This window comes from Acetobacter okinawensis, assembly GCF_002153655.1.
GTDB lineage: Bacteria > Pseudomonadota > Alphaproteobacteria > Acetobacterales > Acetobacteraceae > Acetobacter > Acetobacter okinawensis_A.
In genome coordinates this window covers 1-110687 of the sequence record NZ_JOPJ01000050.1, presented here as the reverse complement: position 1 = coordinate 110687, position 110687 = coordinate 1, and the positions used below count along the sequence as shown (strand labels likewise).

Here is a 110687-nt window from a genome sequence, read left to right as displayed (position 1 = left end):
TGGACTTTTGACCGCTGCACCCCGACCGAAATGGCGGCCGAAGCCCCGGCCAGATGGTGCGACTACGGACTGTTTTTTTCGTGGTCGGCCGAGCTGGGCACCATCCTGTTCACCTGCGCCTTTGACCTGCGCGTAAGCCCGGATATGCGTCTGGCCCTGTACGAGCTGATCGGGCTTGCCAACGAGCAGGTGTGGGTTGGCCACTTCAGTGTGGATACGGAGGATGGTGTGCTGCTCTTCCGCCACGCCCTGCTGCTGCGGGGGACGGAAACCGCCACCGATATTTTTGAAGACATGATCGACATTGCCCTGACCGAGTGCGAACGCTTTTACCCGGCCCTGCGCTTTTTCCTGACCGGCGGGCTGAGTGCTGCGGACGCGCTGGCCTCGGCCATGCTGGACTGCCATGGAGAGGCATAACATGAGCGAGCATTTTACCCTTCCCTCCATCCTGCTTGTCGGGTGCGGCAAAATGGGTGGCGCCATGCTCGAAGGCTGGCTCCGCGCGGGGCTTGCCCCGTCCGTTATTATTGACCGGCACATAACGGAGCTGCCCGCCCCCCATCAGGTGGTGCGCTCCATACAGGACGTTCCTGCGGGTTTTACCCCTGACGTGGTGATTGTTGCCGTCAAACCCCAAAAGGCGGACCCGGTGCTGGCCGAACTGGCCCAGCGTTTTGGGCAGGCCACACTGCTCTCCGTCATGGCGGGGCGTACCATTGCCAGCCTGCATGCGACCTGCGTGCAGGCTAATCCGCAGGCCAACCCGCTGATTATCCGCTCCATGCCCAACACACCCTGCGCGCTGGGCGCGGGCATGAGCGGACTATACGCCCCCCCCAACGCTACCGCCGAACAGAAAGCCCATTGCGACGCCCTGCTCCAAGCAGTGGGAGAAACCGTGTGGGTGGAGGAGGAAGGGCTGATCGACTCCGTTGCCGCCATTTCCGGCAGTGGTCCGGCCTATGTTTTTCTGCTGGCCGAACTGCTGGAAAAAGCAGGGGTGGAACAGGGGCTCCCCCCCGAGGTTGCCCGCAAGCTGGCCCGTGGCACCCTGTACGGTGCTGGCTGCATGCTGCACACCCTGCCAACCGATGCCGATGAGTTGCGCCGCAACGTCACCAGCCCCGGCGGCACCACGGCAGAGGCACTCAAGATCATGATGGCCCCGCAGGCGTGGCCTGCCACAACCTCCGCCGCCATTGCCGCAGCCGTGCACCGCGCCAAGGAGCTGGCCAGCTAGGTTATGCCTTGAGTTCCCACGTTTTTTAATACCACTCCGCCCACTCCTTACCGCTCATCCGACAGGTCTTTGATATGGATAATGACGATTTTGACACAGCCCTTGTCTCGGCTGCCCTGACACTGGCACAGGATCGGGGCTGGAGTTCCGTAACCGTGCTGGCAGCCGCCCGTCAGGCGGGGCTGGCCCTGCCCGAGGCACGGCGGCGTTTTCCGCTCAAGGCCAGTATCCTGCTCCGCCTTGGCCGCATGGCCGATGATGTGGCGCTGGCGGACGACATGATCTGCGGTGATGTGCGTGAACGCCTGTTTGACCTGCTCATGCGCAGGCTGGATGTGTTCCAGCAGTACCGTGGAGGATTACAGTCCGTTTTCCGTACCCTGCCCATGGACCCTGCACTGACCATACTGCTCGGGGGGGCTACGGTGGAGAGCATGCGCTGGGTCGCCGATGCGGCAGGTGTCAACACCACTGGCGTTGTCGGCTTTGTGCGGGTGAACATGCTGGTGGCGGTGTGGACCCACACCCTGCGCGTATGGGAAAAAGACGAGAGCCCGGACATGGGCAGCACCATGGCCGCCCTTGATCTGGCGCTGGACAAGGCCGGGCGGTTTGGCCTGTTCCCTACCGGGGCGGACACAAACACAAACCAGAGCGGGCTGGCTGATCTGGAAGATGTAACGGACATGGATACCGCTTTTGCCAGCACGACAATATCGGCCCCACACGCCTAATTTTGCAACAAGCGGCCTTTACGACCAGCCCCTGTTCGGCTTAAAAGAGGCACAGGCAGTTCAGGCCATTGGGGCGTAGCCAAGCGGTAAGGCAGCGGATTTTGATTCCGCCATGCGGAGGTTCGAATCCTCCCGCCCCAGCCAGAGCCTGTTTTTCTCCCATTCCCTCATGACAGCAGGTCCATCTACCCCAGCATGATCATGGGAGGGAAAGCTGTTTTTTCCGTCCGATCCATACTCCATGGCATGGCGGCAGCAGGCAGGGTTTCTGGTCCATACGGTGTTTTGATTGGCGTTATGGCTGGTCGCCGCGTGTTCTTGCCCGCACGGATGGAGCCTCTCTGTCCGTATTTTTCTGTTTTGGATAAAACGCAACCATTGCCATGACCGATCCCTCCGCCCCCACTCCCTCCCTCCTGCGTCACCCCGGTCTGGTGGCCGCCATTGGGGCGCGGGCCCTGTCCTCCTTTGCCGGGCAGGTGCAGGCCGTGGCCGTGGGCTGGCAGATTTATGCGCTCACCCACAGTGCAGCAGCGCTGGGGTTTGTGGGGCTGGCGCAGTTCCTGCCCATGATGGCGTGCATCTTCCCCGCAGGGCATGCGGCTGACCAGTACAACCGCCAGCGGATTGTTGTTATCTGCCAGAGCATTGCCATGCTGGCGGCGGCGTTCATGGCCTATGCCTCTTTTACACACCAGTTGAGTGCGGGCATGATTTATGGGCTGGTGGCCATATTTGGCGCCTGCAAAGCGTTTGAAATGCCCGCCCAGCAGACTTTTCTGCCCTCCATTGTCCCTCCCGCCCTGTTCCCGCGCGCGACCGCTCTCTCCTCCTCGCTGTTTCAGGCTGCAAGCATTGCCGGGCCATCCCTTGGGGGGCTGCTGTACGGTCTGGGGGCCGGGGTCTGCTATTCCCTGTGTGGGGTCAGCTTTGCCATTGCCGCGCTGGCCACGTGGTCCATGGTTATGACCAGTCCGGTACGCCCGCGCCAGAAGGCCACATTGGCGGCTGTTTTTGGCGGCATTGCCTTTTTGCGGCGCAAACCCACCATGCTTGGGGCAATCTCGCTTGACCTGTTTGCCGTGCTGCTTGGTGGCGCCACAGCCATGCTGCCAATGTTTGCAACCGACATTCTGCATGCCGGCCCATGGGGGCTGGGCCTTTTGCGGGCCGCCCCCGCAGTGGGAGCCCTGCTTATTGCGGCCATTCTGGCCCGCCATCCGCTTGGTCGCCATGCCGGCCGGTGGATGTTTGCCTCCGTGGCCGTTTTTGGGGTTGCCACCATTCTGTTCGGTCTGTCCCGCTCCATTGGCGCATCCGTGCTGATGCTGGCTATTCTGGGTGGGGCGGATGTGATTAGCGTGATGGTGCGCGGCGCACTGGTGCAGCTTGGCACACCGGATGAAATGCGTGGCCGGGTCTCTGCCGTGAACATGCTGTTCATCGGGTCATCCAACCAGTTGGGCGAGTTTGAAAGCGGTATGCTGGCAGCCGTTATGGGGCCGGTGGCCGCTGTTGTGCTGGGGGGCATTGGCACGCTGGTCATAACCGGGGTGTGGATGGGTCTGTTCCCCGGCCTGCGTAAACTGGACAGGCTGGAAGATATTACAACCGATACGCTCTAGCCTGCCCGCCATAAAAAAAGCCGCACCATAGCCATGGTGCGGCCCTGCCTGCCCCCTGCCCGAAAAAAGCAGGGGAAGCAGATGTACCTCAGACAGCTTTTTTAAGATTAGGGCTGGCTTTAAAGCGGACAGTCTTGCCAGCCTTGACCTTGACCGGCTCACCCGTGCGCGGGTTAAGGGCCTTGCGCGCCTTGGTCTTACGCACCGTAAACGTACCGAAGGACGGCAGGGTAAACCCACCTTCACGCTTGAGTTCGACCACAATGGCGTCAATAAGGTCATTCGCAGCCTGATTGGCGGCAACCCCTGTGCAGTTGATTGAATCCTGAATCACTGCGGCAATAAAGGCCTTGCTCATAGAGTTACTGGCTCCCCTTCAGACAAAATTTTATACATGACAATTATTGAACCGATATGCCTAAAAGGCTTTAACGGCTTGTAGTCATATTTTTTAAAAATCACCAACATAAAAAAATTATCTTTTTCGATTCCTTACGATGGGAACAGCAAAAACGGAATCTGTGTCATTATGGGCACACTCTACGCCCCCCTGCTCACGCCCTGCTCTGGACCAGGAAGAGGCTCCCTTGCCGCACTCAGGGGCAGACAGCCCGGTTTTGCGGGCTACACCCACGGTATCTGCCCGTAGTGGCTACGCCGGGGCCGGACTATGGAACTGGCTTGGGCAGGGGCATCTGGCCCGTATAGAAACGACGCGTTTTTTAAAAACCAACTATTCCATAATGGCTTTTACCGGAATGCACTGCATGGCCCCGATATGGAGCCGCATGCTGCTGTATTTAATAAGAAAATTCCATCAAGAACATAGGCTTTCAAACACCTTATTAAAGTGAAGCGGTGCCACCAAACCCTGCTCTGCCCCAGTCATGCACAAGCATGGCCAAGTATAATGCTATTCCATATGGAATAATCTGTTACATTTTAAGGTAAATCGCACACTTCCCGCCCATGGTCGCACAGTGCCGTCCACCAGACAAAACAGGTGGAGGACAGGGGTGGACTCTTGTGTGGGAATGGACAAAATAGGCCAGAAACAAAAAATGACCCCGAAGGATCATTTTTAACCGAACCAAATTTTCAAGGAAAATCTGGAGCGGGCGATGGGATTCGAACCCACGACCCCAACCTTGGCAAGGTTGTGCTCTACCCCTGAGCTACGCCCGCATCTGATGGGCTCCTTTTATGAGCACACGCCCGATCGCGCAAGAGGGAAAATGTAAAAAAGGCGCTTTTTTTTCATGCCCCTGCACGCATCTGTCATAAAACAGCACTTTACCAACCCTTGGCGGCCAGTTTGCTCACCTGCTAGACAGAACCATGCACCCCGGCAAGGAAGGAAAGCCGTGACCACGTCCCTATTCCGATCTCTGTACCATCAGGGATTTGTGCGCGTGGCAGCCTGTACCGTGCCTGTCACCCTTGCGGACCCGCAGGCCAACATGGAGCAGATTGTAGCCACCGCCCGCAACTGCGCCAGTCAGGGTGCTGGTCTGTGCGTCTTCCCCGAACTGGGGTTGAGCGGTTATTCCATAGAAGACCTGCTCCAGAACAGCACAGTGCTCCATGCGGTCGAGCGCGCGCTCCTCGCACTGGCTCAGGCCAGCACCGACCTGCTGCCCGTGCTGGTGGTTGGCGCCCCCCTGCGCCACATGAACAGCCTGTATAATTGCGCCGTTGTTCTGCACAGGGGCCGTATTCTGGGCGTAGTGCCAAAAAGCTACCTGCCCAATTACCGTGAATTCTATGAGCGGCGACACTTTGCACCCGGTGCGGCCATACGTGGCCAGAGCCTGCAACTGGGGGGGCTGAGTGTTCCCTTTGGCGTGGACCTGCTTTTTGCCGCCCATGACGTACCCGGTTTTTGCCTTGGGGTAGAAATCTGCGAGGACATGTGGGTGCCCAGCCCGCCCTCCACGGCACAGGCCATGGCGGGGGCTACCGTGCTGGCCAACCTGTCCGCAAGCGATATTACCGTAGGCAAGGCGGAAACCCGCAGCCTGCTCTGCCGCTCCCAGTCCGCACGATGCGTGGCCGCTTACCTGTATGCCGCCGCCGGGGAGGGCGAATCCACCACTGATCTGGCGTGGGATGGCCAGACCGCCATCTTTGAAAACGGCACCCTGCTGGCCAAAAGTGCGCGCTTTCCCCATGGTGCATGTGCGGTCGTGGCCGATGTGGACCTGACCCTTATCCGCCATGAACGGACGCAGATGGGCACCTTTGCAGACTGTGCAAACGTGACCGCCACATCTGCCCAAGCCAACTCCGGCATGTGGCGGTCCATAGGCTTTACGCTGGCCCCACCCATGGCGGACCTTGGGCTCCTGCGCCCACTCCCGCGCTTTCCCTTCGTTCCTGCGGACCCCGCGCGGCTGGAACAGGACTGTTTTGAAGCCTTTACCATTCAGGTCTCGGCCCTTAGCCAGCGGCTGACAAGCTGCAAGGCCAAAACCATGGTCATTGGCGTATCGGGCGGGCTGGACTCCACACACGCCCTGCTGGTGGCCGTGCGTACGGCGGACGAACTGGGCTGGCCACGCAGTGCCGTACGCGGGTACACCATGCCCGGCTTTGGCACCACGGAGCAGACACTGGCCAGCGCAAACGCCCTGATGGAACATCTGGGCATTACGCGCGCCACGCTGGACATCCGCCCCGCAGCAACCCTGATGCTCCAGACACTCGACCACCCCTTTGCCCGGGGCGAGGCCGTGCATGACATTACCTTTGAAAATGTACAGGCCGGGCTGCGCACGGATTTTCTGTTCCGGCTGGCCAACCAGCACAACGGCATTGTCATTGGCACGGGGGACCTGTCCGAGCTGGCTCTGGGGTGGTGCACCTACGGCGTGGGCGACCAGATGGCCCATTACAATGTTAACGCAGGGCTCCCCAAAACCCTGATCCAGCACCTGATCCGCTGGTGCATAGCCTCTGGCCACTTCCCGGCCGATGTCGGCTCCGTGCTGCGCACCGTGCTGGCAACCGAGATATCGCCCGAGTTAATCCCCCAATCCGCAGGGGGCAGCCAGAGCACGCAGGACACCATAGGGCCATACGCCCTGCATGACTTTACTCTTTACTTTATACTCCGCCACGGGTTTGGCCCTGCGCGTATTGCCTTTATGGCCGAACAGGCATGGGCCGATGTGGCGCGCGGCGCATGGCCAGCAGGCTTTATGGAGCATGAACGCACGCGCTATACGCTGGCAGACATCCGCAAATGGCTGCGGGTCTTTTTGTTCCGGTTTTTTACCACCAGCCAGTTCAAGCGCTCGGCCATGCCCAATGGCCCCAAGGTCATGGCGGGGGGCAGCCTTTCTCCCCGTGGGGACTGGCGCGCCCCGGCCGATGGCAACGCCGCACTGTGGCTGAGGGAACTGGACGAACAGGTGCCCCAGACCTGAAAACAGACCAGTGCTGGCGGAATGGCATTGTGCCCGTTCTTGAGCTATAAGCTCTGACCATGACAACACCGCGCCACGCCACAGTTCACCGCGTTACCAGCGAAACCGATATTGCCATTGCCCTGACACTGGACGGGACTGGCAAATCTCGGATTGAGACCGGTATCGGCTTTTTTGACCACATGCTGACCGCTCTGGCCAAGCATGGCCTGTTTGATCTGGACATAACGGTCAAGGGTGACCTGCATATTGATGGGCACCATACGGTAGAGGATACCGGCATTGCGCTGGGGCAGGCCATGCGCACCGCACTGGGTGACAAGCGCGGCGTGCGCCGCTTTGGCTCGGCCCTTGTCCCGCTGGACGAAGCCCTGTGCGAGGCCGTGGTGGACCTGTCTGGCCGACCGTTCCTGACCTTTGACGCCACGTTTGACCGCGACCGCCTTGGCACGCTGGACACGGAACTGGTGGAAGAATTTTTTCGGGCGTTTGCCATGTCGGCCATGCTCACCTTGCACCTGAACCAAAGAGCAGGCAAAAACTGCCACCATATTGCCGAAGCCGCGTTCAAGGCCCTTGCCCGCGCCCTGCGCATGGCGGTAGAGCCAGACCCGCGCGCGCTGGGGGCCATTCCTTCGACCAAAGGTGTGCTATAAACCCGCTGGCCGCGCAGATGATCCAGCCATGCCCACCACGGGCATGGCGGCAGACCAGACAGACAACCAGCCCTGCTTTTTTGCCCCGATGCGGGTCAATGGCAGGGTTTTCCGCAGGATCAGAATCAGGAGGGTTTTATGGCCCAGCCTCTCTCCATTGCCGTTGTTGACTATGAAGGGGGCAATCTGGCCTCCGCCGCCCGCGCGGCCATGCGCGCGGCCGAGCTTGCCGGCATTGCCGCTACAGCAATCATTACCAACGAACCCGCAGAAGTCCGGCGTGCGGACCGCATTATCCTGCCCGGTCAGGGTGCATTTGCCGACTGCGCACAGGGGCTTGAGGCTATTGCCGGGCTCAAGGACGCCATTTTGCAGGCCGTGGCAAAAGGCACGCCTTTTCTGGGTATCTGTGTGGGCATGCAGCTTATGGCCCAGCGCGGGCTTGAGCATGGCGTAACGGAGGGCTTCGGCTGGATTGAGGGCGAAATTGCCCCCATGGACGCCCCCGGCCTGCGCCTGCCCCAGATGGGCTGGAACGAACTGGAGCTCCACAAACCCCACCCGCTTACGCAGGGCTTGGGCCCCGCCCCGCACGGCTATTTTGTCCATTCCTACGCCCTGCGCAACACAACGGATGACGTACTACTTGCCAGTGCGGACTACGGCGGCAGCGTGCCTGCCATAGTGGGGCGCGGCAATGTGGCCGGGACACAGTTCCACGTGGAAAAAAGCCAGACCGTGGGGCTGAAAATCCTTGCAAACTTCCTTGCATGGCAGCCGGAAGAGACACTCTGATGTCGCGCACTGCCCGCGTCCAGCGCATTCTTGCCTTAGAAGAAGATGACCTTCAGGCACTGTGCGAAGCCGTGGATGCCGCCATTCTGGATGGTGGCGGTTTTGGCTGGTTGCAGCCACAGGGGCGGCAGGTTCTGGAGCGCTATTTTAGGGGGCTGCTGCTGGTGCCCGAGCGCATGCTGTTCGCCGTCAGGCTTGACGGGGTTATTGTGGGCGGGGCCCAGCTTATCCGCGCCCCGCGTAATAACGAACTGCAAGCCATGTGCGTCACTCTTGCCCATCTGTTTGTCGCCCCCTATGCGCGCGAGCGCGGACTGGGAGCCGCCTTGTTGCAGGAGGTGGAAAATGCCGCACGCAACATGGGCTTCAGGGTGCTGAACGTTGACGTGCTGCAAACACAGACTGCCGCCATTGCCCTGTTTAAAAAAACCGGGTTCCACATCTGGGGCGAACATCCGTTTTATGCGCGGGTGGGGGACGAACTGGTCTGCGGGCTGTTCCTTACCAAATGTCTGGATGATACCCTGCCCCACCAGCCCGCCAGAACCTGCAACGAACAAGAAGCCACGCACACGTCATGAACACACCCGCATCCCCCCGCCCCCTGACCCTCTACCCCGCCATCGACCTGAAGGACGGGGCCTGCGTACGCCTGCGCCGTGGAGAAATGGACGATGCAACCGTCTATTCCGACAACCCCGGCACACAGGCAGCGGCATGGCAGGATGCGGGCTTTGAGTGGCTGCATGTGGTGGACCTGAACGGTGCCTTTGCCGGTGCTTCAGCCAATACGGACGCAGTCCGTGCCATTCTGGCCGCAGCCCGCGTGCCCGTACAGCTTGGTGGCGGCCTGCGTGACATGAAGGCCATTGCAGCATGGCTGGATGCGGGCATTACCCGCGTTATTCTGGGCTCGGTCGCGGTCAAAAACCCCGCACTGGTGCGCGAGGCATGCCGCACCTTCCCCGGTCGTGTTGTTGCGGGGATTGATGCACGCTCGGGCCATGTCGCCACGGAGGGCTGGGCCGAAGTCTCCGATATGCAGGCAACCGACCTTGCCCTGCGCATGCAGGACGCAGGGGTAAGTGCCATCATCTTTACCGAGATCAGCCGTGACGGCATGCTGGAAGGGCTGGATATTGAGCAGACCGTGGCATTGGCCAACACCGTATCCATTCCCGTTATTGCCAGCGGGGGCGTTGGCGGCATTGACCACCTTGCCGCCCTGCGTCAGGCGGCCAACACCACGCCGGGCATAGAAGGTGTTATTGTTGGCCGCGCGCTGTATGATGGGCGCGTGTCCCCGACCGAAGCCCTGCGAGTACTGAGCGGATGCTGAAGCTACGCGTTATTCCCTGTCTGGACGTCAAGAATGGCCGGGTGGTCAAGGGGGTCAACTTTGTCTCCCTGCGTGATGCGGGCGACCCGGTGGAACAGGCCGCAGTATACGACGCAGCCGGGGCGGATGAGCTGACCTTCCTCGACATTACCGCCAGCCACGAAAACCGGGACACCATTTTAGACGTGGTTGGCAAGACAGCAGAAAAAATCTTTCTGCCCCTGACCGTGGGCGGGGGCGTGCGCACAACAGACGACATGCGCCGCCTGCTGCTGGCAGGGGCAGACAAATGCGCCATGAACTCGGCCGCAGTCACCCGCCCTGAGCTGATTAACGAGGCCGCACGCAAGTTTGGCAGCCAGTGCGTTGTGGTCGCGGTGGATGCCCGCCAGACGGCTCCGGGCAAATGGGAAGTCTTTACTCACGGCGGGCGTACCCCCACAGGCATGGATGCCATAGACTGGTGCAGGCAGGCCGCAGAACGGGGGGCGGGAGAAATCCTGCTGACCTCCATGGACCGTGACGGCACAGGCAGCGGCTTTGATCTGGACCTGCTCCGGGCCGCAACGCAGGCCGTGCGCCTGCCAATTGTGGCTTCCGGCGGTGTTGGCACGCTGGAGCATTTTGTAGAAGGCGCCAAAGCCGGGGCTACCGGGTTGCTGGCCGCCAGTGTTTTCCATTTTGGGCAGTTTACCGTTGCTCAGGTCAAACAGGCCCTGAGCAACGCAGGACTGCCAGTTCGCCCTTCCCCCGCCCCTTTTCAGGTCAGTCAGACGCATGATTAAAAAAGCTCCGTCAAAAGCCACCATCAAGGCCGAGACCAAAACCACCAAGACCAAAAAAACCAAGGCGGCGGAAACCACGCAACACCCTCCTTTATCCACCGAAGCCGACAGCTCGGTTCTGAACCGCCTGTACGATGTGGTGCAGAGCCGCAAGAACGCCGACCCCTCGGTCAGCCATTCGGCCCGCCTGCTCTCACGCGGGACATACAAAATCGCCCAGAAATTTGGCGAAGAAGCCGTAGAATGCCTGATCGAGGCCGTAGCAGGCCGCACCAACCTGCTGGTGGGTGAAAGTGCGGATGTGCTCTACCACCTGATTGTCATGTGGGTGAACGCAGGCATTACACCAGAAGAGGTCTGGGCCGAACTGGCGCGGCGCGAAGGCACCAGCGGCATTGCCGAAAAAGCCTCCCGCCCCAAACCCGCACTGCACACGGCAGATACAACCACGCCAGACACCACAACACAGGACTGAACCACCATGGCTGTGACCGGCAAAGGCCCTTATGATCCGCAGAATATTTTTGCAAAAATTCTGCGTGGAGAAATCCCGTGCAAACCCGTTTTTGAAAACGAATGGGTTCTGGCGTTCAAGGACATCGCACCCAAAGCCCCCGTGCATGTGCTGATTATCCCGAAAAAGCCCTATGTCTCCTTCATGGACTTCAGCAAAAATGCTCCTGCGGAGGAAATTGCCGAGGTCATGCGCTCCGCAGGCCAGATCGCCCACACACTGGGGCTGGAAGAAGACGGATACCGGCTGATCACCAATGCGGGCACAAACTCGGGGCAGGAAGTGCCGCATTTTCACCTGCATCTCATGGGTGGTGGGCCTCTGCCCGCGTTCCCCCAGTAACGCCCGCAACACTCCTTGCCGCAACAAAGGCCCTGACCATGACGCCTATGGACATGCTGCTTACCCGTGCCTCCACCGACCGGTTGCAAGACCCTGCACCTGCGCCCGCTCAGCTCATGGATATACTGGCCACAGCCATGCGTGCCCCCGACCATGGCAGGCTCCAGCCATGGCGTTATGTTGTGATTACAGGGGAGGACCGCCCAGCACTGGCCGAGCGTATTGTGGCCAGCATGGCGCGTGTGGAGCCAGAAGCCCCCGCTGCCAAAATTGAAAAACGGCGCAGCCGGTTCTCCACCATGCCCATGATTATTGCTCTGGGCATGCACCTGCGCCCTGAGCACAAAATCCCGCTCTGGGAGCAGGAAATGTGTGTGGCGGCAGGTGCCATGAATATTCTCAACGCCCTCCACGCAACGGGTTTTGGCGGTGTGTGGGTATCTGGCGCACTGGTTGATGACCCCATTCTGGCGGCCGATCTGGGCCTGTCCCGGCTGGCAGGCTTTTTATTCGTGGGGACGCCCGATGGGGCGCAGCACACCCCAAAACGGGCGGACCCCGCCCTGTTTACCGCACACTGGCACGGCCAGCCCGTAACCTTTGGCGCTGACAAGGACTAACCGCCATGCCCGATCCTGCGCAGACAGATGTTGCCATTATCGGTGGTGGCCCGGTCGGGCTGGCCACGGCCCTGCTTATGGCGCAGGGCGGTCTTTCGGTCACGGTTATGGAGCGCGCGCCGCTCAACACCTGGTCCGAGCCCGGTTTTGACGGGCGGGAAATTGCCCTGACCCACCACTCCGTCCGTCTGCTGGAGCAGGCTGGCGCATGGTCCCACATTCCGCAGGCCGTTATCTGCCCGCTCAAGGAAGCGCGGATTGAAACTGGCAGTTTCCGCCACCCGCTCACGTTTGATACGCGTGGTGAAGGGGTGGATGCGCTGGGCTGGCTGGTCTCCAACAACCAGATTCGCCGCGCGCTGTTTGCTGCCGCGCAGCACATGCCCAACATTACCTTGCAGTCCGATACGGTTGTGCAGACCATCCGGCAGGGGCAGGACTACGCCGCCGTCCACCATAATGGCGGACAGGTGAATGCCAGACTGGTTGTCGGGGCGGATGGGCGTTTTTCCCCCACCCGCCAGCGCGCAGGCATTGGCGCCATTGTCCATGACTTTGGCAGGTCCATGATGGTCTGCCGCATGGCGCATGAATCCCCCCACCATAACGTCGCCCTGCAATGGTTTGATGAGGGGCAGACAATTGCCCTGCTGCCCGTAAACGGGATGGCGTCCTCCCTTGTGCTGACCCTACCGCCGGAGAACATCGCCACACTGGCCCATATGCCGCGAGAGGCTTTTAATGCCGAAGTCATGCGCCGCGTTGGCAACCGGCTGGGTGCCATGCGGCTTGTCAGCACCCGGCATGTGTACCCGCTCAAGGGCGTTTACGCACACAGGTTTACCGCGCGCCGGCTTGCCCTTGTAGGCGATGCAGCGGTCGGCATGCACCCGATTACGGCCCACGGCTTCAACCTCGGCCTTAAAGGGCAGGAAACACTGGTCCAGCACGTTCTGGCCGCTGTAGCCAATGGGGCTGATGCAGGCGCCCCAGCTGCCCTACGCGCCTTTGAGCGCCAGCACCGCAAGGCAACGGCACTCCTGTTTGCGGGCACCAATGGTATTGCCTCGCTTTACACGCATGACGGTCCACCATTCCGCCAGATCCGCGAAGGATGCCTGCGCATGGCCGACAGGTTCTCCCCGTTCAAAAAAGCTGTCACATCCCTGCTGATGGACCGCCAGCCCTCAGCCTCCTGAACCTTAACGGGCTGCGCGCGCCATCTCTTTTTCCAGCCACTGTGCCAGCACGCTAAGGATATAAGTCTGTTCATCCGCGCTCAGGCGGCGGCCAGAAGGGAGCGCGTGCCATTTGGCCAGACAGGAGCGGCAGCATGTACCCGTCGCATGTTGCGCCACAAATATGGGGTGGCCCTTCCAGGGTGTCTGCCGTCCATCCTTAAGGGGTGAAGCCGGGGCCAGACGGCGGGCAATAAAATCCTGCCCGTGCTCCAGAACAAGGGGCAGACCTTTTTCAAGCAGATATGCCATATCCTGCGCGTTCAGGTGGAACCGCTGCCTAAATGCAGAGCGGGCCAGCCTGTCCCATAACGCCACGGGCACAGTAGCCCGTGGCGCGGCCACCTGCCGCGCAAAAAGATCGCCCTGAAAACCCGTCATGCCTTACTTTATGGGGAGGCTGGACCTTTTTTACCAGTCTGCGCAGCATGACGGTCAGGACGATCAGGGTTGTTGACATTATACGCGGACTGAAGCGCATCCAGTACAGGGGCAGAGGGCTCACCCAACGGCATCTGATACAGGGTGCCATTGGTCACAACGGACAGCAACCCCCACGCCTTATGCCCATCCGGGGTAAACAGCACTTCCATCTGATAAGCCGCGCAATCATGGGGTTTGCACAGATGCCCCAGCAGATAGGGCTTGCCACCAATGCTGGTTTTTTCCACCGGAACCGAGGTTGCTTTGAGCTCAGACACCCACGCGGGCAGTGTGCTCATGGCATGGTAGGCCGGAGCATATTCCGGTTTGGCTGCAAATTCTGCTGTTACAGGCAAATCTGCTGCCAGTGCAGGTGTTGCCAGACCAAGAGCGGACAGCAAAAGGAGGGAAAAACGCATGCTCACACCTCGTGGGCTCTGATTGCCAGAAGAACAGCCCCGAGCCTGCGGCTGCCCCGGATAATGCACCATCCTATAACCGGATCATGAACAAACAAGGGCAACGCACAACATGCCACCATGCGCCTATAGAGCAGAAGAGCCACGATTATGCGTCCACAAGGAAACAACACAGAAAGATAGATTTTTTAAGGAAATATAGACCCCGGCCAGAATGTAACCGGAGCCTGAAAACCACCAAAAGCTAAGGAAAAGCTTGGTGGGTGCACAAGGACTCGAACCTTGGACCCGCTGATTAAGAGTCAGCTGCTCTACCAACTGAGCTATGCACCCTTACAGCCTGTTTGGCTGAAGTGGGGGTCTTTTACCACCCCTTTTAAACAAGCACAAGCCTGAAAATTCAGGATTTTAACAAAGCCAGAACCGTGTCCAACTGATCAAGGCTTTTATAGTGGATTTCCAGCGAGCCGCCTTTGCGCCCATCAAAATTGACGGCAACTTTAAGCCCCAGCTTGCTGGCCAAATCCCGCTCAAGAGCCGCGATTTCCGGATTTCTTGCTTTTTTCTCTTTGACCACCGGAGCGTTACCCTGCTGCTCCAGTGCTTTTTGCACCAATGCCTCTGTCTGCCGCACGGACAAACCTTTAGCAATCACTTCCGCAGCAGCGGCAACAGCATCGGGGTGCGGGAGCAGGGCTCTGGCATGGCCAGCAGAGAGAGCACCCTTTTTAAGGGCGCCCAGCACGCCAGCAGGCAGTTTGAGCAGACGCAGCGTGTTGGCAACATGCGGGCGGGATTTGCCAATGGCTTTGGCAAGGTCTTCCTGCGTCAGGCTGTAATCATCCATCAGGCGATTAAAGCCCTCAGCCTCTTCCACCGGGTTAAGGTCTGCGCGCTGGAGGTTTTCCACCAGAGCAGCGGCCATGGCATCGGCTTCGCTCAGGTCACGCACATGCACGGGCACTTCGTGGCACTGGGCAAGCTGTGCTGCGCGCCACCGCCGCTCGCCTGCAACAATCTGGTACTGACCCTTTTTATCCGGGTCCGGGCGTACCAGAATGGGCTGCAATATGCCGCGTTCACGGATGGATGCTGCCAGTTCCTCCAGAGCAGCAGGTTCCATATCCTGCCTTGGCTGGAATGGCCCGGCGACCAGCGCTTCAACTGGAAGAACGCTCACGGCACCCCCTTTTTGTTCAGATTTGCCGCTTTGCCCACTGGGGGATGCCCCTGCGGGTTCGCCCAGCAATGCGGCAAGCCCCCGCCCCAGTTTGGGGCGGGCTGCGGGTTTGCTCCGTGGTGGCGCGCTCATGCCGTTCTCCTCATAATTTCGGCGGCAAGCGCCTGGTAGGCAGTCGCCCCGGTTGCACGGGGGTCATATGTCATGACCGGCAAACCATGGCTTTGTGCCTCGGAAATACGAATATTACGGGGAATAATGGTTTCAAGCACATCATCACCAAAAAAACTGCGGGCATCTGCCGCAACCAGTTCGGACAGATTGTTGCGCTTGTCATACATGGTCAGCACAATACCAGCCACCTTTAGGGTGGGGTTCATATCCTTGGTCACATGACCAATTGTTTTGACCAGATGCCCCAGCCCTTCAAGCGCAAAGAACTCGCACTGCAATGGGGCCAGAACACCATGTGCCGCCACCAGCGCGTTCAGGGTCAGCAGGCCAAGGCTGGGAGGGCAGTCGATGATGATGTAGTCCGTCTGCCCGGCCAGTGGCTCCAGCGCCTCGCGCAGCCTGTACTCGCGCCCCTGCGTTTCCACCAGTTCAATTTCAGCCCCTACCAGCTCCGTATTGGCTGCAATAACGGACAGGTTGTCGATCTCGGTGGGTTGCAGCAGGTCCTGTGCGGATTTTTCGTGCATGAGCAGCGTATACGCTCCGCCCTTTCTGGCATCGTAGCTGACACCCACCCCGGTAGAGGCATTGCCCTGCGGGTCCAGGTCCAGCAGCACAACACGAGCGCCATCGGCTGCCAGAGCTGCGGCCAGATTAATGGCGGTCGTTGTTTTGCCGACCCCACCCTTCTGGTTTGCTACTGCAAGGATGCAGCAGCTTTTGCTGTTTTTGTTAGCCTTCTGCACGATTAAAATTACTCACTTCCAGAATAACACCATCAGGGCTTGTTTTGCTTGGCCATGACCGGACATCAAACCGCCATGTCCGTGCGGCTTCCTCAATTTCCTGCTCGGCCTGCCGTCCTTTTAAAAACAGGCCAACACCGTCAGGCTCCAGCAAGGGACGCGCCCATTCCAGCAACTTCTCCAATGGGGCGAGCGCTCTGGCGGTAACAACCGGCGCGGGCGCCACCTCTGCACGGTCCAGCCTGCAGGGCAGAACACTCAGACGCGCCCCGGTTACTCTGGCCGCTTCGCGCAGAAACGCGGATTTACGCTGATCAGATTCGATCAGCACACCCGGAATATCTGCGGCAATCCCGACAACAATACCGGGAAAACCACCACCCGACCCCATATCAACAAATTGCCTGCGCCCTTTTATCAAAGGTACAAGCTGTAGACTATCCAGAATGTGCCTCTCCCACAGGTTATCCATATCTTTGGGGGAGACCAGATTGATCCGCTCGTTCCATTTGCGGAGCAGGGCCATATAGGCCTGCAGGCGCTCTTCTGTTTCACGTGAAACATGATCACTTTCAATCAGCATGGACACGCTCCTGACCTTTGCGCAAATACGCCAGCAGAGTCATGAGAGCAGAAGGCGTTATTCCGGGAATTCTCTGTGCTGCACTAAAGCTTTCCGGCTGAGCCTGTTCCAGCCTCTCCCTCATTTCCGCGCTGAGCCCACCTATGCTGGCAAAATCCATTTTTGCGGGGAAGCGGATTTCCGTCTCGGCTTCAAGCTGCTTGATTTCCCTGTTCTGTCGGGTCAGGTAGCCACTATAACGGGCCTGCGTGGTCACATACTGCCGCACACGCTCCGGCACGGCCAGAAACCATGGCGCCACCTGCTCTACAACGCTCTTATCTGCACCATAGCCCAGAACCTCCAGCAACGTCCGCCGCCTGCCATCCTGGGCAACCTTCATCCCCATACTGGCAAGCTGCTGTGGCTGCCAGCCCTCTGCTCCAGCACGCTCGGTTGCGGCATCAATTTCTGCCAGATCCCGCTCAAAAATGGCCTGACGAGGTGCTCCAACACACCCCCATTCCACACCCAGCCGGGTCAGGCGCATGTCGGCATTATCGGCCCGTAGAGTCAGCCTGTATTCCGCGCGCGATGTGAACATGCGGTACGGCTCGCTCACGCCCTGCGTTGTCAGGTCATCCACCATGACACCAATATACGCTTTACCCCGGTCCAGACTCACAGAGGGTAATCCACCAGCGCGTCGGGCAGCATTGACCCCGGCCAGCAGGCCCTGTGCTCCGGCCTCCTCATACCCTGTTGTCCCGTTAATCTGCCCGGCAAGGAACAGGCCGGGGCACTGGCGCAGTTCCAACCCGGTTGTCAGCTCCCGCGGGTCAACATAATCGTACTCCACAGCATAACCATACTGCGCGATCACTGCATGTTCGAGACCGGGGATAGAGCGGATCATGGCGTCCTGCACATGAGCGGGCAGGCTGGTGGAAATACCATTGGGGTACACCAGATGCCCGCCTTCATGCTCGGGTAGCGCCTCGGGTTCCAGAAAAATCTGGTGGCTGGTTTTATCTGCAAACCGCACGACCTTGTCTTCGATGGAGGGGCAATAGCGCGGCCCCCGACCGGAAATACCTCCCCCATACACGGCCGAAAGATGCAGGTGCTCGCGGATAATGTCGTGCGTTGCCGGTGTGGTCGCGGTGATACCACAGACCATCTGCGGGTTGGTAATGGCCTGCGTCATGCGGCTGAAGGGTTCAGGCACAACGTCCCCCCTGTCCTCCGCCAAAGCGCTCCAGTTTATGCTCTTGCGCTCAAGCCGGGCCGGTGTCCCGGTTTTGAGCCGCCCCATGCGCAGGGCCATGCTGCGCAGGCGTTGCGCCAGTGCAATAGCGGGCTGCTCCCCAATACGTCCGGCCGGTTTTGACGTGTGGCCAATATGGATGACCCCATCAAGGAATGTGCCGGTTGTCAGCACAACAGCCCCGGCCTGCCATTGCCTGCCATCCTCGCAGACGACGCCACTGACCTGCCCATTGCTCTGGCACAGCAGGTCGGCAACGGCCCCCTCCACAATATCCAGCCCCGGCGTCTGGGCCAGCAGGTCCTGAATGGCCTGCCGGTATAACATGCGGTCTGCCTGTGCGCGTGGCCCCTGCACCGCTGGCCCCTTGGAGCGGTTGAGCAGTTTGAAGTGAATGCCCGCCTGATCTGCCGCACGGCCCATAAGCCCATCCAGCGCATCGATCTCACGCACCAGATGCCCCTTGCCAATACCACCAATGGCCGGGTTGCAGGACATGGCGCCAACCGTCTTTTTATTATGTGTGAGCAGGAGCGTTCTGGCACCGCAGCGCGCGGCGGCGGCGGCGGCCTCGCACCCCGCATGGCCACCGCCAACGACAATCACATTATAAGACACCGTCATACCCATAAACCCTGCATCACACCTTTATTTACCAATACAGAACTGCCCGAAAATAGCGTCCAGCAGTTCTTCCACCCCGACGTGCCCGGTCAAGCGCCCCAAGGCCCGCATGGCCAGCCGCAGCTCCTCACCCCGCACTTCCGGCCAGTCCTGCTCAAGCGCTCTTTGCAGGCTGTTGCACGCATCCTGCACGCCGGCACTATGGCGCGCACGGGTCAGCAACGGCATGCCGGTAGAAGACGCCGTGAGTGCCTGCACCTTGTGCTCCAGAATCTGGCGCAGTGCATCCAGCCCCTGAGAGTTTTTCAGGCTGACCGGAATAACCGCCACCCCCTCTACCTCGGCTGGAAGAGAGGCCAAGTCAAGCTTGTTCCCGACCAGAAGAGCACCGGGGAAAACACTTTGCGGCACCTGCGTTGCGGCAAACATCTGCACCACACAGTCTGCCTGTTTCACGTGAAACAATGCGCGCTTTACCCCCTCGGCCTCAATCGCATCCTCGGTGTCACGCAGGCCGGCCGTATCTACGAATGTGACCTTGATCCCGGCCAGACTCCCTACAATCTCCAGCGCATCCCGCGTTGTCCCCGCAATGGGGGAAACAATGGCGGCATCACGTTCGGCCAGCCAGTTTAACAGGCTGGATTTGCCCGCATTGGGGGGGCCAGCAATGGCAAAAACCACACCCCGGCGGATACGTTCCCCCCGCTTGCCATCCTGAATATGGCGTTGCATCTGCTCCACAAGCTGGGCAATACCCGCGCGGATTTCGGCCTCCACTTCGGGGGGAATATCCTCATCCGGGAAGTCGATCAACGCTTCCTGGAATGCCAGAAGTTTTTTAAGCTGCTCGGCCCACCCCGCATAAACGCGGCTTAATGCACCATCTGCCTGCGCCAGAGCCTGCTTACGCTGGCTTTCGGTTTCGGCCGCCACAAGGTCTGCCACCCCTTCGGCCTCGACCAGATCCATCCGGTTGTTGGTAAAGGCCCTGCGCGTAAACTCGCCCGGTTCTGCTGGGCGTGCGCCTCCCAGAACAAGAGCGTGGGCAACAGCCTGAATAACGGCAGGCCCAGCGTGGAGGTGCAGTTCAAACCCGTCTTCCCCCGTGTAGCTTTTGGGCCCGGGGAACCATAGAACAAGGGCTTCGTCCAGCAAGGTATCCTGCACATCGGCCTGTTGCCACACACGCCGCAAAACGGCCTTGCGCGGGGGAGGCAGCGGGCCACAGAGTTTTGCCAGCAGGTCCGCACTGCCTTTGCCGCTCACGCGCATCACAGCAATGGCCGCACGCTCCACCCCTGTAGAAAGAGCAAAAATAATGTCTTCCCCCTGATACCCCACTGCGGTCTGTTCCTTACTGTTTTGCGTGATGCACCAAAGTGTTTTAATGCAGTTTTGTCAGCAAACGTAGATTTAAAAGATGATAAAAGCAGACATATGGGTCACGCGCTCTTCCCTGACGTGTGCTCCCCCGCCTGTTCCGTGCCGACCGGCTGCCCTACCTCCTGAAAGTGGACAACATGCCCCAGCTTTCCCTGCACTCTCCTCTAGGACCGCTTACCCTGTCTGAAGAGGATGGAAAAATTATTTCTCTCGATTGGGGCTGGGGGCGGGACCAGACCGAAACACCCCTGCTCACGCAGGCGCGTGACTGGCTGGACCAGTGGTTTGATGACCCGACCGCGCAAGGCGCATTCCCTTTTCCGCTGGAACCTTATGGTACAGCTTACCAGAAAAAGATATGGGCCTTTTTACAAGGCATTCCCACAGGGACAACCACCACATACGGCGAACTGGCACAAAAAGTGGGCGGGAGCCCCCAGTCCGTAGGGCAGGCTGTGGGGCGTAACCCCATTCCCATTCTTATCCCCTGCCACCGTGTGCTCGCCCGCAACGGCATAGGGGGCTATTCCGGCGATGGCGGCGTGGACGATAAAATATGGCTGCTTGAGCTCGAAGGTGTGCAGCTTTCCCCACAACAGCCACAGGAGCGCTGACACAACTCTTTACGATCAGTCGCCAGCGCCTGTCCGTTATCGTTTATCGCAGTTTTGCGTCAGGTTATTGTAAAAATAGCCTGTTTTACAATTAAACATCGCGGTTCCATCGCTTCCCTGCATCGTCTGCGGTGGTGGTTCCTCATACGATGTGGCCGGATATTGCCCATAATTCGGGCTGGCGTAATAGGATGGCGGGGCGTAATTGCTCTGCCCTTCCCCCTGCTGTGCTGCAGGCCCCTCGGGCACAGGGGGTGGCGGTGGGGCCGAAGTATACTGCGGCGGATACGACCCGGAATAGCTTTGTGCGTATGTCACGCCGCCATAGGCATAAGGCATGGACCACCCCCAGCCCCAACCGGCCCAATAGGGATTCCAGTAGGAATTCCCCCAATACGGTCCCCACCCGCCATAGCCGCCGTAACCCCCATAAGCATACGGGTAGCCCCAGCCATAACCACCTCCCCAGCCCCAGTGGCCACCACCCCAACCGCCGGGGCCGCCACCATGCCAGCCTCCACCGGGGCCTCCAAAGTGACCACCACCCCACGGGCCACCGCCAAAATGACCGCCACCATGCTGGGCATGAGCAGGATGAAAAGAAAGCGTTGTGCCAGCAGCCAACAACATGGCCCACACAGCTTTTTTTATCTGGCTTGTCTGCATTATCTTAAGGTCCTCGCTCTTGCCTGTTGGTTAGCAGACAGGAAAATCATGGTCTAAAAATGGGTATGCTGGGCCGCGCTGTCCAGCATGGACTGGATCACTTTATCCAGTGCCGCAAGGCGGCTGGGTTTGCACGATTTACCTTGCATATTGTGAATACCTGATATACCATTTAAACAATGGAGAAAGCGAGGTGCACCCACCACACCGTTCCGCTTTTGCCCCCTAACAAGCCCAAAATTAGGAGGCCGGACACATGGCATGGAAAAAAGCAACATTTGTCTCTCTCTGGCTCGCAGCCCTGAGCCTTGCGATCTGCTCCACTTTTATTTTTGTGACGTGCGGACTCAAATTTTCGGTCTTCCATGCAGGGCTCGCCGTGCATTGGCAGGATTTTACCGACAATTCCGCCCTCTCCCGTTTTCTGTGGCAGTCCCTGCCTGAATCCGAGCAATGGTCGGACTATGCCCTGTCGCTCCCCGGGCTGGTTGCCAGTGCGGCTTTTATTTCCAGCATTGTTCTGGGCACGTTTGCCGCCTTGCAGTTTGAGGAACTCAATCAGGGTATCCAAAAAGACCGACAGGCCGATATGCGGCGTTGGGAAAGTCTTCTGGTCGGGCAGGTGCATGACGCACACGCAGGTCTTTTTGCCGCCAATACCGCAATGGATACCCCGTATCATACGGTTGCCAAACAAGCCTGAGCGTTAAAAGCGCGGTATCATTTTACCAATACCCCTCACGCGCCTTTAATGGACGTGAGGGTTTTTTTTATTCGTCTCTGGGTATGAGGCTAAAGCATAGAGTTGGCTGAGTAACAGCCAAAGGCTCTTATGGCAGCCGCAATGCGGACCAGAATTATCTGGTTGCTGGACCATGCAGTGTTCATTGAGAATAAACACTGCGGGCATTATTTTAAATAATCAGGAAAAAAAGCCATGGTCGGAGTGAGAGGATTCGAACCTCCGGCCCCTGCGTCCCGAACACAGTGCTCTACCAGGCTGAGCTACACTCCGTAATGGCTGAATGCGCTATACATCTCTCTCGTCATATAAGCAAGAGAGGAAATGCATAAGTCCCTTTTCCCTACAGGGCAGACACCGGCAGATCATTCACCTGATCGGCCAGTATGGAGCACTCCAGAGCCGCCAGAACATCGGGGACAACCCGGATAAGGGCCCGTGCCTCGGCAGAGGCAAACCCCTGACTGACAGCCACATCCAACATGGCAATCATGGCATCTGCCCAGCCATCCACGTTAATCACCAGAATAGGTTTTTTGTGCTGGCCAAGCTGCTTCCACGTCAGGATTTCCATTGTCTCATCAAAAGTGCCAAATCCACCGGGAAGAATCCAGAATGCATCGGCCCTTGCAAACATGATCTGCTTACGCACATGCATGGAATCCGTAACAATCAGTTCGGACACCTGATCGTGCATACGTTCACGCGTTTTTAAAAATTCAGGAATAACCCCCGTAACGACCCCACCGGATTTGATAACGGAGTCTGCAACAACCCCCATCAGCCCATTGGCGCCTCCACCGTAAATCAGGCGGATTTTCTTTTCAGCCAATGTTTTACCGACCTCTTCGGCCACCTGATGGTAAACAGGTTTATCCCCCATGCGGGAGCCACAAAACACAGCAACGGAATGTGCGGTTAAGGACATATAACGTCTTCTCCCTGATGTTCTGATTTTTGTAAATTTCAGCAATTCAAACATATGGGTAAAAAATAATCCATATTTTACCGCTTTTTTTATAACCTGCACATGAGATTACAATGATTTCCGTAAAAGGCAAATATGTGCCACAGACCTGAGAAATTATTACTGATCTGTGACACAAAAATAAAAACTCTTAATTGTATTCATACTTTTTTTAAAATGGCCTGACGACAACCATAATCACAATAACCATCATCAGAACAGTCGGCACTTCATTGGCTATTCTATAAAATTTTTCGGAATGCTGGTTATTATCCTGTGCAAACCCTCTGTACCACCGGCCACAAAACCCCTGAAACGCAAACATAAGCACAACCGACAGCAATTTAAGGTGCCACCAGCCAGCGCCCCAGTCGACCGAACCTGGTGTTAAAACCAGCAAAGTCCCAAACAGCAGGCTGGAACACATGGCAGGCACCATAATTGCCTTGATCAGCCGACGTTCCATAATTTTAAATCGTGCGCTTTCCGCCGAGCCCACCGTAACCTGACAGTGATAAACAAAGAGCCTTGGCAAATAAAACAGCCCCGCCATCCACGCCATGACAGACATGATGTGAAAAGCAACAAACCACCGGACCCACGGAAGCAGCACGTCAAAAACCATTAGGGTGTGACCTTGACCAGTTTGGAAACAATATCTGAAAATTCAGAAAGGTTATTGATTTTTTCTATACCTTTCCAATCAGGTATTGGCTTGTCCGCTGCGCGGAGCATAACGCAGGCCATCCCGGCCTCAACAGCAGCTCTTGCTCCGGGATCACTGTCTTCAAGCACCACACATTCGCAGGGAAGAACGCCCTCAGCCTCTGCGGCTTTAAGGTACACATCGGGGCGGGGCTTAGGCACCCCCATATCCCGCGCAGAATGGATACGCCCGTCAAAATAAGGAGAAAGACTGGTTTTTTCAAATTTTACATCCATTTCCTCGCAGGAGGAATTGGATGCAACCCTTACGGGAATACCAAGCTTTTGCACACAATCGAGCATGGCATGCACACCTGCAACAGGTTCGACCCCCTCTTTCATAGCAGCGACAAAGCGTTGCTGCATTGCCGGCTCCCACTGCGGGCCAAGTATTTTGCCCGCGTTCTGCTCAATCATGGGCTGGATGGTCGCCAAAGACATGCCAGAAAACGTGTTTACAGCCAGATGGTCCGGTACGTTCCACCCAGCCTCCCGCGCCGCCTGTGCACACAGGCGGCAACAGGTTTCCTCGCTATCAACCAGCACACCATCACAGTCAAAAATGACCAGCTTGAGTGGTCCGCGAAAAACCTGTGAGAGGGCTTGGGTCATCAGGCTGTTTCCCGCACGGTCCGCACAAGGTCAGCCACATGTTCAACAGGCGTCTGCGGCAGAACACCATGCCCAAGGTTAAACACATGTGCACGGCCACGGCCCGCTTCACGCACATGCAGGGCTTCACGCCGCATAGCCTCACCCCCTGCCAGAACGGCTACCGGGTCCAGATTCCCCTGCAGGCCCAGTGTCTGCGGCACCATATTGCGCACGGCAGCCATGTCTGCCCCAGTATCCAGGGCAAGAACATCAACCCCCGTATCACGCGCATATTCCGCAGCCATCACCCCGGCCAGACGGGGGAAGCCTACAACCCGCACATGCGGATAACGGGCTTTGATTGTCTGCACAATCTGCCGGCTGGGCTGGATGACAAGACGACGGAACTCTGAAGGAGGCAAAAGCCCGGCCCATGAATCAAACAGCATAACGGCTTCAGCCCCAGCTTCGATCTGGGCGCACAGATAGGTTGCCGTTGTCTCGGTCAGCAGGGCCATAAGCCTGTCAAAAAGAGCTGGTTCAGAAAAAGCCATGTTCCGCGTTATGGAAAACTCACGCGACCCACGACCTTCCACCATGTAACAGGCCACGGTAAAGGGAGCTCCGGTAAAGCCGAGCAACGTGGTTGCCCCCGGCTTGGCCGCACCAATGCTCTGTGGCCCATCTACAGCCTTGCGCAGGCGCGTAAGGGTTTCAAGCACAGGGGCTGTTGCTTCGGCGATCCTTGCAGGATCAAGGGCTTTCAGGTCCTGTTCGGAGCGAATGGCACCCAGAACAGGGCCAGTACCTTCCACAAACTCCAAAGACTGACCCATAGCCCAAGGCAGGATCAGAATATCAGAGAACAGGATTGCCCCATCCATGCCAAAGCGGCGGATAGGCTGTAAGGTCAACTCGGTTGCAATGTCCGGGGTCATGCAACGGGTCAAAAAATCTGCCTGTGCCCGCATGGCGCGGAATTCAGGCAAAAACCTGCCAGCCTGTCTCATCAACCACATCGGGGGGGGCCATAGTGCCTCTCCGTTCAGAGTTCTGAGCAGACGTTTGGCGGGGGGAATATGTGTTTGCGTTGTCATGAGCAGAAGTCCTGCACGTCTTTGTCCGCGCTGTCCACGCCCCTCTTCCTATAAAAAAAGAAAGAAAAAGGTTTGATGAGATATGAGGGTACTGTTGATAACGGGGTACCCGGCATTCCAAAAATGTACCCCATGTTTCCCACAGTGTGTACAGTTTCAAGACCCTTGCAAAATAAAGGGTTTTTGAGGTTATCCAGAAAACATTCCAAGACCCCTGTGTACAACTCACCGGTTCACGGAAGTTGCATGTTGTGCCCGGTACTCGGTACGGCCATGTTCTGAACTCCGTACAATCCACATGTACCCCGGTACTCAGGATAGTACTCACAGCCCCATTTTTAACCAGTACCTGAAAGAGACTCGCTTCCGTGACCGATTTAGTACTAATGCCGACTCTAATACAGAACAGAGCAGACAAACTGCTTTTGGCCAGTGGTTCTGCTGCCAGACGGCGCATTCTGGAAAATGCGGGACTGGTCTTTGATGTTGAAGCCTCCTCGGTGGATGAGACCTCTCTCAAGCAGATGGGCCAGCAGCAGAACTGGTCAGCCGATACCGTAGCCCTCCGTCTTGCAGAGACAAAAGCACAGTCGGTTCAAAAGCCGGATACAATTGTAATCGGGGCAGACCAGATGCTCAGTTGCGAAGGGGTATGGTACGACAAACCGGAGGGGCTGGAGGGAGCACGCCAGCAACTGCTCCAGCTCAGGGGTAAAACGCATAGCCTGCATACCGCTGTGGTCCTGTGTTTTAACGGGCAGATACTCTGGCGCCATGTGAGCAGGCCCAGACTGACCATGCGCATGTTCTCTCCTGAGTTTGTGGAGCACTATTTAAGTCTGGAAGGGGCAGCCTGTCTTGGCTCAGTCGGGTCTTACCGGCTGGAAGGTCCGGGCATACAATTGTTTGCAGCCATGGAAGGCGATGCCTTTGCCATTCAGGGTTTGCCGCTTCTCCCCCTTATTGCAGCCTTGAGAGAGCTGAAAGTGCTGCAAGATTGAAAATTAGGGGTTGTCAGCGTTTTGAGGAGGTTGTAAGAGGCTCCACACACACAGCGCAGCTGTTGCAAACAGCACGTGCAAGTGTGTGACAGAACAGTGGGGCCATAGCTCAGTTGGGAGAGCGCTTGAATGGCATTCAAGAGGTCGGCGGTTCGATTCCGCTTGGCTCCACCAGTTCTTCTTCCTAAGCCTCTGAAAAATAAATGTTTTTGTGAGAGCTTGGAAGCCGTACCCCTCTTAAAACCCCCCTTACGATAGCGCTTATTTAGTCTGTGATTACCCAAATTTGAGGTTTGTTGGGTTGTCCCCGCGCGTTGCTCCTACAAAGGTTGTCCACTGGCCGTCCGGCACTTCTGATTCCAGATTGTGTTCGATGATGTATGGCAACCAGATACCATTGGCCGGGGATGTCTGGGCTGGCACCTGCCCATTCTGGTTATTAACCCACCCAGCCGGGGCGTAATCGCTCTTAAGGCGAAGAGGAGAGTTGTATCGAATTTTTGGGTTGAACAGGCACTCGAACAGGACGCCCGCGTCACTGTAGGCCGGGTAGCCGATAAGACCGCTTTTTGCGCTGATATAGGGCATATCAACCCCTTCATCATCGGCTTTATAAGCGTAATCATGCGGCCAAATATGAAGAGTCTTCTGATCTTCATCCAAATGGAAAACCGCCTTTACCGACATGCAAAGACGCTCTAAGGCGCTTCTTGGGTCTCCGTAACCGTAGTAACGTGGGAAGACGGCTTTGACGCCGTGGTTTAGGAGCGTCCATCCCATCGCGTTACAAATGGCGGAGGCAATAGTTTGAAATGCCGCAGGGCCATTGAATGATATGGGCTGCATAGCCGTAACGGCTGATAGACACAGGTTATTGGCTTCGACTTGAAAGGCCACATTTGGTGCGCCAGTAAAATCCACGAACGCAGCGGTAACGTATCCGGAAAAGATCACTGACTTAGGAGATGTATCGTCTCCAGCAAGCAGAGTAATTTTGTTAGCATTTTGCCATGTCATCCGCGCGCGGATGACAGACATTCGGTTCATTTTGCTTAATGTCATCCCCTCGATACGCAGAGAAAGAGACGACCCAGCGGCCATGCCTGCATTCGTGATATGAGCGCGCACCCGGTACCCTGACAGCATCAGGTTATCCTTGCCATCGGGCCCAAACCCTCCAGTCACAAGGTCAAACTTCACATCAAGTTTGCGCTGGTGGAGGCGTCTCTCTGAACGATGGCCTGTAGCAATGGTTTCAGACATTTTTTATCTCCTTTGGAGATAGAGTGTTTCCCATGACTCGAGCTCTCAAGGCCTCAAACCGGGCGATTCGTGCTGGTGTGGGCTTCTGCTTCCGCCATTTTTGGAAGCCTTTTTTCGACGCTGGAGCGCCTACGTGTCTGGAATTCCTGAACGATTGATGATGACGCATTTTTTTCATCCCAATTTCCGGGGAGTCGTGACACCGAAGCGTGTCACCATGTCTGCAGCGGAAGAGGATTGAGCACGTCTCTGGCTCATGAAGCCCTCAAAAACAGATCGAGCCGCATCATCAGCAATATGGGAGGCATCGTGGCCAAGAGCTGTTAAGCCCAGCCGGTAAGCATCGGCCGCACTGTCACATGCCATGGTGTCCACACCCGTTGCCCAGGCAACTCTCTGGCGAGCGTAGTTGTCAGCGCGTAAGCCGCACCGAACGCGGAGTGCTGCATCCGCAGCAAGCGGGTTGCCTTGGTCATCTGTTCCAAAAATGATTTTTCGGACGCGCTCCATTTCATCAAGGGGGAGGCGGCTGTTGAGGAAATCGATCAGATCCACGGTGCGCATGGCAACTTCGGTGTCATCCGGCCCCGCATTATCATAACGCGCTTGTAGCTCATCAAGCATGTCGGCTACCTCTCCCCATGCATCGGGAGGCAAGCGCTCCTGGAGGAATCCGGTCAGCCGTTCGACTTGGGACTTCTTCATCTCATGCCCCTCCCATCAGCTTGCGGAGTGGGCCCTTTTTAGGGGGGCTTACGTCATCCCCTGGCAACGGGAATGATGCATCCTTATCCAACCCAGCCACAGCAGCCTGCCATGCAGGAGAAATGCTCTTTCCAGCTTTCTCGGATAGGATCGCCCATGCGGTTTGTGGTGTCGTCGCCAGCCCCTTGCCAAGATTGGCTGGCTGCAAGGCAAGTGTTTCATAAATCCCATGGGGTAAATGGCCACACCCAACGAGGTAGGTAATCTGGCTGATGCGCTCGATAATCTGCTCTTCGAGTGCTTTTGCTTCTTCGATGAGATGGTTGACCTCTGGGCTGTTTTTAATGACGTCATCAAATGCACGGCGTGTAGCCATTGTAGCCAGCCCTAGGCGGCTATCAATTTGCTTCCGCCGGTCCGCCAATTCTTTCTGAGCTTCCAATGCCGCTTCAAGCTCATCTTCCACTGATGCCATATTGGCACGAAGCTGCCGCATGGAAGGTTGGTCAGTTTGTGCTTCTCCCATGGCTTCATGCACCAGGTTGGAAACACTTTCCTGTTTTGCCTCTTCAAATGCAGCTTCTGCACTACGAAGATTTTTTCGTAACTCTGAAATACACGAAGCAATTTTTTCCTGTGCGGCCTGAATTCCAAAAAACTCAGCCCTCAGTGCATTACGTTTTTTAATTGCGGCGTCCAGTTCCTGCCGAAGAGTATTTTCGGATAGTGGTGTCATTTCATTAGAACCTTACAGCTTGCGGGGAGCGTTGACGCCAGACAGAATGCTGTCTTCATCGGGTGTTGCATCGGTTGCGATGCTCATAGTGTCGGAAGATGAGTTGCTAGTGGTATTGAGCAGCATCCGGACCATGGCCTGCATTCCGGAAATATTGGCAGATCCCGGCGCAATTCCGTTTTGCTTAAGGGCGTGGCTGTAAATTTCAATGGCGCTGTCCATGCCAGCAATGTTTCCGACCAGAGGGGCGACCATCTGTCGGGCTGTTTCGGCTTCTTGCAGCCGGATACGTTCTCGTTTGATGGCCCGGTCAATGGCCTGTTCTATCTTGCCCATACTGAAAAGCTTTCCCTTTTGCCTTGTTCGGCGATTTTTTGAACCATTGCTGGTGTGAATTTTGGCATCCGGCGTGCGCTTTGCATGAGGAGAACCCCCGCAACCGCGTTGGCCACGTCATCATGGCCACCGGGGGCATGGTCGATATTATCCTTACCGCTGCGTCCGGTCCGTCTCTCAAGTCCGCAAAGCTGGCGTGAAAGCACTGGAATATCGAGAAGCTCTGCTTTTCCTGAATTCAGAAGGGGCAGCAGATCCCGGTAGAGGTCAGACCGAGGTTTGTCGGACAGGTTGTAGGCGATACCATGCTTGCGGAACTGCTCTCGCGGCCATTCACCGCCGTAGCGATCCCCCGTGACGCTGCTTAAACCATAAGATTTCAGAACACTTGCAAAATCTGACACAGTGGCTTCTGGACTGAATGGTGCCTTGCGTTCACGCACCAGATCCAGAACGGCACAGTCGTTTTCATGGTGAGCAATGGCTAATGTCATGCTGTCGGATGACCCGCCAGAAGGATCAACAAACGCCACGTAACGCACCCGACTGTCACGAGGTAGCTCATGCCGTCCCTGCACTGTGCAGGCTTCCACCACTTCGGGTGCGACGAACGAGGCTATGTCGCTACGGAACTCAGCCCCGTATTCCGCAGCCGCAGCGGCGGGGTCTTCCTCGTAGGCGTCCCGCTCTTCCTGCTCGTCAAATTCGGGGTTCATGTCCCGTGTGGCGGCTTTCCACACGAGCGTATTAGCGCCTTTCTGCCCATAATAGCGCTTGAAGGTCTTCCATAATACGCCACGGCGGGCATAGGGACTGGAGGCCAGAAGCAGCATGGAACCCGGTATGGTTGCGAGGCCGGGGCGTAGTGCCCTTAGAATTTCCTCATCCGGATTTGCGCTGCTGTCGTCACGCCAGAAGGCAATTTCATCGCAAAGGACGGCTGCGTATGTGTACCCACGCGTGGCACGGAAGCTGGCGGTGCCGATCTCGATCACCACACGGCGGCCTGCCATCTCTATGATTTCGTCAGTCTCGCGCGTGACTTCCTCTTCCATCTCTGGAACCAAGGAAATCAGTCCGCGTACATAACGGAAGATGGTACGGGCCTGTTTCCGATCTGCTGCAATGATGCCGACTGTTGCCACCTCGCCCGCAGAGAGAAAAGGGCGATAATCCTTCAATGTAGCCAGACAGGTACCCAGCAAGGCCAGAACACGGCTTTTCCCGGCCCGGCGACCACAGATAAGAGCTGCACGACGGAATGTTTCTAGGGGTAAATCAGTCCGGCCTGTGTGGGTGGCGCATATGGCTTTCTGCTCATCCGTCATTGCCTCGCCAAGAAGGGCAGCAAGGAAGGCTTCCCACGCGGTCCATGTCGGGTTGCCGAACTCTGCCCCAAAAAGGAAAGGGTCGTGCATGGCCTGCAGAACGGTCAAGCTCATGTCCGCTCCCTCCGTTCAGCCAGAAGAGCGTCCATGCCACGTGTTGGGGCAGGTGCTTTGTCCAGCCCCAGAGACCGCATGGTGCGGGTAAGGGTGTTTGCCCATGCCAGATACTGCCGTGAGTCCCGTTCGGCAGGTGCACCACCTTCGAGCATATGGCTGTCCATCAGGCCCATGTGCAGCGTAAGCCAAGCCGCCCGGTCGATCAGAACAAGCTGTGTGATTGAGGGGTTACCGCCTAGGTGTTCGACCAGTGCAGAACGTACGTTTTTAAGAAGCCGCGCTTCTTTGCACCTTCCGTCCAGTTTATTGAGACTATCTGGTCTCGAGTAGGGGCCTATCTTTTTCATACCCCGTTTATATCAGGGGTATTTTACGTCATTCAAACAATAAAAATGAAACACCAATGATATACAATGGATGTTTCCAAAATTATGCATCACACAGATACGGAGAGATACACAGGGAGACAGTTCAAAAAGGACACATCACGAATTGTTACAAGTGGGTGTTATGGTTTTGCAGATTCCAATGCCCGATATACCCCAGATCTGGCGATGCCTAGAGCCTTTGCAATAGCGGTGGCTGACATGCCCTTTTCCTTCATTTTCCGGATGCTTTCTGTCCTGGACAGGACTGTGCGGGGGCGACCCATAGGGCGGCCTTCTGCCTTGGCTTTTGCAATGCCTTCCCGCTGGCGTTCAAGCATCAGGTCACGTTCAAACTCGGCTACGGCAGCCAGCATGGTCAGCATCAGCTTGGAGGTGGGGCTTGTCGTGTCCAGCGTTGTGCCGTTCATGGAGAGAACGATCAGTCCGCATTCCTTTGCCTGGGCGGTTTGCACATACCCCAAAAGATCAGCAGTAGAGCGGGCCAAACGGTCGGGCTTGGTCACGACCAGCACGTCACCCGGGCGTACATACTCCAGAGCTTCCAGCAGGGCTGGGCGCTTGCTGTCCGTGCCACTAACCTTCTCGGAAAAAATCTTCTCGCATCCTGCTGCTGTCAGGTCACGTATCTGTGCTTCCAGTCCGGCGTCCTGATCTACCGTTGAAACGCGAGCGTATCCGATCTTCATGGCTGACCTCATGTCCTAAAACTCCTAAGAGGTTATCTCTTGCGTGTCCTAAAAGTCAAATAGTAATTTTTAGGACTAGGACATTCCGTCATTTTGTCCCAATTTTTTTCCGTCCTGAAAGGCTTGCCTTTTGGGACAATCGCCCGGGCCTGATGCGCCAGCGCAGCGGCGGAGGGAGGCTGACCATAGGGGGAGATTTTTTCGGGCATATCCTCACGCCCCCTAAACACCCATCAATCACGCCTTCGGAAAATCCGGATAACTGGGAAATAGAACCTGAAATTTCATGACAAGTATCGAAAGGGGGCAGGGTGGGGATAGGTAAACTCGTTATTCCTCATGTACGCGCGCGTATGGTGCCAAATCAGATAACCCTGCCCCACCCTGCCCCCAATTTTAATCCATCCATCGTTTTTGCTCAGAAAGAGAAGGGTTAAGGCCAATACCACGTACGGCTCGAATACCTCGTGTTTTCACATAGCGAATACCGTTTGTCCGCTCCAACATCCCGCGCATGCGTTTGTTATCGCTTTCAGGTTCTCCGTTGTTGCGGCACCATTCCTGAAAATCCTTGAGCAGCATGCTGGGCTTTGTTTCCAGACCGGGGTCTAGAATGCACCTTTCGGCCAGCCACTGGCCAAATGTATCCTGTGCCTCGAAATACTCAGCCGTTGCTTCTCTCACGACTGCCGGGCGGGGCATGCCTTCACGCTGCCATTCCAGACACCCCTGTATCATCCAGTGCAGGATGCCTGGCCATTCTTCCTGTAGCTTGAGTTCCAGATCCTTGTCGGGGCTATTGGGCTTGTGAATGAACGGAACAATGTTGAAGCGCCTGCGGGCGGCCTCATCCACATTCTTGAGCACTGGCTTATGATTCCCCACGATGGTCAGCTTGAACTGGGGCTGGAAGGTAAAGTTATCCTGCCGCATGAAGCGTGCGGTAATAGGGTCGCCACCGGTCATCTGCTTGATCCGGCTTTCCGCCCATGCCCTGCCCTCCTCAGTCTCGGACGCGGTGACCAGACGGGCACCCCGGAGCATGGCAAGGTCGGTTGAATGCCGGTCCCCATGGCTGGCGGTGAATGTGTCCATGGCCGCGACCGTGGCGTAATCCCCCATGATCTTGGAGAGGACGTTGAGGAAAACACTCTTGCCGTTTCCACCGGGGCCATAACCAAACACCAAGGCATGTTCGCGTGTGTCCCCGGTCAGGCAGTACCCGCACCAGCGCTTGAGGAAGGTCATCAGTTCCTCATCCCTGTTGGTAGCGTCTTGCAGGAACTGGAGCCACTTCGGGCACGGTGCCTCATCCGGGGCTACGGCAGTCACGCGGGTCATCATGTCGTTGGGGGATGCAGGCCGGAGCGTGCCGTGGCGCAGGTCAACCGTGCCACCGGGGGTTGCGAGCAGGTAAGGGTCTTTGTCCCAATCCTCCGGCACCACGGCATGCACTGGGTCTGTGCGGGCAAACCGTTCTACCCCACCACAAAAGGAGGCCTTGCCGGTAATGGCCTGCTCCTTGAACTCACTGTTCCGGTTAGCCTCGGCTACCAGCTCACGTGCATAGCTGAAGGCGCGGTAGGTGCTGTCCTCTTTCCAGTGTGTGCCGGTCCAGAGAAACCAGCGCCCGGCCTTGTGGTCATAGCGGAGGTCATCCTTGTAGCGCTCGGTAAAGGCTGCTGCCATGCCGTGTTCGGTCAGCAACGCATAATTGTTGCTGCCGGGCACATTCTGGGCCTGCCGTATGCCCTGACGCACCACGTCCTCAATATTGGTTATTTCGGTCATACACCCACCCTTGCCCGGAGGGCAGACGCGATGGTCTTTTCAATTTCACGTTGTGTCAGCCCCGCCTGCAGGCCTGCTGTTGCCATGGCGTCCACAACCTGCGCGGTTGTCAGGTGTCCTTCGGCAATAAAGCGGGCAATCGAATAGGTTTCGGCATTCAGGGTGCTGTTGCGCTGGCCTTCCGGCGCGGAGGCCACGGCACGCACAGCAGAGCGGACGGCCGCGCGCACCTTTTGTTCTGCTTCCCGCAGGTCTGGCCCTGTCGTGTTCAGGTGCGCTTTGGGTGGAATAGGCGGTTGTGCCAGTTCCACAAGCCATGCAGGCCATTGCTGAATGGGGCTGCGGTCAACAATCTCCAGCCCTGCGGCTGGCCACCAGATGATGTATCCGCCATCGGCTCGCACATCTACACCACGGGCAATCCGGCTTGCGCTGTTCCGCATGCCCTCCCGATGTTTGAAGAGCAGGTGGAGCCCGCCAGAGCGGGTGCGGTGCGTGCGGGTGCCTGTCAGCCGGGTGCAATGCTCCTGATAGAAGTCATCGCCCCCTTTGCCCCAGTCCAGATCCAGCGCGTCAAACCCAGATATGGCGCCGGTGACAACGCCAATCAATTTGCCCGGATAGGTGCGCCACAGCAGGGGAATGGCCTCTGGGCAATTGCTGGCCACCTCGCCCCATTTGCAGGTTGGGCGTTTTTGCTCATCACAGGGGAAGACCTTTACCCCATGGCGGGCCAGTTTCTGGGCATAGGCTGCTACCGTGCTGTCCGGCACCGTGCCTTGGTGCTGATCAAGGGCCGCGCTCATTGGGGGGCCGCCTGCTTGAGGAAATACTGAAGGCGCGCATAGCCAGCATCATAAGCCCGTTTGGCGTAAGCAGCCCGGTCTGCGAAGGGGGAGCCGTCCTCGTTGGTCATGTTGCCATACACAAAGGCAATGTACTGGTTCAGATGGTCGTAAGCCTCGGCAAAGGTGATGCCGCCCTTGCGGATGTCATCTACAAAGTTCCTGGCTGTGTCCTCTGGGGTATCAACTTCGGCATCCTCTATGGCCTGTGCCTCGGTTGCCCAGAACACTGCGGCTTCGCGCGCTTTGGTAATATAGGCCTTGGCCAGATGGGGCTGGATAACATTGCTTGCGCGAAAGAGGCTGCTGATCTCCTGCAATTTTGCATCAACCTGAGCAATACGATCCTCAAGCGTAATCCCCTCGGCCTCATTGGCTATGCCAATGCCAAGCTGGAGCAGGTCAAGCTGGAAGCGATTATGGTGCTCGTTAAAGGTCCATGGGTCTCCGGGTAGGGTATTGGGTAACTCGGATGGCGGCACGTCCACCAGACGACCGGTGCGTACAACTGGTGCAGGAGCTGCCGGGCGTGTCTGGTCGCATACGCCCCGGTCATGCAGGGCGCTCCATCGGAAGCAAAGCTGGCGTGCTGCCTCCAGCGTGCCAATAGGCCCGATCATGGCCCATGAGTTATCCAAAAACACAACGCAGGGGGCATAAGCCACGCCATTGTCGTTGTTCACAGGGAAAACCCATAGGTGGCAAACATGCTCCCAATCAATAACGCCATCAGAGGTGATGCCTTGCAATACGCATTCGCCTGACGTGACTGTTGGATCTGGCAGAATATAGGCAAGCCGAGAGCGTTCACGCTTTTGCGTGCTCATGCGGTTTTTCTCCATTACTTGCCTGAGATTACAATTGTACCTGACGAGTGCCCGTGGTATTAAGAAATCCCTAGGTGAGGGGTTTTCAGGGCCGTCAGTCTGTTCTCAGGCTGGCGGTTTCTTTTTAGGGAGATATCTGAGATGTTAGTGAAGATAGCCAGCATTCGTAACTTTCAATAGTTATTCGTGTTGCTGAACCTATTTTCACACGGATTAAAGTACCATCAGCAATTCTTCTATCGATAGTGGCGCGGCTTAGTCCTGTTTCTTTACAGATGGTTTCCTTAGAAACTAAGCGGCGTCCGTTAACTTCCGGAAGCATGGTTCCCTCTCATCTCATGATTAATCTAGATGCCTCAATTATTTGAGTTTTTGATATGAAGGATAGGGAAAAACATATGCCCTATGTTTGTCCCTTGTTTTTTTTAGGTAAAAAATCACTTAGACCATTCCAGTCTTTTAAAAGCTTTTTTCCTCGGTTTAGACGTTTTTTTATATCATCTTCAGAAAGATTTATTCCAAACTGCTTTCTGAAAATTTCTATTAATTTTTCTTTTTTCTGATTTTTCACTTTGATTTTTTCGTAAAAAAGAAATTCTTGTATTATCTGAACATCGGATTGAAAATTTAAAAACGCATTATTGCCGCGACGTGAAAATCCAAGAACTGTTGCCATTTTACTCAAAGAGTCTTTGGGAGATGTACGATTTATTTTTTTATTATCTAATGCTCTTGGATCGTGTCCTTGTGAAAGTTCTGAAATTGCATATGCTTGCAAAAATAAAAAATCAGCAATATCGGATGGAATAGTTACGTCAGATTTAATAGAAGGCCGATTATTCAGAGAATAGACAGCTTCTTTGCGCAAGAGATTATAAACGGCACGCCATGCAAAGACGGGATTTCCTGTTTTAAGCGCGATATACCAGTCTAAATCCATAGGATGCTGATTCACAGCAGTGGTATTGTTCTTCTTGCTCATGACAATTCCTCATCAATCAGAGCGCACCGGCGCTCGATCTCTGCACTGAGCCATTCAAGGGCCAGTCCTGTTCCATCCGGCAGTCGTCTGGGTGATTTGGGATTCATAATCAGATCCCCGCTTATGGCTGCAAGGCAGGTGGAAATGGCGCTCAGTTCCTGACTGGCGGTCAGAATAAGATCGCGCTTATCAGGCGTTGCCACTGGTGTTTTGTGGGTCATGCGTACGCTCCCGTATATGTCAGCACATCGCGCGCCAAGCTGGCTTCCATGCTGTCCGGTTCATCAGAGGTCAGCAGGATCAGGCGTGCCTTGCATCGCAGGTCTTTGAGAGTGGTGGCCTTTGCCTTCTGCACTTTGCGATAGGCGCGGACAAACCTTCGGCTATGCTGGAGACCATCGTTAAAGGTCGCCTCTTTCCAACAGCAGCGATCAGAGCTTAGGGCGGCAATGGTTGCCGCCTGTATGGGGCTGGTCATGCGCACCCTCCGTGGTGTCGGGACATATAAAGATCAAACAGCCGGGCTTTGGCTGAAATGGTGAAGGCGCTGCAGTAATGCTCAACCAGCGGTGCGCCGCCCCGCGCTGTCATGGTTTTGCCCAGAGCGTCCGCCTCCTGCGTCACAAGCTGCACCCCTAGGGACATGGGCAGGCCATCAACGCCCCATACGGACTCGGCCCATGCCTTCCCGCGTTTAATCGGGTCAGACACACCAAAGACGGTCCACGCTTCATCTGGGGTCATGGACGCGCTCCCTCTTGCATCATGTATCGGGGGGCATCCTTTTGTCCGGTATGGGCGGACAGTAGATCGAGTTGGTCTTGCAAGCGCAGGTTCAACCAGTGCAGGGCATCGGGCTCAGCCATTTCGCGCGATGGGTTAAGGCCTTTAGCAGTCACTTCCACCACAAGAGCAGACAGCATCCGGGCCGTGTGCAGTATGGTGTCTGTGTCTCGGAGATTAAGCACTGCATCATGCTCAAACCCGGTAAGGGGGAATATGCTTTTCATGCTCCTGCCTCCGCGTGCTTGGCGTCTTCTGCGGCCACATCTGCGCCATGTCGGATATAAGCGGACAGGAACAGGGCGACCCCTCCGCACATTTCTGCGTCCCCACCACCGGGGCCGCCGGTCTTGTTGCTGAGATAGTCGGTCAGGGCGTCACAGATCACGGCAACGCGGCGCTGGTGGTCTACCTGCCAGTTCAGAGCGTAAGCTGCACGTTCCAGAGGGGTCATTGTGCCGCCTCCTGAGTATGTGTGACCCGGCCCGATATGACTGGGTCAGGTGTTGCTAGCCCTAACAAGGTTAAGGCGATTAAAGCCGGAGCTATGAGAGCGGGAAGCCTTGAATTTATAATATAGAACGTCCGAGCATGCGTGAGCGTGCTACAGGAATAATTAGCCATGGCCGAAACTCCAGTTCGGTTGTGGTTAGGCTGGGCATGGAGGGTGCAAGCTCCTGCCCAGTCACACCAGTGGTGCACTTTCACCATTGCACCATATTTTTTGTTGTGCAAGTAAAAATGCACCATTGCACCACGGGTGCATTTTGGTATGGTGGCGTATGATGAATGATGACCCTCTTGTAAGGAAAACAGTCTCTCTGCCTGCTAGTCTTTGGCGGAAGATTGAGGACGCTCAGTTTGAGTCCAGACTTAAACGGGAAAGTGAAACTGTGCGGCGTCTCATTGAGCTTGGTCTTGCTGCCTACGATTACGGAGAAGCTCAAGGGGAAGACGCAATCAATCAATCTCGGTCAAAATGGTACCGCGCATTCCTAAACGTTCGTCAGCAACGAGATGATCTGTAGAACCGCTGGGATAGGATTTGCTTCTGAGTGACGGCCAGAAACTAAAAGAGATATAATGTCGGGTTTATACAAGCAGACTTTCGCACTGGCTGAACGGCAGAAAGAAGCTGGAGCCAGTTCTGAGGAAATCGTAACGGCACTCTGTGAAGCGATGATTGCCATTGTTCCTGATGATGACACTTTAAAAAAAGCAGCGATCCTAGAGGGTGCATATGCTCGTCTGGCCAAACTGCTAGGTCGTGACGCCAGCGCGAAAGATTAAGTCTTATCGCGGACAGGCAACCCGATGAACCGCTCAGACTTCGAGAGCGGGAAACCCTTGTGAACGAAAACAGGTGAGTGCAACTGCCAGATATTGGTCAACTCATGACCAAAGCGGGGCATTCTCAACTATGGCTGTTGGCAAACCAGAATTGAAGCAGGGGAATTAAGTGAGCAGCAAGATACGAACTGCACAGGCGGGTTTGGCTTATGTCACTTGGCAGCTTACCCGGCGTGACTGGGATATCCAGCCTTCTCAGGAGGGCTCAAAACGCTCCACCCTGATTACGATAAAGAAAGAGGGTGTTTCCCCCGCACTGATCGTGCAGTCTCGTGCTTTTAGCAAACAGGATGCAGTCAGGTTGGGGGACGGCATTACCGACCCATCCAGCCTACGGTTCGATTGGCTGGCGATTACCACTTATGTGCGCTCGGATGCGCCGGTCTGCTTTTTGCTCAACCGGATAGACGTTATGGAGAGAATGAAGCGTGACCCAATGGGACCACTCTACTGGGTGGACCCGCCACGCTACATAGACCCGCAGTTTAAAGACCGATGGGATCAGATCGGTCCCGTCTGAAGTATTATAAGGGGCGAACCACAATTACGGTCACGCTCTCCGGCCCGTAGCGGCGCGACAGGCTGGCGTCCACAATCTGGGCATCATCTTTCCACGCGATACCGTTTAAGGCATCAGCTGCGGTCTTCATCTGATTGTCTATGTCTGGCCTGCTGGTTGGGAGTATGCGCCCTGCCAATGCCTCTGCTGTCTTCTTCCTACTCCATGACGGGGGTGGTGCAATGTTGATCGTCAGGGAGACATGAAGCGGTCCGCGCAAACAGGGCTTGCCGATCTGCTCAATGGCGTGGTGCTGGATATGCTTTTCCGCCTGCACCGTTTTGGCATCGGTAAAAGTGCGTCCATTCCCAAAGCGGGGCCGGCCCTTGGCTCTTAGAAGACCAGGGATGATGATACGGTAAATAGGCTGTTCGGATGCCGTGGTTTCCATGCCGGGATCATAGTACAGGGGCGGTGGTCAGTACAATAGAAAGTGGTCGCCGGAACTGCGGTGCAGAGGCTGGAGCAGGCGACCCAAATTGGAACTGCAAGGCATGCAAGGCAATCCAAACTGAAAACCAAACGCGGACCCGTAACCCCGTTACCTCCTAACAATGCAACGTTCTGCTCTAAATTGAGCAACGCGCGTATCTAACTATGCAAGGCATGTCGGTTCGGCCAATCATTCCACTTCCATCTTGCGCATGATACCATAAATCAGTATCATTCATGTCATGAAAGCCAAGCATCGCCGTACGTTGGAACTGATCTTCAAGCGTCCCGTATCCGGCAACGTGCCGTGGGCGGATATTGAAGCACTCTTCGTGTCCCTCGGTGGTGAGGTTTCAGAGCGCGAAGGTTCCCGCGTTGGTGTGTTCCTGTTCGGTGAGGTGCGCGTATTCCATCGGCCTCATCCCAAGCCGGATACAGACAAAGGGGCGGTTGCATCCATACGAAAATGGCTCGAAGCAAATGGGGTGACACCATGAATAATGTGATGGAAATTGGCGGCCATCGGGCTGTCATTCAGTTTGACCCGGAAATCGGTATGTTCCGTGGTGAGTTTCTGGGCCTCAACGGTGGGGCAGATTTTTATGCTGACAGTGTTGGAGGCCTCCAGCAGGAAGGCGAGGCATCCTTGCGTGTGTTCCTTGAGATGTGCGCGGAGAAGGGGATTGATCCGGTCAAGCACTACTCGGGCCGGTTCGTGGTGCGCCTGCCTGAGAATGTCCATGCGCGCGCGGCTGAAATTGCCGCCGCTCGTGGAGTAAGCCTTAACCGGTTGGTGCAGGATGCGTTATCTCAGGTGGATTGCTGAACCGCGCACCATTCAGTCATCATCTCCCGCCGTTTATCAAACAGGTCACCTCGCCTATAAGCGGCTTCCACCTTGTCACTGATGGCATGAGCCAGAGCCATTTCAGCTACTTCCCGCGGGTAATCGGTCTCCTCGGCGGCCCAGTCGCGGAAGGTAGAGCGTAGACCGTGCACGGTCACTTCTTTTGTGCCGGCCGCCATGTGCAAAGCTTTGGATAGGGCTACATCGGAGAGCGGTCTGCCGATCCGCCCGCCAGGGAAGACCAGATCCCCCGCACGTCTATCCCGCAAGGGTAACACTTCTTGCAGAACAGCCATTGCACCCTCGGGTAGAGGGACGCGGTGTTCCTTGCCCGTCTTCATGCGAGAGGCTGGGACGGTCCATATCCTGGCAGCCAGATCAATTTCCGACCAGACGGCGTTTCTGATCTCACCAGAGCGGCCAGCAGTCAGGCAGGTGAAGCGGACGGCTTTTGCTGCCATGCCATCGGCGGCGGCCAGCTTTGCCATAACGTGGGCAATGTCTTTTCTGGGGATGGCTGGGTGGTGTCGCACCTTTGCGACAGAGGACGGTTTGGGCAGAATATTGGCTAGATGACCGCGCCACCGGGCCGGGTTCTCTCCCTCGCGCCAGTCGTGGGTGGTGGCGTAATCGAGGATCCGTTCTATCCGCCCACGTAGCCTATCGGCTGTTTCTGTCTTGTTCTCCCATATGGGGCGCAGCACACTCAGAACATCATCCGTGCCAATGTCAGCCACCTGCTTTGTTGCAAGCTGGGGGTAGGCCAGACGCTCAAGGGAACTGGTCCACACGGAGGCAGAGCGAGGGTCACGCCAGCCGGGTGACATCTCTTGAATGTAACGTGCGGCAATGTCTGCAAATGTGGGAGGGGCCTCTTTGCGTTGGAGAGACCTGTTCCTGCGGCGTTCATCCACAGGGTCCAAGCCCTCGGCCAACTGGTGCCGTGCTTCAGCCGCCCGGCGCCGGGCATCCGCCAGAGTGATGCTGGCCACAGAGCCCAGTCCCATTTCTCTACGCTTGCCCATGATGGGGCTGGTGAAGCGGAAATACCAGGATTTGGCTTCACCCTGAGCAACCAGCCAGAGGCCACCGCCATCGCAGAGGGATCCGTTTTTGAGAGTGCTGACTTGCCGGGCTGTAAGCTGATGCGGTGAAACCCGACTCATAACTACAAAACCCCTCTTGGTACCCCTCTTAAAGACTGCGCTTCACAGAGTCGCACAGATACAGAGGGAGACACTTCATTGTGTAATATACTGATATTATACAGTATTTTAGCACCATAGAGAAGCAGAGAGAGACGCTAGATCGGTGGAGCTTGGCTCCACCAGTTCTTCTTCCTAAGCCTCTGAAAAATAAATATTTTTGTGAGAGCTTGGAAGCTGTACCCCTCCTAAAATCCCTCTTGCGATAACGTTTATTGAGCGCTGTGATTACCCGAACTTGTAGTTCGCTGGTTTATTGCTGCGTGTTGCTTCTGCAAAAGTTGTTCACTGTCCGTCAGGCGCTTCTGGTTGTAACTCGCGTACGGTCACTTCTTCGATGCCAGTTTTGGATAGAGCAATGGCAGATAGGGATCTGCCCAACGGTCCGCTGGAGAAGACCACATGTCTTGCTCCTCCTCTCTTGTAAGGGCTGTTGTGCTTGCGCGGAGGTGTAAAACGCATTTTTGCGGATGTTGCCTTTTTTCAGACATACCCGGGTGCCACAGTCCAAGACTAGGCAGGGCAGGTGTCGCTTTGCACTTGGTATTGATGACGTGAAGGCTGAATGATGAAAAAAGCTTTGCTGGCAACAACTCTGGTTATGGGTCTTGCGGCTTTTTCCGGGTCTGCTGCTCAGGCTGCCGAGGCTGGTTCCCCAGTTGGTGCCCCTCCCCCTCCGCCGCCTGAATGTGGCTGTATGCATCATGGGCCGGGACCTGGTGGGCATATCTTCAAACTGGACGGAATCAAGCTGACGTCCGAGCAGAAAAAGAAGATCAAGGCAGTATTCGACGCCAATAAGCCCGAAGACCCCAAAGCTGGTATGGAGCAGACGCATGCCCTGCAAAGCCAGATCCGTACGGTCCTGACAACGCCGGGGCCAGTAGATCAGGCCAAATTGCAGGACCTGGAACAGCAAATCAGCGCCTTGCAGACCCAGCATGCCTTGCACAGGTTGCAGGTTGAAACCCAGATACACGATATTCTGACCCCCAAGCAGCTCAAGCAGATTGCCGAGCAGCCTGATCATCCGCCGGGGCCACCGCCTGCATGTGGCGGCAAAATGCCCCCTCCGCCCGAAGCACCGCAGGGTGGTAAGGAAGGGTAAAAACCTGATAGGGCTGCCGGGAATAACCGGCAGCCTTTTTTGTAAGATACGCCAAACGAACGGGAGATGCCCGGTTTTTGGTGGTGGACAAAAACTGGATGGCAGGGGAAGAGTAGCGCAATCTTCCTCCGGTAATCCATGACATGACAGTTCCTTCCAAGGCTCCCATATCCTCTTTTCCATTCCGGCTTATTTTTCTTCTGGGTCTGGTTACAGCCATTGGTCCATTGGCAACGGATATGTACCTGCCCGCTTTCCCTGATGTTGAGCATGATCTGGGTGGAGGGGCCGGTTCTGTACAGTTCACGTTGGGAGCATGGTTTTTAGGCTTGGCCTTTGGTCAGTTTTCCCAAGGTCCCCTGTCAGACAGGTTCGGGCGTAAAGGGCCGCTTATTGTGGGGCTTGGGGTTTATGCTCTGGCTTCTGCCGGGTGTGCGCTGGCCAGTAACTACCACCTGTTCTGCCTGTTCCGGTTTATTGGTGCTTTTGGTGGGTCGGCCAGTGCGGTTATTCCACGTGCAATTGTGCGCGACGTCGCAACTGGCAAAAAGGGCGGCCATATTATGGCGCAACTGACACTGGTTTTTGGTGTCATGCCTATTCTGGCCCCGGGTCTGGGGAGCCTTGTTTTAAAAATTGGTGATTGGAGATGGATATTCTGGATTGGAACGCTCTATGCAGTGGCAGCAATTGTCGGTGTTCTGGTTATGCTGCCCGATACGCTGGCAGTTGCAAAGCGTATCCGTTTCCGCCCGGTGGAAATACTCTGGCGTTACCAGAATATTCTGTGTGAACCAGTCTTTTTTTCCAATGCGCTGATCACGACTTTTTCTACTTTTGTCATGTTTGCCTATTTGGGCAGTGCTCCTGTTCTGTTTGAACAGACGTTGCATTTTTCGCCTGGCGCATTTGGTATTTTCTTTGGCGCCAACGCGGCCTCCTTCATTCTGGGTACCCAGATCAACGGGTGGCTGATACACCGGGTGCCTATGCCTGCTCTGCTTGAAGGTGCCATTGTGTGGGCCTTTGCCATTGGATGTGTTTTTGTGGCTCTGGCGCTTGCCGGTGTGGTGGGGGCCGCCCATCCGTGGCTGACCTGCGGTTTTATTGTGAGTATCACTGGTGCACTGGGGTTTATTGGCCCCAATGGCACAGTCATGTCTTTTTCCCGGCATGGGCACCATGCAGGCAGTGCCTCTGCCCTGTTGGGGACCATGCAGTTCAGCTTTGGCTCGCTCAGCAGTGTGCTGGTTGGCCTGCTCCCCGGTGGAGGGGCCATTCCAACAGCCGTGGGGATGATGACGGGGGTAGTCGGCATGGCTATAGGCGATATTCTGCGGCGCAGAACATCCTACCAGCATGATGCTGAGGAGTAGAGGCTCCCTTTATTTGGTCTTCTGGAGTTGGCTGTCGTCCTGTTTGCCATAAACAGCCTGAGCCTGTGGCGTAATGGTATGCCCGTTATCTGTGCGCATGGGGCCTGCCGAGCCTCCGCCATCATACATGGGGGGTAGCACTTCGTAATGGTCTTCGGGCTTGGGTGGGGTATCAGGCTTTTTTATGCCTGCCGCTTCCTGCGCTGCTTCCAGTTTTTCTTGCCGCTCAACATCTCGCTGTGCCGCTCGTGCCTCAGCCTGTGCGGCTTCGGGCAAAAAGCGGCCGGGACGTTCGGGAGGAAGATCAATATTGTCTCCCTCAATCAGATGATGGCAGCCCGCCAGAAGGGGGGCAAGCAGGAGCAGGCTACCAAGATATGTGCTGTTTTTTTTTCCCAAAAGCATGGGCATGTCCGAGGCAGAGGGAAAAAAACGTCAATCAGCCTTCAATACGGCGCGCTTCATCTGGCAGCATAACGGGAATGCCATCAAGAATGGGGAAAGCCAGCCCCGCTTTTTCGCTGACCAGTTCGTTGGTCTGGGCATTAAAAACCAGCGGTCCTTTGGTTACCGGGCAAACCAGCATGGACAAAAGGCGCGGGTCAAGAGGTGCTGTATCGGACATAAAACGGTTCCCACATCATATCATCAGGAAGGAGGGCCTTCCTGTTCAGGGCCGGACAGGTCTAGCAGTGTTTGCAGGACCCGCACACGGTCTGTCAGATTTTCTGCATCCAGCAATGCCTGTTTTTCCGCCGGAGGGAAAGGACAGATCATGGGTAAAGTGACCAGAAGCAGACTGTCATCCATCTGTTCTATCAGGGACCAGCGTGCACTCAGCCCTTTTTTTTGAAAATAAAGCTTGAGCGAGTGCAAAAGCTGGGTGCGGTCAAACGGTTCGGACGGAATTTCGTTCAGGTCCCCCGCAAAGGAGGAGACATCTATCCGCGCGACCCGATAGCCACGGCGTAACCCCGTCTCGCGGAGCAGGCGGAAGCGGAGCAGGCCGGTCAGGGTCATGGCGTAGGTGCCATCGGCCCGCTCGGTCATGGAGGTCAGGCGGCCAAGGCAGCCAATGGAGTAAAGGGGCGGGGCCTCGTTCTCCTCGTCCTCATCCTCCTGCCAGCGGGGCTGGATCAGCCCGATCAGCCTGTGCGATGCCAGAGCATCTTCCACAAGGGCAATGTAGCGGGGCTCAAACACATTGAGCGGCAGCTTGCCCCGCGGCAGCAGCAGCACACCGCTGAGCGGGAAAAGCCCGATCTCTGGCGGAATATCCGCCAAGGTCATGTCTCCCAGCCGTGGAATGCGGCGGGGAACATCATCCTCGGCAAAAGGGAGGGTCGAGCGGGGCAAGGGTCAGGAGAACAGAAGGGAGGAAAGACGGCGGCGGGACAGAAGCGTTGCCGGGTCCTCGTTCCCCCATGCTTCAAAAAAGCGCAGGAGCTGCTGGCGGGCTGCGCCGTCTTTCCATTCCCGGTCCGCTTTGATGATGTGGAGCAGCTCGCCTGCCGCTTCTTCACGCTGTCCAGCGGCGTTCAGGGCCGTGGCCAGTTCGCAGCGGGCGTCATAATCCTCGGGGTTGGCATCAAGCCGTGCGCGAATACCCTCCATGGCCAGAGCAGCCTGGCGGCCTTCCTTTTTCAGTTCAAGGGCTGCGCGCGCTCCGGCCACCTCGGGGCTATCAATAATTTTTGCGGGGACATCGGCCAGAGCAGCATCTGCGGCCTCTTCATCATCCAAGGCCAGCATGGCGCGGATCAGGCCTGCCCATGCTTTGGGGTTTTCGGGTTCTTCACCAATGACGGCAGAATACATGGCAGCCGCCTGAGCGGGTTGCCCGGTTTCCATGGCCACATCGGCTTCGTGGAGCTGTTCGGTGGCTGGCAGGGTGCCGCCACCGCTGGCCTTGAGCAGGGTTTCTACAAACTTCTTCACTTCGCTTTCGGGGAGTGCTCCTTGGAACACATCCAGAATCTGCCCTTTCCAGAAGGCAGCCACCAGTGGAATGGACTGGAGCGGCAGACCCGCCTGTGCCAGCTGGCCTGCCAGCGCGCGGTTGGCCTCAATATCGATTTTAACCAGCCGGACCTTGCCTTTGGCGGCGGTTACAACTTTTTCCAAAATGGGGGTCAACTGCTTGCACGGGCCACACCATTCCGCCCAGAAGTCCACCAGAACAGGCACTTCCCGGCTGGCGTCCATGACGTCATGCATAAAGCTGGCCTGTGTGCCATCGGTAATGATTGGTGCAGCATCCGAGCCGCCAAAGCTGTTGTGCGCCGCCGGGGCGGGCTGACCGATCAGATGCTCCATCTGGTTTTGTTCCTCAAATTTCTGTCACGCAGGCAAAATGGCGCCTGCCGTGCTTTTGGCCACAGTACATACTTGTGTGAGTAAATGGTCAATCATGTTTGCAAGCGCAATGGCCAGAATGGCGGAACTGGGCATTTTGCATGGCCCGGGGTTTTGGTGTGTTTCATGGATTGCATAGGAGCGGATTAAAGCGCCATAATAGAGGACAAAACAGGAACGGTGGCAGAGAGCTCTCCATGGCAAAATCAGGTCTTCCCGGTCAGCACAGCATTCGGGTGCGTGGGGCACGTGTGCACAACCTGAAAAATATTGATATCGATATTCCCCGTGACCGGCTTACGGTTGTGACCGGGCTTTCAGGCTCGGGCAAATCGTCCTTGGCGTTCGATACCATTTATGCCGAGGGGCAGCGCCGCTACGTGGAGAGCCTGTCCGCTTACGCCCGCCAGTTTCTGGAACTCATGGGCAAACCGGATGTGGACTCCATAGAAGGTCTGTCCCCAGCCATTTCCATCGAGCAGAAGACAACATCCAAAAATCCGCGCTCTACGGTTGGCACGGTAACGGAAATTTATGACTACATGCGCCTGCTCTGGGCGCGGGCGGGTGTACCCTATTCCCCCGCAACCGGCCTGCCGATTGAGGCGCAGACAGTCACCCAGATGGTCGACCGCATTATGGCCATGCCCGAGGGGACGCGGCTTATGCTGCTCTCCCCCGTGATCCGTGACCGTAAGGGCGAATACCGCAAGGAACTGGCTGAACTCCAGCGCAAGGGGTTTACCCGTGTGCGGGTGGACGGCACGCTGTATGACATTGCAGATGTTCCCAGCCTTAACCGCAAACTGCGCCATACGGTTGAGGTGGTTGTGGACCGGGTGGTGGTCAAACCCGATGTACAAACCCGTCTGGCCGACAGTTTTGAAACCGCATTGGCCCTGAGCGAGGGCATTGTCTATGCCGAGGAAGTGCTGAAGGACGAAACACGAGAACCCGAAAAACTTGTGTTTTCTTCACATTTTTCCTGCCCTGTCAGTGGTTTTACACTGGAGGAGATAGAGCCGCGCCTGTTCTCCTTCAACGCCCCCCAAGGCGCTTGCCCCGCATGTGATGGTCTGGGGGTAGAGACGTATTTTAACCCCGTTCTGGTTGTACCTGATATTACCCTCTCTCTTGCAAAAGGGGCCATTGCACCATGGAAAGATGCAAAATCACCCTTGCTTGAGCAAACGCTGGAAAGTCTGACACAGCATTTTGGTGTCAGCATGACCACACCATGGCGCGACCTACCGCAGGAGGCCCAGAACGGAATCCTGTATGGTGTTGAGGAGAACATAAGTTTTACCTATCAGGATGGTAAAAAAAGCTATGTGGTTGAACGTCCGTTTGAAGGGGTTCTGATCAGCCTACAAAAAAGACTGGCCAATACGGATAGTATGTGGGTCAAGGAAGAACTTTCCCGTTACCAGTCAGAAAAAGCCTGCCATGTCTGCCACGGTGCACGCCTGCGTCCGGAGGCCCTGTCTGTTCGGGTGGCGGACAAAACCATTGCACAGGCCAGTGACCTGTCTATTGGTCATGCGCTGGACTGGTTTGATACGGTCTTGCCCACCCTTACTCCCCAACGTGCGGAAATTGCCCGGCGTATACTGCGTGAAATTCTTGAACGGCTGAAATTTCTGGATGATGTCGGGCTGGATTACCTGACCCTCTCCCGTGGGTCGGCCACCCTGTCGGGGGGGGAGAGCCAGCGCATCCGTCTGGCCAGCCAGATTGGTTCAGGCCTTACAGGTGTGCTTTATGTGCTGGATGAACCTTCCATTGGCCTGCACCAGCGTGATAACGAACGGTTGTTGGGAACACTGGATCGTTTAAAAAACCTTGGTAATACCCTTATTGTTGTTGAACATGATGAAGATGCGATAAGGAGTGCCGACTGGCTGGTGGATATGGGTCCAGCCGCGGGTGTGAATGGTGGGCAGGTTGTGGCTCAGGGTACACCTGAGCAGGTTGCCAAAAACCCGGATAGTCTGACAGGGGCTTATCTTTCCGGCCGCAAGCGGATCGAGGTTCCCCAGCAGCGCAGGCCCGTGAACAAAAAACGGATGCTGACCGTGGAGGGGGCTTCTGGCCATAACCTCAAGGACGTGACGGCCCATTTTCCACTTGGTACATTTACGTGCGTGACTGGTGTTTCAGGCAGTGGCAAATCCACACTGGTGATTGACACGCTCTACAAGGCGCTCTCGCGCCAGCTTATGGGGGCTGCGACCTCTCCCGAGCCATACAAAAAAATAAAAGGTATGGAGCAGCTCGACAAGATTATCGATATTGATCAATCCCCCATCGGTCGTACTCCCCGCTCCAACCCCGCAACCTACACAGACCTGTTTACCCCGATCCGTGACTGGTTTGCGGAACTGCCCGAGAGCAAGGCGCGTGGTTACAAGGCGGGGCGCTTCTCCTTCAATGTCAAAGGAGGGCGGTGCGAGGCCTGTCAGGGTGATGGTGTGCTTAAAATAGAAATGCACTTTCTCCCCGATGTGTTTGTGACCTGCGATGCCTGTAAAGGTGCGCGCTATAATCGTGAGACATTGGATATCCGCTTCAGGGGTAAAACCATAGCCGATGTTCTGGCCATGAGCGTGGATGAAGCCTACCCACTTTTTTCTGCCCAGAACCGGATACGTGACCGACTGGCAATTTTGCAAAAAGTAGGTCTGGGCTATGTGGCGTTGGGGCAGCAGGCCACCACGCTATCTGGTGGGGAGGCGCAACGCATCAAGCTCTCCAAGGAACTGGCACGTAGGGCAACGGGCAGGACCGTCTATATTCTGGACGAACCCACAACCGGATTACATACAGAAGACGTTAGAAAACTTCTGGAAGTTTTGCATACTCTTGTGGATCAGGGGAATACGGTCATTGTTATTGAGCACAACCTGGAAGTGATCAAGACCGCCGACTGGATTATAGATGTTGGTCCGGAAGGGGGGGATGGTGGTGGCACCATTGTGGCAGAGGGTACGCCCGAAGCGATTGCCGCATGTAAAAAAAGCTATACGGGTCAGTTCCTTGCACCTCTTCTGGTACAAAAATCATGAAAAAACAGTGTATTCTCAGTCTGTTTTTGGGTTTGGCGGTGCTGTCCCCCCTGCCCGCACAGGCGCAGTGCCTGCAATTACCCAAAAGCGTTCTGTTTGAAAAACTGACGTGGACAGAAATTGCTCAGGATATATCATGTGGTTTTACAACCATTATTGTACCTGTGGGGGGTACGGAGCAAAGTGGTCCGTACATAGCTGTTGGCAAACATAACAGCCGGGTTTTATCGCAGGCAGAAAAAATAGCCCACCAGTCGGGTAAAACATTGGTGGCCCCGGTCGTTGCTTATGTGCCGGAGGGCGGGACAGCCCCCCGTACATCGCATATGCGCTTCCCCGGTACCATTACGTTGCCGCCTGACGTGTTTGCAAAAATGCTCTCCTCCATTGCGGAGAGTTTTCGGGTGCAGGGGTTTAAGCTGGTTGTGCTGATCGGTGATCATGGCGGCTACCAGAAGGAGCTGGAAAAGCTGGCCACCCAGCTTACGGTAAAATGGCAGGCCACCGGGGCGCGCGTGCTGTATGTGCGCGATTATTATGATGTGCTGCCCCACCAGTATAGCGAATGGCTGCGGCAAAACGGGTACAGGCTGGATGTTGGTCAGCACGCCGATATTGGAGATACATCACTGATGCTTGCGGTTGATCCTTCCATGGTGCGGGAGGAGGCTCTGCGGCATGCTCCTAACCCGACCAGTGCGCAGGGTATTTACGGGGGCGATCCACGGCGCGCCACATCCACTTTGGGGCAGCCGGGGCTGGCCATGCAGGTGAATGCAGCGGTTAAGGCTATTGATGATGCACGGAACAAATAAATACATAAAATAATTTTTCCATAATAATAAATGGAAGATTTTAACCGCAGCCGAATAGACGTTATTTACCCCGCATGATAAATGCGGAGCCTTCATCAAGGTCATCGAATGACAGGCACAGAGGGGTCTGGGTTATGGGTTTTAAGCAGTATCTGGTTGCAGCGGTTGCCATTGCAGGCATGAGTGCTGGCAGTGTGGCAGGCTGGGCGCAGGATGTTGGTGCACCTTCGGCCGGGGGCGTGGCCCCGCCTGTGGCGTCCGCAGCGCCTGTTGTACAGACCATTCCCGGTATGCCCGCAGTGGTTAACCCTGATAATTTGTACAGCGAAACAGGGGCAACACATATTGCGCCCGACGTCGCACAGGACCCTGCACGGGTGTATGTGCCCAACCTGCGCTCCAATGATGTGGATGTAATTGACCCGGCGACCAACAAGGTGGTGGATCGCTTCCCGGTTGGTAAAAGCCCCCAGCATGTTGTGCCCTCATGGGACCTGCGTACCCTGTGGGTGACCAATAATGCCGAAGGGACGACCCATGGCAGCCTGACCCCGATTGACCCGCGCACGGGCCGTCCCGGCCCGTCCATTGCGGTGGATGATCCTTACAACATGTATTTTACGCCCGATGGCAAGTCCGCCATTGTGGTGGCAGAAGCCCGTAAACGTCTGGACTTCCGTGACCCGCACAGCATGCAGTTGCAGCAGTCCGTTGATGTGCCCGAGTGCAAGGGCGTCAATCATGCCGATTTTTCCATAGATGGGCGTTATGCCATTTTCACATGCGAATTTGGCGGCCATCTGGTCAAGGTTGATATGGTGGACAAAAAGGTGCTGGGGTACCTCAAGCTGTCCAGTGGCGGCATGCCGCAGGACATTCTGGTCTCCCCCAATGGCAAGACCTTTTATGTGGCCGACATGATGGCCGACGGCGTGTTTCTGGTCGATGGGGACACGTTCCGTGAGATTGGCTTTATTCCTACAGGTCTGGGGGCTCATGGGCTGTACCCCAGCCGCGATGGCACCAAAATGTATGTTGCCAACCGGGGTTCCCACCTGATTCATGGCCGCCCCCACAGCAAGGGCGGCGGGGTGTCGGTTATTGATTTTGCAACCAACAAGGTTGTGGCGACATGGCCTATTCCCGGTGGTGGCAGCCCCGACATGGGCAATGTCAGTGCGGATGGTAAGGCCCTGTGGCTGTCTGGTCGTTTTGATGATGTTGTCTACCGTATCAACACAGATGACGGGAGCATGATCAGCATTCCGGTTGGGCAGGAACCGCACGGGCTGACCGTATGGCCACAGCCTGGTCGCTACTCCATTGGGCATACAGGTATCCTGCGCTAAAAACACAGGTTTATGGACTGCTGAAAAGCCTTTCCCCATAATAGGGGAAAGGCTTTTTTATTGCGTTATGGGAGCGTGGCATGGCGGACGGGAACAATAATCAGGCGTTGCAGAAGCTGTCGCCCAATCGCACACTTTCTGCTGAGCAGGAGGCGTTGTGTGCTCGTGTTTTGCAGTTCTGTCAGAACCATGTTGTCTCCGGTCATGCTGTTTTTGTGATAAAAGGGGATGCCGGGACCGGAAAAAGCATTGTTATCAATAAGATTTTTAATGAATTACAAAAACTGTCCCGGGAAAAATCCCAGCCCAATGCGTTGTCGGGGACAAAAAACTACCTTCTGGTTAATCATCCTGAAATGATGAAGCTTTACCGCAATATCGCGGAGAAATCTCATTATGTAAAAAAGAAGGATTATGAAAGACCAACAAGCTTTATCAATGCCATGCACAAAACCGGGCAGGTCGCGGATGTTGTTCTGGTGGATGAGGCGCATTTGCTTTTAACAAAGGCTGATAAATACAACAGGTTTGTGCAGGACAATCACCTTGAGGAAATTCTTAAATGTGCTCGGGTTGTCGTGATTGTTTTTGATGACAAACAGGTGCTCAAGTTCAAAAGCCACTGGACGGAAGGAGATCTGGAATCCATTCTTGCGCAAAAGCATGTCCAGACCTTTCATCTTCAGAACCAGTTCCGTATGCAGGCCAGTGTCCAGACCTTGGAATGGATAGAGCAGTTTTGTAAAAAAACAGTTCTGCTTGTTCCTTACGATCCATGTTTTGATCTCAGGTTTTTTGAGGATGCACAGGACCTCTATGATCTGGTGTGCCAGAAAAATGCGGAATTTGGTCTCTCCCGCATGGTGGCAACATATGATTATCCTTACCGCCTAGATGGCCGCGAGCATTTTGTAACCGAGGGGCGCTTCCACCTGAAGTGGGACATTGCAAAACCGGAATCCCGCCTGCCCTGGGCCGAGCGGGCCGATACAATAGACGAGGTTGGGTCCGTCTATACCGTGCAGGGGTTTGACCTGAACTATGTGGGTCTGCTGCTTGGGCCGTCAGTGCGGTATGATGCACAGGCCGACACCCTTGTGCTGGACCCGACCCGGTACGAGGACAGCGCGGCCTTTGCGGGCCGCAAAGGTCTTGCCCAGCCGGAGCAGACCATGGAGCGGATTATGCTCAATGCGATCAATGTGCTTATGACGCGCGCAGTCAGGGGGCTGTATATCTACGCGCATGATCCCGCACTACGGGCGCGGCTTGGCCAGTTGCGCGGCGCGAGCATGGTGGGCTGACGAACGAGGGTTAAAGCTGCTCCCAACATGGCAGCTTTGTGCGTGGAGCAGGTGCCCGCCGCATAAAACCGCCAGATTTTGCACGGAAGCGGGCATTTTCTGCACGAAAATTTTCATACAGAACTTGTTCTGTCCTCATTCTGGTGCCAACTGAATGCAGAGACATACGCGACCCTACAGATCGGACACTTCCGCCATGTTCATAGAAACCGAAGGCACCCCCAACCCCGCAACACTCAAGTTCCTGCCCGGTCAGGCCGTGGTGGGGGATGCAGGAACCATAGATTTTATTGATGCCGACGCCGTAGCGGGGCGTTCGGTGCTGGCCGATGCACTGTTTGCCCTGCCCGGCGTTGCCCGTGTTTTCCTTGGGAATGACTTTGTCTCTGTCACCAAGGCCGACAGTGCGGATTGGGAGGAACTGCGCCCGTTGGTGCTGTCCGCGCTGATGGATCATTTTGTGGCGGGTCTGCCGGTTGTGGCCGAAGGCGTTGCCGTTCATGAGGACGAGATTGCTCCAGAGGATGCTGAGATCGTTGTCCAGATCAAGGAACTGCTGGACACGCGCGTACGTCCGGCGGTGGCGGGGGATGGCGGCGATATTGTTTTTCGTGGCTACCGCAACGGCATTGTGCGCCTGACCATGCAGGGTGCCTGCTCTGGCTGCCCCTCCTCACGCGCAACGCTCAAGCATGGGGTGGAAAACATGCTCAAGCACTATGTGCCGGAGGTTGTCTCGGTCGAGCAGGTGGACTGAGCATCACCACGCAACCAGACATGCTCTTTTCGGGGGGGAACTCTTGGCTTAAAGAAGGGGCGCGCGCCGCAGTATTCTGGCGCAGTTGGAGGCAGGACGGAACATGTTGGACGCAAGTGGGTTAGATCTGCTGTTTACAAAGGCGCGTACCCCCCTGCGCTGGACTACCCGCCCTGTGGAGGAGGACCTGCTGCGCCAGATATATGATCTGGTGCGCATGGGGCCGACCTCGGGCAACTGCTGCCCTGCGCGTGTGGTTTTTCTTGTTGGTTCCGCTGCGCGTGAAAAGCTGCGCCCTGCCCTGTCTGCCGGTAACGTCAACCGGGTTATGGGCGCTCCGGTAATTGCCATTGTGGCCCATGACCCACTCTTTTTTGAGCAGCTTCCCAGACTTAGTCCGGGGGAGGAGTTGCGGGCGTGGTTTGCCGCAGATGTTGGCCTGTCGGAAGAAACCGCGTTTCGCAACGGCACCTTGCAGGGGGCTTACATGATTATGGCCGCCCGCGCTCTTGGGCTGGACGTGCTGCCAGTTTCAGGGTTTGACCAGTCTGTGGTGGAAGACGCCTTTTTGGTCGAGCAGGGCTGGCGCGCCAACTTTCTGCTCTGCCTCGGGTATGGAGACTTCGCGGAACTGCCCGAGCGCGCACCACGGCTTGAGTTTGAGCAGGCCTGCCGGATTATAGATTAGTGGCACAGCGTATTCTGGTTATTGACGGCAGCCCGGCGGGCGATAACGCGTGCGGCACGGCAGCCTGTGTTGTCCATGCCGGGGACGGGCTGCATGTTCTCGCCAGCCGGCAGGAGGCAGGTAAGCAGGCGGCAGAAGGGGTTAGCCTGCTGGCGGCAGAGGCTTTGCAGCAGGCAGGCTGGTCGCGCGCGCAGGGGACTGCACCCGATCTGGTGGCTGTTGTTGTGGGGCCGGGGTCGTTTACTGGCCTGCGGGCGTCTTGCGCTGCGGCTGCGGGGTATGCCGTGGGTGTGGGCTGCCCGGTTGTCGGGGTTACGCGGGCCGAGGCTCTGGCGCCAGAGCTGGACGCAGCCCTTGTGGCTGCGGCAGACCCTTTGGCTGGCTGGCTGGTTGTGACCGCAGCGCGCAAAGGCCGTGTTTTTGTAGAAGATAAACACGCAGTAAGGGCTGTGAGCATAGCCGACTGGCAGGCACCGCAGGGGGCCTGGCTGGTTGCGGGGGAGGCCCGTATGGAACTGCCGTTCCCCTCCGCCATTATGTGCCAGACCAGCCACCCCAGTGTGGAACAGATCGCTACCGCAGCGCTCAGGCGGGTCCGTGGAGAACTCCCGGCACGGGCGGCGCTCCCGGTTTATGTGGACCCACCAGAGGCCAAACTGCCAGCCAGCGGATTACGGGCCGCTCCCGTCTAATGTCTGCGGTGGATGTGCAGTGCGTGGGGGTAAGCCATGCTCAGGTTCTGGCCCGCTTGCATGCCCAGTGCTTTGCGCCACAGGAACAGTGGGACGCAGCCGCCATGACCAGCCTGCTCGGGTCAGCCGGGGTTATGGCCGGGGTTGCGGTGGTGGGGGCAGAACCGGCTGGGTTTGTCATGCTGCGCTGCGTTGCAGGGGAGGCAGAAATTCTGACCCTGTGCGTGCTGCCAGAATACAGGCGGCAGGGGTTGGCCGCGCAACTGGTGGCGTGGGGCCTTGGCCGTAGCGCGGAACAAGGCGCGGATATGGTTTTTCTGGAAGTCTCGGTGGGCAACCCTGCGGCGCAGGCAGTGTATGTGCAGGCAGGGTTTGAACAAAAAGGACTGCGCAGGGGGTACTACCCCGATGGCTCCGATGCTCTGGTGCTTGGCCGCGTGCTGGGGCAGGCGGAATAAGGGATAGCCCGCATCCAGCATGTGGCTGCGGGCTTGGGGCCTTGCGGCCCCTCCTCCGGATGCTCGGCGTATGGGCGCGGGCGTTACAGGGCGCGGTTGCCAATATCCGTGCGCCACACGGCCCCATCCCACGTAATGGCCTTAACGCCAGCGTAGGCGCGCTTTTGTGCCTCCTGCACGGTGTCTGCCAGTGCGCATACGGCCAGCACACGGCCGCCAGAGACCACCAGATCGCCTGCCATGTCCTGTGTGGTGCCAGCCTGAAAAACCCTGACACCTTCCAGCGCATTGGCGGTATCCACGCCACGGATCACGGCCCCTTTTTCTGGCGTACCGGGGTAGCCGCGTGCGGCCATGACCACACAGACCGATGCTTGGTTGGAAAAAGTGATGGGGGCCACATCCAGCCGGTCCTCGGCCAGTGCATGCAGGGCAGGCAGCAGGTCCGATGTCAGGCGGGGGAGCAGGGCTTCGGCCTCTGGGTCGCCAAAGCGCACGTTGTATTCGATCAGTGATGGCCCCTGCTCGGTCAGCATAAGCCCTGCAAAAATAACACCGCGGAACGGCGTGCCCCGGCGCACCATTTCACGCAGCATGGGGCGTACCAGCAGGTCCAGTGCAGCTTCCTGCTCTGCCCGGCCAAAGCCTTTGGGGGGGGAGACCGCACCCATGCCGCCGGTATTTGGCCCTGTATCTCCATCGCCAATGCGCTTGTGGTCCTGTGCGGCTCCAATAAGGCAGGCCGTCTCCCCCGCGCAGAATGCGAAAAGCGAGACCTCCTCCCCGATCAGGCAATCTTCTATCACCACACTATGGCCTGCATCGCCCAGTGTGTTGCCGGTCATCATGTCCGTAATTGCGGCTTCGGCCTCGGCTACGGTTGTGGCGACAACAACCCCCTTGCCTGCGGCCAGCCCATCGGCCTTGACCACAATGGGCGCACCCTTGCGGCGGACGTAAGCAATGGCGGCTGCGGAATCGGTAAAGCGTTCCCATGCGGCGGTGGGGATACCCGCCGCATCGCATATTTCCTTGGTAAAGCTTTTGCTGCCTTCAAGCTGGGCGGCGGCCTGTGTGGGGCCTGCACAGGGTAGGCCCGCCAGTGCGCAGGCATCGGCCAGCCCCGCCACCAGCGGCGCTTCGGGGCCGGGGACCACCAGATCAATCTGCTGCTCGCGGGCAAAGGTGACAAGGGCTGCCACGTCATGTGCACCAATGGGCACGTTCACCCCGCAGCGCGCCGTGCCGGGGTTGCCCGGGGCAATGAACAGCGCGGAAAGGGCGGGGGATTTGGCCAGTGTTTCGGCCATGGCATGTTCGCGGCCGCCTGAGCCTACCAGAAGTACGCGCAATTCTTTTCTCCTGCTGTTCATGTCTGCTCTTTCAGGGCGAGCGTCTGTAGCATAGGTTAGGCGGATGCACGAAGAGTTTGGAGCCGCCCCCCCTTCTGGCGGCAATGTCCCTGAATATACGGTTTCGGAAATTTCCGGCGCAATCCGGCGCACGCTCGAAGGCTCGTTCAGCCGCGTGCGTGTGCGGGGCGAAATTACGGAGTTCAAACGCTACCCCTCCGGGCATCTTTATTTTTCGCTCAAGGATGAGCAGGGCAAGATTTCCGGCGTGGTCTGGCGCGGCAGTGTCAGCCGCCTTGGTCTGGTGCCAGAAAACGGGCTGGAAATTATTGCAACCGGCAAGGTCTCTGCCTACGGCGAGCGCTCAAGCTACCAGCTTGTGGTCGAGCGTATGGAATATGCGGGCGAGGGCGCTCTGCTGGCCCGCATCGAGCGCCTGCGCATCCGGCTGGGGGAGGAGGGGCTGTTTGACCCCGCCCGCAAGCAGCCCATCCCCCTGCTACCCCGCGTGATCGGTGTTGTCACATCCGCTCAGGGGGCTGTGCTGCATGATATCTGCACCACACTCCAGCGGCGCTTCCCCCGCCCCGTGGTGGTGTGGCCCGTACCAGTGCAGGGCGAGGGGGCTGCCGCCCAGATTGTGGCCGCCATTAACGGGTTTTCCGCGCTTGACGGTACAGGGACTGTGCCGCGACCGGATGTGGTGATTGTGGCGCGCGGTGGTGGCTCGCTTGAAGACCTGATGGCTTTTAATGATGAGGGCGTGGTCAGGGCTGCGGCGGCCTGCTCCATCCCCCTGATCTCGGCCGTGGGGCATGAGACCGATACAACTCTGATCGACTTTGCATCCGATCGGCGTGCCCCCACCCCCACGGCGGCAGCGGAAATGGCCGTACCCGTGCGGAGTGAACTGCTGGCCGAAATTGCACATCGCACCGCGCGTGCAACCGGCGCTCTGGCCCGGCAGTTGCAGACTGCCCGCCTGCGGCTGGACAGGGCCGCCGCCGCCCTGCCGGACCTGCCCACCCTTGTGCAGACCGCACGCATGCAGCTTGATGATAGAGGGCGCAGGCTGGATGTGGCCCTGCCCGCCCTTGTGCGCAGGCGCAAGGCTGATCTGGTTGGGGTGGAGCGGCATATGCCTGCGGTGGAAACCCTTCTGTCAGGTCGTAGAACACGGCTTGCCGTGCTGGGGGGCGCTTTTGCCGGAGGGATGCAGCATAGCCTGCAACGGCAGGAAGTCAGGCTTGGCCGGTGCAGGGTGTCCCCCGCACCGCTTATGGCTCTGTTACGTGAGCGGCGTATTGCGCTGGGGGGTGCTGTCGGGCAGTTGGAGGCCGTGTCCCCGCTTGCGGTGCTGGCGCGTGGTTATGCCTTGGTTACGGCTGATGGTCACCCCGTGACAAAAGCTGCAGACCTGAAGAGTGGCCAGCAGGTTGATCTCACATTTGGGGATGGAGCCTGCCATGCCGTTATTGGGGGGCGCCCGGTACAGGGCCTTTTGGACCTGTAAGCCCTGTTGGGTACAGGCCGGCAATCGGGTTATGCTGGCTGCTCCTTGCAACCGTGTGGGCAAACGCCACCCACAACGTGCGGAAAGACCAAAGCGTATGTCCATACCTGTTTGTATGAAGGTTCTGGCTTCTGGCCTGCTGCTTGGCCTGCTGGCCGGCTGCGCCAGCCAGCCCTCCCGCATTCCTCCCCAGAGCTTTGCACCGGGGTTGAGTGGGGAGAGCCCCCCCTCAGCGCATGAAAGCCAATTGGTGAACGACCCCTCCGCCCCCACCAATACGCCCCTGTGTGGAACGGCTGCGCGGGAGGCCATGGCCATGGCGGTGCAGAACTACCCCCAGCCGCTTGCCGTGGGGGGAAGTTGTGTGCGCAACGCATGCTTTAACACCCAGACAGGCACCTACATTGCTGCCGATGGCACACAGCGGATCTGCCGTTAGACCCGCAGGAACGCTGCCGTGGCCTGCAATCAACGACAAATGCCGCCAACAAACCCTTTTCCGGGCGGCAATTTGCTGGTAGGGGAAAAAGCAGTTCGCGAGAGTGACGGAACTGGTAGACGTAGTCGACTCAAAATCGACCGCCCTTACGGGCTTAGGGGTTCGAGTCCCCTCTCTCGCACCAGACTTGCCCCTCCCTCTTCTCGGCCAAGGTTATGAACGCCCTTTCCCCTTCCGCTTCGTCCCGTCCGGCCATTCGTCCGCTCAATCCGTGCTTTTCATCCGGCCCCTGCGCCAAGCGTCCGGGGTGGAACCTTGCTGCACTGTCCAACGCGCTGGTTGGCCGCTCCCACCGTTCGCCAGAAGGGCGCGCGCGGCTGAACGAGGTTATTGTACGCTCCCGCAAAATTCTGGGTGTGCCTGAAGGCTGGCGGGTAGGGATTGTACCCGCCTCCGATACCGGGGCGGTGGAAATGGCCCTGTGGTCCCTGCTGGGCGAACGCCCGGTGGATGTTCTGGCGTTTGAAAGTTTCTCGGCCCTGTGGGCGCAGGATATTGTGAGCCAGCTCAAGCTGGATAACACCCGTGTGCTCAAGGCTGATTATGGCCAGTTGCCTGACCTGTCCGAGGTCAACTGGGCGCATGATGTGGTTCTGGCATGGAATGGCACCACCTCTGGCGTGCGTCTGCCATCGGGGGATGTTATCCCCGCCGAGCATGAAGGGCTGGTGATCTGCGATGCAACATCCGCAGCCTTTGCCATGGACCTGCCATGGGACCGGCTGGATGTGGTGACGTGGTCCTGGCAGAAAGCACTGGGGGGTGAGGCCGCACACGGCATGATCGCCCTTTCTCCCCGTGCGGTGGAGCGGCTGCAAACCTACAAGGCACCACGTCCGCTGCCCAAGATTTTCCGCATGACAGCCAAGGATGCCCTGATCGAGGGTATTTTCAAGGGCGACACCATCAACACCCCCTCCATGCTGTGTGTGGAAGATGCGCTGGACAGCCTGCTCTGGGCAGAATCCGTTGGTGGGCTCGAAGGGCTCAAGGCGCGCACGCAGGCTAATCTGGCAACGGTTGCCGCGTGGGTGCAAAAGACGGACTGGGTCTCTTTTCTGGCAGAAAAAGAGGAAGAACGCTCTTCTACCGCGATCTGCCTGCGTATTGTGGCCCCATGGTTTTTAGCGCTTGAGCGCGACAGGCAGATGGCAACAGTTAAAACCATGCTGTCTGTTCTGGATAAGGAAGGCATTGGCTTTGACCTTGCCAGCTACCGTGATGCCCCTGTGGGCCTGCGGATATGGGGCGGGGCGACAGTCGAGGCGGCCGATGTTGCAGCACTGCTGCCATGGCTGGACTGGGCATTTGCACTGGTTGTGCCTGCGTAACCTGCTCTTTGGTTCAGGTGTGCCTGAACGCCAGTGATTCAAAAAGGCTGTGTGCGTGGCACGCAGCCTTTTTTTGTGCGGGCGGAGGGGCATATTTTTATAAAAACACCTGAATGATACATGCAGTATCATAAAAACACCCAACAAGATGGTACGCAAAAAGGACGGGAGGATTGCTCCCCCCCCGCCCCTTCTGGTAAGCGCGGTTCAGAAAAACATCAGAACGGTGCGTCAATGTCCACAATATCAATCAGCTTGGCGTTTACAAACTCCTTCAGGCCAAGGCCGAGCAGTTCGCGGCCAAAGCCCGAGCGTTTGACGCCACCAAACGGCAGGTCGGCCTTAACCATGGTCGGATGGTTGATGTAAACCATACCGGTATCAATCCGCCGTGCCAGTTCCGCGCCACGCTCTTCGTCCTTGGTGAAGATGGAACCACCCAGACCGTAGGGGGAGTCGTTGGCAATTTCAATGGCGTGGTCAGCATCTTTGGCACGGAAGAGCATAGTCACCGGACCAAAGAATTCCGTGTGGCGGGCTGGGTTGCCCTCTTCCAGATGGCTCAGGATCACGGGGCGGAAGAAACAGCCTTTGTTGGGCATTTCCAGCGGAATTTCTTCAGCTTTTGCACCCTGTGCCACGGCATCGGCTACCTGCTGTTTAAGGCCTTCCACAGCCCCGCGGGAGGACAGGGGCGGCAGTGTTGTGGCCGGGTCCATCGGGTCGCCCATGCGCAGGGCGGCAATGCCCTTGCGGTACAGGTCGACAAATTTGTCGTATACGCCGTCTTCCACAATCATGCGCTTGGCGTTTACGCACACCTGTCCACCGTTCCAGTGGCGGCCAAATACGGCCCATTTTGCGGCTTTTTCCACATCGGCATCATTGAGCACGATCAGGGCATCAGACCCGCCCAGTTCCATGGTGCATTTTTTAAGCGCCAGCCCCGCCTCGGAGGCAACCTTGGCGCCAGCACCTTCGGAGCCGGTCAGGGCCACACCGCGGACGCGAATGTCAGCAATGATTTTGGCAAGCTGGTCACGCGTGGGGTAGAGGTTCTGGAACCCGCCTTCAAGCAGCCCTGCGTCATGCATCAGCTTTTCCATGGCTGCGGCACACTGCGGTACGTTGGAGGCGTGTTTGAGAATGACCACGTTCCCGGCAGAAAGCTGTGGCGCAATAATCCGGGCGACCTGATAGTAGGGGAAGTTCCACGGTTCAATGGCTAGCAGGATGCCCTGTGCCTCGAACACGATCTTGGCGCGCCCTTCCTTGACAGAAGCAAGGGGCAGTACTTCCGGGGCCAGAAGGCGCTCGGCATTAACAGCATAATATTCAAAAATTGCAGCAGACAGCTCAGTTTCTGCCTTTGCTTCGGCATAGAGCTTGCCCATTTCCAGCGTCAGCAGCTTGGAGTATTCGTCCACATTGGCGCGCAGGAGGTCGGCAGCTTTTTGCAAAACACGTGCGCGTTCAGAAAAAGATGTGTTTTTCCATTTTTTGAATGCGGCATGGCCCTTGTCCAGTGCTGCATCCACTTCGGCATCCGTCGGGCTTGGAAAAACCTTGACCTGTTCTTCGGTAAAAGGGTTTGTCGTTGCGTAAGCCATGGAAAAAATCCTTTTGATTGCGGATATTGAAGGATGTCAGTTCCGGAAATCCAGAACAATGCGCCCTTCAACGCGACCGTGTTCAAGATCATCAAATATCTGATTGATGTTTTCAAGCCGGTCAGTCTTTGTAACCGAGGTCACTTTTCCTTCAGCAAAGAAGGAGAGCGCTTCGATCATGTCCAGCCTTGTCCCCACAATGGAGCCGCGGATGGTAATGGCGTTCATGACCATGTCAAAAATGGAAATGGGGAAATCACCCGGCGGCAGACCATTGAGCACCAGCGTACCCCCTGGACGAACATACCCCATGGCCTGAGAAAAAGCCTTGGTGGAAACAGCCGTTATCAAACCCCCATGAGCGCCGCCGACTTCCTTCTGGATAAAGGCAGCCGGGTCAGTTGTTCTGGCGTTAACGGTGTACGCTGCGCCAAGTTTCCGTGCGGTGTCCAGTTTGGCGTCATCAATATCCACCGCGATCATGTTCAGGCCCATGGCAACACCATACTGGATAGCCATCTGCCCCAGCCCGCCCGCACCGGATACGGCCACCCAGTTGCCGGCCCGTGTGTCGGTCATTTTAAGGCCTTTATAGACTGTCAGCCCCGCACACAGGACTGGTGCAACCTTAATGGGGTCAACCCCTTGGGGAATATGGGCAACATAACCGGGGTCCGCCACTACATATTCTGCAAAGCAGCCATTAACGGAGTAGCCGGTTTCTTCCTGTTTCTGGCAAAGGGTTTCCCACCCTGCGTAGCAGTGTTCGCAATGACCGCAGGCGGAATACAGGAAGGGCACACCCACCACATCCCCTTCCTTGACCCAGTCAACATTGCTGCCAACCGCGACCACGGTGCCCACGCCTTCGTGCCCGGGAATAAAGGGAAGTGTGGGTTTTTTGGGCCAGTCACCACTGGCTGCGTGCAGGTCCGTATGGCAGACGCCGCAGGCGATCATCTTGACCAGAATCTGGTTGGAGTTGATGGAGGGAATGTCCAGTTCTTCAAGCGTGAGCGGCTTGCCAAATTCATGGACAACAGCGGCTTTCATCTTGCCTGACATAATCTACGCCTTTTGTTGCAAACAAAAAAAACGGGAGGGACCGTCTGGTTCCCTCCCGCTTGCCCTCAGGCAGTGCCCAGAGCTTTGACTGCTTCGACCATCTTGGAGAGCACCGCCTGTGCATCCCCAAAGACCATCGTACAGTTTTTCTGGAAGAACAGCGGGTTCTGCACCCCCGAATACCCGGTGCCAGACCCACGTTTGATGACAAAGACCTGACGGGCCTTGTAGGCGTTCAGGATCGGCATGCCATAAATGGGGGAGGACTTGTCGGTCAGGGCTTCGGGGTTGACCACGTCGTTCGCGCCAATAATCAGGGCAACGTCGGTGGTGGCAAAGCTGTCGTTAATATCGTCCATATCGCAGATCATGTCGTATGGAACGCCAGCTTCGGCCAGCAGCACGTTCATGTGCCCCGGCATGCGGCCTGCAACGGGGTGGATGGCAAACTTGACATCCACACCATCGGCCACAAGCATTTTAACAAATTCGTACAGCTTCTGCTGTGCCTGTGCGACGGCCAGACCATAGCCGGGCACAATAATCACGCTCGAGGCATAACGCATGGAGGTTGCAGCATCCGACGGGTCGGCGGATTTCATTTCCCCTTCCGGTCCCTTGGCGGAGCTGGCGGTATCCCCAAAGTTGCTGAACAGCACGTTGGTGAGCGAGCGGTTCATGGCCTTGGCCATCAGTGCAGTCAGCAGGGTGCCTGCGGAGCCCACGACCATACCCGCGATCATCAGCGCGGGGTTGCCCATCACATAGCCTTCAAGCCCCACAGCCAGACCGGTAAAGGCGTTGTAGAGCGAGATCACAACCGGCATGTCCGCCCCGCCAATGGGCAGGGTCATGCACACGCCAAACAGCAGTGCGGCAGCAAAGAACAGAATACCCGGCAGCACACCCTGCGGGGTGGCATACTGCATGACCGTAAGCGCACCAAGCACAAGCGCGATCAGGAACAGTGCGGCGTTAAAAATGCGCTGGCCGCCAAAACGCACGGGCTTTCTCATCCGCCCGTCAAGCTTGGCCCATGCGATAATGGAGCCGGTAAAGGAGATACAGCCAATGAGCGCGCCAACAATGGTAACGCTCAGGTGCAGCCCGGACGTGGCATGGTCGGACAGAAGGCTGACCGCGGCAAGGGAGGCTGCGGAGCCACCGCCCATGCCATTGAAGATGGCAACCATCTGCGGCATGGCGGTCATCTGCACCGTACGGCCGCGCCAGCCGGTCCACAGGCAGCCCAGCAGCAGGGCCACAACAGCCAGTGCTACGTTAACAAGCAGGTGCGGGCGGGCATCGGGGCTGATGTTGAACAGGTTGAGGAACGTAGCGCCAACCACAAACACCATGCCGTAGCCTGCGGTGACAATGCCAGAGACAGCGGTTACGGGGGAGGACATGGCCTTCAGCCCGTAAATGAACAGGCCTGCGGCAATCAGCCCGCTCAGGCCAACAATATATTCGATCAACATGTTACGGCTGGCCTTTTTTCTCTGGTGTCTGCTTCTGGCTCGGGCGGAACATGGCCAGCATGCGGTCGGTTACGACATAACCCCCCATCACGTTGCCAGCGCCCAGAAAAACCCCGACAAACCCGATAATCTGCCCCGTAAGTGTGGTGGCGTTGAACAGCGCGTCCAATGCCCCAACCACCACAATACCGTGGATGAAGTTGGAGCCGGACATGAGCGGCGTATGCAAAATGGAGGGCACCCGGCTAATCACCACGTAGCCGGTAAATGCGGCCAGCATGAAGATGTAGAGGGCGATAATGAAGGTCATGGATGTTACGGAATCCATCATGCTTTCTCCGCTGGTGTGCCTTCGATGACCTTGAGGATGGCGGCGTTGGTAATCTTGCCATCATGGGTCAGGGTGGTGCCGGTAATGACCTCGTCCGTAAAATCGGGCTTGAGCACACCGTCATGCAGAACCTGCTCCAGCAGGTTGTAAATGTTCTTGGCGTAAAGCTCGCTCGCCTGTGCGGCCAGGCTGGAGGGCAGGTTGGTCGGGCCAACCATGACCACGGGGCCAACCTTGACAATTTCGCCCGCCTTGGTGCCCTCACAGTTGCCGCCGTTGGGTGCCCCCATGTCCACCACAACGGAGCCTTCCTTCATGCCTGCGAGTTGCTCGGCATCAATCAGGCGTGGGGCCTTGCGACCGGGGACGGCTGCTGTGGTAATAATCAGGTCCGCCTGAGCAATATGCTGCGAAAGGGTCGCGCGCACCTTGGCTTTTTCGTCCGCTGTCAGTTCACGGGCGTAGCCGCCGGCTCCTCGTGCATCAATGCCCGTATCCACAAATTTGGCGCCAACGGACTCTGCTTCTTCCTTGGTTTCTGGGCGCACGTCGTAGCCTTCGCACACAGCGCCAAGGCGGTGTGCCGTGGCCAGTGCCTGCAGGCCTGCAACACCAAGCCCCATGACCAGCACGCGGGCTGCACGCAGGGAGCCAACGGCGGTGGTCATCATGGGCAGGATTTTCTGCATATGCACGCTGCCCAGCAGGGGAGCGTAATACCCGGCAAGGGCTGCCTGACTGGACAGGGCGTCCATGGCCTGCGCACGGCTGATGCGGGGGATCAGTTCCATGGCAAAGGTGGTGATCTTGCCATCACGCAGCGCCTTGACCAGCTCCGGCTGGCTCTGGGCGTAAATGAACGAGACCAGCAGGGCGCCGGGCTTCATTTTTTTGACGGTTTCGACCGATGGCGGCTGGACGGCCAGCACAATATCCGCATCCGCAACCAGTTTCCCGGTATCGGGCTCCTGCGTGACCTGTGCTTTTGTGTAGGCGTCGTCGGTATAGGTTGCAGCACTGCCCGCTCCCTGCTCCAGAACAAGATCTGCCCCAAGCTTGGCTATGCGCTGTGCTACCGCGGGAATCATGGCAACCCGGCGTTCGTCAGGCTGCGTTTCCTTCAGGATGGCAATTTTAACGGTCACGTTCTTTTCCCAATGCATTCTGTATGGGGTGAGGAGGGACCGGGATGGCGGGGTAGATAGACGGCCTTCCTCCACAACTTTGCTGGTTGATATGACAAGCATATCTGCGAAAGGTTGCATTGATATGCGTCAAAGAAACCTTTCGAACATGATATAAAATTATTTTTTTCATTATTGCACTTTATAAATAAGTTGCACGGAGCGTGTGCCCCCCTCAGCTTTTTGGGGCAGGGGCTGCGCGGTGGTGGCAGATCATGCCAGTCCCCTGCCATGCGTATGGGTCAGGGAAAGCGCGGGCCGAGCAATTCCATTTGTAGGCGGAATGGTCTAGGGTTCGCGCGATTGAACGGGCTGCGCGCGGGCGCCCGTTGTTCTGACTTCTAACGTGCTCTGAATCAAAGGTGGATTATGGGTTATCGGGTTGCTGTTGTAGGCGCGACAGGTGCAGTGGGACGGGAAATCCTCAAGACACTGGCCGAACGGGAGTTCCCGGTGGATGATATTGTCGCACTGGCCTCCCCTCGCTCTGCGGGGCGTGAAGTGTCCTTCGGGGACCGTGTTCTGAAAGTGCAGAACCTTGAAACCTTTGATTTCAAGGGCTGGGATGTCGGGCTGTTTTCCCCCGGTGGTTCGGTGTCGGCCAAGTATGCGCCCATCGCTGCCAAGGCTGGCTGCGTTGTCATCGACAACACATCCCACTTCCGCATGGAGCCGGATGTGCCGCTGGTGGTGCCCGAGGTAAACCCCCTCGCCCTCAAGGACATGAAGCGCAACATCATTGCCAACCCCAACTGCTCGACCATTCAGATGGTGGTGGCCCTCAAGCCGCTGCATGACCTGTTTACCCTCAAGCGGGTGGTTGTCTCCACGTATCAGGCAGTGTCTGGCGCGGGTAAGGACGGAATGGACGAGCTGTTCTCCCAGACCCGTGGCAGCTTTGTAAATGACCCGCCCAAGATCGAGCAGTTCCAGAAGCAGATCGCCTTCAACTGCATTCCCCAGATCGACCGCTTTATGGATGACGGTGCGACCAAGGAAGAATGGAAGATGCGAGTCGAGACCAAAAAAATTCTCGACCCGGACGTGGAGGTGCTGGCCACCTGCGTGCGTGTGCCGGTGTTTGTTGGTCATTCCGAAGCCGTTGTGGCCGAGTTTGTTGAGCCGGTGGACCTTGAGCGTGCGCGTGAGGCCCTGCGGGAGTCCGAAGGGGTTGTGCTGCTCGACCAGCGTGAAGATGGCGGGTATGTGACCCCGCTTGAATCCGTGGGGGAAGATGCGACCTATGTGTCACGCCTTCGTGTCGATCCGAGCGTGCCTCATGGGCTGGCCTTCTGGTGTGTTGCCGATAATCTGCGGAAAGGCGCGGCTTTGAACGCCGTGCAGATCGCTGAAACCATGATCGCGCTGGACCTTCTGCCCAGACACGCCTGAGTGAGAATCCACCCCCTCTCGGTCTCGTGTTGATCCGTTGAATTGACCGGGCCGAGGCGCGGGGCGTAGGACAAAAACGATGCAAAACGCTGGATGCAACCAGCGCTCAGGGATAGACACGGGGTACGAGGCTGACAATGCAGGATATCCGTAAGGCCCTCTATGTAGGGAGCCGAAGTGACGGCACACTGATCCAGCGGCCCATGTCGCCGCACTTGCAGGTGTACCGTTATCGGCTTTCCATGGTTCTTTCCATTTCGAATCGAATCACGGGAGTGATCGCCACAGCCGGTGCGGCGTTGGGTGTGTTCTGGCTTGGTGCGGCAGCCAAAGGGCCAAAGTCCTTTGCTACGGCGCGCAAGGTAACGGGCAACCCGCTGGGCCAGCTTGTGCTGGTGGGGTGGCTGGCTTCGGTCGTTTACCACACGGTCGGCGGCATCCGGCATCTTATCTGGGATGCGGGCTACCGTTACGACAAGGAAGAACTGAACAAGGATGGCCCAGTGGCAGTGGGCGTAACCGCGGGCGTAAGCACCGTGCTGGCCGCTGCCCTGCTTGCTGTGGCTGGGTGCCGCAGGAGCAAACGCGCCAAAGCCGGGAAGGTATCCTGACATGAACGCTTCTGTTCCACATATTGAAGTCATGCGCTCCCAGCTTGGGCGTGCACGCGGTCTGGGTGCGGGGCATTCAGGCGTTGGCCACTGGTGGGCCGAGCGTGTTTCTGCTGCCAGTCTGCTGCCACTTTCCACATGGTTTGTGGTGCAGATGTTCCGCCTTGGCGGGGCAGACCATGCAGAGGTGGTCAAATGGGGCGGCAAGCCCGTTAACGCCACCATGCTGGCGGCACTGATTATTACCACATTCTACCATGCGCAGGTTGGCCTGCAGGTCATTGTGGACGATTACGTGCACGGCAAGGCGCACCTGCCCACCCGTCTTTTGATCAAGATCGGCACCTCTCTTATGGGGCTGCTTGGCGTGTTTGCCGTGATCAAGCTGGTGGTGCGGAGCGGTTCCGGCAAATAAGCCGGGCCTTTGCCCAAGTATAAAAGAGCCTTGTGCCGCCGACGGAACAGGTCGGATACGCGGCGGCATGAACCTGAACGACTGACAGGCCGAACGCACATGGGAGCGCCGTCACGATGAATGCCAATTCCTCTCCTTCTCGGGGAGCTTACCGGATTGTTGATCACGCATACGATGTTGTGGTCGTGGGAGCAGGTGGTTCGGGCCTGCGTGCAACGCTGGGCATGGGGGCCGCAGGCCTGAGCACCGCGTGCATTACCAAGGTTTTCCCCACCCGCAGCCATACCGTGGCCGCGCAGGGTGGCATTGGGGCCTCCCTTGGCAACATGGCCGAGGATCACTGGCGCTGGCACATGTATGACACCGTAAAAGGGTCTGACTGGCTGGGTGACCAGGACGCCATCGAGTTCATGGTGCGTGAGGCCGTGCCCGCCGTGCAGGAACTGGAGCATTTTGGTGTTCCCTTCTCCCGCACGGAAGAGGGTAAAATCTACCAGCGCCCCTTTGGCGGGCATATGAGCGACTTTGGCAAGGCCCCCGTACCCCGCGCCTGTGCTGCGGCTGACCGTACGGGCCATGCCATTTTGCACACGCTGTACCAGCAGTGCCTCAAGCATAATGTTGAGTTCTTTGTCGAATATTTCGCCATTGACCTGATTATGGATGACGAGGGCGCATGCCGTGGCGTTATGGCCTGGTGCCAGGATGATGGCACCATCCACCGCTTTAACGCCAAAATGGTTGTGCTCGCTACAGGCGGTTATGGCCGTGCTTACCAGTCCTGCACCTCTGCCCACACCTGCACGGGTGATGGCAACGGCATGGTCATGCGTGCGGGTCTGCCTACGCAGGATATGGAGTTTGTCCAGTTCCATCCCACGGGTATTTACCCCGCAGGGTGCCTGCTGACCGAAGGCTGCCGTGGTGAGGGTGGTTACCTGACCAACTCCGAGGGTGAGCGTTTTATGGAACGCTACGCCCCGACCGCCAAAGACCTTGCCTCGCGCGATGTGGTGTCCCGCGCCATGACAATCGAGATCAAGGAAGGCCGTGGCTGTGGTCCCAAAAAGGATCATATCATGATGCATCTGGAGCATCTGGGCTCCGACCTGCTGCATGAGCGCCTGCCGGGGATTTTGGAAACATCGCGTATTTTTGCCGGTGTGGACGTAACCAAGGAGCCGGTGCCGGTTCTGCCAACCGTGCATTACAATATGGGTGGTATTCCCACCAACATTCACGGCGAAGTCGTGCGCCCCACAGCAGACAACCCTGATGCGGTGGTGCCAGGCCTGATGGCTGTGGGCGAGGCCGCCTGCGTGTCCGTGCATGGTGCAAACCGCCTTGGCACAAACTCCCTGCTTGACCTGATCGTATTTGGTCGTGCGGCAGCCCGTCGTGCGGCGGAAGTGGTCAAACCGACGGACTTTGTGCGCCCACTTCCCGCTGGGGCTGGCGAGTTTGCTCTCGATCGTCTGGACAAGCTGCGTTACGCCAAGGGTGGCACCAAGGTCTCCGCCATGCGGGACCGCCTCCAGCGTGACATGCAGACCCATGCAGCCGTGTTCCGCACGCAGGAAAGCCTGCAGGAAGGTGTGGACAAGATCCGCGATATCTGGAGTGGTCTGGGCGATCTCTCCGTTTCTGACAGCTCACTGATCTGGAACAGTGACCTGATGGAAGCGCTGGAGTTTGAAAACCTGCTGGCCAATGCAACAGCTACGCTCGAAAGTGGTCTGGCCCGGCATGAAAGCCGTGGCGCGCATGCCCGCGATGACTTCCCCGAACGTGATGACAAGGAATGGCTCAAACATTCCGTTTCCTGGCTGGATGACAAGGGTGGCGTCAAGCTGACCTATCGTCCGGTGCATATGAAAACCCTGACCGACGATGTCGAGGTTTTCCCACCCAAAAAGCGCGTTTACTGATCCGCAGGGCAAAGGGAGGCGAACATGGTCGAACTCAGACTGCCGCGTAACAGCACCGTAGGGAAAGGCAAAACCTTTCCCGCTCCTGCTGGGGCAAAAAATGTCAAAACCTTCAAGGTTTACCGCTGGTCCCCCGATGACGGGAAAAACCCGGTCATAGATTCCTACGATCTTGACCTGGATACAATCGGGCCAATGGTGCTGGACGCCATTATCCACATCAAGAATGAGGTGGACCCCACGCTGACTTTCCGGCGCTCCTGCCGCGAAGGGATATGTGGCTCCTGCGCGATGAACATTGATGGCGAGAACACGCTTGCGTGCCTCAAGCCGATCAAGGACATTCAGGGCGATGTGCGGATTTATCCGCTGCCCCATATGCCCATTGTCAAGGATCTGGTGTCCAATCTGGATGGGGCTTATGCACAGTTGCGCTCCATCCAGCCATGGATGCAGGCCGACAGTGCGCCGCCACCCGATGGCGAACGCCGCCAGAGCATTGAGGAGCGCGCCAAGCTTGACGGTATGTGGGAGTGCATTCTGTGCTTCTGCTGCACAACGTCCTGCCCGTCCTACTGGTGGAATGGGGACAAATACCTTGGCCCGGCCGTTCTGCTTGCCGCACACCGCTGGATTGCAGACAGCCGTGATGAGCATACGGGCGAACGTCTGGATGCGCTGGAAGATACGTTCAAGCTCTATGCGTGCCGCACCATCATGAACTGCACCCAGACCTGCCCCAAGGGTCTGAACCCGGCCAAGGCGATTGGCCGGATCAAGGAACTCCAGATCGAACGCAAGGTCTGATCCTTACGGTTCACTCTGTCAGTCTTTGGGCAAACCCTGCGGGAGTATTCTCCCGCAGGGTTTTTGCTGTTTGCAGTAGGCGGCAGGCCGGGGCCAATATTGACGTATGGCGTTGGAGGTGGAACATAAAAATCCAACCATGCACCAAGCATGACAAAAGGGGGTTTTGTGTTTAACGGCCATCTTACGACCCAGACCGGCCGTGCCAGAGCATGGACGGACAGCCTGTTTGTGGACCATGCGGTGCTGCGTCTGGTCTGGACCAATTTCCATGCCGTTATTCCGGGCAAGGTGTACCGTTGTAACCACCCCACTCCTGCGCGCCTGCGGCGGGCTGTGCGCAAGCTGGGCCTGCGGACGCTGGTGAACCTGCGTGGCCACAGGCAGTGCGGCTCGGACGCCCTCTCGCGCAATGCCGCGGCCCGGATCGGGCTGACCCATCTGGATATGGCGTTTGAAAGCAGGGGCGCTCCCCACAAAGACCGTATTCTGCGGTTTGCCAAGATGTATGGCTCCTTGCAGTTTCCCATGCTTATGCACTGCAAGTCTGGGGCGGATCGGGCGGGACTGGCCTCGGCGCTGGTTATCATGTTCGAAGGTGGGAGTGCTGAGCAGGCTCTTGGCGAACTGTCCTGGCGGTTTGGGCATTTTCGTGGGTCACGCACGGGTATTCTGGACGCTTTCTTTCTGCGGTATCAAGCACAGGCGGAGGGGCGCATCCCGTTTATGGAATGGGTGTGCAACGAGTATGATGAGGCGGCTCTTAAACAGGATTTTGTGGCGGGCCGGATTGCCGCTTTTCTAACCGATCAGGTGCTCAGGAGAGAGTAGCAGGCGCGGTTCAGGTCTGGTGAAAATGTTTTTCTTCTGATGTTTCGTCAGGAAAGTAACAGTGTAGATACACATCTGACGCCTTGATGAACAACATCCATAAGCTGCGGGAAGATTTAGGGAATAAACCAAGAGCATAGTCCCATGCCTCCCCTAGCGTATGATGAAGGTTTTACTTTTTGCGCTCCACAGCACGGTTTTTTGCCAGACAATAAAAAACCGCCGGAAGCCTGAGCCTCCGGCGGTCTGGTCGTCTAAAGTAGAAAACCTGCTTAGATTGGCAGGGTTTTTTCCAGCGTGGTGCTAAGGGCAGTCAGGCCCGGCAGAACCTTGCCCTCCAGCCATTCCAGAAAAGCGCCACCAGCGGTGGAGACATAGGTCATGTCATGCAGCACACCGGCATGGCGCAGGGCCGACACGGTGTCCCCCCCACCCGCTACGGTTTTGAGTGCCCCTGCCTTGGTCAGGCGTCCGGCTTCCTGCGCTACGGCGTTTGTACCCTCATCAAACGGAGGGAGTTCAAACACGCCAAGCGGACCGTTCCAGACCAGAGTTTTCAACCCTGCCAGTTTGCTGTTGAGGAGCTTGACCGTTTCCGGCCCCACGTCCAGCGCCATCCACCCATCGGGAATGGCATTGGCAGGCACGGTGCTGGTGGGTGCTCCGGCTATAAAGTCCTCGGAGATGACCATATCAACCGGCAGGATCAGGTCGCAGTTCTTGGCCTTGGCCTGCGCCATAATCTGGCGGGCCGTGTCCAGCATGTCGTCTTCCTTGAGCGACTTGCCAACATTCAGCCCCTGTGCGGCCAGAAACGTGTTGGCCATGGCGCCACCAATAGCCAGCATGTCCACCTTGTCCAGAAGGTTTTCAAGCAACTGGAGTTTGGTGGAAATTTTGGCCCCACCCACAATGGCCCCAACCGGGCGCTCGGGGTTTTCCAGCGCGGCGAACAGGGCCTGAAGCTCCGCTTCCATCAGACGTCCGCCAAAGGATGGCAGATGCGTGGCAACACCTGCCGTGGAGGCATGGGCGCGGTGTGCGGCCGAGAATGCGTCGTTGACATACACATCCCCCAGACTGGCGAGTGCTGCGGAAAGCTCCGCGTCATTCTTTTCCTCACCGGGCTGGAAGCGGGTGTTTTCGAGCAGCAGCACTTCGCCATCGTTCAGGGAGCGTGTTGCGGCTTCTGCATCGGGGCCGATGCAGTCATGCGCAAAGTTGACCGGACGCCCCAGTGCCGTGGCCAGCGCCGTGGCAATGGGTTTGAGCGACATGGCAGGCACAACCTGCCCTTTTGGCCGGTCAAAATGGCTGAGCAGAATAACCCGCCCGCCCTTGTCCGCCAGTTCCGCAATGGTGGGAACAATGCGCTCGATACGGGTCTGGTCAGTGACCTGACCGTCCTTCATGGGGACGTTCAGATCCACACGGAGCAGGATGCGCTTGCCCTTGGGGTCAAGCGTGTCCAGCGTAGCAAAGGGGAGGTTGGTTGCCATCAGAGCGATCCAAACAGGGCTGCCGTATCGGACATACGGTTGGAGAAGCCCCATTCGTTGTCGTACCAGGAGCACACGCGCACCAGCTTGCCACCATCGACCAGAGCCGTCTGTGTGGCGTCAAAGGTGGAGGATGCAATGGCGTGGTTGAAGTCGGAGCTGACCAGAGGGGCTTCGTTATAGGCCAGAGCGTTCTTCATTGTGCCTGCGTCCACAACTGCGCGAATGGCGTTGTTGACCTCTTCCACGCTGCGCGGAGCCGTTTTTGGCACAAAATCAAGCGAGACCACGGAGACATTGGCCGTGGGTACGCGAATGGCCGTGCCATCAAGCTTGCCTTTGAGCTGGGGCAGAACCAGACCCACGGCGCGCGCCGCACCTGTGGAGGTGGGGATCATGTTCATGCCAGCCGCACGTGCACGGCGCAGGTCCTTGTGCAGCGTATCCACCGTGCGCTGGTCACCGGTGTAGGAGTGGATGGTCACCATGTAGCCGCGCTCGATGCCAAACGCATCTTCCATCACCTTGGCAACGGGAGCCAGACAGTTGGTGGTGCAGGATGCGTTGGAGATAACGGTCATGTCTGATGTCAGCACATCTTCATTAACGCCAAACACGATGGTGGCGTCCACATCCGTTGCCGGAGCGGAGACAATGACCTTGCGTGCGCCAGCGGCCAGTAGCAGACCTGCTTTTTCCTTGGTGGTGAACAGGCCGGTGCATTCCATGGCCACATCAACACCCGCAAAAGGAACCTTGGAGGGGTCACGCTCGGCGGAAACGGTAATCGGGTCCCATGTGCGGCCATTGGCGGAAATGATCAGCTTGCCATTTTCCACCCGTACATCCGCAGGCAGGCGGCCATGCACGCTGTCGTAGCTCAGGAGGTGTGCGTTGTCTTCCACACTGCCCAGATCGTTAATGGCAACCGGCACCACGTCCGTGCGCCCGCTTTCAATAATGCCGCGCAGCACAAGGCGACCGATACGTCCAAAGCCATTGATGGCGATTTTGACTGCCATGGGATGTGTCTCCGTTATTTTTTATAGTCTTGTTATCGTTAGTGACATGTCCAGGTCTTCCAGCCGGGACGAAGATGGGGCGGTTGGGGACGAGTCCTTTTGCGCTCCAGATGCCAGAAAACGCGCAAGCACTTTCTCGCAGATCGCTCCGGCTGTAATGCCAAAGCGTTCATACACCGCGTTGGCGGGAGCGGATATGCCAAAATCATCCATGCCAACGAAAATTCCATCCGCCCCAAGCCAGCGTTCCCAGCCAAAGCTGCTGGCTGCCTCTATTCCCACGCGCAGGCCCTCGCTCCCCAGCACAGCTGCGCGGTAGGCGGGGGTCTGCTGTGCAAAAACCTCCCAGCAGGGGATGGAGACAACAGCCACATTCAACCCCTGCTCGCTCAGATGCTGGCCTGCCTGTGTGGCAATGGCAACCTCGGGGCCGGATGCCATGAGCGTGACATGCCGCGCCCCTGCCCCACAGCTTGCAAGGTAGCCCCCGTGGGATGGCCCGCCATAATGCCCTGCCCGCCTGCTGGCCCCTGCCCGTGGGGGTGGAGGGTTGGGGCACAGGATCAGCAGGGCCGGGCCTTGCGGCCAGTTTAGTGCGGCCTGCCAGCAGGCAAAGGTTTCCTCCGCGCAGGCGGGGCGAAAAACCGCCAGATGCGGCATGGCGCGCAGGCTGGCCAGCTGTTCCACGGGCTGCCAGCCCCCGCCGTTATCGCTCAGGGCCAGTCCGTCATCTGTCAGCAGGTAAAGTACCTTGCTGCGCATGAGCGCTGTCATGCGCAGGGCGGAGCGCATGCGGTCAATGGTCATCATGCCCGCAACACCACAGGGCAGTATGCCGCCATGGCGGGCCATGCCGTTGAGCATGCCCGCCATGCCATGCTCCTGTATGCCACAAGGCTGCGCGGAATGGCTGAAGGGAATGGGCAGGTTGGCCCGGCGTGCGCTTCTGGTGCTGGAGGTTGCGGCCAGAATGGCCAGGTCCTGACGCAGGAGCGCCAAGGCCCCCAACCCGGCAAAGGCTGCCTGCTGGGATGACCCGTTGGGTGCGGCCCGCATGGTCTGCCGCCATAGTCGCCCCCAGTCCTCGCGCATGGTCTGGCGGGGTTTACCTGCCAGTTCGCGCTCAAAGTCCGCGCGGCCACGGTGTTGGGCCAGCCTGCGCAGCCATGAGCGGCGGATGGAAGCACCGCGTCTGGCGGTGGGGCTCCACGGGCCTGTCAGTTCGTCTTCGGCGGGCAGGTCGGGCAGGGTATGGCAGCACTCGGGCATGCAGGCGAGCAAAGTTGGTTTTCTGGCGCGCAGAATAGCCTGCAATGCACTCATGATCGCCCCAAGGTCGTGCGCGCGCACCTTGCGCACACTCCACCCCGACGCGCCAAAGCGCGCCAGCGAGTCCGAAAAATCTGTCGGGTCTGTCAGGGGGGAGGGGCAGACCAGCACGGCCATGCGGCTCAGCCCGAAGCGGCTGGCAAGCTGTGCGGCTTCCAGCGCAACCCCGGTTGCCAGGTCACTGTCACGCGCGAGCACCCATGTGCGGTGGTTGACCAGAGACCGGCCATAGCGTTTGGCCAGTTGCTGCTCTGCCAGAGCCATGCCTGCCGCCGCCGCCATGCCCTGCCCGGCTGGGCCGGTGGCAATTTCCACTGCGGGGTGCTGGCCATAATCCACTGTGGCACTCAAATCCTGCGTATCCGGTGCAGTCAGGTGCAGCATGGCTGAGAGCAGGGGCAGCATGGCAGAGGAGGGAACAACGCATCTGTCGCGGTCTGGCCAGTTGGGTACGGCGGGGTCAAAGCGCAGGATACGGCACCATAGTGCGGTAATGGGCAGGCAGAGGGTTTGCAGTTCGGTCTGGGTGTCTGCCTCGGTTGTGCCTGCGGCCAGCAGCGCCCGTGCGGCCTTGTCCATACGCAGGACAAGCGTGTCCTGCGGGGTGGAGGATAAGGTCGTATGGTCTGTGGATGGTATGCTGGCCATCTGCCCTGTGTCTGTCAGAGGGAGTGCGGTACATAAGCTGCGCGCCAGAACAGGCTGGCCGCGTGCATGCAGTTAACCAGAGAGCAAATGGTCACCGCAAGAGGCAGATTTGGGGCGGCATTCACGTTTTTTGCGGGGCAACACTGTTGTTAGGGGCTTGCGCCCGACGCGTGGGAGCGCGAAAGAAGAGGCAACGGCCCTGCAAAATATGTGCGTCTGGCGCGCAAGATGTTCGAGTGGAGAAGTATCTGGCCATGCTGTCTGTTTTTCATGCCGCAAACAAGGGGCGTGCTTTGCGGGTGGCACTTGCCGTTGGCCTGCTGGGTGGCATGGCCGGGTGCAAACTGGTTGACCAGAAAACTTTCAACCCGCAGGCCGGGGTTGAACCCAAACCGTATATTCCTCCACCGCCTCCCGGCCCGCCCCCCGTGCCGCCCTTGATTGAGCTTGTGGCAGGCACACCGCAGGCGGAGTGGCAGGCCCCCGTGGAGCAGATTGCCCACAGAGCCCTTGCGCGAAAGCAGGAAGTGCTCTTTGTTGTAAGCTGTCTGGTGCCGCCGCAGGCAGGGCAAGCCCCTGTTGCACAGGATGATCCGGCCGCGCAGGAGGCTGAACAGTCTGCCCTGCTTGCGCTGGTCCAGCACGACGGACACGCTGTTATGCAGGCGCTGGTTGATGCCGGGGTGCCCCAGACACAGGTGGAAATGTCCGCTATGCCGGATTCAGCGGTGACGAAGCCAACCGTAAGGGTGTATGTGCGGTAGGTTGCCTAACCGAAACACTTAAAATACTGAAGACAAAAGGCCAGACGGCCGATGGGTAAGCCCATGCCCCGACCGTTTCTGACGAGAAGCGAGGAGAAACCAAGCGTGGGAGCGATCAAGAACGCCCGGCACCCTTTCTATGACCATTGTGAGGAAGCGCTGGGGCGGATCAAGCAGCAGGGGCGTTACAGAACCTTTACGCCGCTGGCGCGTCAGGCAGAACGCTTTCCCCTGTATGAGGAATACGTGGCCAATATGCCCGAGGGGCGTGAGGTTATCGTCTGGTCCACCAACGACTATCTGGGCATGGGTGTTGTGCCCGAAGTGCAGGATGCCGCCATTGCTGCCATACGTGAGCATGGCGCAGGTGCCGGTGGCACGCGCAACATTGCGGGCACCAGCCCGCTGCACAACCAGCTTGAGGCCGAGCTTGCCGCCCTGCATGGCAAGGAGGCGGGGCTGCTCTTTATTTCGGGCTATGTGTCCAATCAGGCCAGTCTGCAGACAATTCTGATGTCCATGCCCGGCTGGATCTGTTTTTCCGACCGCCTGAACCATGCCTCCATGATCGCGGGCATTAAAGGGGCTCGGGGGTCGCAGACGGTTATTTTTGAACATAATGACCTGCACGACCTTGAGGCAAAACTGGCCGCTGCCCCGGCAGACGCCCCCAAGCTGATTGCGTTTGAGAGCGTGTACTCCATGGATGGAGACATGTCCGACATCGGTGCGATCTGTGCTCTGGCCCGAAAATATAATGCCCTGACCTATCTGGACGAAGTGCATGCCGTAGGGCTGTACGGCCACGAAGGGGGCGGTGTGTCCCAGCGTGATGGGGTTGCTGATCAGGTCGATATTATTGAGGGTACGCTGGCCAAAGGGTTTGGCGTGCATGGTGGTTATATTACCGCCTCGGCCGAAATTGTGGATTTTCTGCGCTCAACGGCTTCGGGGTTTATTTTCACCACAGCCCTGCCGCCATCCGTGGTGGGGGCTGCTCTGGCCAGTGTGCGCAAGGTGCGGGCCGAAAACTGGCGGCGCGAGTCCCTGTTCGAGCGGGTGCATACCATGCGCCAGCGCCTGCGTGCGGCTGGTGTACCCTTTACCATGACGCCGAGCCATATTGTGCCTATTCCCATTGGGGAGGCGGAGCGTTGCAAGCGCATCTGCCGCCGCCTGCTGGTGGAGTTCGGCCATTATGCAACGCCGATCAACTACCCGACGGTGCCTGAAGGTACCGAGCGCCTGCGCCTGACCCCCGGCCCGTTCCATACGGACGAGATGATGGACGATATGGTGCGCGCACTTGCGCAGTTGCTGCGTGAGGAAGGTGTGATGCCAGAACTCAGGGCGCAGGCGGTTGAAAAAGTGGCCTGAAGGGCGCTTATCAACCCATCTGTGTTTCCCACCCCTCCATAGGAATATGGAGGGGTTTTTTATTGCAGGTTATAATGCGCTGGCAGGGTGTGCATGGAGCTGGTGATCTGCGCGAGTTCTGAAACATTGATGAACAGATTATCGCAGATTGCGTTGGTATTGTGGACGGTTTCGTTATTTTTGGCGGTAGAGGCATTCAGCTTTTGCATGATCTGGTGGAGCTGGTTGATTTCCTCTTTCTGTGCAAGGGATGTTTCTTCAAACTCCTTGAACGAACGGCTTATTTTTTCAACATGATGAATAATTCCCGCCAATGTCTGGGAGTTGTCATTCATCGAGTCCGAGCAGGTGCTTATGGCATCCTGCGAATAGGCAATAAGATTTTTTGTCCGCAAGAGGGAATCCGATGTCATGCGTGACAGGTTTCGGATTTCCTGCGCGACCACGGCAAACCCGGCACTGCCGCTACCTGCTTTTGCAGCTTCTATGGTCGCATTGATGCCCAGAATATTGATCTGGGATGAAATACTTTTCATGATATTGAGAATTTTTCCAATATCATCTGATGCTTCCGATATTTTTTTGAACTTTTCTATGGTGTCATTAATTTTTTCACACGATTCACGAATGCTGCGGGAAGCATGTTGAACATAATTTCTGGATTGCTCCATTTTTACGTTCTGGTCTTCAGTTTTCTGAATGGTGGATTTAATTCTGAGGTCGGACTCCAGCAGGTGCTGGTTTTGCGTGCTGTTGCGCGCCGAGAGAGTTTCCGACTCGTCCTTGAGATTGCGTGATTCGGTGTTGATCGAATGTGTGGCAGTCTGGATTTTATTCAGTGTTTCATGCAGCGTTCTGGTTCTGGTTTGCAGTGTATCGGAAATGCGGTTGCTGTGAACATAGGACATCCGCATCAGGTCAAACGGGGTTGCCGTGCCGATGTACTGCTGATTATGCGTGATAATAAAAGATTTGTTAATATCGGATATTTTGTTGTTCAGAACCTGTTTTGTAAAATCCAGTATGGGTGTTCTGGCCTCCACCATAAGTGGCGCGTCATCCATCAGCAGGGTGACTGGCCGTTTGTGGTACAGCGCGTAGGAAAACGGGCTGGACATAAGGGAGAGGAACTTCTGCCGTTCCACAACGCCGACGGGGATATTTTTATCATTGATAATGCAAATATGATGGGTGTCTGGATGGTTTTTGAAAATTTCCATCACTGCGCCACCAGATTCTGTCGGGCAGAGTCTGAATCCATCTTGCGCGAGGGACCCCATGCTGAGCTGGTCGAATTTTTGCGGCAGGGTCATTTGTCGATTTTTTGTTAAAACAAAAGGATTTTAAAAGGTAGTGTCAGTTTTCACGGGGAGTAAAGTTACAGTTTTATGTCGCCCCGTTTGAGGGAATTCCTGAGCGATCGCAAGGGGTTGCTTGTCATGCAGGGGGAGAAGAATTGTGGAGGAAAATTTATAATCCTCACACGCAGGTTAGAATTATTTTAAAAGACATATGAAGTTTTAAAAAAATAATCTGTATCAGGCGCGTGCCCCGCCTTGCAGGGCAAAGGCTCTTGGTTGTGCTTGAACCACCCCGGCATGGTCAGCTCAGACCATGCCGGGGTGTGGGAGTCAGTGGGTGGTTTTTAGTTTTTCAACTGCGGCTTTCAGGTCTTCCATAGAGACCGCACCGGGAATGATCTGCTGCTCGCCAATAATAAACGTTGGTGTGCCATCCAGATCAATCGAGCGGGCAAGGGCCACATTCTGTGCAAGAACAGCCGCAACGGCGGGGCTTTTCATGTCCTTGACCAGCCTGTCCGCATCCAGCCCTGCCTGTGTGGCCGCATGCCGTATCCGGTCCAGACCGGGGGCGCTGGTGTCGGCCATAAGGGCCTGCTGGAACGGCTTGTAGGCGTTCTGCAACCCGGCCGCCACAATGGCCTGAGAATCCAGCACGCTGTTTGGCCCCAGCACGGGAATGACCTTTTCCACCAGTCTCAGCTCAGGTTCGGCAGCGACCAGCGCATCCAGGTCAGGCAGAACCTTGCGGCAGTAGGGGCAGCGTGGGTCATAAAACTCGACCACGCTTAACGTGCCGTGTGGGTTGCCCAGAACAATGTCGGTTGTGCTGCCACCAAACTGCGCCTTGTTACGGCGGACCACCTCCAGTGCAGAGCTGGCCTTCTGCTCCGACGCCTTGTTTTGCATGGCGGCCACGGCATCGGTCAGGATCGAGGGGTCGGTTTTGAGCGCGTTGCGTACGATCGACACAATCTCGGCGCGTTGGGCGGGGGTAAAGCTGCCATCGGTGGCAGCCTGTGCCGCAGTTTGTCCGCCCAGCGCAAACAGAGCTGCCAGAGTGCCTGAGGCGGCCAGACGGTAGAATGAGGAGGTCAGTTTTTGCATGGTATCCCTATCCGTAAAACAGGACGCTACGGTGCGCACACCCTTTTGGGCAAGGGAATACAGAAGTGTTCCCTTGCTCTGCTGCCACGCAAGTCTGTTGCTGAGAGCAAGAAAGCAGGGTAATCCAGCTATGAGATTTAAAGTGGAAAAACGTCTGCCCGCCGGACGGGCCAGAAGTGGAGAGAGCTAGGCGTGGCTGCCCGATTCAACAAACACCGTTCTGTCCTGTCCTGCATCGGCTTGTCCGGTCGTTCCCGCATGGTGGCGCTCACCCTTGCCCTGACTGGCACACTGGCTGCCTGCGGCGGACCCAAGGAGAAGGTCAGCCAGCCTGCGCTTGGTGGGTTTGTGGGGGAGGTCGTGGCGGATGAACCGCGCGCGGCTCTGGTTGCGCGCGATGTGCTGGCCAAAGGCGGCAATGCGGCGGATGCTGCGGCGGCACTGGGGCTGGCTCTTTCGGTTTCCCTGCCATCACGTGCTTCTCTGGGGGGCGGTGGTGCCTGTATTGCATGGCGCCCGGGTGAGAGCGCTGGTCAGGCTTTTGTCTTTATTCCCAAAGGCGGCAGCCAGCCAGATGCCAAGGCCGACAGGCCCGCATCCGTGCCGTTGCTCGCCCGTGGCCTTTTTCTGATGCAGATGCGCTACGGTAGTGTGGACTTTGCCGAGCTTGTTGTGCCCGCGCGCAACATGGCCTCGCACGGGGTGCCTGTCAGCGGGTTGCTGGCGGCGGATCTGGCGGCGGTCCAGTCCTCCCTTCTGGCGGATGACAAGGTCCGGACCATATTTGGGAACGATACAGGGCACGTGCTGGCGGCAGATGACGTGCTGGTGCAGACCCGCTTGGCTGGTGCGCTGGAGCGCCTGCGCAGCGCAGGTGTGGGTGATCTCTACACCGGTGCGCTGGCCCAGACCTTTGTGGAAGGGGCTCAGGCCGCTGGGGGTGGGTTGAGCACGACCGACCTGCGTAGCGATGTACCCGTGGCCGAACCCCCGCTTACGGTGCATGCCAATGGGGTGGATATCAGTTTTCTGCCGCCCCCGGCTGATGGTGGGCTGGGTATGGCGGCATCCTATCTGGCAGGGGGCCACGGTGGGGAGCCTGCGGTGGCCGCATGGCGCGCGCGCCAGAGCAGCCGGGGCGGCAGCGTCAGTGTGGCTGACGCACAAGCGTTGCTGAACTCGGGCAGTCTGCCCGCCGGGGGGGCGCTGCCAGCATTGCCCGCCTCCACATCCTTTGTTGTTACGGACCGTCAGGGCCAGACAGTGGCCTGCGCACTGAGCATGAACAACCTGTTTGGCACCGGGCGCATTGCCGGTTCGACCGGAATTGTGCTGGGGGCGTCTCCCGCGCAAAGGCCTCAACCTCTGCTGGCGGCAGGTATTGCCCATCAAGGGAAGGACGAGTTCCGTGCAGCGGCAGTTGCCTCGGGGCAGAATGTTGCAGCAGATACGGCAGCTATTGCCATGCGTGCGGCCTTGGCGGGTGTGCGGCCACAGGTGACCAATGGTCATGGCCGGGCCAACTTTGTGTCCTGCCCGGGCGGAATTTCCTCTGGTGGTGGTCGGTGCTTTGGCTGGACAGACCCAAGGGGGGCCGGGCTGGCCGTCGGTTACAAGCCAACGGCCCATTAGTTCCGGGGCCTAAAAAAACATAACAGGGTGTTGTGGCGCTGGGCTGCTACCTTGTTATGTTTTTATTTTGTTCTATAATAGAACAAAACGGGTCCAAACTCTTAACGGAGTTTGTGCTGGAGCAGGGCTTCCGTGGCTGTGCGTTGCGAAGCAAAAGTGTTTGTGGCAGGGGTTTTAAACCTGAACCAACAGGTTTTATGCCGTGGAGCTGCGGGGTTCTGGCCGGGGTGTTTCGGCCCACATGCTGAGGGAATGGTAGAGAATGGATAAGGCAAAAGCACTTGAGGGTGCGCTTGGGCAGATTGAGCGGGCTTTTGGCAAGGGGTCGGTCATGCGGCTGGGCCAGCGGCCCAAGGAACAGGCAGACGTCATCTCCACCGGCTCGCTCGGGCTGGATATTGCTCTGGGCATAGGTGGCCTGCCACGTGGCCGTGTGGTGGAAATTTACGGGCCGGAAAGCTCGGGCAAAACCACACTGGCCCTGCATGCCATTGCCGAGGCGCAAAAGCGCGGCGGCACCTGTGCGTTTATTGATGCCGAGCATGCGCTGGACCCCGGCTACGCCAAAAAGCTGGGCGTGGATGTGGACAACCTGCTGATCAGCCAGCCCGATGCGGGTGAACAAGCGCTTGAAATTGCCGACACGCTGGTGCGCTCAGGTGCGATTGATGTGCTGGTGGTGGATAGTGTGGCAGCCCTTGTCCCCCGTGCCGAGCTTGAGGGCGACATGGGCGACAGCCATGTGGGCCTGCATGCCCGGTTGATGAGCCAGGCCCTGCGCAAGTTGACCGGCACAGTTGCGCGCTCGAACACGCTGATGATCTTTTTGAACCAGATCCGCCTTAAAATCGGTGTGATGTTCGGCAACCCCGAGACCACAACGGGCGGGAATGCGCTCAAGTTCTATTCTTCCGTCCGTCTGGACATCCGCCGGATCGGTTCGATCAAGGACAAGGACGAAGTCACGGGTAACCAGACCCGCGTCAAGGTCGTTAAAAACAAGATGGCCCCGCCCTTCCGTCAGGTCGAGTTCGACATCATGTACGGGGAGGGCATCAGCAAGGTCGGGGAGCTGATCGACCTTGGTGTTAAGGCCGGTGTGGTGGAAAAATCGGGGGCATGGTTCTCCTACGACAGCCAGCGCATTGGTCAGGGGCGTGAGAACGCCAAGCAGTTCCTGCGTGACCACCCCGAAATGGCGGCGGATATTGAGCGCAAGGTGCGCGAACACGCAGGTGTTGTGGCGGAAGCCATGATGGTCGCCCCCGAACACGACGCCGAGGACTGACTAGCCAACCCGGCGGGAGAGCAGGCAGGCCTTCGGGTCGTATGAGGCCAGAATGGCCTGCTCCTCCACGCTGGTCTCCTCTGCGGCAAATCCCTGCCGTGCCCAGAATTGCAGGGCATGGCGGGTGGATGTCAGGGTCAGCGTGCCCAGACCATGGGCGCGGGCCGCGTCTTCAGCTTTGGCAATGGCCATTTGTGCGTAACCCTGCCCGCGCGCGTGGGGGGCAAGTGCCAGATCATGGATGTACCACCGCTCCGCTGGTGCTGGCAGTGCGCCCAGCAGGGTGTTGAGCGGGGGGGACAGCAGACCCCGCCATGGGTGGCTTATCAGGTAGCCGCACAGGGTTCCTGCCCCTGTCAGGATCAGGCAGCCATCTGGTGCAAGGCGCAGGCGCTCAGCAAAAATAGCTGTATCTTCGGGGTAGTCGGGGTGCACTGTGGCGGCCAGTGCTGTAACGTGGTCAAGATCATCTGGCGTCATCAAACGCCAGATGGTATCTGCGCGCGAAGTGTTCATACCAAGGTTCCGCTGTTTATGCGTGGTGTTGCACGCTGCCACTTATGACTGAAAAGCAGAGATCATGACAGGGCGACTGAGACTGACATTGCGGGTTGATGCCGATGGACGTGCCGCATTGGGGCATGGCAAGGTCCGCCTGCTGGAGCAGTTGGCCGAAACCGGGTCCATTTCTGCCGCGGGTCGGGCCATGGGCATGTCTTACCGGCGTACCTGGCTGCTGGTGGATAATCTGAACCAGCTGTTTGTGGAGCCTCTGGTCATGACCCGGCCCGGTGGTGGGGGTGGCGCATTCCTGACCGAGACGGGCAAAACCGTTCTGGCGCTTTATCGCCAGATTGAGCAGGATGCGGCACATGCGACCCGCTCCGGCATGGAGCAGATGGAAGCCCTGCTTGCCCCTGTGGGCGAATGCCTCCAAAAAACCTTATCTGAGTGACAAACTGTATGGCGTGAGTACAATCGCGCCAGAATATTTCGGCAAAAGCGGGAGATTAAAGTGTCATCAAACGTAAAGCGGCGTGGGGTCATTCGGGCCGGGGCAGGCGTGACCTTGGCATCGCTTGTTGGCGGAGTCGTCCCCCGTGCCCGTGCGGAAGGGCTGAGTGGCGCCACAGGCAAGTTTGATGACAGCACCGTAATCCAGATCGCCCGCAGGCTGGCCAATGCGGAATACCACCCGCCGGGGCAGACCCTGCCAAAGGCGCTGGATAACCTGACGTTTGACCAGTACCGTGGCATTGCCTACCGGCCTGACCGCGCCCTGTGGGCAGGTGACAGCCTTGCGTTTGATGTGGAATTTTTCCCCCGTGGTTTTCTCTATCGTCCCCGGATAGAAATTTATGAGGTCAAGGACGGGCAGTCCGGTGCTGTCCCGTACTCCCCAGACCTGTTTACCTATGAGGACCCGGCACTGCGGGTTTCCGAAGACCTCGGGTTTGCCGGGGTCCGCCTGCGCACGGCCATTAACACCCCCGGTGTGATGGAGGAGTTCTGCGTCTTTTTGGGGGCCTCCTACTTCCGTGCCGTGGCCAAGGGGCAGGACTATGGGTTGTCCGCCCGTGGGTTTGCCAATGGGACAGGCGACCCCAAGGGAGAGGAGTTTGCCCTCTTCCGCGCGTTCTGGCTGGAAAAACCCCAGCCGGGTGTGCAGTCCGTTGTTGTGCATGCCCTGCTGGACAGCCCCGCAGTAACTGGTGCGTTCCGCTTTACCATCCGTCCGGGCGACAACACCGTATTTGACGTGCAGACAACTCTGTTCCCACGCACCAAAATCGAACAGTCCGGCATCGCGCCGTTGACAGGCATGTTCTATTTTGACGTGAACGACCATAACCACGTGGATGACTGGCGCCCTGCTGCGCATGACAGTGAAGCCCTGCAAATGTGGACCGGGGCGGACCAGCAGCTATATCGCCCGCTGCGTAACCCGCTGGACCTTCAGTTCTCAACCTTTTCCGACGTGTCTCCACGCGGGTTCGGCTTGATGCAGCGCAGGCGCGCGTTCCACGATTATGAAGATCTGGCCCTGCATTACGAAAAGCGCCCCTCCCTGTGGATCGAACCGATCGGGGACTGGGGAGCAGGCTGGGTTGATCTGGTGGAAATTCCCACCCCAAATGAGGTGAACGATAATATCGTGTCCTTCTGGCGGCCCAAGGAGCCACTGCGCGCGGGGCAGGAATACCACTTTACCTACCGCATGTACTGGGGGTGGGATGCGCCTTTCCCCACGCCGTTGGCCCGCATTGGCGCGACCCGTGTTGGCTCGGTGGTGGATAATAACGATGCCCGCTTTTTTGCCATAGATTTTATGGGCACACCTTTTGAGCATCTGCCCAAGGACACCCACTTCCACGTCACGCCCAAGACATCTGCGGGCAAAATCCAGAATGTGGTGGTTGAGCCCAATCCGGCCATCAACGGCATTCGCACGACCTTTGAATTTGTGCCCGGAGACTCCAAGGTCGCAGACCTGAGCGCCGTGCTGGAAACGGATTCCGGCCCCATTTCCGAACAATGGCTGTATCGGTGGACGCCCTGAGCATGCCTGAGCCGAGTAAGGACGCCCCCTCCCAGCCATTTGAGGCCATGCCGCCAGAAGCGCGGCTGGACATGCCGGTCCAGAACCTGCGGACACCTGCCAACATGGAAGGGCGCGGGCGCACACCAGCCACATCGCCCTCCAGCATTGTGCTCCGTCGTCTCTCCGTCATCGGGTCCGCGCTGGCCCTGACAGCCTATGGTGCATGGCGCACGCATATGGTCATGGACGAGGCGGGCGTGTCTGCTCTGGGCGTGATCATGCTGGTGCTGTTTATTGCACTGTTTATGTGGATTGCGCTCGCCTTTACCTCCTCGGTTGCGGGCTTCTGCTCTTTGGTGGCGCATGGCGGCCTTGGTCTGGGCATCCGCCGTACTGGCCCCCTGCCTGAGCTGACGCGCAGAACAGCCCTGCTACTGCCAACCTATAACGAACCCCCGCACCGCGTCATTGCTGGGTTGCGGGCCATTTACAGCAGTCTGGAGGAAACCGGGCAGCTGGATAGTTTTGACCTGTTCATTCTCTCCGACACGACAAACCCGGATGTGTGGGTCAAGGAGGAGGCCGCCTTTCTGGCCCTGCGTGAGCAGGTCGGGGGGCATGGGCGTATTTTTTACCGCCGCAGGCACAATAATGTGGAGCGCAAGGCGGGTAATGTGGGTGAGTGGGTGCGTCGCTTTGGCGGTGCCTATGACCACATGGTCACGCTGGATGCGGATTCCGTCATGTCCGGCCAAACGCTGGTGCGCATGGCCGATGCCATGGAGCGCAACCCAGGCGTGGGGCTGATCCAGACCCTGCCGGTTATTGTGGGTGGCACAACCCTGTTTGCGCGGTTGCAGCAGTTTGCTGGGCGGGTGTACGGGCCCATTATCGCCTACGGCATTGCATGGTGGCATGGCGCGGAGGGCAACTACTGGGGCCACAATGCCATTATCCGCACCCGTGCGTTTGCCAGCCAGGCCGGGTTGCCCCATGTGCCGGGCAAACCACCATTTGGCGGGCATATTCTCAGCCATGACTTTGTAGAGGCAGCACTTATGCGCCGTGGGGGCTGGGCTATTCACATGATCCCGGCACTGGACGGATCGTATGAGGAAAGCCCGCCATCGCTGACAGACGTTGCCATCCGCGACCGGCGCTGGTGTCAGGGCAACCTGCAACACGTCAAGGTGCTGCCCACCAAAGGGCTGCATTGGGTCAGCCGGATGCACATGGTCGTGGGGATCGGGGCTTATGTGACCTCGCCCCTGTGGCTGGTGTTTTTGCTGACGGGGATTCTGATCTCGCTTCAGGCGCATTTTCAGCGGCCTGAATATTTTGGTGATACAAAACTCCTCTACCCCCACTGGCCACATGTGGACCCGGTGCAGGCCAAATACGTGTTTATTGGCACCATGGTTGTGCTGCTGGCCCCCAAACTGCTGGCCTATATTGCTCTTTTGCTGGACCCACAGATGCGGCGTGGCGCGGGCGGCCCCATCCGCGCGGCCCTGTCCGTTCTGGTGGAAACACTGATAGGCGGGCTGATTGCCCCCATTGCTATGCTGATCCAGACGTCAGGGGTTATTTCCATTCTCAGCGGGCATGACTCAGGCTGGAACACGCAGCGGCGTGATGATGGCGGTATCCCCTTTATGGAGGTGGCGCGCCAGTATGCGCGCTTTACCCTGTTCGGCCTTGTGCTGGGGGCTGGGGCATGGGTTGTCTCTCCCTCCCTGTTTTTCTGGATGACGCCGGTGCTGCTCGGGCTGGTTTTTTCCATCCCCCTTGTGGCTTTTACCAGCAGCCGGAGTGTTGGTCTGGGCTTCAGGCGGTCTGGCCTTTTACTGGTGCCGGAGGAAACGGAAGAGCCAGATGTTCTGCTCAAGCTGGAGCAGGCAGAAGCGCAGGACCAGACCCCTACCCTGCCTGATGATGCCCTGCGCGCCCTGCGGGCTGATCCGGTGTTGTGTCAGGCGCATCTTGCCATGCTGCCAGCAGAGCGCCATGCTGGGGACCCCATTAACGCGGACCAGCTTGTGGGGCTGGTCAAGCTGGAAGAGGCGTCAACCCTGTCTGAGGCGGAGCGCCGCCTGAGTGTTAAGGAAAAAGCGGCTGTTCTGGGCAGCCGCAAGGGCGTGGCCCTGATCTTGCGCCTGCCCGAGTCGTAAAGAGCCTGAGACAAACATGCGGGTAGGTTGCCCGCATGTTTTGTAGCGCTGCTCAGGCCACGCGCTGGCCTGCTACCCAGACTTCCAGCACGTTCAGTGCGCGATCCATCACCACAAGGTCTGCCCGTTTGCCTGTGTGCAGGCTACCCCGGTCATGTAGGTTCAGGTACTGCGCCGGGTTGCGTGTGAGCAGAACCACTGCCTGATGTAAGGGCAGGCCTGCCTGCACGGCATTGCGCAACGCGGCATCAAGGGTCAGTACGCTCCCGGCCAGTGTGCCACCGGGCAGGCGTACGGCACCATGTTCCACAATAACATTCTGCCCCCCCAATTGGCTCGGGCCGTCTGGTAGCCCTGCTGCGCGCATGGCGTCGGTTACAAACAGCAGCCGTTCGGGCATGACGCGCTGGGCCAGCCGGAATGTGGCGGGGTGGACGTGGTGGGTATCAAAAATAAGCTCTGCGTAAGCGTCGCTACACATCAGGGCGGTGGCAGGGCCGGGCTTGCGGCTTTCTATTCCGGCCATGGCGTTGAACAGATGGGTGGCCCCCGGCGTGCCGCCGGCATTGCATATCTGGCAGATGGCCTGTTCCGTCTGCTCATAACCTGCCTGAGTGTGCCCAAGGCTGACCCGCACACCCGCCTGCGCAAAACGCTGCATGGCGTCATGGGCATGGGGGAGTTCGGGGGCGAGTGTTACAACGCGTACGCAGCCAGCGGCCAGCACCTTCGCCACGCGCTCAGGTGTTGGGGCTATGGCGTAAGGCGGCTGTGCTCCAAGCTTGTGCGGGCTGACAAATGGCCCCTCCAGATGTGCCCCATGCACGGCAGGCCCTTGGGGGATGGGCGTTTGGATGACCTCGCTTATGGCGGCAAGGGCATTCATGACATCGGGCCAGGGGCTGGTAATGGTGGTGGGTAAAATGGTGGTTGTGCCGTGTCGGGCGTGGAACAGGGCAAGGGTGTGAATGGCCTGCACGCCATCCATTGTGTCTGCTCCATTGCCGCCATGCACGTGGCAGTCAATAAAACCGGGCAAAATATATCGATCGGGAATGGCGGTGCTGTCGGGTGTCAGTGTGTGTATTTGGTCGGCAAAGGTGATTCGACCCGGCATAACGCGGTCGGGCAGGACAAGGTGGCCGCTGAGGTCAGTCATGGTTCAGATATCTTTCTGTTTTATCATGTTTTTTATCAAAATCAGTCTGGCTGAAGGTGAGTGCGTACATGGCAATCAGACCATAGGATAAAAGCGCAAGGCATGAGAATGATGCCTGAAAACCCATGAATTTTTTAAGAATAACAAAAAACTGTGGCACAATTCCACCGCCACAGTACGCCATGACCAGAAAAGCTGAAACCTGAGCCGTGTGGCGACCGGATTCTTTAAGGGCTAATGGGAACAGGGATGGAAAAATCATGGAGTTTGCAAAGCCAAGGAGTGCTGCACACAGAACCGAGGCGTACCCCTGCGTTACCCACGTCCCCAGACTGAGCAGCCCCCCGCACAGGCAGGACAGAACAAGATAGCGTTCCTGCAAAATAAAACGGGGGGACAGGAGCAGACCGCAGACATAGCCGCAGAGCATGAAAAATAATGTTAGAGATGTAAAAAACTTTGTTTGATCAAGAGGTATTCCAAAACCTTGTGCATATGTACCTATGGCATCACCGCACAGAACTTCTACACCAACATAAAAAAACATAGCTCCCGCACCCAGCAGGGTTCTGGGCGTCAGGGATGTGTAGAGGGTTTTGATAAAATTATTGGGCTTGTCATTATTATTGCAAAGGTCAGTCTGTATTTCAGGCAGGCCGGACCGGGCAGTCCATAGTGCGGTCAGTGCCAGTAAAAATGCCATGCCCATATAGGGCCAGTAAACAGCGTTCAGAAAATCCTGTTGTATGGCATGCTGTTTATGTGCGTCCATGCCCTTTGGTAGCGTTGTGGGCAGGTCGGGCATATGGCGCATGGCCAATGTGGCCAGTGCTATGGGGGCCGCAATACCGCCCAGCTTGTTGCATATGCCCATAATGGCAATGCGTTGTGCGCTATGGGTAATGGGGCCTAAAAAACTGACATAGGGGTTTATGGCAACCTGTAACAGGGCAAGCCCCGCACCAAGGCATACAAACCCGCTTAGCGCACCGGGGTAGGAGCCTGCATGCAGGCACTGGCCTGCAACCACCATGCCGCAGGCCATGACCAGCAGCGCACAGACCAGCCCGGAGCAAAAGCCCATGCGGGTAACGCTCAGGCTCGCGGGAATGGAAAATACAAAGTAGGAACAATAAAAAACAAACGGCACCATAAAAGCAGCAAGGTCACTCAGGTCAAATGCAACCCGCACGAAAGAAATGAGCGGTCCGTTCAGCCATGTGACAAACCCGATGACAAAGAACAGCAGTGCACACAGCAGCAATGGCCGCCACCCGTAGGTTCCGGCGGGGCAGGGTATGCGTGCTGCGCCAGATGTACTCAGGGTGGGGGGCTGTGGCATAATGCTTGGAGCCTGTTGGGGTGGGTGGGTTAGTCGGCTGCCTGTGTGTCCTTGGAGGGCAGGCTGTCTATTTTTTCGCAGGCTGCGCGCAGTTCGGCGGACGGGTTGTGGGATTCACACATTTTTTCCACGTCGGCGGCGCAGGCCTCGATCGAGTTTTCAAAGTCGGATTCAAGCACGTCTTCAGCAACGGTCAGGTCCTGATTGTGTGCATTTTCCTCATCTTTTTGCAAAAGGTCCTGCGTTTTGTGCAACTCCTTGAGCGCATCTATGCACGCAGGGCCAGCCGCATCGGGTTTGAAGTGCAGAACGGCGAGTTCCTTTTGCAACTGGATGTTGTTGACGTTGCTGCGGGGGGCTGTTTCGTCATCAGCGCGGGCAATGGGGCTCAGGGTCAGGCCACACGCCACAAGAGCAGATGCCATAGCGGCATGATACAAACGGAAACCGGACACGGGCACAATTCTCCTGAAGTCTGCGACGAGCGCACCAATTCCCTGTTTTCTAGCCTGTCTGTGTTGGAGAGGTAAAGAAACAACCCCGAAAAGCTGCCACAAGGCTTGGCATGGCCTTGGGTTTGGTGCTAGGTGTGGCCTCGGAAAGTCGGCGGTGGACGGACACCTTGCTAAACCGGTCAGGTCCGGAAGGAAGCAGCCATGGTGAGTTTCGTCCGGGTCATTGTTCGGCTTTCCACCCTGATTTCCCGCCCGTGTGGATCAGACCATCTTGTGCCGGTTATCCCGGCCATGCAGGGCGTGACCTTACATTCTTCGGGCAAGACATGAGCGACACGACTGACGAGCAGTTCCCTCACGATGAGGGGCTTCCCAGTCCGGAACCAGAAGGCCCCGGCCTGTTTGGCGAGGCTGAACCTCCCGTTCCTGCTGCCCCCCCCCAGCCTCCAGCGCCCGACGCTGCTACCGCGCCCTACCGGGTGCTTGCGCGCAAATACCGCCCCACAACATTTGATGACCTGATCGGCCAGGAGGCCATGGTTCGCACCTTGCGCAATGCGTTTGCGCTCGGGCGTGTGGCGCATGCCTTTATGCTGACCGGGGTGCGTGGGGTGGGTAAAACCACAACCGCGCGTATTATTGCCCGTGCGCTCAACTGCACCGGGCCGGACGGTCAGGGCGGGCCTACGGCCGACCCCTGCGGCGTGTGTCCCAACTGCATTGCCATTTTGAACGACCGCCACCCCGATGTGCTGGAAATGGACGCAGCCTCCCGCACGGGGGTGGATGATGTGCGTGAGATCATAGAGGCCACGCGCTTCCGCCCCATGCAGGGGCGGATGAAGGTCTTTATCATCGACGAAGTGCATATGCTCTCACGCAATGCCTTTAACGCCCTGCTCAAAACGCTTGAAGAGCCGCCAGCGCAGGTGACCTTCATTTTTGCTACGACCGAGCTGCGCAAGGTGCCTGTTACCGTGCTTTCGCGCTGCCAGCGCTTTGACCTGCGCAGGGTGCCACAGGCCGATCTGGTCGGTCTGTTTGCCCGTATTGCACAAAAAGAACAGGTCCGGCTGTCTGATGACGCACTGGCCCTTGTTGCCCGCGCGGCCGATGGTTCGGTGCGCGATGGGCTTTCCCTCCTCGATCAGGCCATTGCCCAAGGGGCAGGGCAGACGGATGAGGGCGGAGTGATTGGCGCGTCCATTGTGAGCGACATGCTGGGTCTGGCTGACCGCGAGGTGGTGTTTGACCTGCTTGACGCGGTGCTGACCGGCAGACCAGAGCAGGCCCTTGCGCTGCTGGATGCAGCCTACGCGCGCGGGGCGGACCCGGGTCTTGTGCTGGGGGACATGCTGGAGCTTGTGCATGTTGTCTCCCGTCTGCGGGCCGTGCCCGCGTTGGGGGACTCGGCAGATATGCCCGAGGCCGAGCGGGTGCGTGGCGCGCATATGGCCAGCACGTTTACCGTGCCCGTGCTCATGCGGGCATGGCAGATGCTGGTCAAGGGTGTGCGGGAGGTGGAAAGTGCACCGGACCGGCGTGCCGCGGCAGACATGGTGTTGATCCGGCTGTGCTATGTGGCCGACCTGCCCTCGCCCGAGGATCTGCTCAAGCGCCTGACGACCACGCCAGATGGCGGTGGCATGCGTGGCGGTATGCCCGCATCCGCAACACTTCAGACCAGTGGGGTGAGTGCATCGGTCGGGGGTGTGGCACCCGGTGTGGGAGAGGCCGGTGCGCCCACGGCCCTACAGGGTGGATTATCTGGCGGCGCATTCGGGGGTGGTGGCGCGCCGCAGGGGGGTGTTGTGCAGGAGCCACCACGCCTGCGTATGGTCAGCTCCGGTGGTCTGGCCGTGGCCCAGCCAGTACCCGAGCCCCCGCCTGTGCCGGTACAGGCTGAGCCTGCGGCACCCCCGCTCCCGCGTACCTGGCGGGAGGCCGTGGCACTGGTCAGGGATCAGCGCGAGGCCATTCTGCATGGTCAGCTCCGGCATGCGGCGCATCTGGTTTCTTTTTCCCAAGGGCGGATTGTCCTGCGGTTTGAACGCGGGGTGCCGGGCGATATTGTGCAGCAGCTTCGCCGTGTGCTCGACCGCGCAACAGGCATGGGCTGGGCGATTGAAACCAGCCCCGAGGAAGGCGAACCCACGCTGGACGCCCAAGGCGCTGAGGTGATCCAGTTCCGGCAGCGCGAGGCAGAGGCCCATCCGCTGGTCCGTGCGATTTTGAAAGCCTTCCCCGATGCCCAGATGGGCGAGGTCAGTGATCATGGACTGGATGATTACGGCCTGCCACCCGAGGAACCGCCGGAGCTGCTGTTTGCCCCCCTTGATGCCGAACCGCTGGATGAGGATGAACGGCCGTTCGACCCCGGTGCCTCGCAGGACTGAAGTGAGCGGGCCGGGCTGGCAAAACAGTGCGTTCTGGGCCAGATTAGGGACCGAATGATGCGCCACAGGGGTGCGCCATGCCGCACCATGCGGCCGATAGACAAGCTTAGGGGATGACCATGAAGAACCTTGCCTCACTGATGAAGCAGGCCACACAGATGCAGTCCAAGATGGAAGCCATGCAGAGCACACTGGAAGCCATGAGCATTGATGGCTCTGCCGGTGCAGGCATGGTCAGCGTTGTGCTGAGCGGCAAGGGGGACATGCGCTCCATTACCATCGACCCCAAGCTGGCGGACCCGAGCGAAATGGAAATGTTGCAAGACCTGATCGTGGCGGCCTGTGCGGATGCGCGCAAGAAGCTGGACGAAAAAGCCGCCGAGGAAATGCAGAAGGTCACAGGTGGGCTTAACCTGCCTGCAGGTATGAAGCTGCCCTTCTAAGGCACAGGCGCAACCGACCTTAAAAGTGTGGGGGAAAGCAGGCGGGCATGGGTGGTCAGGAAATAGAGCAGCTTATCCGCCTGCTGGGGCGTCTGCCGGGTTTTGGCCCGCGCTCGGCCCGGCGGGTGGCGTTGTACCTGCTGCGCGAGCCCCATACACGGCTGGCCCCACTGGCGCGGGCCATGGAACGGGCGGGGGAAGCCATACGCACCTGCTCGTCATGCGGGAATCTGGACACGTCCGACCCATGCCACATATGCTCCGATCCGCTGCGGGACAAGGGGCTGGTGTGTGTGGTGGAAACGGTGGGGGACCTGTGGGCGCTTGAGCGTGCCGGGGTCCACCGGGGTGTTTATCAGGTTCTGGGGGGGACGTTGTCCCCGCTGGCCGGGGTCGGGCCGGAAGACCTGAATGTCTCTGCCCTGCTGACCCGCCTGCATGAAGGGAGCGTGCGCGAGGTTATTCTGGCGCTCGGGGCCACGGTGGAGGGGGCAAGCACCATGCACTGGCTTATGGACCGGCTGGAAACTTACGAGGGGCTGACCATAAGCCGTGTGGCGCAGGGTGTGCCCATGGGTGGCGCGCTGGATGTGCTTGATGACGGCACACTGGCCGCAGCCCTTGGCGCACGTCGCCCTGCCTGACAACCCACGCAAACAGATCGAGGAAAACACCATCATGCCCGTGGACATGCTGCCGATCAGCCCGGCCATACCGCGCCGCGCTCTGGTGAGCGGAGGTGGCGCACGCCTTGGCCGCGCCATAGTGCTGGCTCTTGCGCAGGCCGGGTTTGACGTGGCCATCCATTACCGCAGCAACAGGGCCGAGGCGGAGGATACAGCACATGCAGTGCGCGCGCTGGGGCGCTCGGTATGTGTGCTTCAGGCCGACCTGATGCGTGAGGAGCAGGTGCAGGCCCTGTATGGGCAGGCCACACAGGCTCTTGGCGGTCCTTTGGGCGTTCTGGTCAACAATGCCTCCACTTTTGAGCGTGATGAGTGGGACGATGCCTCGCTCGAGAGCTGGATGATGCATATGAAGCCCAACCTGCGTGCGCCCTTTGTGCTGATGCAGGCCTTTGCCAAAGGGCTGCCGCAGGACGCGCAGGGCATGGTGCTGAACATGCTGGACGAGCGGGTGTGGTCACTCACCCCCCACTTTGTCAGCTATACCGTATCCAAAACGGCATTGTGGACGCTTACGCAGAGCATGGCGCTGGCTCTTGCCCCCAAGGGGATCAGGGTTAACGCCATTGGCCCCGGCCCTGCCCTGCCCAGCCCCCGGCAGACACAGGAGCAGTTTGCGCGCCAGTGCGCCTCCGTACCGCTGGCGCATGGCACAACCCCTGAGGAAGTCGCCCGCGCAGCCCTTGCCCTTTTGGCCCTGCCCTCCGTTACCGGGCAGATGCTGGCGCTCGATGGTGGGCAGCATCTGCAATGGTCTCCGGCCCCATTGGCCGGACATGCCGTGGAAGAATAAAAGAATGGCCGTTTTTGCTCCATGGGCGGACCAGCCGCCGCTGCGTTGCCTGTTTTTGAAGAATATGGTGCTCGACGCCCATATTGGCGTGTTCCCCCATGAGCAGGGTGTTACCCAGCGCATCCGGGTTTCGGTCCATTTTGGTGTGGATGACCGCACGGACCTTGAGGTCGGGCCGGATGACCTGAGCCGCACCGTCTCGTACGAGCGGGTTGTCCAGCTTGTGCATCGTATTGTGCGCGAGGGGCATGTGCGGCTGGTGGAAACGCTGGCCGAGCGTATTGCCTCGGGCGTTCTGGCCGATGACCGCGTGCGGGTTGTGCGCGTGCGCATAGAAAAACTGGATGTGTTTGAGGAAATCGAGGCCGTAGGCGTGGAAATAGAGCGCCGCCCCGCCAGCGCCTGAACGCTGCGGGCGCACCAGACGCGTAATCAGATATAAAAAAAACCCCGCAGGCAGGCCCGCGGGGGTTTTTTTAGTCGTCTGACACGATGGTGGCCAGCACCCCCGAAGGGATCAGGATTCGTGGTCTTCCGAATCCGTGCTGACATCGATGTCTGAGCTGATGTCGTCGTCATCATCATCCAGATCAGCGGTGTCTTCCATCACATCATCATCGTCCGTATCGTCATCGGTATCAATATCGATGTCTTCATCGGTTTTCTTGATGGGGGCAGCACTCGCCGGAACGGGGGACAGGCTGTCAGAGTTGCGGCGCAGGCGCGGCACCAGAGCAGGCTGTTCCGTTCCGCATTTTGGGCAAATGGCGGGTGCGCGGTTCAGGTCATAAAAACGGGCACCACAGGACACGCAGACGCGTTTGGTGCCGAGATCGGGCTGGGACATCTTGCTACCTGTCAATCCTGAGCAGATATTGGGGCCAACGCCCCGGAACACGAACGAACCCCGAACAGCAACGCAAAGCTGAAGCGGGACTCGAACCAGACTGTTAAGGCGATGCCCAATGCCACTGTGTTTCGGGTCCTGTCAAACCCGGAGTTTGCTTTGGGGTGCATTTTCTGCCCCGCCCCCTCTCTTTTTCTACCCCAACCCGGATTGACTTGCGGGCCATCCCGCCGGAATGAAAAGGGCATGACACACGCATCCTCCCCCTCCGCCCGTCCGCTGCGGGTTACGCGCGCGCAGGCCCCTCTTTCCGGTTCCATCCGTGTGCCGGGTGACAAATCCATCAGCCACCGTGCGCTCATGTTTGCCTCCCTCGCGCGGGGGGAAACACATATTACCGGGCTTTTGGAGGGCGAGGACGTGCTGCGCACCGCAGCGGCCATGCGCGCCCTGGGGGCCGATGTTACGCAGAATGCGCCGGGGGACTGGCGCGTGAGCGGGCTGGGTATTGGCAAGCTGCGTGAACCATCGGATGTGCTGGATATGGGCAATTCCGGCACGGCGGCCCGCCTGTTGTCCGGCATTCTGGCCAGCCACGGCATGGTGTCGGTCATGACGGGGGACGCCAGCCTGCGCCGCAGACCCATGAAGCGCGTTATGGACCCGCTGGCAGGCACAGGGGCCACATTTATGGCGCGTGAGGGTGGGCGCCTGCCCATGGCCATTGCAGGGCTGGCCGAGCCCAGACCGCTGGACTACCGCCTGCCCGTGGCCTCGGCTCAGGTCAAATCCGCCGTATTGCTGGCCGGGTTGAACGCACAGGGGCAGACTCGGGTGGAAGAGCCCGTGGCAACCCGTGACCATACCGAAAACATGCTCCGCCATTTTGGCGCACACGTTAAGGTGGAGGAAACCCCACAGGGGGGACGGGTTATTGTGCTGCAAGGCCGCCCCGACCTTGTCGCGCGTGATGTGGTGGTGCCGGGGGACCCGTCCTCCGCCGCCTTCCCCATTGTGGCGGCCCTGCTGGTGCCCGGTGCGGATATTGTAATTTCCACCGTAGGGCTGAACCCCCTGCGCACAGGGCTGTTCATCACCTTGCAGGAAATGGGGGCACAGCTTGAGGTCACCAACGTCCGGACCGAAGGGGGCGAACTGGTGGGGGACCTGCATGTGCGCGCGTCCAGCCTCAAGGGCGTGACAGTGCCAGCAGACCGCGCACCATCCATGATTGATGAATACCCCATTCTGGCCGTGGCGGCGGCGTATGCCTCTGGCGTGTCGCGCTTTTGCGGGGTGGAGGAACTGCGGGTGAAGGAGAGCGACCGGCTGGCCGCGACCGTGGCTTTGCTGGAAAATAACGGTGTTAAAACAGCAGTCGAGGGGGATGATCTGGTCGTTTATGGCACGGACAACGCCATTCCCGGCGGTGGCGTGGTTCAGACCCACATGGACCACCGACTGGCCATGAGTGCATCCGTACTGGGGCTGGTTGCCCAGAACCCGGTGGAGATTGATGACACCGCCTTCATAGACACCAGCTTTCCCGGTTATTTGCAGTTGATGAACAGCCTTGGCGCGGGGTTTGCACTGTGATGCGGGGCGGACCGGTTATTGCTGTGGATGGCCCGGCAGCGGCCGGCAAGGGCACGCTGGCCCGCAGGCTGGCCGAAGCACTGGGCCTGCCGTATCTGGACACGGGGCTGCTCTACCGTGCGGTCGGGCGGCTGGCGCTGGACGCAGGGCAGGACCCTGCCCAGCCTGCCGAAAAATTTGCTCAGGCCCTGACCCCCGCAGACATGCAGCGCAAGGACCTGCGCACGCCAGATGTGGCTCTGGCGGCCAGCAAGGTGGCGGCCCAGCCTGCGGTGCGGGCGGCTTTGGTGGATACACAACGCCGTTTTGCCGCCGAGCGGGGTGCCGTGCTGGACGGGCGCGATATTGGCACGGCCATTTTCCCCGATGCGGATGTCAAGCTGTTCATCACGGCCTCCCCCGCAACGCGGGCGTTGCGGCGCTTTTTGCAAAACGGGGGGGATGCCACCGCAGCAGACGCACAAACGCTTCTGCGTGATATGGAAGAAGCCCTGAGCGCGCGTGACAGGGCAGACGCCAGCCGGGATTCCGCCCCCATGTGCGTGGCAGATGACGCGCATGTGATCGAGACCGATACGCTGGACGCGCAGGCTGTTCTGGCCGAGGCCTTACGCTTTGCGCGTGAACGACTCGTGGCCTCCCGCGCCTGAGTGCAGGTGGCGGGCCAAGGGGGCTGGGGTGCGGTTGCGCATTTTTTGCCCCCCATTTGCGCTCTGTACTGCTCTTTGAGTTGACAAACAGGGTTCAGGTGGTCTCTGTGCAAACAGAAATCCGCCCCTGATGGTGGGTTTTTCTTGATAACACCCGGGTCTGACCAACAGGTCGGAGGGCGCTGGTGCCCATCCGTTCCGTCAGGCAAGCCGTGCCGCAGTTTGCGGGGCGCAGGAACAGTCTGCAAGCATGTTGCTGGCGGGCTCAGGATTTACGGTACCACATGGCTTCAGCCACCACCCAGACCACGGATCACTTCCGTGGCGAAGATTTTGCCACCCTTCTTGACGAGACCCTCGGCCGCGATTCCGGCTTTGACGGGTCCGTTGTTCGCGGTCGCGTTGTCCGCCTGACGGACGACTACGCAATTGTTGACGTCGGCCTGAAGAGCGAAGGCCGCGTCTCCCTGCGTGAATTCGCACCGCCGGGTGTCAAGCCCGAAGTGCAGCCGGGCGATGTGATCGAACTGTACGTCGAGCGTTACGAAGACCGCGACGGCAGCATCGTTCTCTCCCGCGAAAAAGCACGCCGTGAAGAAGCATGGACCAGCCTCGAAAAAGCTTTCGAAGCCAACCAGCGCGTTAACGGCACCATCTATGGCCGCGTCAAGGGTGGCTTTACGGTTGATCTGGGCGGCGCCATGGCGTTCCTTCCCGGCAGCCAGGTGGACATCCGCCCCGTGCGTGACGTCGGCCCGCTGATGGGCGTGCCCCAGCCCTTCCAGATCCTGAAGATGGACCGTGCACGTGGCAACATTGTTGTCTCCCGTCGTGCCGTTCTGGAAGAAACACGCGCAGAACAGCGCAGCGAACTGATCCAGGGCCTGACCGAAGGCATGATCCTGGACGGCGTTGTCAAGAACATCACCGATTACGGTGCGTTCGTTGATCTGGGCGGCGTTGACGGCCTGCTGCATGTGACCGACATCGCATGGAAGCGCATCAACCACCCCTCCGAAGCACTGCAGATCGGTCAGCCGGTACGCGTGCAGGTGATCCGCTTCAACCCCGACACGCAGCGTATCTCCCTCGGCATGAAGCAGCTTGAAGCTGATCCGTGGGAAAATGTTGCACTCAAGTACCCGCCGGGCGCTCGCTTTACGGGCCGCGTGACCAACATTACCGATTACGGCGCATTTGTTGAGCTGGAACCGGGCGTTGAAGGTCTGGTGCACGTTTCCGAAATGTCCTGGACGAAAAAGAACGTCCACCCCGGCAAAATCGTTGCGACCTCTCAGGAAGTGGACGTGATGGTTCTGGATGTGGACAGCTCCAAGCGCCGCATCTCTCTGGGTCTCAAGCAGGTTCAGCGCAACCCTTGGGAACAGTTCGCCGAAGAGCACAAGGTTGGGTCCACGGTAGAAGGCGAAATCCGCAACATTACGGAATTCGGCCTGTTCATCGGCCTGTCTGCAGACATCGACGGCATGGTTCACATGTCCGACCTGTCTTGGGACGAAGCTGGCGAAGAAGCCATGAAGAACTACGAAAAGGGCCAGGTTGTAAAAGCCAAGGTTCTGGACGTGGACGTGGAAAAAGAACGTATCTCCCTTGGCATCAAGCAGCTTCAGGAAGATCCGGCAGCTGACGCTCTGGCCAGCATCCAGAAGGGCACGATCGTAACCTGCATCGTGACCGCTGTGCAGACCAACGGCATTGAAGTGAAGGTTGACGACGTTCTGAGCGGCTTTATCCGTCGTGCGGAACTGGCTCGTGACAAGGCCGAACAGCGCCCCGAACGCTTCGCTGTTGGCGAACGCGTGGACGCCAAGGTTGTGTCCGTTGACCGTACCTCCCGCAAAGTTGCCCTGACGATTAAGGGCCGCGAAGTGGAAGAAGACAAGCAGGCTATCAACGAATACGGCTCCGCAGACAGCGGCGCATCGCTCGGTGATATTCTGGGTGCGGCGATCCGTCGTCGTAACACCGAAGACTGAGCATAAAAAAACCGGGGTGGTTTGCGCCATCCCGGTTTGGCAAAGCTTTTTTGCCATGCACAAAAATAGCGCCCCTTTGTGGGCGCTATTTTTTTATGGGGTGTGCCTTTAGTCCAGACAGGCCTTGCGGAAGGCGGCAAACGCCCGTGCGCGGTGGCTGATGGCGTTTTTCTCCGCATCTGTCATTTCGGCAAAGCTGCGGGCTTCGTTTTCGGGGGCAAAAATCGGGTCGTAACCGTGCCCGTTGTCGCCACGGGGTGGCCAGACGATCTGCCCGTCAATCCGTCCTTCAAAGCTGAGGGTCCGCCCATCGGGGTAGGCAAGGCAGAGCACGCACACAAACCATGCCTCGCGCTCATCCTGACCAATGCCTTCCTCAATCCGGGCCATGGCGGCAGCAAAATCCTTGTTGGGGCCAGCCCAGCGGGCGGAGTAAATGCCCGGAGCCCCTCCAAGGGCGCTAACGCACAGCCCCGAATCATCAGCCAGTGCAGGCAGGTTGGCCGCTTTGGCCGCCGCCAGTGCCTTGATGGCGGCATTGCCAGCAAAGGTTGTGGCTGTCTCCTCCGGTTCGGGCAGGTTTAATTCCCCTGCGGACAGCACGGTAATGCCAAATTCCGCCATAAGGGTGGAGAACTCGGCCAGCTTGCCTGCATTGTGGGTGGCAAGCACCAGCCGGTCGCCGGAGTGTAGGGTGGGGTGGGTCATGTTGTGGGGTGCTCTGCTGTATGGATGGCGTTCAACTGGGCGGCAAACAGTTCCCCTGCACCTTGGCGGGCAAGGGTGAACAGGGTGTTAAAGGCATCCTCGGCAAAGGGGGTTCCTTCTGCCGTGGCCTGAATTTCCACAATACGGTGGTCGGCGCTGAGCACAAAATTGGTGTCGGCCAGTGCTGTACTGTCTTCGGCGTAATCAAGGTCCAGCACGGCTCCTGCACTGGTCAACCCGCAGGAGACAGCAGCAACCTGCCCGCTCAGTGGCATGCGCTGGAGCACACGGTTGGCCACCAGCTTGCCAAGGGCCAGACGTAGTGCCACCCATGCGCCGGTAATGGAGGCGCAGCGCGTGCCACCATCGGCATTGAGCACGTCGCAATCCAGTGTAATGCAAAGCTCGCCCATGGCCTTCAGGTCAGTTACGGCGCGGAGCGAGCGGCCGATCAGGCGCTGGATTTCCTGCGTGCGGCCAGACTGTTTGCCTTTTGCGGCCTCGCGGTTGCCACGGGCATGGGTGGCGCGGGGCAGCATACCGTATTCCGCCGTAACCCACCCGCTCCCCTTGCCGCGCAGGAAGGGGGGCACGCGGTTTTCCACGCTGGCGGTGCACAGGACTTCCGTATTGCCAATGCGGATAAGGGCTGAGCCTTCCGCATGGCGGGAAAAACCGGTCTCGATAACAATGGGGCGCATCTGCCCGGCCTGTCGGCCTGATGGACGCATGGCGGCGGCTCCTGACAAAACAATGACAAAGGGTTGTGCCTGCACATAAAATGCTTTTGGCAGGAGTAAAACCGGCAATAAGCCATTATAATCACGCATCAGACCGCACAAAGGAGCCTGATAGCCATGAAGCGTGGCCTGTTGCCAGCCCAAGCGATGCTACCCCCCGAACTGGATGGGCGCTCTGCGAACATCCTGCGCGAGATTGTGGAGGAATACATGGCCAGTGGCGAGCCGGTGGGCTCGCGCACCCTCTCACGCAGGCTGGGGCAGCCGCTCTCTCCGGCGACCATACGCAATGTCATGGTGTCCCTGACCGAGGCGGGTCTCCTGTTCTCCCCCCATACGTCGGCAGGCCGCCTGCCGACCGAAAAAGGGTTGCGCCTGTTTGTGGACGGGCTGCTCCAGTTTGGTGCGCTGTCGGAGGATGAGCAGAAGGTTATTGGCCATTCTCTGGAAGCGCGCGGGCGTTCCTTGCAGGATACGCTGACCGAAGCCTCCTCCCTGCTGGCCGGGATGTCCGATGCCGCCGGGCTGGTGGTGGCCCCCAAGGGGGAAGGCGGGATCAAGCACATAGAGTTCGTGGCGCTGGGCGGTCATCGTGCGCTGGTTGTGCTGGTTGGGGCGGATGGGCATGTGGAAAATCGGGTGATCGAAATTCCATCCGGCACCCCTCCGTCTGCACTGGTGGAGGCGGCCAATTACCTGAATGCCCGTGCCATGGGGGCCTCCCTGCCCGACCTGCGCCAGCGTGTGGGGGCGGAAATGGGTGAGAACCGTACCGTCCTGAACAGCCTGACCGCCGAGGTGGTGGAGAGTGGTCTGGCCATCTGGAACACGGAGCGCGGAGAGAGTGGTGGCACGCTGATCGTGCGTGGCCAGTCGCGCCTGCTGGCCGATGTGGACGGGCAGGAACGTCTGGTGGCCATACAGACCCTGTTTGACCGGCTGGAAGCGCAGGAGACCATGCTGCGCCTGCTGGAGCTGGTTGAAAGTTCGGAGGGTGTGCGTATTTTTATCGGGGCCGAAAGCGGGCTGTTTGGGGCTACGGGCATGTCCGTTGTCATGGCTCCCGCCCGCAATGAGGCCAACAGGATTGTCGGGGCCATTGGTGTTATTGGCCCAACACGCATCAATTACGGGCGTGTTGTGCCGGTGGTGGACTATACGGCCCGTATTCTGGGCGAACTGCTGGGTTAGCCAGACATGCAGATGTTGGGACAGAAGTCGGAATTCCGCCACGATTATGCACACAATGACGATGGTAAGGAGACGACAGGATATGGGAATGGTAAAGGACCGGTATGACAAGCACTCCGCCTTCTGGTGACCCGGATTCCTCCCCCCGGCATGGCCGGGACAACGCACGGTCCTTTTTGTTGAGCCGGCCCCGCTTCCGCCAGTGGCGTATGCTGCTTGGCACGGCTGCGGCCGTGCTGCTTGTGGGCAGTGCCGGTGGGGCTGTGGTGGTGTGGTCGCAATACCAGAGTATTGTGGCCGATCTGCCAACGGTGGATGGCCTGCGCTCGTACCAGCCGCCGGTCATGAGCCGACTATATGCAGCAGATGACCAGCTTGTGGCCGAACTGGCGGATGAGCGGCGGGTGTTTGTACCCTCCAACGCCATTCCCGACCGGGTAAAAAGCGCGTTTATCGCCGCAGAGGACCAGAAGTTCTGGACCCATAAGGGTGTGGACCCTGCCGCCATTATCCGCGCGGGTTTGACTGACCTGACGCGTGGCAAAGGCCGCAGGCCCATTGGCGCGTCCACCATTACCCAGCAGGTCGCCCGTGTTATGCTGCTGGGCAGCAATGCTGTTTCTTTCAAACGCAAGGCCAAGGAAGCATTTCTGGCCATGCGCATAGAGCAGGTGCTGCCCAAGGAAAAAATTCTCGAAATCTATCTGAACGAAATTTATCTGGGCAACGGTGCTTACGGCATTGGCGCCGCGGCCCAGACGTATTTCAACAAACCTCTGGACCAGCTTGATAATGCGGAGGCCGCTTTTCTGGCGGCTCTGCCCAAGTCCCCTACCAATTACAATCCTGCCCGCTTCCCCGATGCCGCGCGCGGTCGGCGCAACTGGGTGCTGGAGCGCATGGCCGATATTGGGGCCATTACACAGGCCGATGCACGGCTGGCCGAGGCCGAGGCCCTTGTCACCACCAGTTTTTCCCGCCCCGGCCCTGCTCCCGGCTCGGAATGGTTTGCCGAGGAAGTGCGGCGTGAACTGCTGGACAAATATGGTCAGGACATGACCATGCAGGGCGGGCTGGATGTGCACACCAGTCTGGACCTGCCCCTCCAGCGTGCGGCCCAGACCATTTTGCAGCAGGGTCTTATGGCGTATGACCGCCAGCACCGCGGCTGGCATGGCCCGGTCACGCATCTGTCCACCCCCATCCCTCTGACACAGGAGGAGTGGGTGCGCGCCCTGCGCACGGTCAGTGCGCCTGCGGGCATGCTGGACCAGTGGCGTCTGGCTATTGTGCTCGATGGCAACAAGGGGCAGGTCGGCTGGCTGGAAGGCAGCGTGGTCCGCCGCAACGCCATGCAGGGGGGAGAGCCGCATACAGGGCAGATCCAGCCCAAGGATATGGCATGGGTCCGCCGCTCACGGCCTTTGCGCACGGGTGATATTGTTATGGTGGAACCCCAGACCGGGCAGTCGGCTGTTGCGCTGATGCAGATCCCGGTGGTGGAAGGGGCCATTGTGACCATGAACGCCCGCACGGGGCGAGTGCTTGCTCTGGTCGGGGGCTGGTCTTTTCAGGCGTCGCAGTTTGACCGGGCGACACAGGCCCTGCGCCAGCCGGGCTCGTCTTTTAAGCCATTTGTTTATCTACAGGCTATGGAGCAGGGCATATCGCCCTCGCAGGAGTTTGACGACTCGCCCGTGTCCTACGGCACATGGCATCCCAATAACTACGAAAAAGACTTTTGGGGCCCCACGTCCCTGCATGATGCGCTGCGGGAGTCGCGCAATCTTGTCACCATCCGTCTGGCTGCGCATCTGGGTATGAACACGGTAGCCGATACGGCGATCAAGCTGGGGCTGGTGGAAAGTATGCCCCACGTGCTGCCTGCCGCACTGGGAGCGGTGGAGACAACAGTCCTGAAGGAGGCCGGTGCCTATGCGGCCCTTGCCGCCGGAGGGCGCAGGATTACCCCCACCCTGATTGACGATGTGCAGGACCGGGACGGCCACGTGATCTGGCGGCCCACAACAGGGCTCTCTTTGGCGTCTGCTGCATCCCTGTCCAATGTGGCAGGGGCTGCGGCATCGGTCGGGGTGGACGCAGTACATCCTGACGCCCCAACAGGGCTGGCCAGCGCGGCAACGCCCCCCACAGCAGCGGCATCCACCCAGCCCGCCGTTGTGGTGCTGACCCCAGATGACCTGCCCGCTTTGCGTGATGACCGGCCTGTTGCCGCATCCGAGCAGAGTGCGTTCCAGATCACGACCATGCTGCAAGATGTTATCCGTCGCGGCACGGGTGTGCGCGCGGGTGAGGGCATAGACGTGCCCGTGGCGGGCAAGACCGGTACCAGCCAGAATTTTAACGATGCGTGGTTCGCAGGGTACACGCCTGAGCTGGTCACGGTCGTCTGGGTCGGGTTTGATACACCCCAGTCCCTCGGGCGGAACGAGACAGGGGGCGCAATTGCAGGCCCGCTGTGGAACAAGGTGATGAAGGCGGCACTCAAGGACCAGCCAAAACTGGACTTTGCTGCCCCCGACGGCGTCACGCTGGTCAGTTACGATACAGGGCGTGGCGTGGCGATAGACGCGTTCAAAGACGGCCAGCTCCCCGGTGTCAGTGCCAATCTGCTGAGCAATGTGGACGCCCAGCAGCTCAGTGCAGCCGACACAGGGGCCGAAAACATGCCGGATTCGGAGAGCGACATGGCCGCAAGTGCTAATGGTGCCACGCCACCCGGTGGTGTCGGAGCCAGCCCGGCGGGTGGGGGCAGTGCCCCTGCTCCCGCACCTTCTGGGGGTGACATTGGCATGGGCGGCCTTTATTGAGGGCCGCACAGAACACAATCAGACGATAATGTCTGGCAGGTAAATGGAGAACAGGCCCGATGTCCGCCGAGACAGAAGCCCTTAATGAACAGATCAAGCAGTCCGTAGCGCTGCTGAGGAGGCATCTTTAACTGGGATGTCGCAGAAGCCCGCCTTGCGGAACTGAACAACCAGGCAGAAGACCCCGACCTGTGGAACAACCCTGAAGCCGCGCAGAAAATGATGCGCGAGCGCACACTTCTGGCCAACCAGATCGAGGGCGTGCAGGCGTTGGAAACCAACGTAAGCGATACGTCCGAACTGATTGAGATGGCCGAAGCCGAAGGCGACGCCGATCTGGTGGCCGAGGGCATGGCCAGCCTGCGCGCTCTGGCAGATGAAGCCAAACGGCGTGAGATTGAAAGCCTGCTCTCAGGGGAGGCGGACAGCAACGACTGTTATCTGGAAGTCAACGCAGGGGCAGGTGGCACGGAGGCACAGGACTGGGCCGAAATGATGCTGCGCATGTACACCCGCTGGGCAGAGGCGCATAATTATAAGGTGACGCTGATTGAAAGCTCGGAAGGGGAACAGGCCGGGCTTAAATCCGCGACCATTCTGGTCTCCGGCCCCAATGCTTATGGCTGGCTCAAAACCGAGGCAGGCGTGCACCGCCTTGTCCGCATTTCTCCCTTTGATGCGGCAGCCCGGCGGCAGACATCCTTTGCATCGGTCTGGGTTTATCCGGTGATTGATGATTCAATTGAAATTGAAATCAATGACGCAGACCTGAAGGTGGACACATTCCGGGCCTCTGGCGCGGGTGGGCAGCACGTTAACAAAACGGACTCCGCTATCCGTATTACCCATATTCCCACCGGCATTGTGGTGGCGTGCCAGACGGACCGCTCGCAGCACAGGAACCGTGCTACGGCTATGCAGATGCTGCGTGCGCGTATGTACGAGGCCGAGTTGCAACGGCGTGAGGCCGCCGCTGCCGAGGCCGAGGCGGCCAAGACCGATATTGGCTGGGGGCACCAGATCCGCTCGTATGTTCTGGCCCCTTATCAGATGGTCAAGGACCTGCGCACCAGCGTTGAGACCGGCAACCCTGACGCCGTGCTGGATGGGGAGCTGGATGCGTTCATGGCGGCGGCGCTGGCCATGCGTGTTGGGGCCACCCGTTCGGAGGCCAGCGCAACCGCGCAGTAATGGCCCGTTAGAGCGCTGCGCCAGTTATGGGCATATTGGGCAAAAGGCGGACTTCAGGTCCGCCTTTTTTCTTTTGTGCAAGGGGGTTAGGTCCCTAAAGTTTATATGCAAACTTTTCTCAGATAAGCCGCTTGACATCTGCCGTGCCAGATTGCCCAATCAACACAATAGATAAAAGGCAGACCGTCAGGGCTGCCATTCTGGTTTACGGGACCAGATGTCATTTGAGTGTTTTCATAACTGAAAAAAGAACAGAGCCTGTCTGTTCTGGCAGTTTGAAGGGAGGAAGGGCCAAAATGAGTAACCCTGAGCAGCAGCCAGGTTCGGCAAACTATGTCTTTCGGGCAAGTGCTGCTGTTGGTGTGATTGTATTCCTGCTCGTGCTTTTCCTGCACGTTCTGGGCATATGGGGCCTGATTTCCGGGATGGGGAAGGGTGAGAGCGCGCCTCCACCGCCCAAGCCGCCTATTCAGACGCGTGTTCTGCCGCCAAAGATCGAGGTGCCGCCCCCGCCCAAGCCACCCATGAAGCATGTGGCCCGCACACCGCCCAAGCAGCCTGTGGCACCGCCAACACAGACCGCCAAGGCACCCCCCGCGGACACACCGCCCAATGACTCGCCCGATACAACGGCAGGCACATCGCCCCTGAACAGCGCACGCCCCGTGTATCCGCCAGAAATGGAGGAAGAGAACATTGAAGGCCGCGTGACTGTTGTGTGCGACGTGGAGACAACAGGCATGACCAGCAACTGCCACGTGCAGTCTGTCACCGGTGGTCAGGCCTTTGCCCAGTCGGCGCTGGACTACGTGCACAAGGCCCGCTACCGGCCCGCCAGCCGCAACGGGGTGCCCGTGCGGGAACTGAACAAGACGTATGTCATCCGCTTCCGGCTTGATGACTGACGCACACACCAGTGGTCCGGCTGCGGCCGGGCCCGCTTTGGACCAACAAACCACTACGGACCGCCCGGTCCACCCCGGCAGGGGATCAAGAGGACCGGGCCATTGCATGAGGATCTTGAGTAACATGAGCAGACTGCCCCGTTCTTTTGTGTCAGGTCTTGCCGTTCCGGCTCTTGCGCTGCTGCTGAGCACGGCAGCCCCCGTGGCCGCCTTTGCGCAGGACGCCGCTGCCCCGGCTGCAGCCCCCGCTCCGGTCGCAGCCCCCGCAGACGGTGCCGCCGCTCCGGCTCCCGCCACCCCCGCAGCACCCGATGCCGCGGCTCCGGCAGCCGCCCCGGCCGATGGTGCGGCAACGCCTGCACCCGCAGCCCCCGCCGCTCCGGCAGAAGCTCCGGCTCCCGCACCGGCGCCCGAAGCCAAGGATGACGCCAACCCCTACGGCCTGTCCGCCCTGTGGTCCAACGGCGATATTATCGCCCGTGGCGTGCTCGTTATCATGCTCATCATGTCGCTTGGCACATGGTTCATCATGATCACCAAGTTCATCGAACAGGGGCGTCTGTTCGCGGCCGCCAAGGATGCGACCAAGAGCTTCTGGACCAAACACAGCATCCAGGAAGGGGCGTCCGCACTCTCCTCCTCCTCTCCGTTCCGCTATATTGCCGATACCGGCATTACAGCCGCCGAACACCATGAGGGCACGATGCAGGAAGCCATTGACCTGCATAGCTGGACCTCCATGTCCATCCAGCGTGCGGTCAACAACATCCAGAACAGCCTGCAGAAGGGTCTGGCCTTCCTTGGCACCGTGGGCTCCACCTCTCCGTTCATCGGGCTGTTCGGCACGGTGTGGGGCATCTACCACGCGCTGACCGCCATTGGCATTGCCGGTCAGGCCTCCATCGACAAGGTGGCGGGGCCTGTGGGTGAATCGCTGATCATGACCGCCATTGGTCTGGCAACAGCCGTGCCTGCGGTGCTGGGTTACAACCTGCTGGTGCGCCGCAACAAAGGGGCCATGGACCAGGTGCGTGACTTTGCCGATGACCTGCAGTCCATCCTGATCGGTGGCGTGCGCCACGGTGCGGCGGTGGATGCGGGGCGTGTGAACGCCGACACGTCCCCGACCACGGTCACCACCTCCAACCGGGTGGGCTGAGCCATGGGGATGCAGGTTGGCAACGGGGGAGGGGACGACGAAGTCGTCTCCGCCATCAACACGACCCCTCTGGTGGATGTGATGCTTGTTCTGCTGATCATCTTCCTGATCACCATTCCGGTGGCGACCCATACGGTCAAGGTCAACCTGCCGCGCGACATGAACCAGCCCACGCAGACGATGATGAGCAACGTGGTGCTGGCGGTCACGGCGGATGGCAAGGCGTTCTGGGATGAAACGCCGATCAGGGATCAGGCGGACCTTCTGGCACATCTGGAGAAGGTGGCCGTGCTCAAACCGCAGCCGCAGATCCAGATCCGCGGGGACATGAAGGCCCGGTATGAGACTGTGGGCAGGATGGTTGCTGCCTGCCAGCAGGCGGGGATCTACCACATCGACTTCATTACCGAGAAGCCGAAGAGCAACTGACAACGGCGGGCCATGGCCCCGCCCCCCTGTGCGGCCGAGCACGGGGGGCAGGAGTAAAGAGAGTAACTGATCATGGGCATGAATGTCGGGTCGGAGAGTACGACGGAAGACGAAGGCATTGTCGACATCAACACCACGCCATTGATTGACGTGATGCTTGTTCTGCTGATCATGCTGATTATTACCATCCCGTTGCAGACGCAGTCTGTTGCGATTGACCTGCCACAGGGCAACCCGCCACCGTCCACGGAGGAGGTTCCGGTTGTGACGCTTGTGGTGGACTTTGACAACACGATCACCTGGAACGGGCAGCCGGTCAGTGGTGAGGACGATCTGCAGGCCCACCTGCGCGAGATCGCCTCCGCCCAGCCAAAGCCGGAGTTCCACATCCAGCCCAACCGGCTGGCTGACTACAAGACCGTTATCCACGTCATGGCCGACGCACAGCGCCTGGGCGTGACACAGATGGGAATCGTCGGGCAGGAACAGTTCGTCGATCAGTAAG

General features: G+C 58.4%; 113 protein-coding genes, 6 tRNA genes, 1 other RNA gene and 1 pseudogene (1 of these 121 running past the window's edge). 65 read left to right on the top strand and 56 right to left on the bottom strand.

Annotated elements, in window-relative coordinates; all coding sequences use genetic code 11:
• The 5 genes from HK26_RS12415 to HK26_RS12395 form a co-directional block, all read left to right on the top strand.
• A protein-coding gene (locus HK26_RS12415) for a type III secretion system chaperone family protein (protein ID WP_025826869.1) crosses the window boundary here: on the top strand, positions 1-420 show its 3' portion. It extends 81 nt beyond the left edge of the window; the window shows 420 of its 501 coding nt (coding positions 82-501); its start codon lies off the left edge, out of view; it ends in the stop codon at positions 418-420.
• A 1-nt stretch (position 421) separates the two neighbouring features.
• Positions 422-1243, top strand: coding sequence for a pyrroline-5-carboxylate reductase (proC, locus tag HK26_RS12410; protein WP_086640050.1), 822 nt, complete (start codon positions 422-424; stop codon positions 1241-1243).
• A 74-nt stretch (positions 1244-1317) separates the two neighbouring features.
• Complete coding sequence (locus HK26_RS12405; RefSeq protein ID WP_086640049.1) at positions 1318-1977, top strand: TetR family transcriptional regulator; 660 nt, start codon at positions 1318-1320, stop codon at positions 1975-1977.
• Between the two features lie 69 nt (positions 1978-2046).
• Positions 2047-2121, top strand: a tRNA-Gln gene (locus HK26_RS12400).
• 239 nt (positions 2122-2360) lie between these two features.
• Positions 2361-3602, top strand: coding sequence for an MFS transporter (locus tag HK26_RS12395; protein WP_086640048.1), 1242 nt, complete (start codon positions 2361-2363; stop codon positions 3600-3602).
• Positions 3603-3690: 88 nt separating this feature from the next.
• Here the strand turns inward: HK26_RS12395 and HK26_RS12390 are convergent, their stop codons facing one another.
• Both HK26_RS12390 and HK26_RS12385 read right to left on the bottom strand, forming a co-directional pair.
• The gene (locus tag HK26_RS12390; RefSeq protein ID WP_025826862.1) at positions 3691-3960 is read right to left on the bottom strand and encodes an HU family DNA-binding protein; all 270 of its coding nucleotides are present in this window, start codon (positions 3958-3960) and stop codon (positions 3691-3693) included.
• A 752-nt stretch (positions 3961-4712) separates the two neighbouring features.
• Positions 4713-4787: transfer RNA gene (locus tag HK26_RS12385), tRNA-Gly, on the bottom strand.
• A gap of 179 nt (positions 4788-4966) precedes the next feature.
• On the opposite strand from HK26_RS12385, the gene HK26_RS12380 reads away from it, so the two are divergent.
• The 9 genes and pseudogenes from HK26_RS12380 to ubiM all read left to right on the top strand — a co-directional run bounded on the left by HK26_RS12380 (position 4967) and on the right by ubiM (position 13280).
• On the top strand, positions 4967-7030 hold the full coding sequence (locus HK26_RS12380) for an NAD(+) synthase (RefSeq protein WP_257641000.1): 2064 nt from the start codon (positions 4967-4969) through the stop codon (positions 7028-7030).
• Between the two features lie 59 nt (positions 7031-7089).
• On the top strand, positions 7090-7686 hold the full coding sequence (gene hisB, locus HK26_RS12375; protein WP_025826860.1) for an imidazoleglycerol-phosphate dehydratase HisB: 597 nt from the start codon (positions 7090-7092) through the stop codon (positions 7684-7686).
• A 138-nt stretch (positions 7687-7824) separates the two neighbouring features.
• Positions 7825-8481: an imidazole glycerol phosphate synthase subunit HisH gene (gene hisH, locus HK26_RS12370; RefSeq protein WP_086640046.1), complete on the top strand. Its 657-nt coding sequence runs from the start codon at positions 7825-7827 to the stop codon at positions 8479-8481.
• Positions 8481-9820: pseudogene (gene hisA, locus HK26_RS14025) on the top strand (1-(5-phosphoribosyl)-5-[(5-phosphoribosylamino)methylideneamino]imidazole-4-carboxamide isomerase). The gene hisH and the pseudogene hisA overlap by 1 nt, the downstream one beginning before the upstream one ends.
• On the top strand, positions 9814-10605 hold the full coding sequence (hisF, locus tag HK26_RS12360; RefSeq protein ID WP_086640045.1) for an imidazole glycerol phosphate synthase subunit HisF: 792 nt from the start codon (positions 9814-9816) through the stop codon (positions 10603-10605). The pseudogene hisA and the gene hisF overlap by 7 nt, the downstream one beginning before the upstream one ends.
• Complete coding sequence (locus tag HK26_RS12355; RefSeq protein WP_086640044.1) at positions 10598-11080, top strand: phosphoribosyl-ATP diphosphatase; 483 nt, start codon at positions 10598-10600, stop codon at positions 11078-11080. The genes hisF and HK26_RS12355 overlap by 8 nt, the downstream gene beginning before the upstream one ends.
• Positions 11081-11086: 6 nt before the next feature.
• Positions 11087-11461, top strand: a complete 375-nt coding sequence (locus HK26_RS12350; protein ID WP_086640043.1) for a histidine triad nucleotide-binding protein — start codon at positions 11087-11089, stop codon at positions 11459-11461.
• Positions 11462-11499: 38 nt separating this feature from the next.
• Positions 11500-12081 (top strand): nitroreductase family protein, encoded by a 582-nt coding sequence (locus tag HK26_RS12345; protein WP_086640042.1) that lies wholly within the window; start codon positions 11500-11502, stop codon positions 12079-12081.
• A 5-nt stretch (positions 12082-12086) separates the two neighbouring features.
• Positions 12087-13280, top strand: coding sequence for a 5-demethoxyubiquinol-8 5-hydroxylase UbiM (gene ubiM, locus HK26_RS12340; protein ID WP_086640041.1), 1194 nt, complete (start codon positions 12087-12089; stop codon positions 13278-13280).
• A 3-nt stretch (positions 13281-13283) separates the two neighbouring features.
• On the opposite strand, the gene HK26_RS12335 is transcribed toward ubiM, so the two are convergent.
• The 8 genes from HK26_RS12335 to mnmE all read right to left on the bottom strand — a co-directional run bounded on the left by HK26_RS12335 (position 13284) and on the right by mnmE (position 20058).
• Entirely contained in the window at positions 13284-13700 is a 417-nt protein-coding gene (locus HK26_RS12335; protein ID WP_086640040.1) for a DUF4186 domain-containing protein, read from the bottom strand.
• A gap of 8 nt (positions 13701-13708) precedes the next feature.
• Complete coding sequence (locus HK26_RS12330) at positions 13709-14161, bottom strand: Ivy family c-type lysozyme inhibitor (RefSeq protein ID WP_180539566.1); 453 nt, start codon at positions 14159-14161, stop codon at positions 13709-13711.
• Between the two features lie 257 nt (positions 14162-14418).
• Positions 14419-14494: transfer RNA gene (locus HK26_RS12325), tRNA-Lys, on the bottom strand.
• A 67-nt stretch (positions 14495-14561) separates the two neighbouring features.
• Positions 14562-15473 (bottom strand): ParB/RepB/Spo0J family partition protein, encoded by a 912-nt coding sequence (locus tag HK26_RS12320; RefSeq protein ID WP_086640038.1) that lies wholly within the window; start codon positions 15471-15473, stop codon positions 14562-14564.
• On the bottom strand, positions 15470-16261 hold the full coding sequence (locus HK26_RS12315; RefSeq protein ID WP_086640037.1) for a ParA family protein: 792 nt from the start codon (positions 16259-16261) through the stop codon (positions 15470-15472). The genes HK26_RS12320 and HK26_RS12315 overlap by 4 nt, the downstream gene beginning before the upstream one ends.
• Positions 16248-16844, bottom strand: a complete 597-nt coding sequence (gene rsmG / locus HK26_RS12310) for a 16S rRNA (guanine(527)-N(7))-methyltransferase RsmG (protein ID WP_086640036.1) — start codon at positions 16842-16844, stop codon at positions 16248-16250. The genes HK26_RS12315 and rsmG overlap by 14 nt, the downstream gene beginning before the upstream one ends.
• The gene (gene mnmG / locus HK26_RS12305; protein ID WP_086640035.1) at positions 16834-18714 is read right to left on the bottom strand and encodes a tRNA uridine-5-carboxymethylaminomethyl(34) synthesis enzyme MnmG; all 1881 of its coding nucleotides are present in this window, start codon (positions 18712-18714) and stop codon (positions 16834-16836) included. Before mnmG ends, rsmG begins: the two co-directional genes overlap by 11 nt.
• A gap of 24 nt (positions 18715-18738) precedes the next feature.
• Entirely contained in the window at positions 18739-20058 is a 1320-nt protein-coding gene (mnmE, locus tag HK26_RS12300) for a tRNA uridine-5-carboxymethylaminomethyl(34) synthesis GTPase MnmE (protein WP_086640034.1), read from the bottom strand.
• Positions 20059-20237: 179 nt separating this feature from the next.
• Here mnmE and HK26_RS12295 point away from each other — a divergent pair, with 179 nt between their 5' ends.
• Complete coding sequence (locus HK26_RS12295) at positions 20238-20714, top strand: methylated-DNA--[protein]-cysteine S-methyltransferase (protein ID WP_086640073.1); 477 nt, start codon at positions 20238-20240, stop codon at positions 20712-20714.
• A 314-nt stretch (positions 20715-21028) separates the two neighbouring features.
• Here HK26_RS12295 and HK26_RS12290 read toward each other — a convergent pair whose 3' ends face one another.
• On the bottom strand, positions 21029-21292 hold the full coding sequence (locus tag HK26_RS12290) for a hypothetical protein (RefSeq protein ID WP_180539564.1): 264 nt from the start codon (positions 21290-21292) through the stop codon (positions 21029-21031).
• Between the two features lie 344 nt (positions 21293-21636).
• On the opposite strand from HK26_RS12290, the gene HK26_RS12285 reads away from it, so the two are divergent.
• A complete protein-coding gene (locus tag HK26_RS12285; RefSeq protein WP_086640033.1) occupies positions 21637-22083 on the top strand; it encodes a hypothetical protein in 447 nt (148 codons plus the stop codon).
• Between the two features lie 235 nt (positions 22084-22318).
• Here HK26_RS12285 and HK26_RS12280 read toward each other — a convergent pair.
• From HK26_RS12280 to hemE, 5 genes are all read right to left on the bottom strand, one after another.
• Positions 22319-22395: transfer RNA gene (locus HK26_RS12280), tRNA-Pro, on the bottom strand.
• A gap of 70 nt (positions 22396-22465) precedes the next feature.
• On the bottom strand, positions 22466-23050 hold the full coding sequence (locus HK26_RS12275; protein WP_086640032.1) for an LOG family protein: 585 nt from the start codon (positions 23048-23050) through the stop codon (positions 22466-22468).
• 211 nt (positions 23051-23261) lie between these two features.
• Positions 23262-23714, bottom strand: a complete 453-nt coding sequence (gene hemJ, locus HK26_RS12270; protein ID WP_086640031.1) for a protoporphyrinogen oxidase HemJ — start codon at positions 23712-23714, stop codon at positions 23262-23264.
• Positions 23714-24406: an HAD family hydrolase gene (locus HK26_RS12265; protein WP_086640030.1), complete on the bottom strand. Its 693-nt coding sequence runs from the start codon at positions 24404-24406 to the stop codon at positions 23714-23716. Before HK26_RS12265 ends, hemJ begins: the two co-directional genes overlap by 1 nt.
• On the bottom strand, positions 24406-25485 hold the full coding sequence (gene hemE / locus HK26_RS12260) for a uroporphyrinogen decarboxylase (protein ID WP_086640029.1): 1080 nt from the start codon (positions 25483-25485) through the stop codon (positions 24406-24408). Before hemE ends, HK26_RS12265 begins: the two co-directional genes overlap by 1 nt.
• 368 nt (positions 25486-25853) lie before the next feature.
• On the opposite strand from hemE, the gene HK26_RS12255 reads away from it, so the two are divergent.
• Positions 25854-26486 (top strand): Maf family protein, encoded by a 633-nt coding sequence (locus tag HK26_RS12255; RefSeq protein ID WP_180539562.1) that lies wholly within the window; start codon positions 25854-25856, stop codon positions 26484-26486.
• A 98-nt stretch (positions 26487-26584) separates the two neighbouring features.
• Positions 26585-26660, top strand: a tRNA-Ala gene (locus HK26_RS12250).
• 102 nt (positions 26661-26762) lie between these two features.
• Here the strand turns inward: HK26_RS12250 and HK26_RS12245 are convergent.
• The 16 genes from HK26_RS12245 to HK26_RS12170 all read right to left on the bottom strand — a co-directional run bounded on the left by HK26_RS12245 (position 26763) and on the right by HK26_RS12170 (position 37728).
• Positions 26763-27749 carry a baseplate hub protein gene (locus HK26_RS12245; protein ID WP_086640027.1) on the bottom strand — a complete coding sequence of 329 codons (987 nt, stop codon included), beginning with the start codon at positions 27747-27749 and terminating at the stop codon, positions 26763-26765.
• 174 nt (positions 27750-27923) lie between these two features.
• The gene (locus HK26_RS12240) at positions 27924-28454 is read right to left on the bottom strand and encodes a hypothetical protein (RefSeq protein ID WP_086640026.1); all 531 of its coding nucleotides are present in this window, start codon (positions 28452-28454) and stop codon (positions 27924-27926) included.
• Between the two features lies 1 nt (position 28455).
• Positions 28456-29190, bottom strand: coding sequence for an AAA family ATPase (locus tag HK26_RS12235; protein WP_086640025.1), 735 nt, complete (start codon positions 29188-29190; stop codon positions 28456-28458).
• Positions 29191-29202: 12 nt separating this feature from the next.
• Positions 29203-29526 carry a hypothetical protein gene (locus HK26_RS12230; protein WP_086640024.1) on the bottom strand — a complete coding sequence of 108 codons (324 nt, stop codon included), beginning with the start codon at positions 29524-29526 and terminating at the stop codon, positions 29203-29205.
• Positions 29514-30968 carry a terminase large subunit domain-containing protein gene (locus HK26_RS12225; protein WP_086640023.1) on the bottom strand — a complete coding sequence of 485 codons (1455 nt, stop codon included), beginning with the start codon at positions 30966-30968 and terminating at the stop codon, positions 29514-29516. The genes HK26_RS12230 and HK26_RS12225 overlap by 13 nt, the downstream gene beginning before the upstream one ends.
• A complete protein-coding gene (locus HK26_RS12220) occupies positions 30965-31318 on the bottom strand; it encodes a hypothetical protein (protein WP_086640022.1) in 354 nt (117 codons plus the stop codon). Before HK26_RS12220 ends, HK26_RS12225 begins: the two co-directional genes overlap by 4 nt.
• A gap of 161 nt (positions 31319-31479) precedes the next feature.
• Entirely contained in the window at positions 31480-32046 is a 567-nt protein-coding gene (locus HK26_RS12215) for a recombinase family protein (protein ID WP_086552220.1), read from the bottom strand.
• A 396-nt stretch (positions 32047-32442) separates the two neighbouring features.
• On the bottom strand, positions 32443-33837 hold the full coding sequence (locus HK26_RS12210) for a phage/plasmid primase, P4 family (RefSeq protein ID WP_086640021.1): 1395 nt from the start codon (positions 33835-33837) through the stop codon (positions 32443-32445).
• On the bottom strand, positions 33834-34643 hold the full coding sequence (locus tag HK26_RS12205; protein WP_086640020.1) for a bifunctional DNA primase/polymerase: 810 nt from the start codon (positions 34641-34643) through the stop codon (positions 33834-33836). The genes HK26_RS12210 and HK26_RS12205 overlap by 4 nt, the downstream gene beginning before the upstream one ends.
• Positions 34640-35509 (bottom strand): hypothetical protein, encoded by an 870-nt coding sequence (locus HK26_RS12200; RefSeq protein ID WP_143296361.1) that lies wholly within the window; start codon positions 35507-35509, stop codon positions 34640-34642. The genes HK26_RS12205 and HK26_RS12200 overlap by 4 nt, the downstream gene beginning before the upstream one ends.
• Before the next feature lie 403 nt (positions 35510-35912).
• Positions 35913-36491, bottom strand: a complete 579-nt coding sequence (locus tag HK26_RS13310; protein ID WP_143296360.1) for a hypothetical protein — start codon at positions 36489-36491, stop codon at positions 35913-35915.
• The gene (locus tag HK26_RS12190; RefSeq protein WP_086640017.1) at positions 36488-36712 is read right to left on the bottom strand and encodes a hypothetical protein; all 225 of its coding nucleotides are present in this window, start codon (positions 36710-36712) and stop codon (positions 36488-36490) included. Before HK26_RS12190 ends, HK26_RS13310 begins: the two co-directional genes overlap by 4 nt.
• A complete protein-coding gene (locus tag HK26_RS12185; protein ID WP_086640016.1) occupies positions 36709-36969 on the bottom strand; it encodes a hypothetical protein in 261 nt (86 codons plus the stop codon). The genes HK26_RS12190 and HK26_RS12185 overlap by 4 nt, the downstream gene beginning before the upstream one ends.
• Complete coding sequence (locus HK26_RS12180; protein ID WP_086640015.1) at positions 36966-37235, bottom strand: hypothetical protein; 270 nt, start codon at positions 37233-37235, stop codon at positions 36966-36968. The genes HK26_RS12185 and HK26_RS12180 overlap by 4 nt, the downstream gene beginning before the upstream one ends.
• The gene (locus HK26_RS12175) at positions 37232-37501 is read right to left on the bottom strand and encodes a hypothetical protein (protein WP_086640014.1); all 270 of its coding nucleotides are present in this window, start codon (positions 37499-37501) and stop codon (positions 37232-37234) included. Before HK26_RS12175 ends, HK26_RS12180 begins: the two co-directional genes overlap by 4 nt.
• Positions 37498-37728 carry a hypothetical protein gene (locus tag HK26_RS12170; protein WP_086640013.1) on the bottom strand — a complete coding sequence of 77 codons (231 nt, stop codon included), beginning with the start codon at positions 37726-37728 and terminating at the stop codon, positions 37498-37500. The genes HK26_RS12175 and HK26_RS12170 overlap by 4 nt, the downstream gene beginning before the upstream one ends.
• 629 nt (positions 37729-38357) lie before the next feature.
• Here HK26_RS12170 and HK26_RS12165 point away from each other — a divergent pair.
• Together HK26_RS12165 and HK26_RS12160 are read left to right on the top strand one after the other, a co-directional pair.
• Positions 38358-38564 (top strand): hypothetical protein, encoded by a 207-nt coding sequence (locus HK26_RS12165; RefSeq protein ID WP_086640012.1) that lies wholly within the window; start codon positions 38358-38360, stop codon positions 38562-38564.
• Between the two features lie 169 nt (positions 38565-38733).
• Positions 38734-39144 carry a hypothetical protein gene (locus tag HK26_RS12160; RefSeq protein WP_086640011.1) on the top strand — a complete coding sequence of 137 codons (411 nt, stop codon included), beginning with the start codon at positions 38734-38736 and terminating at the stop codon, positions 39142-39144.
• A 4-nt stretch (positions 39145-39148) separates the two neighbouring features.
• Here HK26_RS12160 and HK26_RS12155 read toward each other — a convergent pair whose 3' ends face one another.
• On the bottom strand, positions 39149-39574 hold the full coding sequence (locus HK26_RS12155) for a RusA family crossover junction endodeoxyribonuclease (protein WP_086640010.1): 426 nt from the start codon (positions 39572-39574) through the stop codon (positions 39149-39151).
• Between the two features lie 283 nt (positions 39575-39857).
• Between HK26_RS12155 and HK26_RS12150 the strand changes: the two genes are divergently transcribed.
• Both HK26_RS12150 and HK26_RS12145 read left to right on the top strand, forming a co-directional pair.
• On the top strand, positions 39858-40112 hold the full coding sequence (locus HK26_RS12150; RefSeq protein ID WP_086640009.1) for a type II toxin-antitoxin system HicA family toxin: 255 nt from the start codon (positions 39858-39860) through the stop codon (positions 40110-40112).
• Positions 40109-40441 (top strand): type II toxin-antitoxin system HicB family antitoxin, encoded by a 333-nt coding sequence (locus HK26_RS12145; protein WP_086640008.1) that lies wholly within the window; start codon positions 40109-40111, stop codon positions 40439-40441. Before HK26_RS12150 ends, HK26_RS12145 begins: the two co-directional genes overlap by 4 nt.
• On the opposite strand, the gene HK26_RS12140 is transcribed toward HK26_RS12145, so the two are convergent.
• On the bottom strand, positions 40426-41628 hold the full coding sequence (locus HK26_RS12140; RefSeq protein WP_086640007.1) for a tyrosine-type recombinase/integrase: 1203 nt from the start codon (positions 41626-41628) through the stop codon (positions 40426-40428). The two genes, HK26_RS12145 and HK26_RS12140, sit on opposite strands and share 16 nt — an antisense overlap.
• 604 nt (positions 41629-42232) lie before the next feature.
• Between HK26_RS12140 and HK26_RS12135 the strand changes: the two genes are divergently transcribed.
• Together HK26_RS12135 and HK26_RS12130 are read left to right on the top strand one after the other, a co-directional pair.
• A complete protein-coding gene (locus HK26_RS12135; protein WP_257640999.1) occupies positions 42233-42775 on the top strand; it encodes a Spy/CpxP family protein refolding chaperone in 543 nt (180 codons plus the stop codon).
• A gap of 143 nt (positions 42776-42918) precedes the next feature.
• Positions 42919-44151, top strand: a complete 1233-nt coding sequence (locus tag HK26_RS12130; protein ID WP_086640005.1) for a multidrug effflux MFS transporter — start codon at positions 42919-42921, stop codon at positions 44149-44151.
• Positions 44152-44160: 9 nt separating this feature from the next.
• Here HK26_RS12130 and HK26_RS12125 read toward each other — a convergent pair whose 3' ends face one another.
• From HK26_RS12125 to HK26_RS12110, 4 genes are all read right to left on the bottom strand, one after another.
• The gene (locus HK26_RS12125; protein ID WP_244983546.1) at positions 44161-44556 is read right to left on the bottom strand and encodes a hypothetical protein; all 396 of its coding nucleotides are present in this window, start codon (positions 44554-44556) and stop codon (positions 44161-44163) included.
• A gap of 34 nt (positions 44557-44590) precedes the next feature.
• Positions 44591-44776, bottom strand: a complete 186-nt coding sequence (locus tag HK26_RS12120; RefSeq protein WP_025826802.1) for a Trm112 family protein — start codon at positions 44774-44776, stop codon at positions 44591-44593.
• Positions 44777-44799: 23 nt separating this feature from the next.
• Entirely contained in the window at positions 44800-45441 is a 642-nt protein-coding gene (locus HK26_RS12115) for an LON peptidase substrate-binding domain-containing protein (RefSeq protein ID WP_086640003.1), read from the bottom strand.
• 69 nt (positions 45442-45510) lie between these two features.
• Positions 45511-46467, bottom strand: coding sequence for a tetratricopeptide repeat protein (locus HK26_RS12110; protein ID WP_086640002.1), 957 nt, complete (start codon positions 46465-46467; stop codon positions 45511-45513).
• A gap of 236 nt (positions 46468-46703) precedes the next feature.
• Between HK26_RS12110 and uvrA the strand changes: the two genes are divergently transcribed.
• The 8 genes from uvrA (at position 46704) to HK26_RS12065 (ending at position 55634) form a co-directional block, all read left to right on the top strand.
• The gene (gene uvrA / locus HK26_RS12100; protein WP_086640001.1) at positions 46704-49571 is read left to right on the top strand and encodes an excinuclease ABC subunit UvrA; all 2868 of its coding nucleotides are present in this window, start codon (positions 46704-46706) and stop codon (positions 49569-49571) included.
• Positions 49568-50386, top strand: coding sequence for a creatininase family protein (locus tag HK26_RS12095; RefSeq protein WP_086640000.1), 819 nt, complete (start codon positions 49568-49570; stop codon positions 50384-50386). The genes uvrA and HK26_RS12095 overlap by 4 nt, the downstream gene beginning before the upstream one ends.
• A 134-nt stretch (positions 50387-50520) precedes the next feature.
• Positions 50521-51735 carry a YncE family protein gene (locus HK26_RS12090; RefSeq protein ID WP_086639999.1) on the top strand — a complete coding sequence of 405 codons (1215 nt, stop codon included), beginning with the start codon at positions 50521-50523 and terminating at the stop codon, positions 51733-51735.
• 80 nt (positions 51736-51815) lie between these two features.
• A complete protein-coding gene (locus HK26_RS12085) occupies positions 51816-53039 on the top strand; it encodes a DUF2075 domain-containing protein (RefSeq protein WP_086639998.1) in 1224 nt (407 codons plus the stop codon).
• 196 nt (positions 53040-53235) lie between these two features.
• Complete coding sequence (locus HK26_RS12080) at positions 53236-53796, top strand: NifU family protein (protein ID WP_086639997.1); 561 nt, start codon at positions 53236-53238, stop codon at positions 53794-53796.
• A gap of 103 nt (positions 53797-53899) precedes the next feature.
• The gene (locus HK26_RS12075) at positions 53900-54484 is read left to right on the top strand and encodes a malonic semialdehyde reductase (protein WP_086639996.1); all 585 of its coding nucleotides are present in this window, start codon (positions 53900-53902) and stop codon (positions 54482-54484) included.
• Entirely contained in the window at positions 54484-55176 is a 693-nt protein-coding gene (tsaB, locus tag HK26_RS12070) for a tRNA (adenosine(37)-N6)-threonylcarbamoyltransferase complex dimerization subunit type 1 TsaB (RefSeq protein WP_086639995.1), read from the top strand. Before HK26_RS12075 ends, tsaB begins: the two co-directional genes overlap by 1 nt.
• A complete protein-coding gene (locus HK26_RS12065) occupies positions 55176-55634 on the top strand; it encodes a GNAT family N-acetyltransferase (protein ID WP_086639994.1) in 459 nt (152 codons plus the stop codon). The genes tsaB and HK26_RS12065 overlap by 1 nt, the downstream gene beginning before the upstream one ends.
• Positions 55635-55717: 83 nt before the next feature.
• Here HK26_RS12065 and purD read toward each other — a convergent pair whose 3' ends face one another.
• The gene (purD, locus tag HK26_RS12060) at positions 55718-57007 is read right to left on the bottom strand and encodes a phosphoribosylamine--glycine ligase (protein WP_180539560.1); all 1290 of its coding nucleotides are present in this window, start codon (positions 57005-57007) and stop codon (positions 55718-55720) included.
• A 43-nt stretch (positions 57008-57050) separates the two neighbouring features.
• Between purD and xseA the strand changes: the two genes are divergently transcribed.
• The 4 genes from xseA to HK26_RS12040 all read left to right on the top strand — a co-directional run bounded on the left by xseA (position 57051) and on the right by HK26_RS12040 (position 60329).
• Positions 57051-58499: an exodeoxyribonuclease VII large subunit gene (xseA, locus tag HK26_RS12055; RefSeq protein WP_086639992.1), complete on the top strand. Its 1449-nt coding sequence runs from the start codon at positions 57051-57053 to the stop codon at positions 58497-58499.
• 97 nt (positions 58500-58596) lie between these two features.
• Positions 58597-58938 carry a hypothetical protein gene (locus HK26_RS12050; RefSeq protein ID WP_086640072.1) on the top strand — a complete coding sequence of 114 codons (342 nt, stop codon included), beginning with the start codon at positions 58597-58599 and terminating at the stop codon, positions 58936-58938.
• Positions 58939-59035: 97 nt separating this feature from the next.
• A tRNA-Leu gene (locus HK26_RS12045) sits at positions 59036-59122 on the top strand.
• Positions 59123-59153: 31 nt separating this feature from the next.
• The gene (locus HK26_RS12040) at positions 59154-60329 is read left to right on the top strand and encodes a phosphoserine transaminase (RefSeq protein ID WP_086639991.1); all 1176 of its coding nucleotides are present in this window, start codon (positions 59154-59156) and stop codon (positions 60327-60329) included.
• A gap of 218 nt (positions 60330-60547) precedes the next feature.
• On the opposite strand, the gene HK26_RS12035 is transcribed toward HK26_RS12040, so the two are convergent.
• The 5 genes from HK26_RS12035 to HK26_RS12015 all read right to left on the bottom strand — a co-directional run bounded on the left by HK26_RS12035 (position 60548) and on the right by HK26_RS12015 (position 65961).
• A complete protein-coding gene (locus HK26_RS12035) occupies positions 60548-61939 on the bottom strand; it encodes an NAD-dependent succinate-semialdehyde dehydrogenase (RefSeq protein ID WP_086639990.1) in 1392 nt (463 codons plus the stop codon).
• Positions 61940-61975: 36 nt separating this feature from the next.
• Entirely contained in the window at positions 61976-63004 is a 1029-nt protein-coding gene (gene adhP / locus HK26_RS12030) for an alcohol dehydrogenase AdhP (protein WP_086639989.1), read from the bottom strand.
• 65 nt (positions 63005-63069) lie between these two features.
• A complete protein-coding gene (locus tag HK26_RS12025; RefSeq protein WP_086639988.1) occupies positions 63070-64485 on the bottom strand; it encodes an NAD(P)(+) transhydrogenase (Re/Si-specific) subunit beta in 1416 nt (471 codons plus the stop codon).
• A 1-nt stretch (position 64486) separates the two neighbouring features.
• Positions 64487-64813, bottom strand: coding sequence for an NAD(P) transhydrogenase subunit alpha part 2 (locus HK26_RS12020; RefSeq protein WP_086640071.1), 327 nt, complete (start codon positions 64811-64813; stop codon positions 64487-64489).
• Positions 64813-65961: an NAD(P) transhydrogenase subunit alpha gene (locus HK26_RS12015; RefSeq protein WP_025827104.1), complete on the bottom strand. Its 1149-nt coding sequence runs from the start codon at positions 65959-65961 to the stop codon at positions 64813-64815. Before HK26_RS12015 ends, HK26_RS12020 begins: the two co-directional genes overlap by 1 nt.
• 408 nt (positions 65962-66369) lie before the next feature.
• Here HK26_RS12015 and HK26_RS12010 point away from each other — a divergent pair, with 408 nt between their 5' ends.
• The 6 genes from HK26_RS12010 (at position 66370) to HK26_RS11985 (ending at position 71984) form a co-directional block, all read left to right on the top strand.
• Entirely contained in the window at positions 66370-67392 is a 1023-nt protein-coding gene (locus HK26_RS12010) for an aspartate-semialdehyde dehydrogenase (protein ID WP_086639987.1), read from the top strand.
• A gap of 137 nt (positions 67393-67529) precedes the next feature.
• Positions 67530-68003: a succinate dehydrogenase, cytochrome b556 subunit gene (gene sdhC / locus HK26_RS12005; protein WP_086639986.1), complete on the top strand. Its 474-nt coding sequence runs from the start codon at positions 67530-67532 to the stop codon at positions 68001-68003.
• Between the two features lies 1 nt (position 68004).
• Positions 68005-68418: a succinate dehydrogenase, hydrophobic membrane anchor protein gene (gene sdhD, locus HK26_RS12000; protein ID WP_025827109.1), complete on the top strand. Its 414-nt coding sequence runs from the start codon at positions 68005-68007 to the stop codon at positions 68416-68418.
• A 116-nt stretch (positions 68419-68534) separates the two neighbouring features.
• Positions 68535-70346 (top strand): succinate dehydrogenase flavoprotein subunit, encoded by a 1812-nt coding sequence (gene sdhA / locus HK26_RS11995; RefSeq protein ID WP_086639985.1) that lies wholly within the window; start codon positions 68535-68537, stop codon positions 70344-70346.
• Between the two features lie 24 nt (positions 70347-70370).
• Positions 70371-71153: a succinate dehydrogenase iron-sulfur subunit gene (locus tag HK26_RS11990; RefSeq protein WP_086639984.1), complete on the top strand. Its 783-nt coding sequence runs from the start codon at positions 70371-70373 to the stop codon at positions 71151-71153.
• Positions 71154-71321: 168 nt separating this feature from the next.
• The gene (locus HK26_RS11985; RefSeq protein WP_086640070.1) at positions 71322-71984 is read left to right on the top strand and encodes a protein-tyrosine phosphatase family protein; all 663 of its coding nucleotides are present in this window, start codon (positions 71322-71324) and stop codon (positions 71982-71984) included.
• A gap of 272 nt (positions 71985-72256) precedes the next feature.
• Here HK26_RS11985 and HK26_RS11980 read toward each other — a convergent pair whose 3' ends face one another.
• From HK26_RS11980 to HK26_RS11970, 3 genes are read right to left on the bottom strand one after another with little or no spacing between them, the layout of a single operon-like run.
• On the bottom strand, positions 72257-73483 hold the full coding sequence (locus tag HK26_RS11980) for a phosphoglycerate kinase (protein ID WP_086639983.1): 1227 nt from the start codon (positions 73481-73483) through the stop codon (positions 72257-72259).
• Positions 73483-74505 (bottom strand): type I glyceraldehyde-3-phosphate dehydrogenase, encoded by a 1023-nt coding sequence (gene gap, locus HK26_RS11975; RefSeq protein WP_086639982.1) that lies wholly within the window; start codon positions 74503-74505, stop codon positions 73483-73485. The genes HK26_RS11980 and gap overlap by 1 nt, the downstream gene beginning before the upstream one ends.
• A gap of 21 nt (positions 74506-74526) precedes the next feature.
• The gene (locus HK26_RS11970; RefSeq protein ID WP_086639981.1) at positions 74527-76482 is read right to left on the bottom strand and encodes a transketolase-like TK C-terminal-containing protein; all 1956 of its coding nucleotides are present in this window, start codon (positions 76480-76482) and stop codon (positions 74527-74529) included.
• Positions 76483-76736: 254 nt separating this feature from the next.
• Here HK26_RS11970 and HK26_RS11965 point away from each other — a divergent pair, with 254 nt between their 5' ends.
• Entirely contained in the window at positions 76737-77246 is a 510-nt protein-coding gene (locus tag HK26_RS11965; protein WP_086640069.1) for a hypothetical protein, read from the top strand.
• A 63-nt stretch (positions 77247-77309) separates the two neighbouring features.
• Positions 77310-78623 carry a 5-aminolevulinate synthase gene (gene hemA / locus HK26_RS11960; protein ID WP_086640068.1) on the top strand — a complete coding sequence of 438 codons (1314 nt, stop codon included), beginning with the start codon at positions 77310-77312 and terminating at the stop codon, positions 78621-78623.
• A 59-nt stretch (positions 78624-78682) separates the two neighbouring features.
• On the opposite strand, the gene HK26_RS11955 is transcribed toward hemA, so the two are convergent.
• Positions 78683-79936 carry a methyl-accepting chemotaxis protein gene (locus tag HK26_RS11955; RefSeq protein ID WP_086639980.1) on the bottom strand — a complete coding sequence of 418 codons (1254 nt, stop codon included), beginning with the start codon at positions 79934-79936 and terminating at the stop codon, positions 78683-78685.
• 318 nt (positions 79937-80254) lie between these two features.
• Complete coding sequence (locus HK26_RS11950) at positions 80255-81031, bottom strand: DsbA family protein (protein WP_086640067.1); 777 nt, start codon at positions 81029-81031, stop codon at positions 80255-80257.
• A 258-nt stretch (positions 81032-81289) separates the two neighbouring features.
• Between HK26_RS11950 and HK26_RS11945 the strand changes: the two genes are divergently transcribed.
• Positions 81290-82663: a gamma-glutamyltransferase gene (locus HK26_RS11945; RefSeq protein ID WP_086640066.1), complete on the top strand. Its 1374-nt coding sequence runs from the start codon at positions 81290-81292 to the stop codon at positions 82661-82663.
• Between the two features lie 262 nt (positions 82664-82925).
• Complete coding sequence (gene recA, locus HK26_RS11940; protein ID WP_086639979.1) at positions 82926-83951, top strand: recombinase RecA; 1026 nt, start codon at positions 82926-82928, stop codon at positions 83949-83951.
• Here recA and HK26_RS11935 read toward each other — a convergent pair whose 3' ends face one another.
• Positions 83952-84467, bottom strand: coding sequence for a GNAT family N-acetyltransferase (locus tag HK26_RS11935; RefSeq protein WP_086639978.1), 516 nt, complete (start codon positions 84465-84467; stop codon positions 83952-83954).
• Positions 84468-84531: 64 nt separating this feature from the next.
• Between HK26_RS11935 and HK26_RS11930 the strand changes: the two genes are divergently transcribed.
• The 3 genes from HK26_RS11930 to mdoH are packed head-to-tail and all read left to right on the top strand — an operon-like array spanning position 84532 to position 88664.
• Positions 84532-84906, top strand: a complete 375-nt coding sequence (locus tag HK26_RS11930) for a winged helix-turn-helix domain-containing protein (RefSeq protein ID WP_086639977.1) — start codon at positions 84532-84534, stop codon at positions 84904-84906.
• Positions 84907-84966: 60 nt separating this feature from the next.
• Entirely contained in the window at positions 84967-86511 is a 1545-nt protein-coding gene (locus tag HK26_RS11925; protein ID WP_086639976.1) for an OpgD/OpgG family glucan biosynthesis protein, read from the top strand.
• The gene (mdoH, locus tag HK26_RS11920) at positions 86487-88664 is read left to right on the top strand and encodes a glucans biosynthesis glucosyltransferase MdoH (protein ID WP_086639975.1); all 2178 of its coding nucleotides are present in this window, start codon (positions 86487-86489) and stop codon (positions 88662-88664) included. The genes HK26_RS11925 and mdoH overlap by 25 nt, the downstream gene beginning before the upstream one ends.
• 52 nt (positions 88665-88716) lie before the next feature.
• Here the strand turns inward: mdoH and nagA are convergent, their stop codons facing one another.
• Genes nagA through HK26_RS11905 form a run of 3 tightly spaced genes read right to left on the bottom strand, consistent with a single transcriptional unit; the run spans position 88717 to position 91620 of the window.
• Complete coding sequence (gene nagA, locus HK26_RS11915) at positions 88717-89823, bottom strand: N-acetylglucosamine-6-phosphate deacetylase (RefSeq protein ID WP_086639974.1); 1107 nt, start codon at positions 89821-89823, stop codon at positions 88717-88719.
• On the bottom strand, positions 89816-91165 hold the full coding sequence (gluP, locus tag HK26_RS11910; protein WP_086639973.1) for a glucose/galactose MFS transporter: 1350 nt from the start codon (positions 91163-91165) through the stop codon (positions 89816-89818). Before gluP ends, nagA begins: the two co-directional genes overlap by 8 nt.
• Before the next feature lie 29 nt (positions 91166-91194).
• Entirely contained in the window at positions 91195-91620 is a 426-nt protein-coding gene (locus HK26_RS11905; protein WP_180539558.1) for a hypothetical protein, read from the bottom strand.
• 142 nt (positions 91621-91762) lie between these two features.
• Here HK26_RS11905 and ffs point away from each other — a divergent pair.
• From ffs to folB, 6 genes are all read left to right on the top strand, one after another.
• Positions 91763-91860: signal recognition particle sRNA small type (ffs, locus tag HK26_RS11900), an RNA gene on the top strand.
• An 86-nt stretch (positions 91861-91946) separates the two neighbouring features.
• Positions 91947-94016, top strand: coding sequence for a DNA polymerase III subunit gamma/tau (locus HK26_RS11895; RefSeq protein ID WP_086639972.1), 2070 nt, complete (start codon positions 91947-91949; stop codon positions 94014-94016).
• A gap of 119 nt (positions 94017-94135) precedes the next feature.
• Positions 94136-94459, top strand: coding sequence for a YbaB/EbfC family nucleoid-associated protein (locus HK26_RS11890; protein WP_025827136.1), 324 nt, complete (start codon positions 94136-94138; stop codon positions 94457-94459).
• A 47-nt stretch (positions 94460-94506) separates the two neighbouring features.
• Positions 94507-95103, top strand: coding sequence for a recombination mediator RecR (gene recR, locus HK26_RS11885; RefSeq protein ID WP_025827138.1), 597 nt, complete (start codon positions 94507-94509; stop codon positions 95101-95103).
• 34 nt (positions 95104-95137) lie between these two features.
• Positions 95138-95938, top strand: a complete 801-nt coding sequence (locus tag HK26_RS11880) for an SDR family oxidoreductase (protein ID WP_086640065.1) — start codon at positions 95138-95140, stop codon at positions 95936-95938.
• 4 nt (positions 95939-95942) lie between these two features.
• Positions 95943-96344: a dihydroneopterin aldolase gene (folB, locus tag HK26_RS11875; protein ID WP_025827142.1), complete on the top strand. Its 402-nt coding sequence runs from the start codon at positions 95943-95945 to the stop codon at positions 96342-96344.
• Between the two features lie 111 nt (positions 96345-96455).
• On the opposite strand, the gene HK26_RS11870 is transcribed toward folB, so the two are convergent.
• On the bottom strand, positions 96456-96785 hold the full coding sequence (locus HK26_RS11870) for a TIGR02300 family protein (RefSeq protein WP_086639971.1): 330 nt from the start codon (positions 96783-96785) through the stop codon (positions 96456-96458).
• A gap of 246 nt (positions 96786-97031) precedes the next feature.
• Here HK26_RS11870 and aroA point away from each other — a divergent pair, with 246 nt between their 5' ends.
• The 3 genes from aroA to rpsA all read left to right on the top strand — a co-directional run bounded on the left by aroA (position 97032) and on the right by rpsA (position 101028).
• On the top strand, positions 97032-98381 hold the full coding sequence (gene aroA, locus HK26_RS11865) for a 3-phosphoshikimate 1-carboxyvinyltransferase (RefSeq protein WP_086639970.1): 1350 nt from the start codon (positions 97032-97034) through the stop codon (positions 98379-98381).
• Positions 98381-99031 carry a (d)CMP kinase gene (gene cmk / locus HK26_RS11860; protein ID WP_086639969.1) on the top strand — a complete coding sequence of 217 codons (651 nt, stop codon included), beginning with the start codon at positions 98381-98383 and terminating at the stop codon, positions 99029-99031. Before aroA ends, cmk begins: the two co-directional genes overlap by 1 nt.
• A gap of 284 nt (positions 99032-99315) precedes the next feature.
• Positions 99316-101028, top strand: coding sequence for a 30S ribosomal protein S1 (gene rpsA, locus HK26_RS11855; RefSeq protein ID WP_025827144.1), 1713 nt, complete (start codon positions 99316-99318; stop codon positions 101026-101028).
• Between the two features lie 108 nt (positions 101029-101136).
• Here rpsA and rdgB read toward each other — a convergent pair whose 3' ends face one another.
• On the bottom strand, positions 101137-101736 hold the full coding sequence (rdgB, locus tag HK26_RS11850) for an RdgB/HAM1 family non-canonical purine NTP pyrophosphatase (protein WP_086639968.1): 600 nt from the start codon (positions 101734-101736) through the stop codon (positions 101137-101139).
• Positions 101733-102467, bottom strand: coding sequence for a ribonuclease PH (gene rph, locus HK26_RS11845; protein WP_086640064.1), 735 nt, complete (start codon positions 102465-102467; stop codon positions 101733-101735). The genes rdgB and rph overlap by 4 nt, the downstream gene beginning before the upstream one ends.
• Before the next feature lie 126 nt (positions 102468-102593).
• Between rph and hrcA the strand changes: the two genes are divergently transcribed.
• The 7 genes from hrcA (at position 102594) to HK26_RS11810 (ending at position 110686) form a co-directional block, all read left to right on the top strand.
• The gene (gene hrcA / locus HK26_RS11840; protein ID WP_086639967.1) at positions 102594-103667 is read left to right on the top strand and encodes a heat-inducible transcriptional repressor HrcA; all 1074 of its coding nucleotides are present in this window, start codon (positions 102594-102596) and stop codon (positions 103665-103667) included.
• 104 nt (positions 103668-103771) lie between these two features.
• Complete coding sequence (locus HK26_RS11835; RefSeq protein WP_086639966.1) at positions 103772-106498, top strand: penicillin-binding protein 1A; 2727 nt, start codon at positions 103772-103774, stop codon at positions 106496-106498.
• A 59-nt stretch (positions 106499-106557) separates the two neighbouring features.
• Positions 106558-107689 (top strand): peptide chain release factor 2 gene (gene prfB, locus HK26_RS11830; protein ID WP_143296359.1). Its coding sequence is split into 2 segments (ribosomal slippage): positions 106558-106626 and positions 106628-107689, totalling 1131 coding nucleotides; the frame shifts between segments, so codons are not numbered across the junction.
• Between the two features lie 296 nt (positions 107690-107985).
• Positions 107986-108594 (top strand): energy transducer TonB, encoded by a 609-nt coding sequence (locus tag HK26_RS11825; protein WP_086639964.1) that lies wholly within the window; start codon positions 107986-107988, stop codon positions 108592-108594.
• A 124-nt stretch (positions 108595-108718) separates the two neighbouring features.
• On the top strand, positions 108719-109753 hold the full coding sequence (locus HK26_RS11820) for a MotA/TolQ/ExbB proton channel family protein (protein ID WP_086639963.1): 1035 nt from the start codon (positions 108719-108721) through the stop codon (positions 109751-109753).
• 3 nt (positions 109754-109756) lie between these two features.
• Positions 109757-110182, top strand: coding sequence for an ExbD/TolR family protein (locus HK26_RS11815; protein WP_086639962.1), 426 nt, complete (start codon positions 109757-109759; stop codon positions 110180-110182).
• Between the two features lie 72 nt (positions 110183-110254).
• Positions 110255-110686, top strand: coding sequence for an ExbD/TolR family protein (locus HK26_RS11810; protein WP_086639961.1), 432 nt, complete (start codon positions 110255-110257; stop codon positions 110684-110686).
• Position 110687: the final 1 nt, after the last annotated feature.

Excerpts from the sequence above, each read along its gene's own strand:
- proC (WP_086640050.1), top strand. The coding sequence starts at position 422 with ATGAGCGAGCATTTTACCCTTCCCTCCATCCTGCTTGTCGGGTGCGGC.
- HK26_RS12405 (WP_086640049.1), top strand. The coding sequence starts at position 1,318 with ATGGATAATGACGATTTTGACACAGCCCTTGTCTCGGCTGCCCTGACA.
- HK26_RS12395 (WP_086640048.1), top strand. The coding sequence starts at position 2,361 with ATGACCGATCCCTCCGCCCCCACTCCCTCCCTCCTGCGTCACCCCGGT.
- HK26_RS12390 (WP_025826862.1), bottom strand. The coding sequence starts at position 3,960 with ATGAGCAAGGCCTTTATTGCCGCAGTGATTCAGGATTCAATCAACTGC.
- hisB (WP_025826860.1), top strand. The coding sequence starts at position 7,090 with ATGACAACACCGCGCCACGCCACAGTTCACCGCGTTACCAGCGAAACC.
- hisH (WP_086640046.1), top strand. The coding sequence starts at position 7,825 with ATGGCCCAGCCTCTCTCCATTGCCGTTGTTGACTATGAAGGGGGCAAT.
- hisF (WP_086640045.1), top strand. The coding sequence starts at position 9,814 with ATGCTGAAGCTACGCGTTATTCCCTGTCTGGACGTCAAGAATGGCCGG.
- HK26_RS12355 (WP_086640044.1), top strand. The coding sequence starts at position 10,598 with ATGATTAAAAAAGCTCCGTCAAAAGCCACCATCAAGGCCGAGACCAAA.
- HK26_RS12350 (WP_086640043.1), top strand. The coding sequence starts at position 11,087 with ATGGCTGTGACCGGCAAAGGCCCTTATGATCCGCAGAATATTTTTGCA.
- HK26_RS12345 (WP_086640042.1), top strand. The coding sequence starts at position 11,500 with ATGACGCCTATGGACATGCTGCTTACCCGTGCCTCCACCGACCGGTTG.
- ubiM (WP_086640041.1), top strand. The coding sequence starts at position 12,087 with ATGCCCGATCCTGCGCAGACAGATGTTGCCATTATCGGTGGTGGCCCG.
- HK26_RS12335 (WP_086640040.1), bottom strand. The coding sequence starts at position 13,700 with ATGACGGGTTTTCAGGGCGATCTTTTTGCGCGGCAGGTGGCCGCGCCA.
- HK26_RS12330 (WP_180539566.1), bottom strand. The coding sequence starts at position 14,161 with ATGCGTTTTTCCCTCCTTTTGCTGTCCGCTCTTGGTCTGGCAACACCT.
- HK26_RS12320 (WP_086640038.1), bottom strand. The coding sequence starts at position 15,473 with ATGAGCGCGCCACCACGGAGCAAACCCGCAGCCCGCCCCAAACTGGGG.
- rsmG (WP_086640036.1), bottom strand. The coding sequence starts at position 16,844 with ATGCTGATTGAAAGTGATCATGTTTCACGTGAAACAGAAGAGCGCCTG.
- mnmG (WP_086640035.1), bottom strand. The coding sequence starts at position 18,714 with ATGACGGTGTCTTATAATGTGATTGTCGTTGGCGGTGGCCATGCGGGG.
- HK26_RS12295 (WP_086640073.1), top strand. The coding sequence starts at position 20,238 with ATGCCCCAGCTTTCCCTGCACTCTCCTCTAGGACCGCTTACCCTGTCT.
- HK26_RS12290 (WP_180539564.1), bottom strand. The coding sequence starts at position 21,292 with ATGGTGGCGGTCATTTTGGCGGTGGCCCGTGGGGTGGTGGTCACTTTG.
- HK26_RS12285 (WP_086640033.1), top strand. The coding sequence starts at position 21,637 with ATGGCATGGAAAAAAGCAACATTTGTCTCTCTCTGGCTCGCAGCCCTG.
- HK26_RS12275 (WP_086640032.1), bottom strand. The coding sequence starts at position 23,050 with ATGTCCTTAACCGCACATTCCGTTGCTGTGTTTTGTGGCTCCCGCATG.
- hemJ (WP_086640031.1), bottom strand. The coding sequence starts at position 23,714 with ATGGTTTTTGACGTGCTGCTTCCGTGGGTCCGGTGGTTTGTTGCTTTT.
- HK26_RS12265 (WP_086640030.1), bottom strand. The coding sequence starts at position 24,406 with ATGACCCAAGCCCTCTCACAGGTTTTTCGCGGACCACTCAAGCTGGTC.
- hemE (WP_086640029.1), bottom strand. The coding sequence starts at position 25,485 with ATGACAACGCAAACACATATTCCCCCCGCCAAACGTCTGCTCAGAACT.
- HK26_RS12245 (WP_086640027.1), bottom strand. The coding sequence starts at position 27,749 with ATGTCTGAAACCATTGCTACAGGCCATCGTTCAGAGAGACGCCTCCAC.
- HK26_RS12240 (WP_086640026.1), bottom strand. The coding sequence starts at position 28,454 with ATGAAGAAGTCCCAAGTCGAACGGCTGACCGGATTCCTCCAGGAGCGC.
- HK26_RS12235 (WP_086640025.1), bottom strand. The coding sequence starts at position 29,190 with ATGACACCACTATCCGAAAATACTCTTCGGCAGGAACTGGACGCCGCA.
- HK26_RS12230 (WP_086640024.1), bottom strand. The coding sequence starts at position 29,526 with ATGGGCAAGATAGAACAGGCCATTGACCGGGCCATCAAACGAGAACGT.
- HK26_RS12225 (WP_086640023.1), bottom strand. The coding sequence starts at position 30,968 with ATGAGCTTGACCGTTCTGCAGGCCATGCACGACCCTTTCCTTTTTGGG.
- HK26_RS12220 (WP_086640022.1), bottom strand. The coding sequence starts at position 31,318 with ATGAAAAAGATAGGCCCCTACTCGAGACCAGATAGTCTCAATAAACTG.
- HK26_RS12215 (WP_086552220.1), bottom strand. The coding sequence starts at position 32,046 with ATGAAGATCGGATACGCTCGCGTTTCAACGGTAGATCAGGACGCCGGA.
- HK26_RS12210 (WP_086640021.1), bottom strand. The coding sequence starts at position 33,837 with ATGACCGAAATAACCAATATTGAGGACGTGGTGCGTCAGGGCATACGG.
- HK26_RS12205 (WP_086640020.1), bottom strand. The coding sequence starts at position 34,643 with ATGAGCGCGGCCCTTGATCAGCACCAAGGCACGGTGCCGGACAGCACG.
- HK26_RS12200 (WP_143296361.1), bottom strand. The coding sequence starts at position 35,509 with ATGAGCACGCAAAAGCGTGAACGCTCTCGGCTTGCCTATATTCTGCCA.
- HK26_RS13310 (WP_143296360.1), bottom strand. The coding sequence starts at position 36,491 with ATGAGCAAGAAGAACAATACCACTGCTGTGAATCAGCATCCTATGGAT.
- HK26_RS12190 (WP_086640017.1), bottom strand. The coding sequence starts at position 36,712 with ATGACCCACAAAACACCAGTGGCAACGCCTGATAAGCGCGATCTTATT.
- HK26_RS12185 (WP_086640016.1), bottom strand. The coding sequence starts at position 36,969 with ATGACCAGCCCCATACAGGCGGCAACCATTGCCGCCCTAAGCTCTGAT.
- HK26_RS12180 (WP_086640015.1), bottom strand. The coding sequence starts at position 37,235 with ATGACCCCAGATGAAGCGTGGACCGTCTTTGGTGTGTCTGACCCGATT.
- HK26_RS12175 (WP_086640014.1), bottom strand. The coding sequence starts at position 37,501 with ATGAAAAGCATATTCCCCCTTACCGGGTTTGAGCATGATGCAGTGCTT.
- HK26_RS12170 (WP_086640013.1), bottom strand. The coding sequence starts at position 37,728 with ATGACCCCTCTGGAACGTGCAGCTTACGCTCTGAACTGGCAGGTAGAC.
- HK26_RS12165 (WP_086640012.1), top strand. The coding sequence starts at position 38,358 with ATGTCGGGTTTATACAAGCAGACTTTCGCACTGGCTGAACGGCAGAAA.
- HK26_RS12155 (WP_086640010.1), bottom strand. The coding sequence starts at position 39,574 with ATGGAAACCACGGCATCCGAACAGCCTATTTACCGTATCATCATCCCT.
- HK26_RS12150 (WP_086640009.1), top strand. The coding sequence starts at position 39,858 with ATGAAAGCCAAGCATCGCCGTACGTTGGAACTGATCTTCAAGCGTCCC.
- HK26_RS12145 (WP_086640008.1), top strand. The coding sequence starts at position 40,109 with ATGAATAATGTGATGGAAATTGGCGGCCATCGGGCTGTCATTCAGTTT.
- HK26_RS12140 (WP_086640007.1), bottom strand. The coding sequence starts at position 41,628 with ATGAGTCGGGTTTCACCGCATCAGCTTACAGCCCGGCAAGTCAGCACT.
- HK26_RS12135 (WP_257640999.1), top strand. The coding sequence starts at position 42,233 with ATGATGAAAAAAGCTTTGCTGGCAACAACTCTGGTTATGGGTCTTGCG.
- HK26_RS12130 (WP_086640005.1), top strand. The coding sequence starts at position 42,919 with ATGACAGTTCCTTCCAAGGCTCCCATATCCTCTTTTCCATTCCGGCTT.
- HK26_RS12125 (WP_244983546.1), bottom strand. The coding sequence starts at position 44,556 with ATGCTTTTGGGAAAAAAAAACAGCACATATCTTGGTAGCCTGCTCCTG.
- HK26_RS12120 (WP_025826802.1), bottom strand. The coding sequence starts at position 44,776 with ATGTCCGATACAGCACCTCTTGACCCGCGCCTTTTGTCCATGCTGGTT.
- HK26_RS12115 (WP_086640003.1), bottom strand. The coding sequence starts at position 45,441 with ATGACCTTGGCGGATATTCCGCCAGAGATCGGGCTTTTCCCGCTCAGC.
- HK26_RS12110 (WP_086640002.1), bottom strand. The coding sequence starts at position 46,467 with ATGGAGCATCTGATCGGTCAGCCCGCCCCGGCGGCGCACAACAGCTTT.
- uvrA (WP_086640001.1), top strand. The coding sequence starts at position 46,704 with ATGGCAAAATCAGGTCTTCCCGGTCAGCACAGCATTCGGGTGCGTGGG.
- HK26_RS12095 (WP_086640000.1), top strand. The coding sequence starts at position 49,568 with ATGAAAAAACAGTGTATTCTCAGTCTGTTTTTGGGTTTGGCGGTGCTG.
- HK26_RS12090 (WP_086639999.1), top strand. The coding sequence starts at position 50,521 with ATGGGTTTTAAGCAGTATCTGGTTGCAGCGGTTGCCATTGCAGGCATG.
- HK26_RS12085 (WP_086639998.1), top strand. The coding sequence starts at position 51,816 with ATGGCGGACGGGAACAATAATCAGGCGTTGCAGAAGCTGTCGCCCAAT.
- HK26_RS12080 (WP_086639997.1), top strand. The coding sequence starts at position 53,236 with ATGTTCATAGAAACCGAAGGCACCCCCAACCCCGCAACACTCAAGTTC.
- HK26_RS12075 (WP_086639996.1), top strand. The coding sequence starts at position 53,900 with ATGTTGGACGCAAGTGGGTTAGATCTGCTGTTTACAAAGGCGCGTACC.
- HK26_RS12065 (WP_086639994.1), top strand. The coding sequence starts at position 55,176 with ATGTCTGCGGTGGATGTGCAGTGCGTGGGGGTAAGCCATGCTCAGGTT.
- purD (WP_180539560.1), bottom strand. The coding sequence starts at position 57,007 with ATGAACAGCAGGAGAAAAGAATTGCGCGTACTTCTGGTAGGCTCAGGC.
- xseA (WP_086639992.1), top strand. The coding sequence starts at position 57,051 with ATGCACGAAGAGTTTGGAGCCGCCCCCCCTTCTGGCGGCAATGTCCCT.
- HK26_RS12050 (WP_086640072.1), top strand. The coding sequence starts at position 58,597 with ATGTCCATACCTGTTTGTATGAAGGTTCTGGCTTCTGGCCTGCTGCTT.
- HK26_RS12040 (WP_086639991.1), top strand. The coding sequence starts at position 59,154 with ATGAACGCCCTTTCCCCTTCCGCTTCGTCCCGTCCGGCCATTCGTCCG.
- HK26_RS12035 (WP_086639990.1), bottom strand. The coding sequence starts at position 61,939 with ATGGCTTACGCAACGACAAACCCTTTTACCGAAGAACAGGTCAAGGTT.
- adhP (WP_086639989.1), bottom strand. The coding sequence starts at position 63,004 with ATGTCAGGCAAGATGAAAGCCGCTGTTGTCCATGAATTTGGCAAGCCG.
- HK26_RS12025 (WP_086639988.1), bottom strand. The coding sequence starts at position 64,485 with ATGTTGATCGAATATATTGTTGGCCTGAGCGGGCTGATTGCCGCAGGC.
- HK26_RS12020 (WP_086640071.1), bottom strand. The coding sequence starts at position 64,813 with ATGGATTCCGTAACATCCATGACCTTCATTATCGCCCTCTACATCTTC.
- HK26_RS12010 (WP_086639987.1), top strand. The coding sequence starts at position 66,370 with ATGGGTTATCGGGTTGCTGTTGTAGGCGCGACAGGTGCAGTGGGACGG.
- sdhC (WP_086639986.1), top strand. The coding sequence starts at position 67,530 with ATGCAGGATATCCGTAAGGCCCTCTATGTAGGGAGCCGAAGTGACGGC.
- sdhD (WP_025827109.1), top strand. The coding sequence starts at position 68,005 with ATGAACGCTTCTGTTCCACATATTGAAGTCATGCGCTCCCAGCTTGGG.
- sdhA (WP_086639985.1), top strand. The coding sequence starts at position 68,535 with ATGAATGCCAATTCCTCTCCTTCTCGGGGAGCTTACCGGATTGTTGAT.
- HK26_RS11990 (WP_086639984.1), top strand. The coding sequence starts at position 70,371 with ATGGTCGAACTCAGACTGCCGCGTAACAGCACCGTAGGGAAAGGCAAA.
- HK26_RS11980 (WP_086639983.1), bottom strand. The coding sequence starts at position 73,483 with ATGGCAACCAACCTCCCCTTTGCTACGCTGGACACGCTTGACCCCAAG.
- gap (WP_086639982.1), bottom strand. The coding sequence starts at position 74,505 with ATGGCAGTCAAAATCGCCATCAATGGCTTTGGACGTATCGGTCGCCTT.
- HK26_RS11970 (WP_086639981.1), bottom strand. The coding sequence starts at position 76,482 with ATGGCCAGCATACCATCCACAGACCATACGACCTTATCCTCCACCCCG.
- HK26_RS11965 (WP_086640069.1), top strand. The coding sequence starts at position 76,737 with ATGCTGTCTGTTTTTCATGCCGCAAACAAGGGGCGTGCTTTGCGGGTG.
- hemA (WP_086640068.1), top strand. The coding sequence starts at position 77,310 with ATGCCCCGACCGTTTCTGACGAGAAGCGAGGAGAAACCAAGCGTGGGA.
- HK26_RS11955 (WP_086639980.1), bottom strand. The coding sequence starts at position 79,936 with ATGACCCTGCCGCAAAAATTCGACCAGCTCAGCATGGGGTCCCTCGCG.
- HK26_RS11950 (WP_086640067.1), bottom strand. The coding sequence starts at position 81,031 with ATGCAAAAACTGACCTCCTCATTCTACCGTCTGGCCGCCTCAGGCACT.
- HK26_RS11945 (WP_086640066.1), top strand. The coding sequence starts at position 81,290 with ATGGTGGCGCTCACCCTTGCCCTGACTGGCACACTGGCTGCCTGCGGC.
- recA (WP_086639979.1), top strand. The coding sequence starts at position 82,926 with ATGGATAAGGCAAAAGCACTTGAGGGTGCGCTTGGGCAGATTGAGCGG.
- HK26_RS11935 (WP_086639978.1), bottom strand. The coding sequence starts at position 84,467 with ATGAACACTTCGCGCGCAGATACCATCTGGCGTTTGATGACGCCAGAT.
- HK26_RS11930 (WP_086639977.1), top strand. The coding sequence starts at position 84,532 with ATGACAGGGCGACTGAGACTGACATTGCGGGTTGATGCCGATGGACGT.
- mdoH (WP_086639975.1), top strand. The coding sequence starts at position 86,487 with ATGGCTGTATCGGTGGACGCCCTGAGCATGCCTGAGCCGAGTAAGGAC.
- nagA (WP_086639974.1), bottom strand. The coding sequence starts at position 89,823 with ATGACTGACCTCAGCGGCCACCTTGTCCTGCCCGACCGCGTTATGCCG.
- gluP (WP_086639973.1), bottom strand. The coding sequence starts at position 91,165 with ATGCCACAGCCCCCCACCCTGAGTACATCTGGCGCAGCACGCATACCC.
- HK26_RS11895 (WP_086639972.1), top strand. The coding sequence starts at position 91,947 with ATGAGCGACACGACTGACGAGCAGTTCCCTCACGATGAGGGGCTTCCC.
- HK26_RS11890 (WP_025827136.1), top strand. The coding sequence starts at position 94,136 with ATGAAGAACCTTGCCTCACTGATGAAGCAGGCCACACAGATGCAGTCC.
- recR (WP_025827138.1), top strand. The coding sequence starts at position 94,507 with ATGGGTGGTCAGGAAATAGAGCAGCTTATCCGCCTGCTGGGGCGTCTG.
- HK26_RS11880 (WP_086640065.1), top strand. The coding sequence starts at position 95,138 with ATGCCCGTGGACATGCTGCCGATCAGCCCGGCCATACCGCGCCGCGCT.
- folB (WP_025827142.1), top strand. The coding sequence starts at position 95,943 with ATGGCCGTTTTTGCTCCATGGGCGGACCAGCCGCCGCTGCGTTGCCTG.
- HK26_RS11870 (WP_086639971.1), bottom strand. The coding sequence starts at position 96,785 with ATGTCCCAGCCCGATCTCGGCACCAAACGCGTCTGCGTGTCCTGTGGT.
- aroA (WP_086639970.1), top strand. The coding sequence starts at position 97,032 with ATGACACACGCATCCTCCCCCTCCGCCCGTCCGCTGCGGGTTACGCGC.
- cmk (WP_086639969.1), top strand. The coding sequence starts at position 98,381 with ATGCGGGGCGGACCGGTTATTGCTGTGGATGGCCCGGCAGCGGCCGGC.
- rpsA (WP_025827144.1), top strand. The coding sequence starts at position 99,316 with ATGGCTTCAGCCACCACCCAGACCACGGATCACTTCCGTGGCGAAGAT.
- rdgB (WP_086639968.1), bottom strand. The coding sequence starts at position 101,736 with ATGACCCACCCCACCCTACACTCCGGCGACCGGCTGGTGCTTGCCACC.
- rph (WP_086640064.1), bottom strand. The coding sequence starts at position 102,467 with ATGCGTCCATCAGGCCGACAGGCCGGGCAGATGCGCCCCATTGTTATC.
- hrcA (WP_086639967.1), top strand. The coding sequence starts at position 102,594 with ATGAAGCGTGGCCTGTTGCCAGCCCAAGCGATGCTACCCCCCGAACTG.
- HK26_RS11835 (WP_086639966.1), top strand. The coding sequence starts at position 103,772 with ATGACAAGCACTCCGCCTTCTGGTGACCCGGATTCCTCCCCCCGGCAT.
- HK26_RS11825 (WP_086639964.1), top strand. The coding sequence starts at position 107,986 with ATGAGTAACCCTGAGCAGCAGCCAGGTTCGGCAAACTATGTCTTTCGG.
- HK26_RS11820 (WP_086639963.1), top strand. The coding sequence starts at position 108,719 with ATGAGCAGACTGCCCCGTTCTTTTGTGTCAGGTCTTGCCGTTCCGGCT.
- HK26_RS11815 (WP_086639962.1), top strand. The coding sequence starts at position 109,757 with ATGGGGATGCAGGTTGGCAACGGGGGAGGGGACGACGAAGTCGTCTCC.
- HK26_RS11810 (WP_086639961.1), top strand. The coding sequence starts at position 110,255 with ATGGGCATGAATGTCGGGTCGGAGAGTACGACGGAAGACGAAGGCATT.